The organism is Enterobacter sp. UPMP701 (genome assembly GCF_053709515.1).
The window spans coordinates 57,672-171,569 of the sequence record NZ_JBSKJN010000009.1; the positions used below are offsets into that span (position 1 = coordinate 57,672).

The 113,898-nt window shown below is 56.2% G+C and carries 107 protein-coding genes, 3 tRNA genes, 1 pseudogene, 1 riboswitch and 1 other annotated feature (2 of these 113 running past the window's edge); of the genes and pseudogenes, 52 read left to right on the forward strand and 59 right to left on the reverse strand.

Annotated elements, in window-relative coordinates; genetic code table 11:
- Positions 1-380 carry the 3' portion of a 3-isopropylmalate dehydratase small subunit gene (gene leuD, locus ACWKXT_RS17745; RefSeq protein WP_003856384.1) on the forward strand. 226 nt of this gene lie to the left of the window's left edge, so only the last 380 of its 606 coding nucleotides appear in the window; its start codon lies beyond the left edge, outside the window; its stop codon occupies positions 378-380.
- A 91-nt stretch (positions 381-471) separates the two neighbouring features.
- Here the strand turns inward: leuD and ACWKXT_RS17750 are convergent, their stop codons facing one another.
- From ACWKXT_RS17750 to sgrT, 3 genes are all read right to left on the reverse strand, one after another.
- Positions 472-624, reverse strand: coding sequence for a Hok/Gef family protein (locus ACWKXT_RS17750; protein WP_010427008.1), 153 nt, complete (start codon positions 622-624; stop codon positions 472-474).
- A gap of 216 nt (positions 625-840) precedes the next feature.
- Positions 841-2,019, reverse strand: a complete 1,179-nt coding sequence (locus tag ACWKXT_RS17755; protein ID WP_336239194.1) for a sugar efflux transporter — start codon at positions 2,017-2,019, stop codon at positions 841-843.
- A gap of 120 nt (positions 2,020-2,139) precedes the next feature.
- The gene (gene sgrT / locus ACWKXT_RS17760) at positions 2,140-2,292 is read right to left on the reverse strand and encodes a glucose uptake inhibitor SgrT (protein ID WP_119916050.1); all 153 of its coding nucleotides are present in this window, start codon (positions 2,290-2,292) and stop codon (positions 2,140-2,142) included.
- Between the two features lie 88 nt (positions 2,293-2,380).
- Between sgrT and sgrR the strand changes: the two genes are divergently transcribed.
- The 4 genes from sgrR to thiQ all read left to right on the forward strand — a co-directional run bounded on the left by sgrR (position 2,381) and on the right by thiQ (position 7,459).
- The gene (gene sgrR / locus ACWKXT_RS17765; RefSeq protein WP_454528361.1) at positions 2,381-4,036 is read left to right on the forward strand and encodes an HTH-type transcriptional regulator SgrR; all 1,656 of its coding nucleotides are present in this window, start codon (positions 2,381-2,383) and stop codon (positions 4,034-4,036) included.
- A gap of 36 nt (positions 4,037-4,072) precedes the next feature.
- A riboswitch (TPP riboswitch) is annotated at positions 4,073-4,173 on the forward strand.
- Between the two features lie 31 nt (positions 4,174-4,204).
- The gene (gene thiB / locus ACWKXT_RS17770; protein WP_454528362.1) at positions 4,205-5,188 is read left to right on the forward strand and encodes a thiamine ABC transporter substrate binding subunit; all 984 of its coding nucleotides are present in this window, start codon (positions 4,205-4,207) and stop codon (positions 5,186-5,188) included.
- Positions 5,164-6,774: a thiamine/thiamine pyrophosphate ABC transporter permease ThiP gene (gene thiP, locus ACWKXT_RS17775; RefSeq protein ID WP_454533034.1), complete on the forward strand. Its 1,611-nt coding sequence runs from the start codon at positions 5,164-5,166 to the stop codon at positions 6,772-6,774. Before thiB ends, thiP begins: the two co-directional genes overlap by 25 nt.
- The gene (gene thiQ, locus ACWKXT_RS17780) at positions 6,758-7,459 is read left to right on the forward strand and encodes a thiamine ABC transporter ATP-binding protein ThiQ (RefSeq protein ID WP_454533035.1); all 702 of its coding nucleotides are present in this window, start codon (positions 6,758-6,760) and stop codon (positions 7,457-7,459) included. Before thiP ends, thiQ begins: the two co-directional genes overlap by 17 nt.
- Positions 7,460-7,502: 43 nt before the next feature.
- On the opposite strand, the gene ACWKXT_RS17785 is transcribed toward thiQ, so the two are convergent.
- Together ACWKXT_RS17785 and araC are read right to left on the reverse strand one after the other, a co-directional pair.
- Entirely contained in the window at positions 7,503-8,270 is a 768-nt protein-coding gene (locus ACWKXT_RS17785; protein ID WP_454533036.1) for a DedA family protein, read from the reverse strand.
- Between the two features lie 118 nt (positions 8,271-8,388).
- On the reverse strand, positions 8,389-9,234 hold the full coding sequence (araC, locus tag ACWKXT_RS17790) for an arabinose operon transcriptional regulator AraC (RefSeq protein ID WP_454533037.1): 846 nt from the start codon (positions 9,232-9,234) through the stop codon (positions 8,389-8,391).
- Between the two features lie 337 nt (positions 9,235-9,571).
- Here araC and araB point away from each other — a divergent pair, with 337 nt between their 5' ends.
- The 6 genes from araB (at position 9,572) to rluA (ending at position 19,676) form a co-directional block, all read left to right on the forward strand.
- Positions 9,572-11,281 carry a ribulokinase gene (araB, locus tag ACWKXT_RS17795; RefSeq protein ID WP_454533038.1) on the forward strand — a complete coding sequence of 570 codons (1,710 nt, stop codon included), beginning with the start codon at positions 9,572-9,574 and terminating at the stop codon, positions 11,279-11,281.
- Positions 11,282-11,291: 10 nt separating this feature from the next.
- Positions 11,292-12,794, forward strand: coding sequence for an L-arabinose isomerase (gene araA / locus ACWKXT_RS17800; protein WP_454533039.1), 1,503 nt, complete (start codon positions 11,292-11,294; stop codon positions 12,792-12,794).
- Positions 12,795-12,841: 47 nt separating this feature from the next.
- Positions 12,842-13,537, forward strand: coding sequence for an L-ribulose-5-phosphate 4-epimerase (gene araD, locus ACWKXT_RS17805; RefSeq protein ID WP_454528368.1), 696 nt, complete (start codon positions 12,842-12,844; stop codon positions 13,535-13,537).
- Between the two features lie 74 nt (positions 13,538-13,611).
- Positions 13,612-15,969, forward strand: a complete 2,358-nt coding sequence (gene polB / locus ACWKXT_RS17810; RefSeq protein WP_454533040.1) for a DNA polymerase II — start codon at positions 13,612-13,614, stop codon at positions 15,967-15,969.
- A gap of 128 nt (positions 15,970-16,097) precedes the next feature.
- Positions 16,098-19,004, forward strand: coding sequence for an RNA polymerase-associated protein RapA (rapA, locus tag ACWKXT_RS17815; protein ID WP_454533041.1), 2,907 nt, complete (start codon positions 16,098-16,100; stop codon positions 19,002-19,004).
- Between the two features lie 12 nt (positions 19,005-19,016).
- Positions 19,017-19,676 (forward strand): bifunctional tRNA pseudouridine(32) synthase/23S rRNA pseudouridine(746) synthase RluA, encoded by a 660-nt coding sequence (gene rluA / locus ACWKXT_RS17820; protein WP_008502014.1) that lies wholly within the window; start codon positions 19,017-19,019, stop codon positions 19,674-19,676.
- Between the two features lie 30 nt (positions 19,677-19,706).
- Here rluA and djlA read toward each other — a convergent pair whose 3' ends face one another.
- Positions 19,707-20,522, reverse strand: coding sequence for a co-chaperone DjlA (djlA, locus tag ACWKXT_RS17825; RefSeq protein ID WP_454528371.1), 816 nt, complete (start codon positions 20,520-20,522; stop codon positions 19,707-19,709).
- Positions 20,523-20,761: 239 nt separating this feature from the next.
- Here djlA and lptD point away from each other — a divergent pair, with 239 nt between their 5' ends.
- The 6 genes from lptD to apaH are packed head-to-tail and all read left to right on the forward strand — an operon-like array spanning position 20,762 to position 27,491.
- A complete protein-coding gene (lptD, locus tag ACWKXT_RS17830) occupies positions 20,762-23,113 on the forward strand; it encodes an LPS assembly protein LptD (protein ID WP_454533042.1) in 2,352 nt (783 codons plus the stop codon).
- Positions 23,114-23,166: 53 nt separating this feature from the next.
- A complete protein-coding gene (gene surA, locus ACWKXT_RS17835; RefSeq protein ID WP_454528373.1) occupies positions 23,167-24,453 on the forward strand; it encodes a peptidylprolyl isomerase SurA in 1,287 nt (428 codons plus the stop codon).
- Complete coding sequence (gene pdxA / locus ACWKXT_RS17840) at positions 24,453-25,439, forward strand: 4-hydroxythreonine-4-phosphate dehydrogenase PdxA (protein ID WP_454528374.1); 987 nt, start codon at positions 24,453-24,455, stop codon at positions 25,437-25,439. The genes surA and pdxA overlap by 1 nt, the downstream gene beginning before the upstream one ends.
- Positions 25,436-26,257 carry a 16S rRNA (adenine(1518)-N(6)/adenine(1519)-N(6))-dimethyltransferase RsmA gene (gene rsmA, locus ACWKXT_RS17845; protein ID WP_008502020.1) on the forward strand — a complete coding sequence of 274 codons (822 nt, stop codon included), beginning with the start codon at positions 25,436-25,438 and terminating at the stop codon, positions 26,255-26,257. The genes pdxA and rsmA overlap by 4 nt, the downstream gene beginning before the upstream one ends.
- 3 nt (positions 26,258-26,260) lie before the next feature.
- Complete coding sequence (gene apaG / locus ACWKXT_RS17850) at positions 26,261-26,638, forward strand: Co2+/Mg2+ efflux protein ApaG (RefSeq protein WP_454528375.1); 378 nt, start codon at positions 26,261-26,263, stop codon at positions 26,636-26,638.
- A 4-nt stretch (positions 26,639-26,642) separates the two neighbouring features.
- Positions 26,643-27,491 carry a bis(5'-nucleosyl)-tetraphosphatase (symmetrical) ApaH gene (gene apaH, locus ACWKXT_RS17855; protein ID WP_454528376.1) on the forward strand — a complete coding sequence of 283 codons (849 nt, stop codon included), beginning with the start codon at positions 26,643-26,645 and terminating at the stop codon, positions 27,489-27,491.
- A gap of 82 nt (positions 27,492-27,573) precedes the next feature.
- Here the strand turns inward: apaH and folA are convergent, their stop codons facing one another.
- The 13 genes and pseudogenes from folA to ACWKXT_RS17920 form a co-directional block, all read right to left on the reverse strand.
- A complete protein-coding gene (gene folA / locus ACWKXT_RS17860; RefSeq protein ID WP_006173915.1) occupies positions 27,574-28,053 on the reverse strand; it encodes a type 3 dihydrofolate reductase in 480 nt (159 codons plus the stop codon).
- A gap of 114 nt (positions 28,054-28,167) precedes the next feature.
- The gene (gene kefC / locus ACWKXT_RS17865) at positions 28,168-30,033 is read right to left on the reverse strand and encodes a glutathione-regulated potassium-efflux system protein KefC (protein WP_454533043.1); all 1,866 of its coding nucleotides are present in this window, start codon (positions 30,031-30,033) and stop codon (positions 28,168-28,170) included.
- Positions 30,026-30,556 (reverse strand): glutathione-regulated potassium-efflux system oxidoreductase KefF, encoded by a 531-nt coding sequence (gene kefF / locus ACWKXT_RS17870; RefSeq protein WP_454528378.1) that lies wholly within the window; start codon positions 30,554-30,556, stop codon positions 30,026-30,028. The genes kefC and kefF overlap by 8 nt, the downstream gene beginning before the upstream one ends.
- A 103-nt stretch (positions 30,557-30,659) precedes the next feature.
- On the reverse strand, positions 30,660-30,893 hold the full coding sequence (locus ACWKXT_RS17875) for a YgdI/YgdR family lipoprotein (RefSeq protein ID WP_448159130.1): 234 nt from the start codon (positions 30,891-30,893) through the stop codon (positions 30,660-30,662).
- Positions 30,894-31,032: 139 nt separating this feature from the next.
- Complete coding sequence (carB, locus tag ACWKXT_RS17880; RefSeq protein ID WP_023315370.1) at positions 31,033-34,257, reverse strand: carbamoyl-phosphate synthase large subunit; 3,225 nt, start codon at positions 34,255-34,257, stop codon at positions 31,033-31,035.
- An 18-nt stretch (positions 34,258-34,275) separates the two neighbouring features.
- Positions 34,276-35,424, reverse strand: coding sequence for a glutamine-hydrolyzing carbamoyl-phosphate synthase small subunit (gene carA, locus ACWKXT_RS17885; protein ID WP_109845591.1), 1,149 nt, complete (start codon positions 35,422-35,424; stop codon positions 34,276-34,278).
- Between the two features lie 454 nt (positions 35,425-35,878).
- Positions 35,879-36,700, reverse strand: a complete 822-nt coding sequence (gene dapB, locus ACWKXT_RS17890; protein ID WP_454528380.1) for a 4-hydroxy-tetrahydrodipicolinate reductase — start codon at positions 36,698-36,700, stop codon at positions 35,879-35,881.
- Positions 36,701-36,905: 205 nt separating this feature from the next.
- Positions 36,906-37,856, reverse strand: coding sequence for a 4-hydroxy-3-methylbut-2-enyl diphosphate reductase (ispH, locus tag ACWKXT_RS17895; RefSeq protein WP_022647010.1), 951 nt, complete (start codon positions 37,854-37,856; stop codon positions 36,906-36,908).
- A 1-nt stretch (position 37,857) separates the two neighbouring features.
- A complete protein-coding gene (gene fkpB, locus ACWKXT_RS17900) occupies positions 37,858-38,307 on the reverse strand; it encodes an FKBP-type peptidyl-prolyl cis-trans isomerase (protein WP_003856450.1) in 450 nt (149 codons plus the stop codon).
- Positions 38,308-38,364: 57 nt separating this feature from the next.
- Positions 38,365-38,865: a signal peptidase II gene (gene lspA / locus ACWKXT_RS17905; protein ID WP_430749150.1), complete on the reverse strand. Its 501-nt coding sequence runs from the start codon at positions 38,863-38,865 to the stop codon at positions 38,365-38,367.
- A complete protein-coding gene (gene ileS / locus ACWKXT_RS17910; RefSeq protein WP_454533044.1) occupies positions 38,865-41,681 on the reverse strand; it encodes an isoleucine--tRNA ligase in 2,817 nt (938 codons plus the stop codon). The genes lspA and ileS overlap by 1 nt, the downstream gene beginning before the upstream one ends.
- Positions 41,682-41,726: 45 nt before the next feature.
- On the reverse strand, positions 41,727-42,653 hold the full coding sequence (ribF, locus tag ACWKXT_RS17915) for a bifunctional riboflavin kinase/FAD synthetase (RefSeq protein ID WP_454533045.1): 927 nt from the start codon (positions 42,651-42,653) through the stop codon (positions 41,727-41,729).
- Positions 42,654-42,660: 7 nt separating this feature from the next.
- A pseudogene (locus ACWKXT_RS17920) lies at positions 42,661-42,879 on the reverse strand (DUF2575 domain-containing protein).
- A gap of 101 nt (positions 42,880-42,980) precedes the next feature.
- Between ACWKXT_RS17920 and rpsT the strand changes: the two are divergent.
- Positions 42,981-43,244, forward strand: coding sequence for a 30S ribosomal protein S20 (rpsT, locus tag ACWKXT_RS17925; RefSeq protein ID WP_003856458.1), 264 nt, complete (start codon positions 42,981-42,983; stop codon positions 43,242-43,244).
- Between the two features lie 57 nt (positions 43,245-43,301).
- Here the strand turns inward: rpsT and nhaR are convergent, their stop codons facing one another.
- From nhaR to dnaK, 4 genes are all read right to left on the reverse strand, one after another.
- Positions 43,302-44,201, reverse strand: a complete 900-nt coding sequence (nhaR, locus tag ACWKXT_RS17930) for a transcriptional activator NhaR (protein WP_151548390.1) — start codon at positions 44,199-44,201, stop codon at positions 43,302-43,304.
- Between the two features lie 57 nt (positions 44,202-44,258).
- Positions 44,259-45,434 carry a Na+/H+ antiporter NhaA gene (gene nhaA, locus ACWKXT_RS17935; protein WP_454533046.1) on the reverse strand — a complete coding sequence of 392 codons (1,176 nt, stop codon included), beginning with the start codon at positions 45,432-45,434 and terminating at the stop codon, positions 44,259-44,261.
- Positions 45,435-45,605: 171 nt separating this feature from the next.
- Positions 45,606-46,751, reverse strand: a complete 1,146-nt coding sequence (dnaJ, locus tag ACWKXT_RS17940) for a molecular chaperone DnaJ (protein WP_014830600.1) — start codon at positions 46,749-46,751, stop codon at positions 45,606-45,608.
- An 87-nt stretch (positions 46,752-46,838) separates the two neighbouring features.
- Entirely contained in the window at positions 46,839-48,752 is a 1,914-nt protein-coding gene (dnaK, locus tag ACWKXT_RS17945; RefSeq protein WP_454528384.1) for a molecular chaperone DnaK, read from the reverse strand.
- Between the two features lie 297 nt (positions 48,753-49,049).
- Here dnaK and satP point away from each other — a divergent pair, with 297 nt between their 5' ends.
- Positions 49,050-49,616, forward strand: coding sequence for an acetate uptake transporter (gene satP, locus ACWKXT_RS17950; RefSeq protein WP_454528385.1), 567 nt, complete (start codon positions 49,050-49,052; stop codon positions 49,614-49,616).
- On the opposite strand, the gene ACWKXT_RS17955 is transcribed toward satP, so the two are convergent.
- From ACWKXT_RS17955 to tal, 3 genes are all read right to left on the reverse strand, one after another.
- A complete protein-coding gene (locus ACWKXT_RS17955; RefSeq protein ID WP_454533047.1) occupies positions 49,593-50,915 on the reverse strand; it encodes an MFS transporter in 1,323 nt (440 codons plus the stop codon). The two genes, satP and ACWKXT_RS17955, sit on opposite strands and share 24 nt — an antisense overlap.
- 122 nt (positions 50,916-51,037) lie before the next feature.
- Positions 51,038-51,625, reverse strand: coding sequence for a molybdopterin adenylyltransferase (gene mog, locus ACWKXT_RS17960; RefSeq protein WP_454533048.1), 588 nt, complete (start codon positions 51,623-51,625; stop codon positions 51,038-51,040).
- Positions 51,626-51,734: 109 nt separating this feature from the next.
- Positions 51,735-52,688 (reverse strand): transaldolase, encoded by a 954-nt coding sequence (gene tal / locus ACWKXT_RS17965; protein WP_080328994.1) that lies wholly within the window; start codon positions 52,686-52,688, stop codon positions 51,735-51,737.
- 262 nt (positions 52,689-52,950) lie between these two features.
- On the opposite strand from tal, the gene ACWKXT_RS17970 reads away from it, so the two are divergent.
- Positions 52,951-54,381 carry an alanine/glycine:cation symporter family protein gene (locus tag ACWKXT_RS17970; protein ID WP_454533049.1) on the forward strand — a complete coding sequence of 477 codons (1,431 nt, stop codon included), beginning with the start codon at positions 52,951-52,953 and terminating at the stop codon, positions 54,379-54,381.
- A 66-nt stretch (positions 54,382-54,447) separates the two neighbouring features.
- Positions 54,448-55,221: a peroxide stress protein YaaA gene (yaaA, locus tag ACWKXT_RS17975; protein WP_218728497.1), complete on the forward strand. Its 774-nt coding sequence runs from the start codon at positions 54,448-54,450 to the stop codon at positions 55,219-55,221.
- 32 nt (positions 55,222-55,253) lie between these two features.
- On the opposite strand, the gene ACWKXT_RS17980 is transcribed toward yaaA, so the two are convergent.
- From ACWKXT_RS17980 to yjjY, 7 genes are all read right to left on the reverse strand, one after another.
- Positions 55,254-55,550: a DUF2502 domain-containing protein gene (locus tag ACWKXT_RS17980; protein WP_454528390.1), complete on the reverse strand. Its 297-nt coding sequence runs from the start codon at positions 55,548-55,550 to the stop codon at positions 55,254-55,256.
- 246 nt (positions 55,551-55,796) lie between these two features.
- Positions 55,797-57,083 carry a threonine synthase gene (gene thrC, locus ACWKXT_RS17985; RefSeq protein ID WP_454533050.1) on the reverse strand — a complete coding sequence of 429 codons (1,287 nt, stop codon included), beginning with the start codon at positions 57,081-57,083 and terminating at the stop codon, positions 55,797-55,799.
- 3 nt (positions 57,084-57,086) lie between these two features.
- Positions 57,087-58,016 carry a homoserine kinase gene (thrB, locus tag ACWKXT_RS17990; protein ID WP_010427087.1) on the reverse strand — a complete coding sequence of 310 codons (930 nt, stop codon included), beginning with the start codon at positions 58,014-58,016 and terminating at the stop codon, positions 57,087-57,089.
- A 1-nt stretch (position 58,017) separates the two neighbouring features.
- Positions 58,018-60,480: a bifunctional aspartate kinase/homoserine dehydrogenase I gene (gene thrA, locus ACWKXT_RS17995; protein WP_454528392.1), complete on the reverse strand. Its 2,463-nt coding sequence runs from the start codon at positions 60,478-60,480 to the stop codon at positions 58,018-58,020.
- Between the two features lie 24 nt (positions 60,481-60,504).
- Positions 60,505-60,622, reverse strand: a sequence feature (Thr leader region).
- Positions 60,561-60,629 (reverse strand): thr operon leader peptide, encoded by a 69-nt coding sequence (gene thrL / locus ACWKXT_RS18000; RefSeq protein ID WP_015572623.1) that lies wholly within the window; start codon positions 60,627-60,629, stop codon positions 60,561-60,563. (Overlaps the previous feature by 62 nt.)
- 211 nt (positions 60,630-60,840) lie before the next feature.
- Positions 60,841-61,527 carry a tRNA/rRNA methyltransferase gene (locus ACWKXT_RS18005; protein ID WP_454528393.1) on the reverse strand — a complete coding sequence of 229 codons (687 nt, stop codon included), beginning with the start codon at positions 61,525-61,527 and terminating at the stop codon, positions 60,841-60,843.
- A 399-nt stretch (positions 61,528-61,926) separates the two neighbouring features.
- Positions 61,927-62,067: a YjjY family protein gene (gene yjjY, locus ACWKXT_RS18010; protein ID WP_001541509.1), complete on the reverse strand. Its 141-nt coding sequence runs from the start codon at positions 62,065-62,067 to the stop codon at positions 61,927-61,929.
- 95 nt (positions 62,068-62,162) lie between these two features.
- Here yjjY and arcA point away from each other — a divergent pair, with 95 nt between their 5' ends.
- On the forward strand, positions 62,163-62,879 hold the full coding sequence (arcA, locus tag ACWKXT_RS18015) for a two-component system response regulator ArcA (RefSeq protein ID WP_003856501.1): 717 nt from the start codon (positions 62,163-62,165) through the stop codon (positions 62,877-62,879).
- A 48-nt stretch (positions 62,880-62,927) separates the two neighbouring features.
- Here arcA and creA read toward each other — a convergent pair whose 3' ends face one another.
- Positions 62,928-63,398 carry a protein CreA gene (creA, locus tag ACWKXT_RS18020; protein ID WP_010427098.1) on the reverse strand — a complete coding sequence of 157 codons (471 nt, stop codon included), beginning with the start codon at positions 63,396-63,398 and terminating at the stop codon, positions 62,928-62,930.
- A gap of 211 nt (positions 63,399-63,609) precedes the next feature.
- On the opposite strand from creA, the gene robA reads away from it, so the two are divergent.
- Positions 63,610-64,479, forward strand: a complete 870-nt coding sequence (gene robA / locus ACWKXT_RS18025) for an MDR efflux pump AcrAB transcriptional activator RobA (protein ID WP_454528394.1) — start codon at positions 63,610-63,612, stop codon at positions 64,477-64,479.
- Here the strand turns inward: robA and gpmB are convergent.
- Positions 64,476-65,123, reverse strand: coding sequence for a 2,3-diphosphoglycerate-dependent phosphoglycerate mutase GpmB (gpmB, locus tag ACWKXT_RS18030; RefSeq protein WP_454528395.1), 648 nt, complete (start codon positions 65,121-65,123; stop codon positions 64,476-64,478). The two genes, robA and gpmB, sit on opposite strands and share 4 nt — an antisense overlap.
- Before the next feature lie 49 nt (positions 65,124-65,172).
- On the opposite strand from gpmB, the gene yjjX reads away from it, so the two are divergent.
- The gene (gene yjjX / locus ACWKXT_RS18035) at positions 65,173-65,688 is read left to right on the forward strand and encodes an inosine/xanthosine triphosphatase (protein ID WP_454528396.1); all 516 of its coding nucleotides are present in this window, start codon (positions 65,173-65,175) and stop codon (positions 65,686-65,688) included.
- Here yjjX and trpR read toward each other — a convergent pair.
- Positions 65,679-66,008 carry a trp operon repressor gene (gene trpR / locus ACWKXT_RS18040; RefSeq protein WP_080328985.1) on the reverse strand — a complete coding sequence of 110 codons (330 nt, stop codon included), beginning with the start codon at positions 66,006-66,008 and terminating at the stop codon, positions 65,679-65,681. The genes yjjX and trpR overlap by 10 nt on opposite strands.
- Positions 66,009-66,063: 55 nt before the next feature.
- Positions 66,064-68,001, reverse strand: a complete 1,938-nt coding sequence (gene sltY / locus ACWKXT_RS18045) for a murein transglycosylase (RefSeq protein WP_454533051.1) — start codon at positions 67,999-68,001, stop codon at positions 66,064-66,066.
- A gap of 227 nt (positions 68,002-68,228) precedes the next feature.
- On the opposite strand from sltY, the gene ettA reads away from it, so the two are divergent.
- Positions 68,229-69,896 carry an energy-dependent translational throttle protein EttA gene (ettA, locus tag ACWKXT_RS18050; protein WP_006810191.1) on the forward strand — a complete coding sequence of 556 codons (1,668 nt, stop codon included), beginning with the start codon at positions 68,229-68,231 and terminating at the stop codon, positions 69,894-69,896.
- Between the two features lie 91 nt (positions 69,897-69,987).
- Here ettA and ACWKXT_RS18055 read toward each other — a convergent pair whose 3' ends face one another.
- Positions 69,988-70,887 carry a LysR family transcriptional regulator gene (locus tag ACWKXT_RS18055; RefSeq protein WP_454533052.1) on the reverse strand — a complete coding sequence of 300 codons (900 nt, stop codon included), beginning with the start codon at positions 70,885-70,887 and terminating at the stop codon, positions 69,988-69,990.
- Positions 70,888-70,995: 108 nt separating this feature from the next.
- Here ACWKXT_RS18055 and ACWKXT_RS18060 point away from each other — a divergent pair, with 108 nt between their 5' ends.
- Positions 70,996-71,997, forward strand: coding sequence for a zinc-binding alcohol dehydrogenase family protein (locus tag ACWKXT_RS18060; RefSeq protein WP_454533053.1), 1,002 nt, complete (start codon positions 70,996-70,998; stop codon positions 71,995-71,997).
- A gap of 110 nt (positions 71,998-72,107) precedes the next feature.
- Here the strand turns inward: ACWKXT_RS18060 and nadR are convergent, their stop codons facing one another.
- The 3 genes from nadR to serB are packed head-to-tail and all read right to left on the reverse strand — an operon-like array spanning position 72,108 to position 75,741.
- Positions 72,108-73,340, reverse strand: coding sequence for a multifunctional transcriptional regulator/nicotinamide-nucleotide adenylyltransferase/ribosylnicotinamide kinase NadR (gene nadR / locus ACWKXT_RS18065; protein ID WP_133293750.1), 1,233 nt, complete (start codon positions 73,338-73,340; stop codon positions 72,108-72,110).
- Between the two features lie 35 nt (positions 73,341-73,375).
- Positions 73,376-74,761, reverse strand: coding sequence for a DNA repair protein RadA (gene radA, locus ACWKXT_RS18070; RefSeq protein ID WP_003856523.1), 1,386 nt, complete (start codon positions 74,759-74,761; stop codon positions 73,376-73,378).
- Between the two features lie 11 nt (positions 74,762-74,772).
- Complete coding sequence (serB, locus tag ACWKXT_RS18075; protein ID WP_080328981.1) at positions 74,773-75,741, reverse strand: phosphoserine phosphatase; 969 nt, start codon at positions 75,739-75,741, stop codon at positions 74,773-74,775.
- A gap of 117 nt (positions 75,742-75,858) precedes the next feature.
- On the opposite strand from serB, the gene ACWKXT_RS18080 reads away from it, so the two are divergent.
- Both ACWKXT_RS18080 and lplA read left to right on the forward strand, forming a co-directional pair.
- Entirely contained in the window at positions 75,859-76,503 is a 645-nt protein-coding gene (locus ACWKXT_RS18080; RefSeq protein WP_454528400.1) for a YtjB family periplasmic protein, read from the forward strand.
- A gap of 39 nt (positions 76,504-76,542) precedes the next feature.
- The gene (lplA, locus tag ACWKXT_RS18085) at positions 76,543-77,559 is read left to right on the forward strand and encodes a lipoate--protein ligase LplA (RefSeq protein ID WP_454533054.1); all 1,017 of its coding nucleotides are present in this window, start codon (positions 76,543-76,545) and stop codon (positions 77,557-77,559) included.
- Positions 77,560-77,644: 85 nt separating this feature from the next.
- On the opposite strand, the gene deoD is transcribed toward lplA, so the two are convergent.
- From deoD to deoC, 4 genes are all read right to left on the reverse strand, one after another.
- Complete coding sequence (gene deoD, locus ACWKXT_RS18090) at positions 77,645-78,364, reverse strand: purine-nucleoside phosphorylase (protein ID WP_003856538.1); 720 nt, start codon at positions 78,362-78,364, stop codon at positions 77,645-77,647.
- Between the two features lie 89 nt (positions 78,365-78,453).
- Entirely contained in the window at positions 78,454-79,677 is a 1,224-nt protein-coding gene (gene deoB / locus ACWKXT_RS18095) for a phosphopentomutase (protein WP_028015441.1), read from the reverse strand.
- A 53-nt stretch (positions 79,678-79,730) separates the two neighbouring features.
- Positions 79,731-81,053, reverse strand: a complete 1,323-nt coding sequence (gene deoA / locus ACWKXT_RS18100; protein WP_454528402.1) for a thymidine phosphorylase — start codon at positions 81,051-81,053, stop codon at positions 79,731-79,733.
- A 109-nt stretch (positions 81,054-81,162) separates the two neighbouring features.
- Positions 81,163-81,942 (reverse strand): deoxyribose-phosphate aldolase, encoded by a 780-nt coding sequence (deoC, locus tag ACWKXT_RS18105; RefSeq protein WP_333046232.1) that lies wholly within the window; start codon positions 81,940-81,942, stop codon positions 81,163-81,165.
- Between the two features lie 262 nt (positions 81,943-82,204).
- Here deoC and ACWKXT_RS18110 point away from each other — a divergent pair, with 262 nt between their 5' ends.
- Entirely contained in the window at positions 82,205-83,740 is a 1,536-nt protein-coding gene (locus tag ACWKXT_RS18110; RefSeq protein ID WP_454533055.1) for a YjjI family glycine radical enzyme, read from the forward strand.
- Positions 83,715-84,575, forward strand: a complete 861-nt coding sequence (locus ACWKXT_RS18115; RefSeq protein ID WP_454533056.1) for a YjjW family glycine radical enzyme activase — start codon at positions 83,715-83,717, stop codon at positions 84,573-84,575. The genes ACWKXT_RS18110 and ACWKXT_RS18115 overlap by 26 nt, the downstream gene beginning before the upstream one ends.
- Here the strand turns inward: ACWKXT_RS18115 and ACWKXT_RS18120 are convergent.
- The 8 genes from ACWKXT_RS18120 to ACWKXT_RS18155 all read right to left on the reverse strand — a co-directional run bounded on the left by ACWKXT_RS18120 (position 84,570) and on the right by ACWKXT_RS18155 (position 90,932).
- Positions 84,570-85,352: a TatD family hydrolase gene (locus tag ACWKXT_RS18120; protein ID WP_454528405.1), complete on the reverse strand. Its 783-nt coding sequence runs from the start codon at positions 85,350-85,352 to the stop codon at positions 84,570-84,572. The genes ACWKXT_RS18115 and ACWKXT_RS18120 overlap by 6 nt on opposite strands.
- Positions 85,349-86,401 (reverse strand): patatin-like phospholipase family protein, encoded by a 1,053-nt coding sequence (locus ACWKXT_RS18125; protein ID WP_454533057.1) that lies wholly within the window; start codon positions 86,399-86,401, stop codon positions 85,349-85,351. The genes ACWKXT_RS18120 and ACWKXT_RS18125 overlap by 4 nt, the downstream gene beginning before the upstream one ends.
- A 119-nt stretch (positions 86,402-86,520) precedes the next feature.
- Positions 86,521-86,682, reverse strand: a complete 162-nt coding sequence (locus ACWKXT_RS18130) for a DUF1328 domain-containing protein (protein ID WP_003856556.1) — start codon at positions 86,680-86,682, stop codon at positions 86,521-86,523.
- Positions 86,683-86,810: 128 nt separating this feature from the next.
- Positions 86,811-87,428: a molecular chaperone OsmY gene (osmY, locus tag ACWKXT_RS18135; RefSeq protein WP_346807336.1), complete on the reverse strand. Its 618-nt coding sequence runs from the start codon at positions 87,426-87,428 to the stop codon at positions 86,811-86,813.
- Positions 87,429-87,728: 300 nt separating this feature from the next.
- Positions 87,729-89,318: a peptide chain release factor 3 gene (gene prfC, locus ACWKXT_RS18140; RefSeq protein WP_454533058.1), complete on the reverse strand. Its 1,590-nt coding sequence runs from the start codon at positions 89,316-89,318 to the stop codon at positions 87,729-87,731.
- A 92-nt stretch (positions 89,319-89,410) separates the two neighbouring features.
- Positions 89,411-90,088, reverse strand: coding sequence for a pyrimidine 5'-nucleotidase (gene yjjG / locus ACWKXT_RS18145; protein WP_454533059.1), 678 nt, complete (start codon positions 90,086-90,088; stop codon positions 89,411-89,413).
- An 18-nt stretch (positions 90,089-90,106) separates the two neighbouring features.
- A complete protein-coding gene (rimI, locus tag ACWKXT_RS18150; protein ID WP_454533060.1) occupies positions 90,107-90,550 on the reverse strand; it encodes a ribosomal protein S18-alanine N-acetyltransferase in 444 nt (147 codons plus the stop codon).
- Positions 90,519-90,932 carry a DNA polymerase III subunit psi gene (locus ACWKXT_RS18155; RefSeq protein ID WP_174341088.1) on the reverse strand — a complete coding sequence of 138 codons (414 nt, stop codon included), beginning with the start codon at positions 90,930-90,932 and terminating at the stop codon, positions 90,519-90,521. Before ACWKXT_RS18155 ends, rimI begins: the two co-directional genes overlap by 32 nt.
- Positions 90,933-91,034: 102 nt before the next feature.
- Between ACWKXT_RS18155 and rsmC the strand changes: the two genes are divergently transcribed.
- The 4 genes from rsmC (at position 91,035) to ACWKXT_RS18175 (ending at position 92,560) form a co-directional block, all read left to right on the forward strand.
- A complete protein-coding gene (gene rsmC, locus ACWKXT_RS18160) occupies positions 91,035-92,063 on the forward strand; it encodes a 16S rRNA (guanine(1207)-N(2))-methyltransferase RsmC (protein WP_454533061.1) in 1,029 nt (342 codons plus the stop codon).
- A gap of 174 nt (positions 92,064-92,237) precedes the next feature.
- Positions 92,238-92,324, forward strand: a tRNA-Leu gene (locus ACWKXT_RS18165).
- A gap of 28 nt (positions 92,325-92,352) precedes the next feature.
- Positions 92,353-92,439 (forward strand) — tRNA-Leu (locus tag ACWKXT_RS18170).
- Between the two features lie 34 nt (positions 92,440-92,473).
- Positions 92,474-92,560: transfer RNA gene (locus tag ACWKXT_RS18175), tRNA-Leu, on the forward strand.
- A gap of 40 nt (positions 92,561-92,600) precedes the next feature.
- Here ACWKXT_RS18175 and ACWKXT_RS18180 read toward each other — a convergent pair.
- Positions 92,601-92,870, reverse strand: a complete 270-nt coding sequence (locus ACWKXT_RS18180; protein WP_454528411.1) for a DUF1435 domain-containing protein — start codon at positions 92,868-92,870, stop codon at positions 92,601-92,603.
- A 217-nt stretch (positions 92,871-93,087) separates the two neighbouring features.
- Between ACWKXT_RS18180 and ACWKXT_RS18185 the strand changes: the two genes are divergently transcribed.
- Both ACWKXT_RS18185 and fhuF read left to right on the forward strand, forming a co-directional pair.
- On the forward strand, positions 93,088-94,152 hold the full coding sequence (locus tag ACWKXT_RS18185; RefSeq protein WP_454528412.1) for a GGDEF domain-containing protein: 1,065 nt from the start codon (positions 93,088-93,090) through the stop codon (positions 94,150-94,152).
- Positions 94,153-94,246: 94 nt separating this feature from the next.
- A complete protein-coding gene (gene fhuF, locus ACWKXT_RS18190; protein WP_454528413.1) occupies positions 94,247-95,035 on the forward strand; it encodes a siderophore-iron reductase FhuF in 789 nt (262 codons plus the stop codon).
- A 98-nt stretch (positions 95,036-95,133) separates the two neighbouring features.
- Here the strand turns inward: fhuF and ACWKXT_RS18195 are convergent, their stop codons facing one another.
- Positions 95,134-96,480 carry a PTS sugar transporter subunit IIC gene (locus ACWKXT_RS18195; protein ID WP_454528414.1) on the reverse strand — a complete coding sequence of 449 codons (1,347 nt, stop codon included), beginning with the start codon at positions 96,478-96,480 and terminating at the stop codon, positions 95,134-95,136.
- Positions 96,481-96,808: 328 nt separating this feature from the next.
- Between ACWKXT_RS18195 and ACWKXT_RS18200 the strand changes: the two genes are divergently transcribed.
- Positions 96,809-97,267, forward strand: a complete 459-nt coding sequence (locus ACWKXT_RS18200; RefSeq protein ID WP_080328960.1) for a YbaK/EbsC family protein — start codon at positions 96,809-96,811, stop codon at positions 97,265-97,267.
- Positions 97,268-97,303: 36 nt separating this feature from the next.
- On the opposite strand, the gene bglJ is transcribed toward ACWKXT_RS18200, so the two are convergent.
- Positions 97,304-97,939 (reverse strand): DNA-binding transcriptional activator BglJ, encoded by a 636-nt coding sequence (gene bglJ, locus ACWKXT_RS18205; protein WP_454528449.1) that lies wholly within the window; start codon positions 97,937-97,939, stop codon positions 97,304-97,306.
- On the reverse strand, positions 97,936-98,676 hold the full coding sequence (locus ACWKXT_RS18210) for a helix-turn-helix transcriptional regulator (RefSeq protein WP_454533062.1): 741 nt from the start codon (positions 98,674-98,676) through the stop codon (positions 97,936-97,938). Before ACWKXT_RS18210 ends, bglJ begins: the two co-directional genes overlap by 4 nt.
- Positions 98,677-99,087: 411 nt before the next feature.
- Here ACWKXT_RS18210 and ACWKXT_RS18215 point away from each other — a divergent pair, with 411 nt between their 5' ends.
- The 10 genes from ACWKXT_RS18215 (at position 99,088) to ACWKXT_RS18260 (ending at position 107,116) form a co-directional block, all read left to right on the forward strand.
- A complete protein-coding gene (locus tag ACWKXT_RS18215; RefSeq protein ID WP_218728464.1) occupies positions 99,088-99,864 on the forward strand; it encodes a threonine/serine exporter family protein in 777 nt (258 codons plus the stop codon).
- On the forward strand, positions 99,855-100,328 hold the full coding sequence (locus ACWKXT_RS18220; RefSeq protein WP_080328956.1) for a threonine/serine exporter: 474 nt from the start codon (positions 99,855-99,857) through the stop codon (positions 100,326-100,328). The genes ACWKXT_RS18215 and ACWKXT_RS18220 overlap by 10 nt, the downstream gene beginning before the upstream one ends.
- A gap of 67 nt (positions 100,329-100,395) precedes the next feature.
- Positions 100,396-101,037, forward strand: a complete 642-nt coding sequence (locus ACWKXT_RS18225; protein WP_454533063.1) for a TetR family transcriptional regulator — start codon at positions 100,396-100,398, stop codon at positions 101,035-101,037.
- Between the two features lie 41 nt (positions 101,038-101,078).
- On the forward strand, positions 101,079-101,531 hold the full coding sequence (locus ACWKXT_RS18230) for a MarR family winged helix-turn-helix transcriptional regulator (RefSeq protein WP_454533064.1): 453 nt from the start codon (positions 101,079-101,081) through the stop codon (positions 101,529-101,531).
- An 84-nt stretch (positions 101,532-101,615) separates the two neighbouring features.
- On the forward strand, positions 101,616-102,044 hold the full coding sequence (locus tag ACWKXT_RS18235) for an organic hydroperoxide resistance protein (protein ID WP_080328953.1): 429 nt from the start codon (positions 101,616-101,618) through the stop codon (positions 102,042-102,044).
- Positions 102,045-102,192: 148 nt separating this feature from the next.
- On the forward strand, positions 102,193-102,738 hold the full coding sequence (gene dnaT / locus ACWKXT_RS18240; protein ID WP_454528419.1) for a primosomal protein DnaT: 546 nt from the start codon (positions 102,193-102,195) through the stop codon (positions 102,736-102,738).
- Complete coding sequence (gene dnaC, locus ACWKXT_RS18245; RefSeq protein WP_454533065.1) at positions 102,735-103,472, forward strand: DNA replication protein DnaC; 738 nt, start codon at positions 102,735-102,737, stop codon at positions 103,470-103,472. The genes dnaT and dnaC overlap by 4 nt, the downstream gene beginning before the upstream one ends.
- 84 nt (positions 103,473-103,556) lie before the next feature.
- Positions 103,557-104,039 carry a DUF2501 domain-containing protein gene (locus ACWKXT_RS18250; RefSeq protein ID WP_454528421.1) on the forward strand — a complete coding sequence of 161 codons (483 nt, stop codon included), beginning with the start codon at positions 103,557-103,559 and terminating at the stop codon, positions 104,037-104,039.
- Positions 104,040-104,309: 270 nt separating this feature from the next.
- The gene (gene opgB, locus ACWKXT_RS18255) at positions 104,310-106,601 is read left to right on the forward strand and encodes a phosphatidylglycerol--membrane-oligosaccharide glycerophosphotransferase (protein WP_454533066.1); all 2,292 of its coding nucleotides are present in this window, start codon (positions 104,310-104,312) and stop codon (positions 106,599-106,601) included.
- Complete coding sequence (locus tag ACWKXT_RS18260; protein ID WP_454533067.1) at positions 106,601-107,116, forward strand: GNAT family N-acetyltransferase; 516 nt, start codon at positions 106,601-106,603, stop codon at positions 107,114-107,116. Before opgB ends, ACWKXT_RS18260 begins: the two co-directional genes overlap by 1 nt.
- A 100-nt stretch (positions 107,117-107,216) precedes the next feature.
- On the opposite strand, the gene tsr is transcribed toward ACWKXT_RS18260, so the two are convergent.
- The gene (tsr, locus tag ACWKXT_RS18265) at positions 107,217-108,881 is read right to left on the reverse strand and encodes a methyl-accepting chemotaxis protein (protein ID WP_454533068.1); all 1,665 of its coding nucleotides are present in this window, start codon (positions 108,879-108,881) and stop codon (positions 107,217-107,219) included.
- A gap of 83 nt (positions 108,882-108,964) precedes the next feature.
- Positions 108,965-109,405 (reverse strand): homoprotocatechuate degradation operon regulator HpaR, encoded by a 441-nt coding sequence (gene hpaR, locus ACWKXT_RS18270; RefSeq protein ID WP_454528425.1) that lies wholly within the window; start codon positions 109,403-109,405, stop codon positions 108,965-108,967.
- A gap of 272 nt (positions 109,406-109,677) precedes the next feature.
- Here hpaR and hpaG point away from each other — a divergent pair, with 272 nt between their 5' ends.
- From hpaG to hpaH, 5 genes are all read left to right on the forward strand, one after another.
- A complete protein-coding gene (hpaG, locus tag ACWKXT_RS18275) occupies positions 109,678-110,955 on the forward strand; it encodes a 4-hydroxyphenylacetate degradation bifunctional isomerase/decarboxylase (protein ID WP_454533069.1) in 1,278 nt (425 codons plus the stop codon).
- Positions 110,952-112,418, forward strand: coding sequence for a 5-carboxymethyl-2-hydroxymuconate semialdehyde dehydrogenase (gene hpaE / locus ACWKXT_RS18280; RefSeq protein ID WP_454533070.1), 1,467 nt, complete (start codon positions 110,952-110,954; stop codon positions 112,416-112,418). Before hpaG ends, hpaE begins: the two co-directional genes overlap by 4 nt.
- A 2-nt stretch (positions 112,419-112,420) precedes the next feature.
- Positions 112,421-113,272, forward strand: coding sequence for a 3,4-dihydroxyphenylacetate 2,3-dioxygenase (hpaD, locus tag ACWKXT_RS18285; protein WP_032661486.1), 852 nt, complete (start codon positions 112,421-112,423; stop codon positions 113,270-113,272).
- 9 nt (positions 113,273-113,281) lie between these two features.
- Complete coding sequence (locus tag ACWKXT_RS18290) at positions 113,282-113,662, forward strand: 5-carboxymethyl-2-hydroxymuconate Delta-isomerase (RefSeq protein WP_454533071.1); 381 nt, start codon at positions 113,282-113,284, stop codon at positions 113,660-113,662.
- A gap of 64 nt (positions 113,663-113,726) precedes the next feature.
- Positions 113,727-113,898 carry the start of a 2-oxo-hept-4-ene-1,7-dioate hydratase gene (gene hpaH / locus ACWKXT_RS18295; protein ID WP_454533072.1) on the forward strand. 632 nt of this gene lie beyond the right edge of the window, so the window shows 172 of its 804 coding nt (coding positions 1-172); the start codon lies at positions 113,727-113,729; its stop codon lies beyond the right edge, outside the window.

A 113,898-nucleotide genomic window follows, 5' to 3' on the forward strand; every position in this document is an offset into this window, starting at 1 on the left:
CGCGCGAAAACTTCGGCTGCGGATCTTCGCGTGAACACGCGCCCTGGGCGCTGACCGATTACGGCTTTAAGGTGGTTATCGCCCCAAGCTTCGCGGATATCTTCTACGGCAACAGCTTCAACAACCAGCTGCTGCCGGTCACGCTGAGCGACGAGCAGGTCGATGAGCTGTTTGCGCTGGTGCAGGCAAATCCGGGCATATCGTTTGAGGTGGATCTGGAAGCGGAAGTGGTGAAAGCCGGGGATAAAACCTACAGCTTCAGCATTGATGCCTTCCGCCGTCACTGCATGCTGAACGGCCTGGACAGCATTGGCCTGACGCTCCAGCACGAAGACGCCATCTCCGCGTACGAGAAAAAACAGCCTGCGTTTATGGGCTAACGGCAATGGCCCGCAGGACGCGGGCCATTGATAAGGGTGCGTTGAGGCTCAACCACTCTGGAGAGGCGGGGAAATTTCCCCGCCAATACCGCTAACGTTTTGCTTCGTAAGCCAACACTGCCGCCAGCTCTGTTTTCTCCTGTCTGAAGTGCAGCTCACACAGCGAGTCGCGCACCATCCAGGTGAAGATCAACAGCGTCGTACAGATCAGAAACAAACCTAACAGCAGAGTACGTTTTGGCATTCCAGCCTCCTTATTGCTTTTCGACAATGAAGAGACTAACCTCGCAATGTGGGTTGTGAAGTTGGTCTCCCCATCAGTTTTTTGATGTGGGACTCTCCACTGTTTGCCTCTTGCGAAAGCCTGAGGCAAACAGCCTCAAGCACCCGCCACGCACTCTATGCGCCATATCTGCTCCTGTCAGAAAGTCGTTTCATTTCGTGAAGCCGCCTTCCAGAATCAAACATCCTTGACCCGGCAGGTCAGCCCAAGCGTCACCACCGAAATCGCCGCAATCATCCAGTAAACCGAGGCATGCCCATAGCTTTGCGCCAGCGCCCCCTGAATCACACCCGCCAGAATAACGCCCGTCGAAATGCTGTTGGTAAACAGCGTGGTCGCGGAGCCGGCGCGGCCGGGCATGAGATCCTGGAACCAGAGCATGCCGATCCCGGCAACAATCCCGATAAACACGGCGTTAAACAGCTGCAGCGCCAGCAACGCTTCACGCGAATGGAAAAGGATCAACCCTGCGTAAAAAAGCACCCCGGCCGCCACGGCGACGATCATCATCCGGCGTTTTCCGAAGCGCTTAACGTAATACCCCGCCAGAATCATCGCCGGAATCTCCAGCCCGGCGGCGGTGCCCATCAGGATCCCCGCGAGCTTGTCCGGCAGACCCAGATCGCTGCTGATCCACAGCGGCATATCGATGATGTACATGGTGTTGCAGGTCCACATCAGCGTGGAGGCGATAAACAGCATCCGGACGTTCTTATCCTGCCAGCCGCTCACCTGGGTGATGGGCTTATCCGTCGTCTGCTCAACCCGGGCGACAGAGGGCAGCGCGAAGGCAATCAGCACCAGACTAATGACAAAAATCCCCGCAGCGATGGAAAACATGGTGGTAAAGCCGTAGTTCAGCGCCAGCATGAATGCCAGCGGCGGGCCAATGACCCACGCCAAAGAGAGCTGTGCGCGCATCACCGAGCTGAACATCACCACTTCCCGCGCCGAGTTATCGGCGTATTCACGGGCCAGCGCGAAGAGCTGCGGCATGGCGGTATTCGCGAGAGAGGCCAGCAGCACGCCGCAGGTGATGAGCGTCAGGTAGTGGCGGTTGAAGGCAAAGAGCAGCGCGTTGCCCACGGCCATCGCGCAGCAAAAGAGGATCAACTTACGGCGATCGCCCTGGCTGTCGGATCGTTTCGCCAGCGCGAGGCTGACCAGGATCCCGGCAATCGCGTTGACGGTGTAAAACAGCCCCACCCAAAACGGCTGCGCCCCCACCTCGCGGCTGAGAAACAGACTCAGCGTCGGTGCCTGAAGCGCCCCTGCCACGCCCATCATAAAGGCCACCAGCATAAAAGCGGCGTACACGCCGTTCAGGCGTCGCCCCATCGTCATCAACCACAGCATGCGCAAGTCCTTGTGAAAGCGAATCGAAATTGGGTGAAAGAATAAACGAAAAAAGCCAGCAAAAACATTTTGCTGGCGGGTGATAAACACCAATACTCAGTCACACATGATCGAGGCGAGTTAGCGGGAAGAGGTCGGTTTCGTAACGTCCCACTGCATCAGTTCTTCTAACGTTTTCAGCCGTTGCTCTGCACACTGGCGGGCCAGCCAGGACACTCCCTTTGTCGCTGAAAAGTACTGCTGATAAAACTGACGTGCGGTAGACCTCTTCATAATTTACCTCCTCGCTTCATCGGGAAGAATTATTGGCCTAATATAGGGATAAATAAATTGCTGGTTTTTTGTCAGGAGTTCCCCTTTTATGCCTTCTGGTCGTCTGCAACAACAATTTATCCGCCTCTGGCAGTGCTGCGAGGGGCAATCGCAGGAGACCACGCTGAACGAGCTGGCTGACCTGCTCAACTGTTCACGCCGACATATGCGCACGCTGCTCAACACCATGCAGCAGCAGGGCTGGCTGAACTGGGAAGCCGAAGCGGGACGCGGCAGGCGCTCGCGCCTGACCTTCCTCTATACCGGTCTGGCGCTGCAGCAGCAGCGGGCGGAAGATCTGCTTGAGCAGGATCGCATCGATCAGCTGGTACAGCTGGTGGGCGACAAAGCCGCCGTGCGCCAGATGCTGGTCTCGCACCTTGGGCGCAGCTTTCGCCAGGGTCGGCATATTCTGCGGGTGCTCTACTACCGTCCGATGAAAAATCTGTTGCCCGGCACGGCATTACGGCGTTCTGAAACCCACATGGCCCGACAAATTTTCAGCGGCCTGACGCGCATAAATGAGGAAAACGGGGAACTGGAAGCGGATATCGCCCACCACTGGCAGCAGCTTTCTCCCCTGCACTGGCGTTTCTTTTTACGCCCGGGCATTCACTTCCACCATGGCCGCGAGCTGGAAATGAGTGACGTCATCGCCTCTCTGGAACGCGCCCGCACGCTTCCGCTCTATTCGCACATCTCGCGGATCCACTCTCCCACGGCATGGACGCTGGATATTGAGCTGTCGCAGCAGGATAAGTGGCTTCCCTGGCTGCTGGGCTACGTGCCGTCGATGATTTTGCCCGGCGAGTGGGAATCAATGAACAATTTTGCCAGCCTGCCGATTGGCACCGGGCCTTACTCCGTGTCCCGCAATAACAGCAATCAGCTGAAAATCCGCGCGTTCGACGACTACTTTGGCTATCGGGCGCTGATCGACGAAGTGAACGTCTGGGTATTACCGGATCTCAATGAAGACCTGAGCTGCGGGCTGACGCTGGAAGGCCCCACCACGGGAGAAAAAGCCGTGGAAAGTCGCCTGGAGGAAGGATGCTATTATCTCCTGTTTGACCGCCGCACCAACCGTGGAGCAAATCAGGCCGTCCGCAAGTGGGTTAGCCACGTTTTGTCCCCTTCCAATCTGATTTACCATGCGGAAGAGCAGTACCAGACATACTGGTTCCCGGCGTACGGCCTGCTTCCGCGCTGGCACCACGCCCGCCCGGTGCACTGCGACAAACCCGCAGGACTGGAGTCCATCACCCTGACCTACTACCGCGAGCACGTAGAGCATCGGTTTATTGCCAGAATCATGACCCGACTGCTGGCGGCCGAGGGGGTCACGCTGGAGGTCAACGAAGTCGACTATGACGAATGGCACCAGGGGGATATCACCAGTGATATCTGGCTCAACAGCGCCAACTTTACCCTGCCGCTCGATTTCTCGCTCTTCTCGCACCTTTACGAAGTCCCGCTGATCCAGCACTGCATCGATCGAGACTGGCAGCAGGATGCCGCCCAATGGCGGGCGGGCGAGATGAATCTGGCTGTCTGGTGCCAGCAGCTGATGGCGGAGCAGGCAATCGTTCCGCTGATCCACCACTGGCTGATGATTCAGGGCCAGCGCAGTATGCGCGGCCTGCGGATGAACACCCTGGGCTGGTTTGATTTTAAATCCGCCTGGTTTGCACCGCCGGAGCCATAACGCTTTCGTAATATTCACCAAATCATTACAATACTGCCGTTCTCAACGGGGTGCTGCATCAATGATGTGCGCTGAGATAATACCCGTCGAACCTGATCCGGATAACGCCGGCGAAGGGATTTGAGGCTGTCGCTCAAAATCCTTTGCCACTCAACCCTGAGGTGCAAAGTGTTAAAAAACGTTCTTCCCCTGCTGGCGCTGGTTGCACTGCCTGTTTTCGCTAAGCCCGTCCTGACGGTCTACACCTACGACTCCTTCTCTGCCGACTGGGGCCCTGGCCCGGTAGTCAAAAAAGCCTTTGAAGCCGACTGCAACTGCGAGCTGAAGTTCGTGGCGCTGGAAGATGGCGTGTCGCTGCTCAACCGCCTACGCATGGAAGGGAAAAACAGCAAGGCCGACGTGGTGCTTGGGCTGGATAACAACCTGCTGGAAGCCGCGACGCAAACCAAATTGTTTACCAAAAGCGGCGTGGCGGCAGATGCCGTTAACGTGCCGGGCGGCTGGAAAAACGACACCTTTGTGCCGTTCGATTACGGCTACTTTGCTTTTGTTTACGACAAAAACAAGCTGAAAAACCCGCCGAAGAGCCTGAAAGAGCTGGTCGAAAGTGACCAGAAGTGGCGCGTGATTTATGAAGATCCGCGTACCAGCACGCCGGGCCTGGGCCTGCTGCTGTGGATGCAAAAGGTCTACGGGGATAAAGCGCCGGAAGCGTGGCAGAAGCTGGCCGCCAAAACCGTTACCGTCACCAAAGGCTGGAGCGAAGCCTACGGCCTGTTCCTGAAAGGCGAAAGCGATCTGGTGCTGAGCTACACCACCTCTCCGGCCTACCACATTATCGCCGAGAAGAAAGATAACTATGCTGCCGCGAATTTCGCTGAAGGGCACTATCTGCAGGTGGAAGTGGCTGCCCGCACCGCCGCCAGCAAGCAGCCGGAGCTGGCCGAGAAGTTCCTGAAATTTATGGTTTCACCAGCGTTCCAGAACGCCATTCCCGCGGGCAACTGGATGTATCCGGTCACCAGCGTTGCGCTGCCCGCAGGTTTCGAGCAGTTGACCAAACCAACCACCTCGCTGGAGTTTACGCCGCAGCAGGTCGCCGCGCAGCGTTCAGCATGGGTAAGTGAATGGCAACGCGCCGTCAGCCGTTGATTCCCGGCTGGTTACTTCCCGGGCTGCTCGCCGCCGTATTGATGGTGGCGGTCAGCATGGGGGCTTTTCTTGCATTGTGGTTCAACGCGCCAGAGAGTGACCTGCTCGCACTCTGGCACGACAGCTATCTCTGGCATGTTATCCGGTTCTCCTTCTGGCAGGCGTTCCTCTCCGCGCTGCTGTCGACGATCCCGGCTGTTTTCCTTGCGCGGGCGCTGTATCGCAGACGTTTTCCCGGCAGGCAGGCGCTGCTGCGCCTGTGCGCCATGACGCTGATCCTGCCCGTGCTGGTGGCCGTTTTTGGCATCCTGAGCGTCTACGGTCGCCAGGGCTGGCTGGCCTCGCTCTTTGCGTCTTCAGGCCTGGAATGGACCTTCTCTCCCTACGGGCTGAAGGGCATTCTGCTGGCGCACGTCTTTTTCAATATGCCGATGGCGACGCGTCTCTTTTTGCAGGCGCTGGAGAATATCCCCGGCGAGCAGCGCCAGATTGCCGCCCAGCTCGGCATGCGCGGCTGGTCATTCTTCCGCTTTGTCGAATGGCCGTGGCTGCGCCGCCAGATTGCTCCGGTTGCCGCGCTGATCTTTATGCTCTGCTTTGCCAGCTTTGCCACCGTGCTCTCTCTCGGCGGCGGACCGCAGGCTACTACCATCGAGCTGGCAATCTATCAGGCTTTAAGTTACGACTACGATCCGGGCCGCGCCGCGCTGCTGGCGATGGTGCAGATGGCGTGCTGCCTTGTGCTGGTGTTGCTGAGCCAGCGACTGAGCAAAGCGATTCCCGCAGGAAGCAACAGCATTACAGGCTGGCGCGATCCGCAGGACAGCCTGCACAGCCGCGTCTCGGATTTTGTGCTGATCGCGCTGGCGCTCCTGCTTCTGCTGCCGCCGCTGCTGGCCGTTATCGTTGATGGTCTGAATATGAACGTGCTGTCAGTACTGCAACAGCCCGTCCTTTGGCAAGCGACGTGGACCTCATTGCGCATCGCGCTGGCAGCCGGGTTAATCTGCGTGACACTGACCATGATGCTGCTCTGGAGCAGCCGCGAGCTGTACGCGCGACATGCCCGTAAAGCCGGACACGCGCTGGAGCTGTCGGGCATGCTGATTCTGGCGATGCCGGGCATCGTGCTGGCGACAGGGTTCTTTTTGCTGTTCAACAGCACCATCGGCCTGCCGGAAAGCGCCGACGGCATCGTCATTTTCACCAACGCACTGATGGCCATCCCTTACGCGCTCAAGGTGCTGGAAAACCCGATGCGCGACGTCAATAGCCGCTACAGTTTGCTGTGCCAGTCGCTGGGCATGAAAGGCTGGCAGCGTCTGAAAGTGGTGGAACTCCGCGCGCTGAAACGCCCGCTCGCCCAGGCGCTGGCCTTCGCCTGCGTGCTGTCGATTGGCGATTTTGGCGTAGTGGCGCTCTTTGGCAATGAAGATTTCCGCACGCTGCCGTTCTGGCTTTATCAGCAAATTGGCTCCTATCGCAGCCAGGACGGCGCGGTCACGGCACTTTTACTGCTGGTGCTGTGCTTTGCGTTATTTACCGTTATCGAAAAACTTCCGGGGCGTGATGTTAAAACTGACTGATGTAACCTGGCTTTATGAGCACCTGCCAATGCGTTTTACCCTCTCCGTTCGACAGGGAGAGCGAATCGCAGTGCTTGGCCCCAGCGGAGCCGGAAAAAGTACCCTGCTCAATCTGATTGCCGGTTTTTTGCAGCCTGCCAGCGGGTCGATCGTCATTGATAATGGCGAGTATACCTACGCTCCGCCGGCTAAGCGCCCGGTGTCGATGCTGTTCCAGGAAAACAATCTGTTCAATCATCTTACGGTGTGGCAGAACATCGCGCTGGGGATGGATCCGGGGTTAAGGCTCAATGCTGCGCAGCGTCAGAAGCTTGAGGCGATCGCCGAACAAATGGGCCTGGCTGCGTTTATCAACAGACTACCGGGTGAGCTTTCCGGCGGCCAACGCCAGCGCGTGGCGCTGGCGCGCTGCCTGGTTCGCGAGCAGCCGCTGCTGCTGCTCGACGAACCCTTTTCGGCGCTCGACCCGGCCCTGCGTCAGGAGATGCTCTCGCTGGTTGAAGAGGTTTGCGAGCGCGAACAACTGACGATGCTGATGGTTTCGCATAGCATCGAAGATGCCGTACGCATCGCGCCGCGATCGGTGGTGATCGCGGAGGGACGTATTTTGTGGGATGGAAGTACAGAAGAACTGCTGAGTGGTAAAGCGGGGGCGTCTTCGCTGTTGGGCATTCGTGCCGTCTGATGCCCTCACCCTGACCCTCTCCCACAGGGAGAGGGAATAAATCTTAACGGCTCACCACCTTCAACAGGATCTCACCGTATACCGGCATCAGCGGGTGGCGGATCAGCGCGATCAGCGCCACAACGGCCACACCCAGCGTCAGCGGGGCCAGCCACAAAAGACGAGAGCGCGGAAGATAGCGTGTCAGGCGATCGACACTGGCTTTCGCGCTGCGCCACAGGCGCCAGCAGAGCCAGGCAGCCAGCCAGAGCAGTACCGCCGTTCCCAGCAGCAGCCACTTAAACTCACCGCTTTGCATACCATCAGGGATATCGATCGCCGCCCCCGCCAGGATACCCGGCAGGAAGTAAAACGGCGGCCAGAAGACGCAGCCGATAATATTCGGCACCACGAATTTTGCGACGGGCAGATCCAGCATCCCCGCCACCATCGGCACCAGCGGGCGCGTTGGCCCAACAAAGCGACCAACCAGAATGGTGAACATGCTGTGCTGGTGCAGCGCATGCTCGGTTTTATCCAGCAGCGCTTTGTTCTTTTTCATAAACGACCAGCGGTGCAGCGGCTTCTTAAAGCGCCAGCCCAGCCAGAAGGAGATCCAGTCCCCCAGCAGGCAGCCGATAATCCCGGCCAGCCACGCCTGCCAGAAATTGACCTCACCGCTGCCGATCAGCGCCCCAAGCCCCGCCATCATCACGGTGCCGGGCAGGATCAGCCCAACCAGCGCCAGCGATTCCAGAAACGCCACCAGCGCCACGGCGATGAGCGAGTACATAACGGACTGGGTAATAAAGTGTTCCAGCAATGCCTGCATAACTATTCCGGTCAGAAAACGAATCAGCGATTCTGCTTAGCGCCCCGCACCGCGTCAAGGCATCAATTGTCTGAATAGTTTACAGGATGCTCCTGAAGTTCACCTGAATGTTTACCGTTTATTCACATCCCGCGCGGAATTCGCTCGGGCTGGCACCGGTGCACTTCTTAAACACGCGAGAGAAATAGAGCTGATCTTCAAAGCCCACATTGCGTCCGACGGTCGCGATAGGCATCCGGGTGGTGCTGAGCAACAGCTTTGCCTGACTGATGCGCTGATCCTCGCGCCAGCTCAGCACGCTCACGCCAAGCTGCTGGCGGAAAAGATGCGACAGCCGCGACGGCGACAGGCACACATGCTGGGCGACGCTGGCAATATCAAACTGGCTGTCGGCAAGGTGGTCGCTGATGTACTGGCAGGCATCGCGCACGCGGTTGTCCAGCGGCGGGTTAAGGGATTCGTTAATAGCCTCCATGCGGCGCAGCAGCACCTGCTCGAGCAGGTTTATGGCCAGCAGTTCGGCATAGCGCCCGCCCGCCTGACCTGCCTCAATAATCTGCGCGAATAGCTCACGAAACTGCGCCAGATGCGCCTCATCCGGGCGATAAAAACCGGTTTGCGCGAAAATGGCTGGCCACGACAGCCACTCCTGCCAGTAGGCGCGCGGACGGAAATAGACCCACTGGTGATACCACTCTTTGGCGTCCGGGTGACGGCCATAGTGGTGGATCTCCCCTGGCGGGAACAGCAGCATATCGCCGGGGCGGCAGATAAACTGCTGATCGCCGTTTTTGATGACCCCTTCACCGCGCACGGTGAGGTTCAAAATATACCCTTTCATGCCGAGCGGTCGGTCGACGTAAAAATCGAGATATCCCTCAGCCTCGATAGGGGTCAGTCCCGCCACAAGGTGCGCGTTAAACGAGTATCCCGGCAGCAGGGGATCGTTTTGCGGTTCGGCCATAGATTCAGTTCTCCCAAGGGTCCTGAAGGAAACCAATTGTCCATATCACTAAAAGCAGGTTAAAAATGGCCCGCGAAAAGATCCAAAAAGCATCACGCCTCTTTTACGTCCGCCATGTTTCAGCCTTTCCCCCTGATTTCTCCGCCAGCACGGGCAGATAAGCAGTAACAAAAGTGTCTATAAGTGCGGCAGAAATGTCCACATTGAATATTTGCACGGCGTCACACTTTCAATCGCAACAGCAATTTAGTCCATAAGATTAGCGGATCCTGCCTGACGATTTTCGCCCCCAGTCTCTAATGTTCTTCCATACCTGTTTTTTGGATGGAGCAACACCATGGCAATTGCAATTGGCCTCGATTTTGGCAGCGACTCGGTTCGCGCGCTGGCAGTGGACTGTACGTCCGGCCAGGAGATAGCAACCAGCGTTGAGTGGTATCCGCGCTGGCAAGAGGGGCGCTACTGCGACGCGCCGAACAACCAGTTCCGTCACCACCCGCGCGACTACATCGAGTCGATGGAAGCGGCGATCAAAACCGTACTGGCCGAACTGACCGACGCCCAGCGGGCCGATGTCGTGGGCATTGGCGTCGACAGCACCGGCTCAACGCCAGCCCCGGTAGACGCTGAAGGCCGCGTGCTGGCGCTGCGCCCCGAGTTTGCCGACAACCCGAACGCCATGTTCGTGCTGTGGAAAGACCATACCGCCGTGGAAGAGGCAGAAGCCATTACCCGTTTATGCCACCAGCCGGGTAAAACCGACTACTCGCGCTACATCGGCGGGATCTACTCCAGCGAGTGGTTCTGGGCCAAGATCCTCCACGTTACCCGCGCCGACGCCTCCGTTGCGCAGGCGGCGGCATCGTGGATTGAGCTGTGCGACTGGGTGCCAGCCCTGCTCTCCGGGACTACCCGTCCGCAGGACATCCGCCGCGGCCGCTGCAGCGCCGGACACAAATCCCTGTGGCATGAAAGCTGGGGCGGCCTGCCGCCAGCCGCGTTTTTCGACGAGCTCGACCCGATCATCAACAAGAACCTGACATACCCGCTGTTTACCGACACCTTCACCGCCGATATTCCGGTCGGCACGCTCTGCGAAGAGTGGGCAAAACGCCTCGGCCTGCCGCAAAACGTAACCATCTCCGGCGGCGCGTTTGACTGCCATATGGGCGCCGTGGGCGCGGGCGCACAGCCCAACACGCTGGTCAAAGTTATCGGCACCTCCACCTGCGACATCCTGACGGCGGATAAAGCCAGCGTCGGCGACCGCGCGGTGAAAGGCATCTGCGGCCAGGTAGACGGCAGCGTGGTGCCGGACTTTATCGGCCTTGAAGCCGGTCAGTCCGCGTTTGGCGATATCTACGCCTGGTTTGGCCGCGTGCTGGGCTGGCCGCTGGACCAGCTGGCGGCGGCGCATCCTGAGCTGAAAACCCAGATTGCCGAGAGCAAAAAGCAGCTTCTGCCGCAGCTCACCGAAGCCTGGGCAAAAAATCCGTCTCTCGAACACCTGCCGGTGGTGCTGGACTGGTTTAACGGCCGCCGTACGCCGTTTGCCAACCAGCGCCTGAAAGGGGTGATTACCGATCTCAACCTGGCGACCGACGCCCCGGCGCTGTTCGGCGGTTTGATTGCCGCAACCGCCTTCGGTGCCCGCGCCATTATGGAGTGCTTCACCGAACAGGGCATCGACGTGAATAACGTGATGGCGCTGGGCGGCATCGCCCGTAAAAACCCTGTGATCATGCAGGCCTGCTGCGACGTGCTGAACCGTCCGCTCCAGATTGTGGCATCCGATCAGTGCTGTGCGCTGGGCGCGGCGATTTTCGCCGCCGTGGCCGCAGGCGTTCACGCCGACATCCCGACCGCGCAGCAGCATATGGCGAGCGCCGTCGAAAATACGCTCCAGCCGCGTGCCCAGCAGGCACAACGCTTTGAACAGCTTTATCAGCGCTACCAGCAGTGGGCAAAAAGCGCCGAGCTTCACTATCTCCCTGTCGCCGCCCCGGCCAAAAGCACCGCGGACACTACGGCAACCCTGACCCATTAAGGACATGATGATGACCATTTTTAATAACTATGAAGTGTGGTTTGTGATTGGCAGCCAGCATCTGTACGGACCGGAAGCGCTGCAGCAGGTAACGAAACATGCGGAGCGCGTGGTTAACGCGCTGAACGCGGAAGCCAAACTGCCGTGCAAGCTGGTGCTGAAACCACTGGGCACCACGCCGGACGAAATCACGAATATCTGCCGTGACGCCAACTACGACGACAAATGCGCTGGTCTGGTAGTGTGGCTGCACACCTTCTCACCGGCCAAAATGTGGATCAACGGCCTGGCAATCCTCAACAAACCGCTGCTGCAGTTCCACACCCAGTTCAACGCCTCCCTGCCGTGGGACAGCATCGACATGGACTTTATGAACCTGAACCAGACCGCGCACGGCGGCCGCGAGTTCGGCTTCATCGGCGCGCGCATGCGCCAGCAGCACGCGGTAGTCACTGGCCACTGGCAGGACGGCAAGGCGCAACAACGTATCGGATCCTGGATGCGTCAGGCGGTCTCTAAGCAGGATACCCGCCACCTGAAAGTGGTGCGTTTCGGCGACAACATGCGTGAAGTGGCGGTTACCGACGGCGACAAAGTGGCCGCACAGATCAAGTTCGGCTTCTCGGTGAATACCTGGGCCGTGGGCGACCTGGTGCAGGTGGTGAATGAAATCAGCGACGGCGACGTGAGCGCGCTGGTGGACGAGTACGAAAGCAGCTACCGCCTGACGCCTGCGGCACAAATCAACGGCGACAAGCGTCAGAACGTGCTGGATGCCGCACGCATTGAGCTGGGCATGAAACGCTTCCTGGAACAGGGCGGCTTCCATGCCTTTACCACCACTTTTGAAGACCTCCACGGCCTGAAACAGCTGCCGGGCCTGGCGGTACAACGTCTGATGCAGCAAGGCTACGGCTTTGCCGGCGAAGGCGACTGGAAAACTGCCGCTCTGCTTCGCATCATGAAGGTGATGTCGACCGGTCTGCAGGGCGGCACCTCCTTTATGGAGGACTATACCTACCACTTCGAAAACGGCAACGACCTGGTGCTTGGCTCGCACATGCTTGAAGTGTGTCCGACGATCGCCGTCGAAGAGAAACCGATCCTCGACGTGCAATACCTCGGCATCGGCGGCAAAGCGGATCCGGCGCGTCTGATCTTCAACACCCGTACTGGCCCGGCCATCAACGCCAGCCTGATCGACCTCGGCGATCGTTTCCGCCTGCTGGTGAACTGCGTCGATGCGGTTGAAACCCCGCATTCTCTGCCGAAACTGCCGGTCGCCAACGCCCTGTGGAAAGCGCAGCCTGATCTGCCAACCGCGTCAGAAGCGTGGATCCTGGCGGGTGGTGCGCACCATACCGTCTTCAGCCACGCGCTGGACCTCAACGACATGCGTCAGTTCGCCGAGCTGCACGATATCGAACTGACCGTGATTGATAACGACACCCGCCTGCCAGCCTTCAAAGACGCGCTGCGCTGGAACGAAGTCTATTACGGTTCAAAACGCTAAGTACGAAATGCCCGGTGACGCTACGCTCACCGGGCAGGGAGACAACGATGTTAGAAGATCTCAAACGTCAGGTACTCGAAGCCAACCTGGCGCTGCCAAAACATAACCTGGTGACCCTCACCTGGGGCAACGTCAGCGCCGTTGACCGGGAAAAAGGCGTGTTCGTGATCAAGCCTTCCGGCGTGGATTACACGGTAATGACCGCAGACGACATGGTGGTGGTCAGCATCGAAACGGGTGAAGTGGTGGAAGGCAACAAAAAGCCCTCCTCCGATACGCCCACCCACCGCCTGCTGTATCAGGCATTCCCGACCATCGGCGGCATTGTGCATACCCATTCGCGCCACGCGACCATCTGGGCGCAGGCGGGCCAGTCCATCCCGGCCACCGGCACCACGCACGCGGACTACTTTTACGGCACCATTCCCTGCACGCGCCTGATGACCGATGCAGAGATCAACGGTGAGTACGAGTGGGAAACGGGTAACGTGATTGTCGAAACCTTCAAAAAACAGGGTATCGACGCGGCGCAGATGCCCGGCGTGCTGGTGCACTCCCACGGTCCGTTTGCCTGGGGGAAAAACGCCGAAGACGCGGTGCATAACGCCATCGTGCTCGAAGAGGTCGCCTATATGGGGATCTTCTGTCGCCAGCTGGCACCGCAGCTGCCGGATATGCAGCAAACCCTGCTGGATAAGCATTATCTTCGCAAGCACGGCGCGAAGGCCTATTACGGACAGTAAACTGTATATATACCCAGCATAAAATATTCAACCAGGCTATAATCAGGCCTGGTTTTGTTTTATGGGATAACGGCGTGGCGCATGCGCAAGAAGGTTTTTTACTGACCCGACACTGGCGGGATACGCCTCAGGGCACTGAGGTTGAATTCTGGCTGGCTACGGACAACGGCCCGCTGCAGGTCACGCTGCCGCCGCAGGAATCCGTGGCCTTTATCCCGGAAGCGCACGTCGAAAAAGTGAAACAGCTGCTGCGCGGCGAAAACGGCTGGCGCATCACGCCGCTTGAGCTGAAAGATTTCCACCGCCAGCCGGTTTACGGCCTCTACTGTCGCGCCCATCGCCAGCTGATGCGCTATGAAAAACTGCTCCGCGAGGCGGGCGTAACGCTCTACGAAGCGGATATCCGCCCACCGGAACGCTTTCTGATGGAGCGGTTTATTACCGCGCCCGTATGGGTCGATGGCACTGCGCGCAACGGCAGCCTCGTCAACGCGCGTCTGAAGCCGAATCCGCACTATCGCCCACCGCTGAAGTGGGTCTCTCTGGATATCGAAACCACCCGCCACGGTGAACTGTACTGTATTGGCCTGGAAGGCTGCGGACAGCGGGTTGTCTATATGCTCGGGCCGCCGAACGGCGATGCGTCCGCGCTCGATTTTCAGCTTGAGTACGTCAACAGCCGCCCGCAGCTGCTGGAGAAGCTTAACCAGTGGTTTGCCGAGCACGACCCGGACGTGCTGATCGGCTGGAACGTGGTGCAGTTCGACCTGCGCGTCCTGCAAAAACACGCCGAGCGTTACCGCATTCCGCTGGTTCTGGGGCGCGGAAACAGCGAGCTGGAGTGGCGTGAGCACGGTTTTAAGAACGGCGTTTTCTTCGCGCAGGCTAACGGTCGCCTGATTATCGACGGCATCGAGGCGCTTAAGTCCGCCTTCTGGAATTTCTCCTCTTTCTCTCTCGAAGCGGTGGCGCAGGAGCTGCTTGGCGAAGGCAAATCCATCGACAACCCCTGGGACCGAATGGACGAGATCGACCGGCGCTTTAATGAAGATAAACCGGCGCTTGCCACCTATAACCTGAAAGACTGCGAGCTGGTCACGCAGATTTTCCACAAAACCGAGATCATGCCGTTCCTGCTGGAGCGCGCGACGGTGAACGGCCTTGCGGTCGACAGGCACGGTGGATCGGTTGCTGCCTTTAGCCACCTCTATTTTCCACGGATGCACCGTGCAGGCTATGTCGCCCCCAACCTCGGCGACGTGCCGCCCCAGGCCAGCCCCGGTGGCTACGTGATGGACTCACGGCCAGGATTATATGACTCCGTTCTGGTGCTGGATTACAAAAGCCTCTACCCGTCGATTATCCGCACCTTCCTGATTGACCCGGTGGGGCTGATTGAGGGGATGGCGCAGCCAGATGATGAGCACAGCACCGAAGGATTCCTCGGCGCACGCTTCTCGCGGGAAAAACACTGCCTGCCTGAAATTGTGGGAAATATCTGGCACGGCCGCGACGAGGCGAAACGCCACGGCAACAAGCCGCTCTCGCAGGCGTTAAAGATCATCATGAACGCCTTTTACGGCGTGCTGGGCACCAGCGCCTGCCGCTTCTTTGATCCCCGTCTGGCGTCGTCTATCACCATGCGCGGGCACGAGATTATGCGCCAGACCAAAGCGCTGATTGAATCCCAGAGCTATGACGTCATCTACGGCGACACGGACTCCACCTTTGTATGGCTAAAATGCGCACATTCAGAAGGCGACGCCGCCCGCATCGGCAAAGAGCTTGTGGCCTTTGTGAACGACTGGTGGGGCAAACATTTGCAAAAAGAGCGGTTAACCAGTGCGCTGGAGCTGGAATTTGAAACGCATTTCGCCCGCTTTTTAATGCCCACCATCCGCGGAACCGACCAGGGCAGCAAGAAGCGCTACGCCGGGTTGATTCAGGAAGGCGACACGCAGCGGATGGTCTTTAAAGGGCTGGAGACAGTGCGCACCGACTGGACCCCGCTGGCCCAGCAGTTCCAGAAGACGCTCTATCTGCGGATCTTCCGCAACGAGCCCTATCAGGACTATATCCGCGAAACCATCGCCAGCCTGATGGCCGGCGAGCTGGATGATCAGCTGGTGTATCGCAAGCGCCTGCGTCGCCCGCTGGCAGAGTACCAGCGCAACGTCCCGCCCCACGTGCGCGCCGCGCGTCTGGCGGACGAAGAGAACGTGCGCCGGGGACGCGCGCCGCAGTATCAGAACCGTGGCAGCATCAAATACGTCTGGACTACCAGCGGCCCGGAGCCGGTTGATTATCAGCAATCGCCGCTCGATTACGATCACTACCTGACGCGCCAGCTTCAGCCGGTCGCGGAGGGAATTTTGCCCTTCATAGACGATGATTTTGCTACACTAGTGACAGGGCAACTTGGCCTATTTTGACGCGTGACGAAATGGCTGCCATCCAGTACCATAGCGCCCTTTCCATTCCCGGACCCATTTTTCGATGACCGTCTTTTTTGACGGGGGTCGAACTATTGCCTGCAATTAAAGATTAGAGCCGAACAACTATGCCTTTTACACTTGGTCAACGCTGGATCAGCGATACAGAAAGCGAACTTGGATTAGGAACCGTCGTTGCCGTCGATGCGCGCATGGTTACCCTCCTCTTCCCTGCCACCGGTGAAAACCGCCTGTACGCTCGCAATGACTCCCCTGTGACCCGCGTGATGTTCAATCCGGGTGACACCGTGACCAGCCATGACGGCTGGCAGCTCAAGATTGAAGACGTAAAAGAAGAAAATGGACTGCTCGCCTACATTGGTACTCGTCTTGATACGGACGAAGCCAATGTCATCCTGCGCGAAGTGCTGCTCGACAGCAAACTGGTGTTCAGCAAGCCGCAGGACCGCCTGTTTGCCGGGCAAATCGACCGTATGGATCGCTTCTCCCTGCGCTACCGCGCGCGCAAGTTCCAGAGCGAGCAGTACCGCATGCCGTGGAGCGGACTGCGCGGCCAACGCACCAGCCTGATCCCTCACCAGCTAAATATCGCCCATGATGTGGGCCGTCGTCACGCGCCTCGCGTACTTCTGGCAGATGAAGTGGGCCTGGGTAAAACCATCGAAGCGGGTATGATCCTGCACCAGCAGCTGCTTTCCGGCGCTGCCGAGCGCGTACTGATTGTGGTGCCTGAAACCCTGCAGCATCAGTGGCTGGTTGAGATGCTGCGCCGCTTTAACCTGCGCTTCTCCCTGTTCGACGACGAGCGCTATGCCGAAGCGCAGCACGACGCGGACAACCCGTTTGAAACCGAACAGCTGGTGATCTGCTCGCTGGACTTCGTGCGCCGCAGCAAGCAGCGTCTTGAGCACCTGTGCGATGCCGAATGGGACCTGATGGTCGTCGACGAAGCGCACCACCTGGTCTGGAGCGAAGATGCCCCAAGCCGCGAATATATGGCGATTGAACAGCTTGCCGAGCGCGTGCCTGGCGTCCTGCTGCTCACCGCAACGCCGGAGCAGCTCGGTCTGGAAAGTCACTTCGCCCGTCTGCGTCTGCTCGATCCAAACCGCTTCCACGACTTTGAGCAGTTCGTGGAAGAGCAGAATAACTATCGCCCGGTTGCGGATGCCGTCGCGCTGCTGCTGGCGGGTAAACGCCTTTCAAACGACGAACTCAACACCCTGAGCGATCTGATTGGCGAACAGGATATCGAGCCGCTGCTGCAGGCCGCGAACAGCGAGAGCGACAACGCGGAATCCGCGCGTAAAGAGCTGATAGACATGCTGATGGACCGTCACGGCACCAGCCGCGTGCTGTTCCGTAACACCCGTAACGGCGTGAAAGGGTTCCCGAAACGCGAACTACACACCATCAAGCTGCCGCTGCCGACGCAGTATCAGACGGCGATTAAAGTCTCCGGCATTATGGGCGCGCGCAAAACCCAGGAAGAGCGCGCGCGTGACATGCTCTACCCGGAACAGATTTATCAGGAGTTTGAAGGCGACACCGGCACCTGGTGGAACTTCGACCCGCGCGTGGAGTGGCTGATGGGCTACCTGACCGCGCACCGCTCCCAGAAAGTTCTCGTGATCTGCGCCAAAGCCGCCACCGCGCTGCAGCTGGAGCAGGTTCTGCGCGAACGCGAAGGCATTCGTGCCGCCGTGTTCCACGAAGGGATGTCCATCGTCGAGCGCGACCGCGCGGCGGCGTGGTTCGGGGAAGAGGACAGCGGCGCGCAGGTGATGCTGTGCTCCGAAATCGGCTCTGAAGGGCGTAACTTCCAGTTCGCCAGCAATCTGGTGATGTTCGATCTGCCGTTTAACCCGGATCTGCTGGAGCAGCGTATCGGCCGTCTGGATCGTATCGGTCAGGCGCATGATATTCAGATCCACGTGCCGTACCTGGAAAAAACCGCCCAGTCCGTGCTGGTGCGCTGGTTCCACGAAGGACTGGATGCGTTTGAGCATACCTGCCCGACGGGCCGCACCATTTATGACCAGGTGCATGGCGATCTGATCGGTTACCTGGCCGCGCCGGAAAATACCGACGGTTTTGACGATCTGATTAAATCCTGCCGCGAGAAACATGAAGCGCTGAAAGCGCAGCTTGAACAGGGCCGCGATCGCCTGCTGGAGATCCACTCCAACGGCGGCGAAAAAGCGCAGGCGCTTGCTGAGAGCATTGAAGAACAAGATGATGACACCAGCCTGATCAGCTTCTCCATGAACCTGTTCGATATTGTCGGGATTAACCAGGACGATCGTGGCGAGAACCTGATCGTGTTAACCCCGTCAGACCACATGCTGGTGCCAGATTTCCCGGGCCTGCCGGAAGATGGCTGCACCATCACCTTCGAGCGTGATGTGGCACTGTCCCGCGAAGATGCCCAGTTCATCACCTGGGAACACCCGCTGATCCGTAACGGGCTGGATCTGATCCTCTCCGGCGATACCGGCAGCAGCACCATCTCCCTGTTGAAAAACAAAGCGTTGCCGGTAGGTACGCTGCTGCTGGAGCTGATCTACGTTGTGGAAGCGCAGGCGCCTAAACAACTGCAGCTCAACCGCTTCCTGCCGCCAACGCCGGTGCGTTTGCTGCTGGATAAAAACGGTACGAACCTGGCCGGACAGGTGGAGTTCGAAAGCTTTAACCGTCAGCTGAGCGCGGTTAACCGTCATACCGGCAGCAAGCTGGTGAATGCGGTACAGCAGGACGTGCACGCGATTCTCCAGCTGGGTGAAACCCAGGCCGAGAAAGCGGCCAGAGTGCTGATCGACGCGGCGCGCAGCGAGGCTGACGAGAAATTGTCTGCGGAGCTGTCCCGTCTGGAAGCGTTAAAAGCGGTCAATCCGAACATTCGCGACGACGAACTGGCGGCGATTGAAAGCAACCGTCAGCAGGTGCTGGAAAGCCTGAATCAGGCAGGCTGGCGTCTGGATGCCCTGCGTCTTATCGTTGTGACGCATCAGTAAACGGAGCGCAAGATGGTGATGGAGCCTTACAATCCGCCGCAGGATCCCTGGCTGGTCATTCTGTATCAGGATGAACACATTATGGTGGTCAACAAGCCCAGCGGCCTGTTGTCCGTGCCGGGGCGTCTGGACGAGCACAAAGACAGCGTGATGACGCGCATTCAGCGCGATTATCCGCAGGCGGAGTCTGTCCATCGCCTGGACATGGCCACCAGCGGCGTGATTGTGGTGGCGCTGAATAAAGCGGCGGAGCGCGAGCTTAAGCGGCAATTCCGCGAGCGCGAGCCGAAAAAACAGTATGTTGCACGCGTGTGGGGCCACCCGGCGCAGGCGGAAGGACTGGTGGATTTACCGCTGATCTGCGACTGGCCGAACCGGCCAAAGCAGAAGGTGTGCTATGAAACCGGCAAGGCGGCGCAAACCGAGTATGAAGTGCTGGAGTACGCGCCGGATAACACCGCGCGCGTGCTGCTTAAGCCGATTACCGGACGTTCACATCAGCTGCGTGTACATATGCTTGCGCTGGGTCACCCAATTCTGGGCGACCGCTTTTACGCACCGCCGGAAGCGCTGGCGTTAGCACCACGTCTGCAGTTGCACGCGCAGACGCTCACCATCACTCATCCGGCCTTCGGGAACGCGATGACGTTTAAAGCCCCGGTGGACTTCTAAAGAAAAAGCCCGACATCGTCGGGCTTTTTCTTATTTGAAACCTTTCTTCTCTTTAATAAGCTCGTACGCTTTCTGAATTTCCTGCGCTTTTTGCTTCGCCATCTCCATCATTTCCGGCGGTAAACCTTTCGCCACCAGCTTGTCCGGATGATGCTCGCTCATCAACTTACGGTAGGCACGTTTAATGGTGGTCTGATCGTCAGAAGGCTTCACCCCCAGCACGTTACAGGCATCTTCCAGCGTCGGCCCACGCTGCGCCTGCTGCCAGGCACCGCCGGACGACTGCTGGTGATAGCCGCCTCCAAACTGTGCGCCGCCCTGCATCATGCGCAGGAACTGGTCAAACTGCATACGAGAGATCCCCAGCTCTTCCGCAATGACGTACAACACATCGCGTTCATTAGGGTGAAGCGAGCCGTCGGCAAATGCGGCCTGGATTTGGATCTCCAGAAACATCCGAATTAAATCAAAACGTCCGAAGCAGATGCTGCGGAACTGGCGCATTTTTTCGCGAAGCGGATAGTTATCCGATTTGCCGATGCGGAACGCATTTTGCGCCGCCAGACGGGATTCACCGTGCAGATTCATGCGATCCATAAAGACGCTGGCAATCTGGATATCCGCTTCGGTTACACGCCCTTTGGATTTGGTTAAGTGCCCCATGACCTCAAAGGTGGTGGAGAAAAAGAGCGACTGACGCTCGCGCTGATTGGCAAACCAGGCCATTTTACGGCTGCGCGCCTTATCAAACATATGGCCAATGATAAGCCCAAGCACTATCCCCCAGAACCCGGCACCCATGATGATGGCGAACGCAACGCCGATTATTTTACCCCAATACTGCATATACTCCCCGGATAGTCATATTCCTGGCCGACGCAACGTCATCATCACAGTGTTCAAGCCACGGTCAATTGAAGGACATCGCCTATAATTTGCTTTATCATACTCGTCATTCGATAGCGAGCCTAACACTCTGGCACGCAAACGGGCAGGATTAACGCTGGTACTGCGCTGATGAGTAAGATAGTCTCTGAGCGTTTGTAAGCCGTAGCCACTGATGACGGAACAATAAAATACAACGTATGAAAAAACGTATCCCCACCCTCCTGGCCACAATGATTGGCACCGCCCTGTACAGTCAACAGGGGCTGGCGGCCGATCTCGCCTCGCAGTGTATGCTTGGCGTCCCAAGTTATAATCGCCCACTGGTGAAGGGCGATACAAATAGCTTGCCGGTAACCATTACTGCCGATAGCTCTAAAGGTACTTATCCTGACAATGCCACGTTTACGGGCGATGTGGATATTAACCAGGGCAATAGCCGCCTGCAGGCGGACGAAGTGCAGTTGCACCAGAAGCAGCCGGAAGGTGCGGCCGAGCCGGTACGAACGGTGGATGCGCTGGGTAATGTGCACTATGACGACAATCAGGTCATCCTGAAAGGTCCGAAAGGCTGGTCAAACCTGAATACCAAAGACACTAACGTCTGGGAAGGTGATTACCAGATGGTGGGTCGTCAGGGTCGCGGTAAAGCGGATCTGATGAAACAGCGCGGTGAAAACCGCTATACGATTCTGGAAAATGGTTCCTTCACCTCGTGTCTGCCGGGTTCAAATACCTGGAGCGTGGTCGGAAGCGAAGTTATCCATGACCGTGAAGAACAGGTCGCGGAGATCTGGAACGCCCGCTTTAAGCTGGGTCCGGTGCCGGTATTCTACAGCCCTTATCTTCAGCTTCCTGTGGGTGACAAGCGTCGCTCAGGTTTCCTGATCCCCAATGCCAAATACAGCACCACGAACTACTTTGAGTTCTACCTGCCGTATTACTGGAACATTGCGCCCAACATGGACGCCACGATTACGCCGCACTATATCCACAAGCGCGGCAACATCATGTGGGAAAACGAGTTCCGCTATCTGACTCAGGCCGGTGCTGGCCTGATGGAGCTGGATTATCTGCCGTCGGATAAGGTCTTCCAGGACGAGCACCCTAAAGAAGGCGATAAACACCGCTGGTTATTCTACTGGCAGCATGCCGGGGTGATGGATCAGGTATGGCGCTTTAACGTTGACTACACCAAAGTTAGCGATTCGTCCTATTTTAATGACTTCTCGTCCAAATACGGTTCGAGCACGGATGGCTATGCCACGCAGAAATTCAGCGTTGGTTATGCGGTGCAGAACTTTGATGCAACCGTCTCGACCAAGCAGTTCCAGGTATTTTCTGACCAGTCCACGCCTACCTATGGCGCAGAGCCACAGCTGGACGTTAACTGGTACCAGAATAACGTAGGGCCATTTGACACCCGGGTTTACGCCCAGGCAGTGCATTTCGTGAACACGGACTCGGACATGCCGGAAGCCACACGTGTTCACCTGGAGCCGACGATCAATCTGCCATGGTCTAACGACTGGGCAAGCCTGAATACCGAAGCCAAGCTGATGGCGACTCACTATCAGCAAAAAAATGTTGATAATTACAACGCAACTAACAACGCGCATTTGGAAGAGTCAGTCAACCGAACGCTCCCGCAGTTCAAAATGGACGGCAAGCTGATCTTCGAGCGTGATATGGCCTTGTTGGCGGATGGTTATACCCAGACGCTTGAGCCACGCATGCAGTATTTGTACGTGCCGTACCGCGATCAGAGCAAGATTCAGAACTACGACTCGTCTTTACTGCAGTCTGACTACAGCGGCCTGTTCCGTGACCGTACGTACGGCGGTCTGGACCGTATCGCATCCGCTAACCAGTTAACGACCGGCGTCACAACACGTGTTTATGATGATGCCGCCGTTGAACGTTTTAACGTTTCTGTTGGTCAAATCTACTATTTCACCGAGTCACGTACCGGTGATGACAACATTAACTGGGAGAAAGACAACAAAACGGGATCGCTGGTTTGGGCTGGAGACACTTACTGGCGCATGACTGACCGTTGGGGTCTGCGTGGTGGTGTGCAATATGACACTCGCCTCGATAATATCGCCACAAGCAGTGCCGCTATTGAGTACCGTCGCGATGAAGACCGCATGGTACAGTTGACGTATCGTTATGCCAGCCCGGAATATATTCAGGCAACATTGCCTTCTTATGCAGGCGCAGAACAGTATAAAGACGGCATCTCGCAGGTTGGTGGTGCAGCAAGTTGGCCTATCGCCGACCGCTGGTCAATCGTAGGCGCTTACTACTTTGACACGAACGCGAATAAGCCAGCTGACCAGATGGTGGGTCTGCAATATAACTCCTGCTGTTACGCGCTGCGCGTCGGATACGAACGTAAGCTTAACGGCTGGAACAGTGAAAACAATCAGAGCAAATACGATAACGTGATTGGCTTTAATGTCGAACTGCGCGGCCTGAGCTCTAACTATGGCCTTGGCACACATCAGATGCTGCGTTCGAACATTCTGCCGTACAGTAGTTCTTTGTAATGTGCTTGATTTACAACGTAATCCGCTTTGCGGTTAATTGAAATGGAAAAAGTATGAAGAACTGGAAAACGCTGCTGCTCGGTGTCGCTATGGTTGCGAATACCAGCTTCGCGGCCCCCCAGGTTGTTGATAAGGTCGCCGCTGTCGTTAACAACGGCGTCGTGCTTGAAAGTGACGTTGATGGCCTGATGAAATCCGTGAAGCTCAATTCGGGCGAAGCGGGTCAGCAACTTCCGGATGACGCCACGCTGCGCCACCAGATCCTGGAACGTCTGATCATGGATCAGATTGTCCTGCAGATGGGTCAGAAAATGGGTGTTAAGGTGACTGATGAGCAGCTCGATCAGGCTATCACGAACATTGCGAAGCAGAACAACATGTCCCTGGACCAGATGCGCAGCCGTCTGGCCTATGATGGCATCAGCTATGCCACCTACCGTAATCAGATCCGTAAAGAGATGCTGATTTCAGAAGTGCGTAACAATGAAGTGCGTCGTCGCGTCACTATCCTGCCGCAGGAAGTGGACGCGCTGGCAAAACAGGTGGGTAACCAGAACGATGCGAGCACAGAGCTGAACCTGAGCCACATCCTGATCCCACTGCCAGAAAACCCAACGTCCGATCAGGCTGCGGAAGCAGAAAACCAGGCGCGTTCTATTGTTGAACAAGCGCGTAACGGCGGCGATTTCGGCAAGCTGGCAATCACCTACTCCGCTGACCAACAGGCGCTGAAAGGCGGCCAGATGGGCTGGGGACGTATTCAGGAGCTACCATCCATCTTTGCCCAGGCGCTGAGCACGGCGAAGAAAGGCGATATCGTGGGTCCAATCCGTTCAGGCGTAGGTTTCCACATTCTGAAAGTGAACGATCTGCGCGGTCAGAGCCAGAACATTTCCGTCACTGAAGTTCACGCCCGCCACATTCTGCTGAAACCGTCTCCGATCATGACTGACGATCAGGCGCGTGCAAAACTGGAGCAGATTGCTGCGGATATTAAGAGCGGTAAAACCTCGTTTGCCAATGCAGCGAAAGAGTTCTCTCAGGATCCAGGTTCTGCGAACCAGGGCGGCGATCTGGGCTGGGCGGCTGCGGATATTTACGATCCTGCCTTCCGCGATGCGTTGATGAAGCTGAACAAAGGCCAGATCAGTGCGCCGGTTCACTCGTCGTTCGGCTGGCATCTGATCGAGCTGATGGACACCCGCAACGTGGATAAAACGGATGCGGCGCAGAAAGACAGAGCCTACCGTATGCTGTTTAACCGTAAGTTCTCTGAAGAAGCAGCAACCTGGATGCAGGAACAGCGCGCCAGTGCTTACGTGAAAGTGCTAAGCAACTAATGAAACCGCATCGTGTTGTTATCACGCCCGGCGAACCCGCCGGGATTGGGCCTGACCTCGTTGTCCAGCTTGCCCAGCGCAGCTGGCCGGTGGAACTGGTTGTCTGCGCGGATGCAACACTGTTACAAGACCGGGCCACGCTGCTCGGTCTGCCTTTAACGCTCATCCCTTATGTTGAAGGTCAACAGCCCGCACCTCAGCAAGCCGGTACGCTCACGCTACTTCCCGTTCCCCTTCGTACACCGGTCGTCCCAGGCCAGCTCAGCACGGAAAACGGCCACTACGTCGTTGAAACCCTTGCCCGCGCCTGCGACGGTTGCCTGAAGGGAGAATTTGCCGCTCTGATCACCGGCCCCGTGCACAAGGGCGTTATCAACGAAGCGGGCATCCCCTTTACCGGACATACCGAGTTCTTTGAAGAGCGCTCGCATAGCCCGAAAGTGGTGATGATGCTGGCGACGGAAGCGATGCGCGTTGCGCTGGTGACCACCCATCTGCCGATCAAGGCCATTCCTGATGCGATCACGCCTGAACTCCTGCGCGAGATCATCGGGATTTTGCACCACGATCTGCAGACAAAATTTGGCATCCCGCAGCCGCACGTTCTGGTTTGCGGTCTGAATCCGCACGCCGGTGAAGGCGGGCACATGGGCACCGAAGAGATCGACACCATCATTCCGGTACTCAACGAAATGCGGGCGAAGGGGATGAACCTTAGCGGCCCGCTGCCTGCGGATACCCTTTTCCAGCCGAAATACCTGGATAATGCCGACGCCGTGCTCGCGATGTACCACGATCAGGGCCTGCCCGTGCTAAAATACCAGGGCTTTGGCCGTGGGGTGAATATCACCCTCGGTTTACCTTTTATTCGAACGTCCGTTGACCACGGTACTGCGCTGGATCTGGCAGGCCAGGGGAAAGCGGATGTCGGCAGTTTTATTACGGCGCTTAATCTCGCCATCAAAATGATTGTTAATACTCAATGACTAATCGAGTCCATCAGGGCCACTTAGCCCGTAAACGTTTCGGGCAAAACTTCCTTAACGATCAGTTCGTGATCGAAAGTATTGTCTCGGCTATTAATCCGCAAAAAGGTCAGGCGATGGTCGAAATCGGCCCGGGCCTTGCGGCACTGACCGAGCCGGTAGGCGAACGCCTCGACGAACTGACCGTCATCGAGCTGGACCGCGATCTGGCCGCACGCCTGCAAACGCACCCGTTCCTCGGGCCGAAGCTGACCATTTATCAGCAGGATGCCATGACCATGAACTTTGGCGAACTGTCAGAGAAGATGGGCCAGCCGCTGCGCGTGTTCGGTAACCTGCCGTACAATATTTCCACCCCGCTAATGTTCCACCTGTTTAGCTATACTGATGCCATTGCCGACATGCACTTCATGTTGCAAAAAGAGGTTGTTAACCGTCTGGTTGCAGGCCCAAACAGTAAAGCGTATGGTCGTTTAAGCGTGATGGCACAATATTACTGCAACGTGATCCCGGTACTTGAAGTACCGCCATCAGCGTTCACGCCACCACCGAAAGTGGATTCTGCGGTTGTGCGCCTTGTGCCGCACAAAACGAAACCGTATCCGGTTAAAGATCTGCGCGTGCTGAGCCGTATTACTACAGAAGCCTTTAACCAGCGCCGTAAAACGATCCGTAACAGCCTGAGCAATTCGTTCACCGTTGAGGTGTTAGCCGAGCTGGGGATCGACCCGGCAATGCGTGCGGAGAACATTTCCGTAGAGCAGTACTGCAAGCTGGCTAATTACATTAGCGAAAATGCGCCGCCGAAGGAGAGTTAAGCCATGATTGATTCGCCCCGCGTATGTGTCCATGTACAAAGCGTCTATGTTGAATCACAGTCCTCACCGGAAGAAGAACGTTTTGTCTTTGCTTACACCGTGACCATTCGCAACCTGGGGCGGACGCCCGTGCAGCTGCGCGGGCGCTACTGGCTTATCACCAACGGCAATGGCCGTGAAATCGAAGTTCAGGGCGAAGGTGTGGTCGGTGAACAGCCCCACATCGCCCCAGGCGAAGAGTACCAGTACACCAGCGGCGCGGTGATTGAAACGCCAATGGGTACCATGCAAGGCCATTATGAAATGGTCGACGTCGATGGTAACGGATTCCGCGTTGCCATTCCTGTGTTCCGCCTCGCCGTAACCACACTCATTCATTAATCTAATGTCTACATATCTGATTGGCGACGTTCACGGTTGCTACGATGAACTGATCGCATTGTTAAAACAGGTCGACTTTACGCCAGGACAGGACACACTCTGGCTGACGGGCGATTTAGTCGCGCGCGGCCCCGGCTCGCTTGAGGTTTTACGTTTCGTCAAATCGCTGGGCGACAGCGTGCGCATGGTGCTGGGCAATCACGATCTCCACCTGCTGGCCGTATTTGCCGGGATCAGCCGTAATAAACCCAAAGATCGTCTCTCTCCGCTACTGGATGCGCCAGACGCGGACGAGCTGATTAACTGGCTGCGTCGTCAGCCTTTACTGCAGGTCGACGAAGAGAAAAAGCTGGTCATGGCCCATGCCGGCATCACCCCGCAATGGGATCTTGAGACGGCAAAAACCTGCGCGCGTGACGTTGAAGCGGTGCTGGCGAGCGACTCGTACCCTTTCTTCCTGGATGCCATGTACGGCGATATGCCGAACCACTGGAGTGAAGAGCTCAGCGGCCTGGCCCGTCTGCGCTTCATCACCAACGCCTTCACCCGCATGCGTTTCTGCTTCCCGAACGGACAGCTGGATATGTATTCCAAAGAGACACCGGAAAGCGCGCCCGCTCCGCTCAAACCGTGGTTTGCCATTCCTGGGCCGGTGACAAGCGAGTACAGCGTCGTATTTGGTCACTGGGCCGCGCTTGAAGGTAAAGGTACGCCGGAAGGGATCTACGGTCTTGATACCGGATGCTGCTGGGGCGGAGAGTTAACCTGCTTACGCTGGGAAGATAAAGCTTACTTTGTGCAACCGTCCAACCGACAGCTGGACTTAGGAGAAAGTGAGGCCGTCGCCTCCTGACTAGTGCCCCCCTCCCCAAAAAACCGCACCGAACAGTCCCCTCTCCCCTTTGGGGAGAGGGTTAGGGTGAGGGGTACATCACCTAACGACGTTCCAGAATCTCGAAGCAGTAGCTGTGGGAGTTCTGCGCATCCGCATCATGGAATTCACTGAACACGGACTCCCACTCGTCCGGATCGTAATCCGGGAAATGGGTGTCCCCTTCCACTTCCGCATCAATGTGGGTCAGATACAGCTTCTGCGCTTTTGGCAGGAACTGCTCGTACACACGCCCACCGCCGATCACCATGATCTCTTCGGCGTCACCGCAGGCAGCAATCGCTTCATCAACGGACTTAACCCATTCGACGCGATCGTCAGTGCCCGGTTGGCTACTGATAACAATATTCTTACGGCCCGGTAATGGACGACCAATCGACTCCCAGGTCAGGCGGCCCATCACTACCGGCTTGTTTAACGTAGTACGTTTAAACCATGCGAGATCGGCAGGCAGGTTCCACGGCATGGCATTTTCCATACCGATAACGCGGTCCACCGCCAGCGCTGCAATCAGACTGATCATTGAAAATTTCCCGGATGCAAAAAATTGCCGCCACTATACGGAAAGCTTAATCTTTCGTCGACTGGCGGCAGGGTAAAGATACAGAAATTTTTTATTATTGCTGGCAACTCCACTTCACGCGGAAGGTTTACTCTCGGGCTCGTCAGCCGGATCGCCGGTATGCTTGCCCTCTTCCGTGCCCTGCCAGCCATGACGCTGGATCAGCGACAGGTGATTACGATCCTCGTTAATGATTTCTGTGAGCATCGCGCTGGTGCGTTTAAACACCGCCGCACGCTCGGTGGCCGTACTGCCGGCCATCGCCGCCATCTCTTCCACCATCCCGGTGTTAAAGCGGCGGAACAGGTCCGCACGTTCACGCGCTTCATATGCGCCGAGCCCAAGGTTTTCCAGCGCCATACGGCCAGACTTCAGCGCACCTTCGAACGTTTCACGCTCCGGTGCCTCTACGCCCGCCTGACGCAGCCGGATGTAATGATCCACATCGCGCGCGCGGGAGATAATGGTCAGCCCCGGGAAATGTTCTTTTACCAGTTCCACCATCTGCATGCTGGTTTCCGGATCGTCAATGGCGTTAATCAACACCTCGGCTTTTGCCGCCCCGGCGGACTCCAGCAGATCGACGCGGGTTGCGTCCCCGTAAAACACCTTCATATCAAATTTACGCAGGGTGTCGACATGGTCGGGGTCGTGATCGAGGATGACCATTTTCACCCCGCTCGACAGCAGTAAACGCCCCACGATCTGCCCGTAGCGGCCAAATCCGGCGATGATGACGCGCGGCTGCTCCTCGTCGATCTCGTCTGCTTCGCGCTCCTGCTCGCTACCTGATTTTTCCAGGCGCGTCAGCACCACCAGCAAAACAGGCGTTGCCGCCATTGACAGCGCAACCGCCAGCGTCAACGCTTTCGCCCACTCGGGATCGAGTACGTTTGCCATCTGCGCGGCACCAAACACCACAAAGGCAAATTCGCTCCCCTGCCCCAGCAGCACGGCAAACCAGCGGCGCTGCTTGTCAGGCACCTTCAATGGACGCGCAATCAGCCACAGCATCACCATTTTAATCACCAGGAAGCCTACCAGCAGGATGACGATCCGCAGCGGATGCGTCACCAGCGTGCCGAAGTCGACGGACATCCCCACGCCGATGAAAAAGAGCCCCAGCAGTAGCCCTTTGAACGGCTCGATATCGCTTTCCAGCGCGTGACGATATTCAGAGCTCGCCAGCAGAACGCCCGCAAGGAATGCTCCCATCGCCATCGACAGCCCGGCTTCCTCCAGCAGCAAACCGAAACCAAACACCAGGAACAGCGCCACGGCGCTGAACACTTCGCGCAGGCCAGAGCGGGCAACAAACCGCAGCAGCGGACGGGTCACGTAACGACCAAGCAGCACCACCAGGGCCAGTGCGCCCACCACCTTCAGTGCCGACAGCGCGAAAGCGCCCAGCGTGGTAGACGAACCGCTGGCGGCCAGCAGCGGGATCATCGCCACCAGCGGAATAGCGGCAATATCCTGGAACAGCAGCACCGAGAACGCGCTGCGTCCCATCTGCGAAACCGTCAGATTACGCTCATTCATCGCCTGCATGGCAATCGCCGTCGAGGAGAGCGCCAGCGTCATGCCAATCAGCTCCGCAACCTTCCACTCCATGCCCAACAGGATGCAGAACCCACCCAGCAGCAGGCCACAGGCCACCATTTGTAACGCCCCGCCGCCAAATACCGAGGCGCGAAGCTTCCACAGCCGCTGCGGATCGAGCTCCAGACCAATCACAAACAGCATCAGCACGACGCCAATTTCAGCGAAATGGAGGATAGCCTCCGCATCCGTCACCAGACGAAAGCCCCATGGCCCAATGACGCAGCCTGCAATCAGATAGCCAAGAACCGAGCCCAGCCCCAGGCGTACCGCCACCGGCACAATCAGTGCCGCCGCGCCGAGATAAATCAGCGCCTGTATCAGCGTATGGCTATCCATGGTGCGTCTCCTGCCACTCAAGTAAGCGTTGTTTGTAGTGGCGAGCCTGAGCCTGCAGCGTTTCATCATCGCAAACAAAGGTACAGTGCATCGCAAAAGGCGGGAGCCAGGTCAGCCCACAGTAAAGCGCCGTCGCCTGCAGCGGCTGTGCCAGCACATCAAACCCCGGGAAAGCGCCAATATCAAAGTGGCTTTCGCCTCCGCCGGTGGTCACCGCCCACATCAGGCTTTTGCCTTTTAGCGCATGGCCGTTGTGGCCATACGCCCAGCCGTGAGAGAAGACTTTATCAATCCACAGTTTCAGGAGCGGGGGCGTACTGTACCACTGCATGGGATGTTGCCAGATGATCAGATCGGCGCGGATGAGCGCCTCCTGTTCAGCGGCGATATCGATATTAAAATCGGGATAGAGTTCATAGAGGGAACGTATCTCTACGTTATCAAGCATCCTTACCTGCTCAAGCATCCGCTTATTCGCATGCGAGTGTTGCGGATAAGGGTGGGCATAAATTATCAGAATCATTGATTAGCCTGTTGTTACTGCTCTCTTTTAACAAAAGAGTGTAGTCAGTAATTCAACAGGCTAATAGTGAATATTATTGACGGGCTTACGTCAGAATTCTGAATTAGTTATCCAGCTCGCCCATGGATTTCACCTGGTCGCGGTTAATCTGCTCAGTTTGGCCGGTTTCGGCGTTTTTATATGACACCAGACCGGTATCGTCATCCACCTGCGGTTTCCCGTCAGTCACGATGGTTTTACCATCGGTGGTTTTTACGGCCTGGTTAGAGGAACAGCCTGCAACGGTAAACATTGTCGTGGCAGCCAGAATGGAAGCGATCAGTAATTTATTTTGCATGGTGTTTTCCCCTGCTCTCAGTTGAATTTCGTTATCGACCTAACAATTTTAGGCTAACTGACTGAAAGCGGATGAAAAACCAGAAGGTTCTGAAGATGGGGAAAATGCCCGGCAACCGAACGGCACCGGGCAATGTGTCTTACTTGCTAATCTGCGCGTGCATTTCCTGCACTGAAATTACCTTCTCGGTGGCATCCGCGTTCAGCGCCATGGCCGTCGCGAAACCGCCGTTCAGGGTGGTGTCGTAGTGCACTTTGTACTGCAGCGCGCTGCGGCGAATCAGCTTGGAGTCTTCAATCGCCTGGCGGCCTGCGGTGGTGTTGATGATGTAGGTATACTCGCCATTCTTGATGCGATCCTGAATGTGCGGACGCCCTTCATGCACCTTGTTCACCAGACGCGGGTTGATGCCGGCTTCGCCCAGCACAATCGCCGTACCGTGGGTTGCGTCCAGCTCGAAGCCCTGTTTCAGCAGCTTGGCGGCCAGGTCAACCACGCGCTCTTTGTCGCCTTCACGAACGGAGAGCAGCGCACGGCCAGATTTTCTCATGGTGGAGCTACTGCCCAGCTGCGCTTTCGCAAACGCTTCGGCGAAGGTACGGCCCACGCCCATCACTTCCCCGGTAGAGCGCATTTCTGGCCCTAACAGCGGGTCAACGCCAGGGAATTTGTTGAACGGCAGCACCACTTCTTTCACCGAGTAGTACGGCGGGATGATCTCTTTGGTCACGCCCTGCTGCGCCAGCGTCTGGCCTGCCATCACGCGCGCCGCCACTTTCGCCAGTGGAATACCGGTGGCTTTGGAGACGAACGGTACGGTACGTGCCGCGCGCGGGTTGACTTCAATCAGATAGACTTCGTTGTCTTTCACCGCGAACTGGACGTTCATCAGGCCGCGAACCTGCAGCTCGAAGGCCAGCTTCTGTACCTGCTGGCGCATCACGTCCTGGATTTCCTGGCTGAGGGTGTACGCTGGCAGAGAACAGGCGGAGTCACCGGAGTGCACGCCCGCCTGCTCGATATGCTCCATGATGCCGCCAATCAGCACCATTTCGCCGTCGCAGATGGCATCCACGTCGACTTCAACCGCGTCGTCGAGGAAGCGGTCGAGCAGCACTGGCGCATCGTTGGAAACGCTCACCGCGGTCTGGAAGTAGCGGCGCAGGTCGGCTTCATCGTAGACGATTTCCATCGCGCGTCCGCCCAGTACGTAGGAAGGACGTACCACCAGCGGGTAGCCAATCTCTTTCGCCTTCTCAACGGCCATTTCGATGGCGGTGACGGTGGCGTTCGCCGGCTGTTTCAGCTTCAGACGGTCAACCGCCTGCTGGAAACGCTCGCGGTCTTCCGCACGGTCAATTGCGTCCGGGCTGGTGCCGATAACCGGCACGCCTGCCGCTTCCAGCGCGCGCGCCAGCTTCAGCGGAGTCTGGCCACCGTACTGCACGATCACGCCTTTTGGCTTCTCGATGCGCACGATTTCCAGCACGTCTTCCAGAGTGACCGGCTCGAAGTAGAGGCGGTCAGAGGTGTCGTAGTCGGTCGAGACGGTTTCCGGGTTACAGTTGACCATGATGGTCTCGTAACCGTCTTCGCGCAGCGCCAGAGAGGCGTGTACGCAGCAGTAGTCGAACTCGATGCCCTGGCCGATACGGTTTGGACCGCCGCCCAGCACCATAATCTTGTCGCGGTCGACGGACGGGTTCGCTTCACACTCGTCTTCATAGGTGGAGTACATGTAGGCGGTGTCGGTTGAGAACTCCGCCGCACAGGTGTCCACGCGCTTGTAAACCGGGTGCAGGTCGTACTGGTCGCGCAGCTTGCGGATTTCCGCTTCACGCACGCCCGCCAGCTTAGCCAGACGCGCATCGGCAAAGCCTTTACGCTTCAGCATGCGCAGGAAGTCAGCGTCCAGGCCGTTGATGCCCAGCTCCGCGACCTTCTCTTCCAGACGCACCAGCTCTTCAATCTGCACCAGGAACCAGCGGTCGATGTTGGTCAGGTTGAACACGCCGTCGACGGACAGGCCCGCACGGAAGGCATCGGCGATGTACCAGATACGCTCTGCGCCCGCGTCTTTCAGCTCGCGGCGAATTTTAGTCAGTGCTTCCGGGTCGTCCAGGCTCACTTTCGGGTCAAAGCCGGTCGCACCCACTTCCAGGCCGCGCAGCGCTTTCTGCAGGGATTCCTGCTGCGTGCGGCCAATCGCCATCACTTCACCGACGGATTTCATCTGAGTGGTCAGACGGTCGTTCGCGCCCGCGAATTTCTCGAAGTTAAAGCGAGGAATTTTAGTCACAACGTAGTCGATGGACGGTTCGAAGGACGCAGGGGTGCGGCCACCGGTAATATCGTTCATCAGCTCGTCGAGGGTGTAGCCCACCGCCAGTTTCGCCGCCACCTTCGCAATCGGGAAGCCGGTCGCTTTAGAGGCCAGCGCGGAGGAGCGGGACACGCGCGGGTTCATTTCGATAACAATCAGACGGCCGGTTTTCGGGTTAACGGAGAACTGCACGTTAGAACCGCCGGTTTCCACGCCGATTTCACGCAGTACCGCCATCGAGGCGTTACGCATGATTTGATACTCTTTGTCGGTCAGGGTCTGGGCTGGCGCAACGGTGATGGAGTCACCGGTGTGGATACCCATCGCATCGAAGTTTTCGATGGAGCAGACGATGATACAATTGTCGTTTTTATCACGCACCACTTCCATCTCGTACTCTTTCCAGCCAATCAGCGATTCATCAATCAGCAGCTCTTTGGTTGGGGAGAGATCCAGACCACGTTCGCAAATCTCTTCAAACTCTTCGCGGTTGTAGGCGATACCGCCGCCGGTGCCGCCCATGGTGAACGATGGACGGATGATGCACGGGTAGCCCACTTCTGCCGCAACGGCCAGCGCTTCTTCCATGTTGTGCGCGATACCGGAACGCGCGGTGTCGAGGCCGATTTTCTTCATGGCCACGTCGAAGCGGCGACGGTCTTCTGCTTTATCAATCGCGTCGGCGGTCGCACCAATCATGGTCACGCCGAACTCTTCCAGCACACCCTGACGCTCCAGCTCCAGCGCACAGTTCAGCGCCGTCTGGCCGCCCATGGTTGGCAGCACCGCGTCCGGACGCTCTTTCTCGATGATTTTACGCACCACTTCCCAGTGAATCGGCTCGATGTAGGTTGCATCAGCCATTTCCGGGTCGGTCATGATGGTCGCCGGGTTAGAGTTCACCAGGATAACGCGGTAACCCTCTTCACGCAGGGCTTTACACGCCTGCGCGCCGGAGTAGTCGAATTCGCAGGCCTGGCCGATGACGATCGGGCCAGCGCCAAGGATCAGGATGCTTTTTATGTCTGTACGTTTTGGCATTGTCTTCTCGGCTCCTGATTATTTAGCGGTCTTACGGTATTGCTCGATAAGTTCGATGAAGTGATCGAACAGCGGCGCGGCGTCGTGTGGGCCCGGGCTGGCTTCCGGGTGGCCCTGGAAGCTGAATGCTGGTTTATCGGTGCGATGAATGCCCTGAAGGGTGCCATCGAACAGCGACTTATGGGTCACGCGCAGGTTAGCCGGCATTGACGCTTCATCGACGGCGAAACCGTGGTTCTGCGCGGTAATCATCACCGTGTTGTTGTCGATATCTTTCACCGGGTGGTTACCACCGTGGTGGCCGAACTTCATCTTCACAGTGTTCGCACCGCTCGCCAGCGCCAGCAGCTGATGGCCGAGGCAGATGCCGAATACCGGAATGTCGGTTTCCAGGAAGGACTTGATGGCGTCGATAGCGTAATCGCACGGCGCCGGGTCGCCAGGACCGTTAGAGAGGAAAATACCGTCCGGATTCATCTTCAGCACGTCTTCGGCAGACGTTTGTGCCGGAACCACCGTCAGGCGGCAGCCGCGGTCAACCAGCATGCGCAGGATGTTGCGCTTGGCGCCGAAATCGTAAGCCACCACGTGGAACGGCAGCTCGCTCTCTTTTTTCGCTTCCGGCAGGTCGCCTTCCAGCGTCCAGCTCCCCTGCGTCCAGCTGTAAGCCTCCGCGGTAGTCACTTCTTTCGCCAGGTCCATGCCGTTCAGGCCCGGGAAGGCTTTTGCTTTTTCCAGCGCCAGCGTTGCATCAAGGTTATCACCCGCGATGATGCAGCCGTTCTGTGCACCCTTCTCGCGCAGCAGGCGCGTTAACTTACGGGTATCGATATCGGCAATCGCCACGATGTTATGACGCTTCAGGTAAGAAGAGAGGTCTTCGGTGTTGCGGAAGTTGCTGGCAATCAGCGGCAGGTCGCGAATGACCAGGCCTTGCGCATGTACCTGAGAGGATTCTTCGTCAGCAGCATTGGTGCCGACATTGCCGATATGAGGATAAGTAAGAGTAACGATTTGGCGAGAATAGGAAGGATCAGTGAGGATTTCTTGATAACCGGTCATTGAAGTATTGAAAACGACTTCCCCAACCGCCGAACCCGTTGCCCCTATGGCCCGACCGATAAACTGGGTTCCGTCTTCCAGAACCAATAGCGCTGACTTAATCAAAACACCCTCCAGAGAATATTCACTCACTTTATTTGCATATTAATTCATAACCATGTCATGGATCAATGCAAATGTGTTGCCAGCGGATTTTTGGCAAACGGCGGCATTCTGGGGATTTGCCAGGTAAAAGTCAACTTAAAACGGATATTTTGTTTGTTATTTTGCAAGCCTGGCGGCTTCATTTCGAATTAAGCGGCAAAAAGATCAGCTAAATCACTGTGGAAACCGCTTGCGTGCGCAGTTTAATAGAAATGAGCGTCGAGCGAGAATGAAAAGTGGACCAGCCGGTCAAAATTTACAATCCAGCAACACAAAACATCAGGAATAACGCCATTTTTAATGGTTTGAAGACAATAAATACTGATAAGAGGTAAAATAAAAGGGCAATAAAATATTGCCCTATGCAATCAAATAGTTACGACTGCAATAACCACATCACGATGGGTAATAAAGCTTACAAATTGTTGAGATCGAGCACATCTCGCATATCAAAAAGACCATCTTTCTTATCTTTTAACCACAGTGCTGAGCGAACGGCTCCGTTGGCAAACGTCATTCGGCTGGAAGCTTTATGCGTAATCTCCACACGCTCGCCAATATCGGCGAACATCGCCGTATGTTCGCCGACGATGTCGCCCGCACGAACCGTTGCGAAACCTATAGTGCCAGGCACGCGTTCGCCGGTGTGACCTTCGCGGGTATAGACCGCGCAGTCTTTTAAATCTTTATCGAGTGCATGAGCAATCGCTTCGCCCATCGCCAGCGCCGTACCTGATGGCGCATCAACTTTGTAACGGTGGTGAGCTTCCACGATCTCGATATCGGTATAGTTGCCCATCACCTTAGCGGCCTTCTCCAGCAGCTTCAGCATGACGTTAACGCCCACGCTGAAGTTTGCGGCGAAGACAATCGCAATCTCTTTTGATGCGTCCTGAATAGCCTGCTTGCCCGCATCGTCAAAACCGGTGGTGCCTATCACCATCCCCTTGCCGTGCTGGCGGCAAAACGCCAGATGCGTCAGCGTCCCTTCCGGGCGGGTAAAGTCGATGAATACATCGAAGTCATCTTTAACCGCATCAAGGCTGCTCTGGATGGTAACGCCCGTCCTTCCCGCGCCTGCCAGCTCACCTGCGTCGGCACCAAGAAGTGAGGAACCTTCACGCTCCAGCGCCGCGCCAAGCGCCACGCCATCCATCTGTAGTGCCGCCTGAATCAGCTGACGGCCCATACGTCCACCCGCGCCCGCAATGGCAACGCGGATCTGTGCATCATGCATAGTTATTCTCTTACGTTAAAATGATGTAAATCGTTTTCAGATTAACCAGCCTTGAGAAGCACTGCCAACTGAAAACACCGATAATTAGAATTTAACGTGAAACCGACTTAAATATCAGTAAAAGACATGATTTTGTCGTCACGATAAAGTAACGGGTAAAAAAAAGGCCAGCACAGGAGGTGCTGGCCTTTTATCAGAAAAAGGACTATTCGACTTCGCGGGCGTCGATGCGCAGTTCTTTCGGGACTTCGAAAACGATGTTCTCTTCACGTCCTTCCAGCGGCACCGCTTCGCCGCCGCCCAGCTCCTGCAGACGCGCAATCACGTTCTGCACCAGGATATCCGGTGCGGAAGCACCTGCGGTCACGCCAACGCAGGCCGCATTTTTCACCCACGCTTCCTGGATGTCCGTTGCATCGTCAATCAGAAACGCCGCTTTCCCCATGCGCTGCGCCAGTTCGGCCAGACGGTTGGAGTTAGAGGAGTTTTTGGAGCCGACAACCAGCACCACATCCGCCTGCTCAGCCAGCGCGCGCACCGCTTCCTGACGGTTAGTGGTGGCGTAGCAGATGTCATCCTTACGCGGCCCGACGATTTTCGGAAAGCGCTGGCGCAGGGCGTCAATCACGTCCGAGGTATCGTCTACGGAGAGCGTCGTCTGGGTCATAAACGACAGACGGGCTTCATTTTTCACGTTCAGCGTAAAGACATCTTCCGGTGACTCGACCAGGTACATGCCCCCTTCCGGGTTGCTGTACTGGCCCATGGTGCCTTCGACTTCCGGGTGACCGGCATGGCCAATCAGAATCGACTCTTCACCGCGACGGCTGGCGCGCGCCACTTCCATATGCACTTTTGTCACTAATGGACAGGTGGCATCGAATACGGTCAGATCGCGGCTTTTCGCCTCGTTGCGTACCGCCTGTGAGACGCCGTGCGCGGAGAAGATGAGGATTGCGCCGTCCGGCACTTCGCTGATCTGCTCGATAAAAATCGCACCGCGCTCGCGCAGGCTGTCGACCACGTAGCGGTTGTGCACCACTTCGTGACGCACGTAAATCGGCGCGCCGTAAATCTCCAGCGCGTTTTCAACAATGCTGATAGCGCGGTCTACACCGGCGCAGAAGCCGCGCGGGTTAGCCAACAGGATCTGCATTTCAGGCCTCCAGTGCCGGATCGATCTCCAGCACTTCGACATCAAAATGAACGGTACGCCCGGCAAGCGGATGGTTGAAATCAACGGTAATGGAGTCCCCGTTGATTTCGCGGATCACGCCAGGCATTTCGCTGCCGTCCATAGCGGTAAAGAGCATGATCGCCCCGATTTCCGGTTCCCCCGCGTCCATGAACTCACGGCGCGAGAAGTACTGGATCAGATCCGGGCTTGGCACGCCAAATGCCGCATCCGGCTCCAGCGAAAAGGCTTTTTTCTCACCCTCTTTCAGGCCCAGAAGCTGCTGCTCAAGACCTTCAGACAGCGACGTATCGCCAAGACGGAACAGGGCCGGTTTGCCGTTGTTGCGGGTGGATTCGGCGGTGGAGCCGTCATCCAGCTTCAGCGTGAAGTGAACGAGAACCGCGCTGTTGCTCTGTACGGATTTAGACATGCACATTGCTCTTTAATGTTGTGCCGGATGGCGCAGCGCGTCACCCGGCATTGATAATTACGCCTGCTCTTTCGCGGCCGGTTTAGGCAAGAAGCCTTCCAGCACGATTAACGCCGCACCGATGCAAATTGCGCTATCGGCGAGGTTAAAGGTCGCGAAGTGCCAGTCGCCGACGTAGAAGTCGATCATATCGACCACAAAGCCGTGCCACAGGCGGTCAAACAGGTTGCCCAGCGCGCCGCCAATGATCAGCGCGTAGGCGATGTTATTCAGCTTTTGCGTGGCCTTCGAGCGGTACATCAGCACCGCCAGTACCACGCAGATACCGATGGCGATACCCGCAAAGAACCAGCGCTGCCAGCCACCGCTGTCGGCAAGGAAACTGAACGCCGCGCCGTAGTTACGGGCGTAGTGCAGGTTAAGCGACGGGAACAGCGGGACCGTCTCCCCCAGAGCGAAATTCTGGAGGATCAGGAACTTGCTGCCCAGATCGATAATCAGCACCACCACAACCAGCCACAGCCAGCGCAGTCCTGTTGAACAGAGAGTTTTACTCATCAGGCAAACTTACGTTTTTCGCCGTCACCGGCGACGTTGCTTACACAGCGTCCGCAGATGTCTGCGTGTTCCGCCACCTGGCCAATATCGGTGGTGTAATGCCAGCAACGCGGGCATTTCTCACCGTCGGCTTTGCTCAGCGCGACTTTCAGTCCTTTGAGCAGTTCGCTCTGCTGAGCATCAGCAGTAGCTTCGGCATAATCCGCAACTTTCGCACCGGAGGTCAACAGGACAAATCGCAATTCATCGCCCAGCGCGGTCAGCTTCGCCGCCAGCTCCGGTTCGGCGTACAGGGTCACTGCCGCTTCCAGAGAGCCGCCGACTTTCTTGTCCGCACGCGCCTGCTCGATAACCTTGTTCACTTCGCCGCGCACTTTCAGCAGCTCGTCCCAGAAGGCATCGTTCATTGCTTCGGTGCTGGAGAGATCGAACAGACCTTCGTACCACTCGCCGGTGAAGACATACTTCTCACGGTCGCCCGGCAGATAGCCCCAGATTTCATCCGCGGTGAAGGACATGATCGGCGCCATCCAGCGCACCAGTGCTTCTGCGATGTGGAACAGCGCGGTCTGGCAGCTACGACGCGCCACGCTGTCCGCTTTCGCGGTGTACTGACGGTCTTTGATGATGTCGAGGTAGAACGAGCCCATCTCGATGGAGCAGAAACGCATCAGGCGCTGCACCACTTCGTGGAAGTCGTAAGACTCATAGGCTTTCAGGATATCGTCCTGCGCTGCTTTCGCGCAGCCTACCGCCCAGCGGTCCAGCACTACCATCTCTTCCGGTTTCACCATGTCTTTTGCCGGATCGAACCCGTTCAGGTTCGCCAGCAGGAAGCGCGCGGTGTTACGGATACGACGATAGCTGTCGGCAGCACGCTTCAGGATCTCGTCAGACACCGCCATTTCGCCGGTGTAGTCGGTTGAGGCCACCCACAGACGCAGAATGTCTGCGCCCAGCTTGTTCATCACGTCCTGCGGAGAAACGGTGTTACCGATGGACTTGGACATCTTACGGCCCTGTCCATCCACGGTGAAGCCGTGGGTCAGTACCTGACGGTAAGGTGCTTTACCCTTCATCGCGGTGGAGATCATCAGCGATGACATGAACCAGCCGCGGTGTTGGTCGGAGCCTTCCAGATACATGTCGGCAGCGTGACCGGCAAATTCCGGACGCACGTCAACCACGGAGGAGTGGGTAGACCCGGAGTCGAACCACACGTCCAGGGTATCTGGCACTTTCTCGTAGTTGTCCGCGTCCGCGCCCAGGATGTCGCGGGCGTCGAGATCCCACCACGCCTGAATGCCATCAACTTCAACACGCTTCGCCACTTCTTCCATCAGTTCCAGGGTGTTCGGGTGCAGCTCCTGCGTCTCTTTATGCACGAACAGCGACATCGGCACGCCCCAGGTACGCTGACGGGAGATACACCAGTCTGGACGGTTAGCCACCATGGATTCGATACGTGCCTGGCCCCAGTCAGGGATCCACTGCACGCCTTTGATCTCGGAAAGAGACTGCGCGCGCAGGCCTTTCTGATCCATGCTGATGAACCACTGCGGGGTCGCACGGAAGATGATCGGGGTCTTGTGACGCCAGCAGCACGGATAGCTGTGCTGCATTTTTTCAACGTGCAGCAGCGCGCCGCTGGTGCGCAGCATGTTGACGATGATGTCGTTCGCTTTGAAGACGTTGATACCATCCAGCGCCGGCCAGGTGCCTGGCAGGTAAGAGCCGTCCGGGCCAACCGGGTTAGCGATTTCCAGACCGTATTTCAGGCTGATGTTGTAGTCGTCAGGACCGTGGCCACCCGCGGTATGCACCGCACCGGTACCCGCTTCCAGCGTCACGTGGTCGCCCAGGATCGCCGGAACGTCGAAGTCCAGGAACGGGTGTTTGAAGCGCATCAGCTCCAGCGCGTCGCCTTTTACGGTGCCCAGCACGGTGTAATCGGTGATGTTCGCGCGTTTCAGCACGCTTTCAACCAGATCTTTCGCCAGGATAACCGCCTGACCGTCAATCTGTACCAGCGCGTAGTCGAACTCACCGGACAGGGAGATCGCACGGTTCGCTGGCAGGGTCCATGGGGTGGTGGTCCAGATAACCAAAGAGATCGGGCCGTTAACGGACGACACGCCAAATTTGGCTTTCACTGCATCCTGATCGACAGCGTTGAACGCCACGTCAATAGACGGAGAGGTTTTGTCGTAATACTCAACTTCCGCTTCTGCCAGCGCAGAACGGCAGTCCACGCACCAGTGCACCGGCTTCGCGCCTTTGTGCAGGTGGCCGTTGCCGATGATTTTACCCAGCGCACGGATGATGTTAGCTTCGGTTTTGAAGTCCATGGTCAGGTACGGGTGCGACCAGTCGCCCAGCACGCCCAGACGGATAAAGTCAGCGCGCTGACCGTCAACCTGGGTGGCAGCGTATTCGCGGCATTTCGCACGGAACTCGGCGGCGGTGAACTTCTCGCCCGGCTTGCCGTACTCTTGCTCCACTTTCAGCTCGATTGGCAGACCGTGGCAGTCCCAGCCCGGAACATAAGGCGAGTCATATCCCGCGAGTCCTTTGGACTTCACGATAATGTCTTTCAGAATCTTGTTAACCGAGTGACCAATATGAATGCTGCCATTCGCATATGGAGGGCCATCATGCAGAATGAAGGATTTTTTGCCTTTTTTGGCTGCACGAATGATGCCGTACAGGTCATCATCGGTCCAACGCGCCAGCATTCCCGGTTCGCGCTTGGCGAGGTCGCCGCGCATCGGGAACCCTGTTTCCGGCAAATTCAGGGTTGATTTATAGTCACTCATCAGATTCTCGGTTCCGTATTTATCACGTAGGCAGTTAAGCCGGTTCTAAAGCCCAAAAAACTCGCGGGCCGTCAATTCATCTCGCGCGATTTGCGCTTTAAGTTCGTCCAGCGAAGCAAATCGCTGCTCGTTGCGTATTTTTTTACGCAGTATCACATCTATATGGCGACCATAGAGGTCCATTACAACGTCCAGCAGGTGCACTTCTAACTGTTGACGCACACCGGCAACGGTAGGACGTGTGCCAATGTTGGCAACACCGTAGAAAGGCTTCTCACCCAGTCCTGCCACTTCCACCGCATAGACCCCTTTAACCGGGGAAACCTGACGACGCAGCGGTATATTCGCCGTCGGGAAACCTATCGTGCGGCCCAGCGCATCGCCATGGACCACGCGACCAGAGATAGTGAACGGGTGACCCAGCAAGTTTTCTGCTGTCTCCAGTTCATCATTGGCCAGCGCCTGGCGTACCGCCGTGCTGCTGACGCGCACGCCGCCTTCACAGAAGGTCATCGCGCTGGTGACATCAAAGCCATATTCCAGACCAGCCTTCTGTAATAGCAAGAAATCGCCCTGACGACCAGCGCCAAAGCGGAAATCATCCCCCACGGCGAGAAACTGCACGCCAAGACGCTTTACCAGCAGGTCGCTGACAAACGTTTGTGCTGTCAGCGCGGCAAAGCGACGATCGAAACGCACACACAACACATAGTCCACGCCGGACTCTGCCAGGTAGCGCAACTTCTCGCGCAGGCGAGTGAGGCGGGCGGGAGATTTATCACCCGCGAACAGCTCCAGCGGCTGTGGCTCGAAAATCATCACCACAACGGGCAGGCCACGGGCCTCCCCTTCTTTACGCAATCCCTGCAACAGCGCCTGATGACCACGATGCACGCCGTCGAAATTACCAATAGTCAGCACGCACCCATGAGGCGCTCTGCTGAGATTATGTATGCCGCGTATCAGCTTCATGTCTGGCTCAAAACAGTGAAAATCGCCAAAGTATACCTTGTACAGCGGTTAAGGTTAACCGGCGATTGTTCGCGCAAAACAGAAAGCCGTAATGATTTCATCAGGCTGACCTTTCACAGCGAAAAAATCTGCCCGTGAACTGCGATTTTTATGCCGAAAGGCTGTATTCACGAAAGACAAGCTGGTAGAATCCTGCGCCATCACTACGTAACGTAGCGTCGCTAATTAACGGCGCTTATTTGCACAAATCCATTGACAAAAGAAGGCAAAGAGGGCATATTCCTCGGCCTTTGAATTGTCCACATAGAACATATTTGGGAGTTGGACTTGGCTAATATCAAATCAGCTAAGAAACGTGCCGTTCAGTCTGAAAAGGCTCGTAAGCACAACGCAAGCCGTCGCTCTATGATGCGTACTTTCATCAAGAAAGTATACGCAGCAATCGAAGCTGGCGACAAAGCTGCAGCGCAGAACGCATTTAACGAAATGCAACCAATCGTGGATCGTCAGGCTGCTAAAGGTCTGATCCACAAAAACAAAGCAGCGCGTCATAAAGCAAACCTGACCGCGCAGATCAACAAACTGGCTTAATCGCTACTTGTTGTTGCTTGTTTAAAGAACCCGCTTAACGCGGGTTTTTTTATGCCTTCAGGTTGCCGGTGGCGTAAAGAGCGCCGAGTAGTCACGGTTACAGATGCGCTGCACCGCCGGGTGCTGAATCATCCTTTCCGCAAATATGGCGTGGTACTCCTCCATCACGTTATCCACCCTGCCAATCTCCGTAATCTTATCGTCTGAATAGAGATCGTGCGCGTACAGCGTTGGCGCAACGAAGATCGCATTATGCGCTTCGCCAAAGGCCTTCATCAGCGCCGCATCGTCGAACTCGCCGAGGATCTCCACGTTCAGCCCCTGTGAGTTAAACCAGTTCAGCAGCTTACGTCCCAACATGGAACGCCTGCCCGGCACCAGCAGACGACGCTCTTCCAGGCAGGCCGGGAAGGGTTTCTCCGGCGGCGGATTGATGCACCAGAAGCTGACGCCGCATTCGCCAATTTTCACCGAAAACAGCCCCTCCTGCTGGGTGGAGTCTATTGGGCAGTCCGAGATAATCATGTCCAGCTTGTGCTGGCTCAGCTGCTCCAGCAGCATTTCGTGGGTGGATTCAAAGCAGCGCAGGTGGATTTGCTCATCTTCCACCACCGCCGCATCCAGCACGCCGCTCACCAGCCTTTTGGACAGCGCATCCGCGACCCCCACGTCAAAAAGCAGGTTCGACTCTTTGCGGTAGTTGACGATGTCCAGCATCTCCTGGCTGAGGGTAAACATTTTGTCGGCATAACGGAAAACCAGTTCGCCCAGCTCGCTGGGCTCAATCCCACGCCCCTTGCGCTTGAACAGCTTTCCCTGCAGCCGTTCTTCCAGCGCCTTGATTTGCCCGGTGATGGTTTGCGGCGTCAGATAAAGCGCCTCTGCCGCGCCCACGACCGAGCCCTGCTTATAAACGTGCCAGAAGTAGTAAAGATGGTTGTAATTCAAATGAGACATCGCGTGTTCTCTCCCTGAGTGTGTATCGGGAGAAGGAGCCCCTTCTCCCGGTTTCCGTTATGCCTGGACAGCCTGTCCGGACAATTTCACCTTCAGCAAGGTGTAACCAATTACTGCGGCCAGTAATGACCCGATGAGAATACCGAGCTTAGCCCAGACGATGAGCTCAGGCGCGTTAGCGCCAAATGCCAGGGTCGAGATAAAGATCGACATGGTAAATCCGATCCCGCACAGCACGCCGACGGCCATAATCTGCCCAAAGGTTGTGCCGTTCGGCAACGACGCGAGCTTAAGCTTCAGCGCCAGCCAGCAGAACAGGCTGATCCCCAGCGGTTTACCGATAAACAGCCCGGCAATAATGCCCAGCGGCAGCACGGACGTCAGTCCGTCAAGCGTCACGCCGCCCAGCGAAACGCCCGCGTTGGCAAAGGCAAACAGCGGCAGGATCATAAAAGCAACCCACGGGTGCAACACATGTTCCAGCTGTTTCGCGGGTGATTTACCCTCCTGCGGCTTAAGCGGCACGAAGAAGCCAACAATCACCCCGGCCAGCGTGGCGTGCACGCCGGATTTCAGTACCGCCGTCCACAGCACCATCCCCACCAGAATGTAGATACCGATGCGACGGACATTGAAAATATTTAACAGCGCCAGCACCGCAATTGCCCCTGCGGCTACGCTCAGCGACAGGATCGACAGATCGCTGGTGTAGAACAGCGCAATAATCACGATCGCGCCCAGGTCATCAATGATCGCCAGCGCCATCAGGAAGATTTTCAGCGCAACCGGCACGCGGCTGCCGAGCAAAGCTAAGACACCAAGCGCAAACGCGATATCCGTCGCGGCCGGGATAGCCCAGCCGTCACGCGCTACAGGATCCTGCCAGGTAAATGCAAGGAAAAGCAGCGCCGGAACGACCATCCCGCCAATGGCAGCAATCACCGGGAACGCTGCACGCTGGCGGCTGGCAAGCGAACCCAGCACCAGCTCACGCTTCACCTCAAGCCCTACCAGCAGGAAGAACACCGCCATCAGCGCATCGTTGATCCACAGCAGCATGTTCTTGTTAATTTCCAGCGCCCCGACCTTCAGCTCAACGGGCGTTTCCAGAAATGCATGGTAGAGTTCCTTCGTGATGCCCAGGTTAGCCAGCACCATTGCGGCCGCCGCGGCAATAATCAGGATCACGCCACCGGACGCCTCACTGCTAAAGAAACGGTGTAGTAATTTCATTTAAGTTCTCTCTTTTACAACAATACCTCGATAAAACCATAATACCAAGCCAAACAACTCGGCAAAAACAGATATATATTGAGTATAGACTCAGTTTAACCGAGCTATACGCGCAAATAAAAAAGCCCGGAATCGCTTCCGGGCTTTTGAAGTTCAAAACCAGCTAACGGGTTAGCGGGTCAAATCATCGAAGAATTTTTTGACGCCATCGAAGAAGCTTTTGGAACGCGGGCTGTTTTTCTCGCCCGTTGGGCCACCAAAGCTTTCCTGCAGCTCTTTCAGCAGCTGTTTCTGCTTGTCGTTCAGGCCAACCGGCGTTTCCACGACGACGCGGCACAGCAGATCGCCCTGCGCGCCACCGCGAACGGATTTCACGCCTTTGCCACGCATGCGGAACAGCTTACCGGTCTGCGTTTCTCCAGGGATCTTCAGATTGACGCGACCATCCAGTGTCGGCACTTCGATTTCACCGCCGAGTGCCGCCATCGCGAAGTTGATCGGCACTTCACAGTACAGGTTATTACCTTCACGCTCGAAAATAGCGTGCTGTTTCACCTGAACCTGAACGTACAGATCGCCTGCCGGTGCGCCGTGCTCGCCTGCTTCGCCTTCACCTGCCAGACGGATGCGGTCGCCCGTATCAACGCCAGCCGGGATTTTAACCGACAGAGTCTTGGTTTTCTCAACGCGACCGTGGCCATGACATTTGGTGCATGGATCTTTAATCAGCGTACCGCGACCGTGACAGTGCGGACAGGCCTGCTGTACCGCGAAGAAGCCCTGGCGCATCTGCACCTGACCGGAACCGTGACAGGTTGGACAGGTTTGTGGCTGCGTACCCGCTTTCGCGCCGCTGCCGTGGCAAACGTCACACTCTTCCAGCGTCGGGATACGGATCTCTTTGGTAACGCCGCGAACGGCCTCTTCCAGGGTCAATTCCATGTTGTAGCGCAGGTCTGCGCCGCGCGCAGCGCGCTGACGACCACGGCCGCCGCCGAAGATATCGCCGAACACATCGCCAAAGATGTCGCTGAAATCAGCGCCGCCGCCAAAGCCGCCGCCACCGAATCCACCGCCGCCCATGCCGCCCTGTTCAAAAGCTGCGTGACCGTACTGGTCATAGGCTGCACGTTTTTGCGCATCGGTCAGGACTTCGTAGGCTTCTTTGATCTCTTTAAATTTGGCTTCAGCCTCTTTGTCACCCTGGTTACGGTCCGGGTGGAATTTCATGGCCAGGCGCTTATACGCCTTTTTGATTTCACGCTCTTCCGCAGTTTTCGGAACGCCTAAAATCTCGTAATAGTCTTGCTTTGCCATTGGTTTTTTTAAGCCCCTTAACATGCGAGCACGGGCGTGGAGAGTTCTCCTACGCCCGTGCCGATTAATTACCCTGCATCAGGGCGATTATTTTTTATCTTTAACTTCTTCGAACTCAGCGTCGACAACGTCGTCGTCTTTCGCGTTGTTCGCTGAAGCGTCAGCACCCGCCTGCTGCTGTGCGTGCTGCTGCTGAGCGATTTCCATCAGCTTCTGGGAAGCCTGCGCCAGCTCCTGCATCTTCGCTTCGATGTCCGCTTTGTCTTCACCTTTCAGTGAGGATTCCAGCGCGCTCAGTGCAGCTTCGATAGCAGTCTTGTCTTCCGCTGGCAGCTTATCGCCTGCTTCTTCAACCTGCTTACGGGTGCTGTGCAGCAGATGGTCACCCTGGTTACGGGTCTGAACCAGCTCTTCGAACTTACGGTCGGATTCCGCGTTAGCTTCGGCATCGCGAACCATTTTTTCGATTTCAGCTTCGTTCAGGCCAGAAGATGCCTTGATGGTGATCTTCTGCTCTTTACCGCTGTTTTTGTCTTTCGCAGACACGTGCAGGATACCGTCAGCATCGATGTCGAAGGTGACTTCGATCTGCGGCATGCCGCGCGGTGCCGGGTTGATGCCGTCCAGGTTAAACTGACCCAGAGACTTGTTATCAGACGCACGCTTACGCTCACCCTGCAGCACATGGATGGTTACCGCAGACTGGTTGTCTTCAGCGGTAGAGAACACCTGGCTGTGCTTCGTTGGGATGGTGGTGTTTTTGTTGATGAGTGGAGTCATCACACCGCCCATGGTTTCGATACCCAGAGACAGCGGGGTAACGTCCAGCAGCAGTACGTCTTTCACTTCACCGGTCAGTACCCCCCCCTGAACCGCAGCACCGATTGCTACCGCTTCGTCCGGGTTCACGTCTTTACGTGGCTCTTTACCAAAGAATTCAGCCACTTTCTTCTGAACCATTGGCATACGGGTCTGACCACCCACCAGGATAACGTCCTGGATGTCAGATACGGACAGACCAGCGTCCTGCAGGGCAACTTTCAGCGGCTCGATAGAACGGTTCACCAGGTCTTCTACCAGGCTTTCCAGTTTCGCACGGGTCACTTTGATGTTCATGTGTTTAGGACCGGTCGCGTCTGCAGTGATGTACGGCAGGTTCACGTCGGTCTGCTGAGCGGAAGACAGCTCGATCTTCGCTTTCTCAGCGGCTTCTTTCAGGCGCTGCATGGCCAGCGGGTCATTACGCAGGTCAATGCCCTGATCTTTCTTGAACTCGTCAACGAGGTAGTTGATCAGACGGGTATCGAAGTCTTCACCACCCAAGTGGGTGTCACCGTTGGTTGCCAGAACTTCGAAGGTTTTTTCGCCGTCAACTTCGTCGATTTCGATAATAGAGATATCGAAAGTACCACCACCCAGGTCGTAAACCGCGATAGTGCGGTTGCCGACTTCTTTATCCAGACCGTAAGCCAGCGCAGCTGCGGTTGGTTCGTTGATGATACGTTTTACTTCCAGACCTGCGATACGGCCAGCATCTTTAGTCGCCTGACGCTGAGCATCGTTGAAGTAAGCAGGTACGGTAATAACAGCTTCAGTTACCGGCTCACCCAGGTAATCTTCAGCAGTTTTCTTCATTTTCTTCAGCACTTCAGCAGAGATCTGCGGTGGTGCAGTTTTGGTGCCTTTCACATCAAGCCATGCATCGCCGTTATCTGCCGCGATGATTTTGTAAGGCATGATAGAAACGTCACGCTGAACTTCTTCGTCCTGGAAGCGGCGACCAATCAGGCGTTTAATCGCAAACAGGGTGTTTTGCGGGTTTGTCACTGCCTGACGTTTAGCCGGCTGACCAACCAGAGTTTCACCATCCTGGGTATAAGCAATGATAGAAGGCGTGGTGCGATCGCCCTCGGCGTTCTCCAGCACACGAGCAGTCGTGCCATCCATAATCGCTACACAAGAGTTGGTAGTACCCAGGTCGATACCAATAATTTTACCCATCTAAACGTCTCCACTAAAAATTCAGTCAACATGTGGTTGTGTACCTGTAATAAGGGCAGAACGTGCTTTTTCAACTGCCCAGATTTGATTTTTTTCAGGTCCACACACTGCGGTTGACTACAAGATGGGGTCGCGACGGCATCCATCAAGGGGCAAGCATAAAAAAAATTTTAATTTCACCCTGATGAGATCATAGACGGCATCGATTGCGCCCATTATGATGCCGCGCCCCGTCAGGGAGTATTGACGCGGGTTTAACCATTTCACCATATTAATGATGATTTTTTTTGAGGACTTATGGGCAACACTAAGTTGGCTAATCCGGCTCCGCTGGGCCTGATGGGTTTTGGCATGACCACCATCCTGCTGAACCTGCACAACATCGGGATGTTCCCGATGGATGGCATTATCCTGGCGATGGGCATTTTTTACGGCGGTATCGCGCAAATCTTCGCGGGCCTGCTGGAATATAAGAAAGGCAACACCTTCGGCTTAACCGCCTTCACCTCTTACGGCTCGTTCTGGCTGACCCTGGTTGCCATTCTGGTGATGCCTAAAATGGGTCTGGCAGACGCGGCAAACGCCCATTTCCTGGGCGTGTACCTGGGTCTGTGGGGCGTATTCACCTTGTTCATGTTCTTCGGTACCCTGAAAGGTAACCGCGCGCTGCAGTTCGTCTTCCTGAGCCTGACCGTGCTGTTCGCCCTGCTGGCGATTGGCCACCTGGCGGATAACGAAGGCATCGTTCACGTTGCAGGCTGGATTGGCCTGGTGTGCGGCGCAAGCGCTATCTACCTGGCCATGGGTGAAGTGCTGAACGAGCAGTTTGACCGCACCATTTTACCTGTTGGTGAAAAACACTGATCCCTCTGTCGTGCCCGCCTCTCGGGCACGACATTCCCCCGCCTGACGAAGCCATAATCCTAATACCAGCCCCATCAGCGAAAGTGCGAGCACATACCAGGCTGGCGCCATCGGCGACACGCCCATCAACACGGTGACGGCAATAGGCGTCAGACCGCCAAAAATGGCATATGAGACGTTGTAAGAGAACGAAATCCCGGTGAAACGCACTTCCGGCGGGAAGGCGCGCACCATCACGTACGGCACCGCGCCGACGACGCCCACGCAAAGGCCTACCACACCGTACAACAAGAACAGCTGTTCAGGATGGCTGCCCGCCAGGTGGTAAAATGCCCAGCTTGATCCCGCCAGCAGCAGGCTGCCGACGATGAAGGTTACGCTGGCACCAAAGCGATCCGCCGCCAGTCCGGCGGCCAGACAGCCAACGCAAAGCATGATTGTCGCGATACTGTTCGCCTGTAACGTCACGGCGGGTGCAAAACCGTACTGCTTTTGCAGCCACACCGGCGACATCAAAATCACCACCACAATGCCTGCCGAAAGCAGCCAGGTGAGCAGCATCGACACCACCACCGCTTTTTTATGACGCACCACGACGGCTTTGACCGGCAGCTCCTGCGCCAGCGCTTTACGCTGCTGCATTTCGAGGAAAATCGGCGTCTCCTGCAGCCAGCGGCGCAGGTACATTGCCACCAGACCAAACGCCCCGCCCAGCAGGAACGGAATACGCCAGCCCCAGTCGTGCACGGCCTGCTGCGTCATGCTGGTATTGACTATCGTCGCCACCACCGACCCCAACAGGATCCCGACGGTCAACCCCGCCGTTAAGGTTCCGCAGGCGATGCCGATACGGCGGGCAGGAACATGCTCCGCGACAAACACCCACGCGCCCGGCACTTCACCGCCAATCGCCGCGCCCTGAAGGACGCGCATCAGCAACAGCAGCAACGGAGCAAGAATGCCCATAGAGGCATAGGTGGGCAGCAGGCCGATGGCCAGCGTCGGGACGGCCATCAGCAGGATGCTGAGGGTAAACATTTTCTTACGCCCGACCAGATCGCCAAAGTGGGCCATGATAATGCCGCCCAGCGGACGCGCCAGATACCCGGCGGCAAAAATGCCGAAGGTCTGCACCTGACGCAGCCATTCCGGGATATCTGCCGGGAAGAAGAGCTCTCCCACTACGGCAGCGAAGAAAACAAAGATGATGAAGTCGTAAAACTCCAGCGCGCCGCCTAAAGCGGCGAGCGTGAGGGTTTTGTAGTCCTGACGATTCAGAGGTCGGGTGTTATGTGACATAGCGAACCATTATGCGTGTGTTGTGGATATATTTTTACAGCAATCGTAAAGAAAAAATTACTATACCGTAAAAGCTTTACCACGCTATCGCCACTTCAGCTAATGTCACATATTTGTTAATTTCAGGAGATTGTATCGCGGCGTGCGTTTTTCGGACGAAAAGCTGCTACCACTTTCTCATCGGTTTCCACATAGGGACCGTCAAGCAGCTGTATACAATACGGTACACTTGCAAAGATGCCGTGCACGATGACGCTGCCGTCTTCCGCCTTCAGCCCTTCCAGAGTCTCTTTGATCGACTTCGGCTGGCCCGGCAGATTAAGGATCAACGCCTGCTTGCGGATCACCCCCACCTGGCGGGAGAGAATGGCCGTCGGGACAAAGTGTAGACTGATCTGGCGCATCTGTTCACCAAAGCCCGGCATTTCGCGGTCGGCAATCGCCAGCGTCGCGTCCGGCGTCACGTCGCGACGCGCGGGGCCGGTTCCGCCCGTGGTCAATACAAGGTGACAGCTCATCTCATCCACCAGCTCACACAGGGTCTGCTCAATGATCGGCTGCTCGTCGGGGATCAGGCGAGTCTGGATCTCGAACGGGGTGGTCAGCGCGCTGCCAAGCCACGCTTCCAGAGCGGGGATGCCTTTATCCTGATAAACACCGCTGGAGGCGCGGTCAGAAATCGACACTAAGCCGATGCGTAAGGTATTCATATCCATTCCATTCAAAAAGTACTGATTAATGGGAATGATACACGCAGAGAGGACATTCAGACAGAGGCAGGGGAAGAGGCGTGACCGGGAGCCCGGTCACGCAGAATGATTACAGCAGGTCGCCGATCATTTTTTCCAGTTTTTCCTGGTCGATAGCAAACTTACGGATACCGTCCGCCAGTTTGTCTACGGCCATTGGGTCCTGGTTGTGCTGCCACAGGAACTCGGATTCAGTGATGCGCTCAGGGCGCGCTTTCACTTCGCCGGTGTAGGACAGTTTACGCTCGATAGCACCTTCGCTTTCCGCCAGCTCTTTCAGCAGCGCAGGGGCGATGGTCAGACGGTCACAGCCAGCCAGTTCGATGATTTCACCAACGTTACGGAAGCTTGCGCCCATAACCACGGTCTCATAGCCATGCTGTTTGTAGTATTCATAGATTTCAGTCACGGAAATCACGCCTGGATCTTCAGACGCCGCGTACTCTTTCTTGTCGGTGTTGGCTTTGTACCAGTCCAGAATACGGCCCACGAACGGAGAAATCAGGTATACGCCAGCTTCTGCACATGCGCGCGCCTGCGCGAAGGAGAACAGCAGGGTCAGGTTACAGTTGATGCCTTCTTTTTCGAGCTGCTCAGCGGCGCGAATGCCCTGCCAGGTTGAAGCCAGTTTGATCAGGATACGATCGTTGCTGATGCCAGCATCGTTGTACATTTTGATCAGACGTTTCGCTTTGGCGATAGACGCTTCGGTGTCGTAGGAGAGACGTGCATCCACTTCAGTAGAGATACGGCCAGGAACCAGCTTCAGGATTTCCAGACCGATGTTCACTGCCAGCTTGTCGGTAGCATCCACAACCTGCTGCGCGCGGTCGTTGCTCTGCGCTTTCGCCCAGGTCACTGCGTCGTCAATCAGTTTGCGATACTCAGGGATCTGTGCGGCGTTAAGGATCAGAGAAGGGTTAGTTGTGGCATCCTGCGGCTGGTACAGCTTCATTGCCGCGATATCTCCGGTGTCAGCTACGACAGTGGTGAACTGACGAAGGGAGGTCAATTTATCCGTCATGATAGTGTTTCTCTTTTAACGTGCCCTGGATAATTCACGCTACCGACAGCATGCCTGCAGCGGAAAAATGACAGGTTTACTTGTTAGGGGGATGTAACCGGTCTGCCCTGATGATAACACGACGGAGGGGTAGCGCAACCGCAGACAGTGCGCTTAGGCAGAGTATGATAAACTCAGCGTATTAACAGGCTGCTAAGCAACAGCATACCCAATCAGTGGTAGCGCTTACATATTCACGCTGGCATCAACAAGAGGGACGTTAATGCCTGATTTCTTTTTCTTTATTAACGAAGTCCTCTGGGGTTCGATAATGATCTACCTGCTTCTGGGAGCAGGTATCTGGTTTACGCTACGCAGTGGGTTTATCCAGTTTCGCTATATTCGCAAATTTGGCAGAAGTCTGAAAAACAGCGTCACGCCCCAGCCGGGCGGATTAACGTCGTTTCAGGCGCTCTGTACCAGCCTGGCGGCACGACTCGGCAGCGGCAACCTGGCGGGCGTTGCGCTGGCCATCAGCGCTGGCGGGCCAGGCGCGGTGTTCTGGATGTGGGTGACGGCGCTACTCGGGATGGCCACCTCCTTTGCCGAAAGTTCGCTGGCGCAGCTCTACAAAGAGAAAGACAGAAACGGCCAGTTTCGCGGCGGCCCGGCCTGGTATATGGCCCGTGGCTTAGGGATGCGCTGGATGGGCGTTCTGTTCTCGCTTTTTTTACTCCTCGCGTACGGTCTTATTTTTAATACCGTGCAGTCAAACTCGGTCGCCCATGCCCTCCGCTATGCCTTCTCCTGCCCGGAGTGGCTCACCGGCAGCGTTTTAGCCCTCGTTGTACTGCTCACCATATCTACCGGCCTTAAAGGCATCGCCCGCCTGATGCAGTGGCTGGTTCCGATTATGGCGCTGCTCTGGGTGGCCGCGAGTCTGGTCGTCGCTGCACTGCATGTTGACCAGGTTCCGGACGTCATTGCAACCATCTTTAAAAGCGCCTTTGGCTGGCGTGAAGTGGCGTCAGGCGCGCTGGGCTATACCCTGAGCCAGGCTCTGATGGCGGGATTTCAACGGGGCATGTTCTCCAATGAAGCCGGAATGGGGTCCACTCCCAACGCCGCTGCGGCCGCCTCTTCCTGGCCGCCACACCCGGCTGCGCAGGGTATCGTGCAGATGATAGGCGTGTTTATGGATACCGTTATTATCTGTTCTGCCAGCGCCATGATCCTTCTGCTGGCCGGTCCGGTGGCGCATAACTCGGATATCGACGGAATACAGCTTCTCCAGCAGGCGCTGGTGAACCTGACCGGCGGCTGGGGTTCGGGATTTGTCTCGCTCATTCTGATGCTGTTTGCCTTCAGTTCGATCGTGGTGAATTACCTGTACGCCGAAAATAACCTCACTTTCCTGAGATTTGACTCTCGTCCTGTCATCATCTTGCTTCGCCTGGGTGTGATCCTGATGGTGCTCGCGGGTGCCCTTCTCACCATGCCGCTGGTCTGGCAGCTGGCAGATGTCATTATGGCGTTAATGGCCATCACTAACCTGACGGCGATCCTGCTGCTCTCGCCCGTAGTGACGCTTATTGCCAGGGATTACCTTCGCCAGCGCAAGCTCGGCGTGCCGCCGGTATTTGATGCCGCACGCTATCCCGAAATTGCGTCTCAACTTGCTCCCGGCACCTGGGATGATTTGCCCCGGCAATAACAGCTATCGATCAATTCAGGGCGATTTTTTGTTAAAGTCGCTCTAAATTTCCTGCAAGGACTGGATATGCTGATTCTGATTTCACCTGCAAAAACGCTCGACTACCAGAGCCCACTCGCCACCGAGCGCTATACCCAGCCAGAATTGCTGGACTACTCGCAACAGCTGATCCGCGAAGCGCGCAAGCTCTCTGCGCCGCAAATCGCCTCGCTGATGAGCATCAGCGATAAGCTGGCAGACCTGAACGCGACCCGGTTCCACGAATGGCACCCGGATTTCACCCCCGCCAACGCTCGCCAGGCAATTCTGGCGTTTAAAGGCGATGTCTACACCGGCCTGCAGGCGGAAGATTTTAGCGAAGCCGACTTTGATTTTGCCCAGCAGCATCTGCGCATGCTGTCGGGTCTGTATGGCGTACTGCGCCCGCTGGATCTGATGCAGCCGTATCGTCTGGAGATGGGCATTCGCCTGGAAAACGCCAAAGGCAAAGACCTGTACCATTTCTGGGGCGACATCATCACCGACAAGCTGAACGCGGCGCTGCACGCCCAGGGCGATAATGTGGTGATTAACCTGGCATCCGATGAGTACTACAAGTCGGTGAAACCGAAAAAGCTGGAGGCGGAAATTATCAAGCCGGTGTTCCTCGACGAGAAGAACGGCAAGTTCAAGGTGATCAGCTTCTACGCCAAGAAAGCGCGCGGCCTGATGAGCCGCTACATCATCCAGAACCGCCTGACGAAGCCGGAGCAGTTAACCGGATTCAACACCGATGGCTATTTCTTTGACGAGGCCTCGTCAGGGAAAGGGGAGCTGGTATTTAAGCGCCACGAGCAGTAAAACATAACCCCGCCATCTGGCGGGGTTTTGCGTTAATGGTGCTTCCAGTCCGGGCCCGGACGATGATCGTCATGGCGATGGTCGTCATGATGGTGGTCACGTTCGCGATGCTCGTCATGTGGACGCCAGTGGTTATCGCGCCAGTCATAATGCGCCTTCCACCAGTCGTGGTCGCGCCAGCGGCCACCGTCCCAGTAATGCCCGCTATTGTCCCGATCGCCAATCTGCAATTTTACCGCAGGTACGAGAGTAATTTCAGATGCCTGTACCGCCATAGGGGCGACCAGCACCAGAGAAAGCGCGATGAGTGCAGGTTTCAGTGTAGACACAGGTGACTCCTTATTCTTCTTGCCCAACGTGGGCCGATGTAAGGAGAGTACGCGAGGGGAACGGGGGATGTTATTCTCTGCAATCCTAAACGCTAAGTGACCGCATTTATTGGGAATTTCTGCTTTTTTCCTGCTGTTTTTCTCCTTAATTTCTCCATAAAAAAGCCGGGTGGCGGCTTCGCCTTTCCCGGCCTACGTTCTGAGCCGTTGTGGGTCGGGTAAGGCGTAGCCGCCACCCGACAAAAATCACGCTCGAGCCATCATCAGCTTACGCAGCGCGGCAAAGTCCGCCGGCAGCTCATGCGACAGCAGCGGCAGGTCGGCACGCTCGGCCAGCTCTTTTGGCAGCGGCAGCGTTTCACCCAGAATCTCTTCCACGCTCTCTTTGAACTTCGCCGGATGCGCGGTGCCCAGGAACAGGCCATATTCACCCGGGTTAAGCTGGTCGCGCAGCGCACGGTACGCAATCGCCGCGTGCGGTTCAGAAGTGTACCCCACCGCTTTCAGCTCGCGCATAGTGGCTTTGGTGGTTTCATCCGTCACCGCTGCGTAGCCCAGGTCACCAAGACGCCACACCTTACGACGGAAGAGTTCTTCCACGCGCGGCCAGTTGTTTGGCTGCGACACATCCATGGCATTGGAGAGCGTTGCCTGCGTCGCGTTTGGCGCCCACTTCCCGTCTTTCAGGAAGCGCGGCACGGTGTCGTTGGCGTTGGTGGCGGCGATAAAACGCTTCACCGGCAGACCCAGGGATTTCGCCAGCAGGCCCGCGGTCAGGTCACCGAAGTTACCGCTTGGTACCGAAACCACCAGCTGATTGCGCGCTTCCTGCGGCAGTTGCGCAACCGCTTCGAAGTAGTAGCAGATCTGCGCCAGCAGACGGCTGATGTTGATGGAGTTGGCAGAGTTCAGCCCCAGCGCGGCCTTCAGCTCTTCATCGTCGAAGGCCTGCTTGACCAGCGCCTGGCAGGCATCGAAATCGCCGTCGATCGCTACGGTTTCAATGTTGCCGCCGAGGGTGCAGAACAGTTTTTCCTGTAGCGGGCTGATTTTGCCTTTCGGATAGAGGATCACCACGCGGACGTTTTTCAGGCCGTAGAACGCGTGTGCCACCGCCGCACCGGTATCGCCGGAGGTGGCGGTCAGGATGGTCACCGGTTTGTCGCCGCTGATGTGGGTCAGCATTTGCGCCATGAAGCGGCCGCCGAAGTCTTTAAACGCCAGGGTTGGGCCGTGGAACAGCTCCAGACAGCCAACGTCAGGCTCCACCTGCTTCACCGGCGCCGGGAAAGCAAACGCCGCACGCACGCGCTCTTCCAGCAGCTCCTGCGGGATTTCGTCGCCGATAAACGCAGAGAGAATTTTGGTGCTGCGGGTGACAAAGTCCTGCTTCAGCAGTTCATCAATCTCGGTCAGCTGAAATTCCGGCAGGTCATGCGGGAAAAACAGCCCCTGGTTTTTGCCCAGCCCCTGAGTTACCGCCTGCGCGAAGCTGACCTGCTCGTTATGATCTTTAAGGTTGTAGAGTTTCATTAATTATCCCAGTACTCGTGCGCCAGCCGTGTCCAGACGGCAAATATGAACAAAGCCTTCCTGATTTTGCAGGTAGTGTTTAGAGAGCCAGTCCGCCACGCGCTGCGCGGTGTCTGGCTTATCGCATAAGGCGAACAGCGTCGGGCCGGAGCCGGAGATGCCGCACGCCTGCGCGCCGATATCCATCGATGCCTGTCGCGCCTCGTTAAAGCCCGGAAGCAGCTTCGTGCGGTACGGCTCGGCAATGACGTCTTTCATCAGCTTAGCCGCCAGCTGCGGCTGACGGGTGTAGCAGGCGTGGATAAAGCCCGCCAGATGACGTCCGTGGGCGATGCAGTCCTGACGACGATACTGCGCGGGCAGGATCGCACGCGCTTCTGCGGTAGAGACCTTAATGCCCGGATAGGCCAGCACCCACAGCCACTCATCAAACCCTGGCACCTGCTGACTGATGATGCCATTTTCTTCGATCATCAGCTGCATACCGCCGAGGAAGCACGGCGCAACGTTATCGTAATGAATGCTGCCGGAGATGCGCCCTTCCAGTTCGCCCATCAGCCCAAGCAGACGGCTATTATTCAATGGCTTGCCGCAGTGCTCGTTCATCGCCACCAGCGCGGCGACCACCGAGCAGGCGCTGGAGCCCAGCCCCGAGCCAATCGGCATGCTTTTTTCCAGCGTCATGGCGACCGGCACGTTTTTACCGATCTCCTGACAGAAGCGTTCCCAGCACTGATAGACGATATTTTCGCGCGGCTCAGACGGCAGTTTGCTGGCGAAGCGGCCCACGTTATTCAGGCTAAAGCTGTCAGCCGCTTCCACCGTTACCGTATCGCCCAGCAGCGAACCATCCACCGGCGTCACCGCCGCACCCAGCACGTCAAATCCGACGCTCATATTGGCGCTGGAAGCCGGGGCATAAACTTTGACCATGTTAAACTCCTAACTTCCATGACAGGGTACGCAGCAGATCGGCAAACACACCCGCCGCCGTAACATCGTTCCCTGCGCCATAGCCGCGAAGCACCAGCGGCAATGGCTGATAATAGTGGCTGTAAAACGCGAGGGCGTTTTCGCCGTTTTTGACTTTGTACAGCGGGTCGTTGCCATCCACTTCGGCAATCTTCACCCGGCACACGCCATCTTCTTCAATGTTGCCAACATAGCGCAATACCTTACCTTCATCACGGGCTTTCGCAACGCGCGCAGCAAACGCATCGTCAAGCTGCGGCAACCTGGCCATAAAGGCCTCGACGTCACCGCTGTCATCAAATTCTGCTGGCAGCACCGGCTCAATCACAATATCCGAAAGCTCCAGCTCGCGGCCGGTTTCACGCACCAGGATCAGCAGCTTACGCGCCACGTCCATACCGGAGAGATCGTCACGCGGATCCGGCTCGGTATAGCCCAACTCGCGCGCGGCGCGGGTCGCTTCCGACAGGCTCATCCCTTCATCCAGCTTGCCGAAGATAAACGACAGCGAGCCGGAGAGAATCCCGGAGAAACGCTGCAGTTCGTCGCCCGCGTTGAGCAGGTTCTGCAGGTTTTCAATAACCGGCAGCCCCGCGCCGACATTGGTGTCGTACAGGAACTTGCGGCGCGACTTGCTCGCCGCCAGACGCAGCTGGTGATAGTAATCCATCGACGAGGTGTTGGCCTTTTTGTTCGGCGTCACCACGTGGAAACCTTCGCGCAGGAAGTCGGCGTACTGATCGGCTACCGCCTGGTTTGAGGTACAGTCGACAATCACCGGGTTAAGCAGATGATATTCCTTCACCAGACGGATCAGACGGCCCAGATTGAACGGCTCTTTCGCCTCTTCCAGCTCCGCCTGCCAGTTTTCCAGGTTAAGACCGTGGACGTTGGTCAACAGCGCTCTGGAGTTGGCAATCCCGCAGACGCGCAGGTCGATATGTTTCTTCTTAAGCCACTCCTGCTGGCGCTTCACCTGCTCCAGCAGCGCGCCGCCGACGCCGCCGACACCCACCAGGAACAGCTCAATGACCTGATCGGTGTTGAACAGCATCTGGTGCACCACGCGTACGCCGGTAGTAGCGTCATCGTTATCCACGACAACGGAAATTGAACGCTCGGACGAGCCCTGGGCAATCGCCACGATATTGATATTGGCCCGCGCCAGCGCGGCAAAGAATTTGGCGGAGATACCGCGCAGGGTGCGCATGCCGTCGCCGACCACAGAGATAATCGCCAGACGCTCCTGAATCGAGAGCGGCTCCAGCAGCTCTTCTTTCAGCTCCAGGTAGAACTCTTCTTCCAGCGCGCGACGGGCGCGCAGGCAGTCAGCCTGCGGCACGCAGAAGCTGATGCTGTATTCGGAAGAAGACTGCGTGATCAGCACCACGGAGATACCGTTGCGGGACATGGCCGCAAAAACGCGTGCCGCCATGCCGACCATCCCCTTCATCCCCGGACCGGAGACGCTGAACATCGCCATGTTGTTGAGGTTGGAGATGCCTTTCACCGGCAAACCATCTTCATCAGAGCTGGCGCCAATCAGCGTGCCCGGCGCCTGCGGGTTACCGGTGTTTTTAATCAGGCAAGGGATCTGGAACTGGGCAATCGGGGAGATGGTACGCGGGTGAAGCACTTTGGCGCCGAAGTAGGAAAGCTCCATCGCTTCCTGGTACGACATCGACTTCAGCAGCCTGGCGTCCGGCACCTGGCGCGGGTCGCAGGTATAAACGCCGTCGACGTCAGTCCAGATCTCACAACAGTCCGCGCGTAAACAGGCGGCCAGCACGGCGGCGGAGTAGTCGGAGCCGTTACGGCCCAGCACCACCAGCTCGCCCTTCTCATTTCCGGCAGTAAAGCCTGCCATCAGGATCATGTGGTCAGCGGGAATTTTGCTTGCGGCGATACGGCGGGTTGATTCGGCAATATCAACGGTGGATTCGAGGTAGTGGCCCGTCGCCAGCAATTTCTCAACCGGATTGATCACGGTAACGTTGTGACCGCGCGCTTCCAGCACTCCGGCCATGATAGCGATAGAGAGCTTCTCGCCACGGCAGATCAACGCCGCGTTGATGCTGTCCGGGCACTGGCCGAGGAGGCTGATGCCGTGCAGGACGTGTTTGATTTGCGCGAATTCCTGCTCAACGAAGGACTTGAGCTGAGCGTGAGGGAAGCCAGGCAGCGCCTCTGCCAGCCCTTGCAGTAGATCAGCGAAGATACGCTCTGCGTCGCTGATGTTCGGGAGTGCATCCTGGCCACCGATGGTTTTTTCAATCATCGCCACCAGATGGTTTGTGATTTTTGCCGGGGCAGAGAGCACGGTCGCAACCTGCCCCTGCCTGGCGTTACTTTCCAGGATATCGGCAACACGCAGAAAACGTTCTGCATTTGCCACTGATGTACCGCCGAACTTCAACACTCGCATGGTTCTACCTCGTTTCCTTTAGCCGAAAAAAAAGCCCGCACTGTTCAGGTGCGGGCTTTTTTTTGTTTTTCCTGTACGCGTCAGCCCGCATCGTTACCTGTGGTAATGATGATGGTTGTGGTAATGGTGGTGATGCTGATGCGTTTCATGGATGTTGTGTACTCTGTCATTATTATCTGTCTGTGCTGTATTCTTTTAGGGTTAAAGGATCGGGCACCTTAAGTCAATGAATTTTTAATTTGATCACAATTCCGCAGACTCTCACGCCCCTCTGTTTGCCGATTTATTTTCATCCGATTCGCCCAGACGCAACCCTTCCTGACAGACTATTTCGCCATAGTAAAAAGTTATGACAGCATTTTACTCGGCCAATTTTTTTTCAATATCGTGCAGCAAACGATGCAACATTGCCGTGTCTCGCTGCTCAAGTCGTCCGAGTCGCTGTTGCAGCCAGTCGGCCATTTTTTGATCGTCCGCGACGCCAAGGCTCGATAACAGACTCTCTACGCGAACACGAAGCGCGGCCAGCTGATTTTCGTTGGCGGCTTCTGCCTGCGGTTGTGGGATTTGCATTAGGGAAGCTAATTGATAGCAATAGACCATTACCGCCTGGCCTAAATTCAGGGAGGGGTAATCAGCGACCATTGGCGCACCGGTGAGGACGTCGGCCAGCTCCAGCTCTTCGTTGGTCAGCCCGGAATCTTCACGACCAAACACCAGCGCGGCTCTCTCAAGCCACTGGCTTTTCTCTTCCAGCATTGGCACCAGCTCCGCCGGGGTGGCGTAGTAATGGAACTTCGCCCGGCTGCGCGCAGTGGTCGCTACGGTAAACGAAATGTCGTGCAGCGCATCAGCAAGTGTCGCGTAAGTGGTTATATTATCGAGAATATCGCCCGAACCGTGCGCCACCCAGCGGGCGGCAGGCTCCAGGTGCGCTGTGCTGTCCACAATACGCAAATCGGTAAAACCCATGGTCTTCATGGCACGCGCCGCAGCGCCTATATTTTCTGCTCTGGCTGGGGCGACCAGTACAATCGACAGATGCATTTATGCTCTCTTTTTAATCAGTTAACCGGTAAAAATGTGATGCGCTTCAACATATTACGCAGCGCGAATTTACAAATTTGCAACACAAATCACCGAAATAGCGTTTCATAACAAATTAAAGACGCTAAACTATTTTGTGTCTGAACAATCAGTTAGAATGTTAACAGGAGTCTATTATCCTTATGTTTTATAATGATAATAGCCACATGAATACCGTAATCTGATTGGATTCACTTCGTTTATATATCAATGTCCGCAACTAGTTGGTTTATTGAAAAATTGTGACAAAGGCTAGCATTCGGCTACGATGATTTCATCAAACTGTTAACGTGCTACAATTGAACTTGATATATGTCAACGAAGCGTAGTTTTATTGGGTGTCTGGTGTCACTTAGCCTGTTATGTTGCTGTTAAAATGGTTAGGATGACAGCCGTTTTTGACACTGTCGGGTCCAAAGGGAAAGTGCCCACGACCAAGCTAATGATGTTGTTGACGTTGATGGAAAGTGCATCAAGAACGCAATTACGTACTTTAGTCACGTTAGGCCGATCATGTTAATTTGCGACATGCATCAGGCAGGTCAGGGACTTTTGTACTTCCTGTTTCGATTTAGTTGGCAATTTAGGTAGCAAACATGCAGACCCCGCACATTCTTATCGTTGAAGACGAGTTGGTAACACGCAACACGTTAAAGAGCATTTTCGAAGCAGAAGGCTACGATGTCTTTGAAGCGACCGATGGCGCAGAGATGCATCAGATCCTTTCTGAAAATGATATCAACCTGGTGATCATGGATATCAACCTGCCTGGCAAAAACGGTCTTCTTCTGGCGCGCGAACTGCGCGAGCAGGCGAACGTCGCGTTAATGTTCCTGACGGGCCGTGATAACGAAGTTGATAAAATTCTTGGCCTGGAAATCGGTGCGGATGACTACATCACCAAGCCGTTTAACCCTCGCGAGTTAACTATTCGTGCACGCAACCTGCTGTCCCGCACCATGAATCTGGGCACGGTCAGCGAAGAGCGTCGTAGCGTTGACAGCTACAAATTCAACGGCTGGGAACTTGATATCAATAGCCGTTCACTGATTAGCCCGAACGGTGAGCAGTATAAACTGCCGCGCAGCGAATTCCGCGCGATGCTGCACTTCTGTGAAAACCCAGGCAAAATTCAGTCCCGTGCAGAACTGCTGAAGAAAATGACCGGCCGTGAGCTGAAGCCGCACGACCGTACCGTAGACGTGACCATCCGTCGTATTCGTAAGCATTTCGAATCGACGCCTGATACGCCGGAAATCATCGCCACCATCCACGGCGAAGGGTACCGTTTCTGCGGTGACCTGCAGGAGTAATCCCGCAGTTAACGCATTAAAAAACGGCGCATTTGCGCCGTTTTTTTATTAATGCCACGGCATAATCGGCACCGCACTAATGGCGTTTTTCGGTGAGCCTTCCACGACTTTGTCGGAATACGCCAGGTAGGCCAGCGTGTTGCGTTTGGCATCGTAGAAACGCACCACCTGCAGCTTTTTGAACACCAGCGAGGTCCGTTTCTGGAATACCACGTCACCCTGCGCTTTGCCGTTCTTGATTTTATCGCTCAGCTCAACCGGCCCCACCTGCTGACAGGAGATCGCCGCATCGGAGGTATCTTCCGCCAGCCCCAGGCCGCCTTTAATACCGCCCGTCTTCGCGCGGCTGACGTAGCAGGTGACGTTTTTCACGTCCGGATCGTCAAACGCCTCCACCACGATTTTGTGGTCCGGGCCAAACATCTTAAACACGGTATCGACGGAACCAATCTGTTCTGCCTGCGCGGCGCGGCCAACCATCAACAGCAACGCGGTGAAGATCAAAGTCTTGTATTTCATATTGTTACCATTCTTTAAAATTACACTGTGCGATTATTCAACACTTTAGACAAAAATGTAGCAAGATCACAGCATTAGAATATATTCACCCAAAACGAGCCATAAAAGGCATTAATGCGCAAAAAAAACACTGAATGCTAAAACATCAAAAAATGCTATTATCCGCTAACCTGTTATCAGGCACCTGCTGTTTTAAGGATGAGGATAGTATATGGATCAGGCTGGAATTATTCGCGACCTGCTAACCTGGCTGGAAGGTCATCTCGACCAGCCTTTGTCACTGGATAATGTGGCGGCTAAAGCGGGCTATTCCAAGTGGCATCTGCAAAGGATGTTCAAGGATGTCACCGGTCATGCTATCGGTGCCTATATTCGCGCACGCCGTTTATCAAAATCTGCGGTGGCCTTGCGCCTGACCGCACGTCCGATTCTGGACATTGCCCTGCAGTACCGTTTTGATTCGCAGCAAACGTTCACCCGCGCCTTTAAAAAACAGTTCTCGCTGACGCCCGCGCTCTATCGCCGCTCGCCGGACTGGAGCTCGTTTGGCATGCGTCCGCCACTGCGTCTGGGCGAGTTCGCGATGCCGAAATACGAAATCGTCACCCTGCCGGAAACCCATCTGATCGGTACGACCCAGAGCTACTCCTGCTCTCTGGAGCAAATTTCTGAGTTCCGCCATCAAATGCGCGTTCAGTTCTGGCGCGATTTCCTGAGCCACGCTCCGGGGATCCCGCCCATTCTGTACGGCCTGAACGAAACGCACCCAAGCCAGGAAAAAGACGACGAGCAGGAGGTGTTCTACACCACCGCGCTGACGCCGGAACTGGCGAATGGCTACATTCAGGGCTCGAAGCCGGTCATGCTGGAAGGTGGCGAGTACGTGATGTTCTCGTATGAAGGACTGGGTACGGGGGTTCAGGAGTTTATCCTGACCGTTTACGGGACCTGCATGCCAATGCTGAATCTGAACCGCCGTAAAGGTCAGGATATTGAGCGCTACTACCCGGCGCAGGATGCCAAACCGGAAGAAGGCCCAATCAATCTGCGCATGGAATTCTTGATTCCTATCCGCCGTTAACGCTGTAGTTCGTCAAGCGCAGGGGCATCGAGATGCGAAATGTCCCCTGCCATCTCCACCACCCAGCCCGACGCTAGCCACGCGCTTTCCTGGTAATCAATACGGGAAATGGAGCAGTTGCGCAGACGCAAACGGCGCTCGGCGTAAGCCGGTAACCCCAGAATGGTGCTCACCAGGCAGCCCAGCGCAATACCGTGACTCACCAGCAGCGGACGGCTTCCGGCCGGGAGCTTCAGACACTCCGCCAGCGCGGCATGCATGCGCACGCTCAGCTCCTGCATGGATTCGCCTTCTGGTATACGGCCATCTTCGGTACCGTTCACCAGGGTGCGACGCCAGCCTTCTTCGGTTTCCGTTAACGTATCGATAGGGCGTTTTTCCAGCACGCCCATATTCAGCTCGCGCAGGCGTGGTTCGAGGATAACATCGCAGCCACAGGCATCGGCGATGATGCGTGCCGTCTGCTGCGTGCGGCCTAAATCACTGGAGATGACGTGAGTGATACCCAGCGTTCTGGCACGCTCTGCCACCTGCCACGCTTGTTGCACACCTTTGTCGGTGAGAGGACTGTCTGACTGGCCTTGAATACGTCGCTCGGCGTTCCACTGCGTTTCACCGTGGCGAACAAGGTATACCTGTAACATGCTTTTTTTCCGTTATACTGCGATGAGTTTTTTTTAATCGAGCTTAATTATGCACCATGTTGTCTCTGCTACCACTAATCCTGCCAAAATTCAGGCAATTCTAAGGGCATTTGACGAGATCTTCGGCGCAGGATCCTGCCATATTGAGGCCGTCGGCGTCGAGAGCGGTGTGCCGGAACAGCCGTTTGGCAGCGAGGAAACGCGCGCTGGCGCACGAAATCGCGTGGCGAATGCGAAAGCCGCTGTCCCGAATGCTGACTTTTGGGTCGCCATTGAAGCGGGCATCGACGAAGGCGCAACCTTTAGCTGGGTAGTGATTGAAAGCCGAGAGCAGCGCGGTGAAGCGCGTTCGGCCACCCTGCCGCTACCGGAGATCATTCTGGAGAAAGTGCGCGAAGGCGAAGCGCTCGGGCCGGTGATGTCGCAGTACACCGGCATCGATGAGATTGGCCGAAAAGAAGGGGCGATTGGCGTCTTTACGGCGGGTAAGCTCACGCGTTCAGGGGTTTACCATCAGGCGGTGATCCTGGCGTTAAGCCCGTTTCATAACGCCATTTATCGTTGATCGCCCAATAAGACTGACTCAAGCCACTGGCGCAGTTCAACCGGCGCAGACTTCAGGCTGTTCGAGCCGCGGGTGATCGTTGCAATGCCCGCGCCCAGCTCGTTTTTCAGCTCTCGCTGGCTCATCTCGCCGCGCAATAACTCCTCGATAATCCGCACTCTTGTGCCCAGCGCTTCGCGCTCGTCCGGCGTGAGCATCAGCTGCATGAGGGGTAAGTGCAAATCCTGATCGTAAGACTGACGAAGCAGCTCCACAAAACGAAGCCACTCCTGGTGACGCTGTTCGGCCATTGCCGAGGAATACGGGGAATGCTGGGTCATGTTATGCTGCCTCTTGTACTCATTAGCGAGTACAGCATAACACAACCCGGGCCGATCAGTAACGTCTCTGCCACTCAGCATCGCTCATCAGGGTATCTTTCTGCCCCATGAAGTAGCGGTAGTAGGCGTCATAGGCCAATACGTTCTTCACATAGCCGCGCGTTTCCGAGAACGGAATGCTCTCGACAAACGCCACGGCGTCGATACGCCCTGCGCTGTTGCCAAGCCATGTCCTCACGCGGCCTGGCCCGGCGTTATACGCCGCTGAAGCGAAGATGCGGTTATTACCGAACTGCTGATACACGTACTGGAGATAGCTGGTACCGATGTTGATGTTGGTATCCGGATCCAGGAGCTGTGACGGGCTGCTGTACCCTGGAATATTAAACATCTTCACCGTGTGCGTCGCGGTGCCCGGCATAATCTGCATCAGACCGCTGGCGCCCACCGGGGAACGGACTTTCGGGTTCCACGCGCTCTCCTGACGGGCTATCGCCATCGCATAACTTTGCGGAATATCTTTGCCGCTGGTGTAGCGATCGAACAGATCCTTGTAAGCCAGCGGGAAACGTTCTTCGAGATGATCCCACAGCTTCCCGGCGATCGTCGCCTGCACGCTCAGATCCCACCAGCGATTATCGAACGCGTAGCGGGCAAGCTGGGCTTTCTCGTCGGTGGTGCGGCTGGTGACCAGATTAGCCCACTCGCTGCGCGCGGTGTTGTCCATATTCCAGTACATCAGCTCGCGCACGCGCGCCATCTCCGGCCCCTGCGTCAGCGCCGGGTTGGCGTTCGCGGGCGCTTTATCAATACGGAAAGTGTACTCCTCGCCCAGCCGTTGCGCCGCCGCCATCGGGTAGAACCCGCGCTGCTGCATCAGTGAGTGAAGAATATCTTTGGCTTCGTCTTCACGACCGCGCTCCATCAGCAGATCGGCCTGCCAGTAGCGCCATTCGTCCTTCTCTTTGGCTTCCATTGGCAAACGCGCGAGCCAGGTATTCAGCCCGCGACGATCGCCTGTTCCCAGCGCCATGCGCACGCGGCGTTCAACAAGCGAGGTCGAGTTTGAGCGCATGATCGCATCGTCACGCCAGCGCGCCTGCTCGTCGGTCACATCCGTGCCCATCAGTCGCCATGCAACGATGTCGCGCAGCTCCTGGGTTTGCTCCTCATTGAGTTGCTGCGCCTGGACCAGCTGCGGGATCATCAGCCGGGCGTTTTCCACATCGTCGCGCGCCACGCTGGCAAAGGCCACCGCCGCCATCTGGCGGGTAAAATCGGTCGATCCCGTGCTGCGGGCAAAGGTCAGGACGCTGTTCGGATCGTTTGCCAGGGCGATAACCGCCGAGGAGATCGTCTGGTAATCGGACGGCATTTGCCCTGCCAGCGCGGTCACCAGACGCGTGTTGCCGGCTTTCATCGCCAGGCGGATGCGCTCAAGGTAGGCCAGCGGATCCTGCTTGCCGGACGCGCGCCATGCGCCAAAGAGCGAGTCACAGGCGTTCGGCTGGCTTTTGCCCGTCAGCCAGAGATCTTTCGCCCCGGCCCAGGCCTCTTCCTGCTGACCGGTCGCCCATTTGGCGTAATAATAATTACATTGTGCTTCAGTGGTATTCGGCTTCTCAGGGCTAAACGCCAGCAGCCCTCGCCAGTCTTCACGCCGCGCCAGCTCATTCACAAAACGAGACTGGAGATTTCTCGCAGGAGGCAGGGTCGGGTTCGCCTGAATGAAGTTATTCACCGTGACGGTAGGTTGATTCATCAGATCGTCAGTGATCTGGCGATACTCCAGATACGGATACAGCGGATAGTCCTTCAGCGTCGGCATCAGCGCCTGCACGGTATCCATCTGCTTGTTGTCCCACGCCTGTTTAATCTGGGCGTAGCGGTTACGTTGTTCATCCAGTGAATCGGCATGCACCGCCTGGCTTACCGCCATTACGCATACGCTGGCAGCCAGCAGACGCCAGACCACCCGTTTGGCTTTTTCCACAAGCTCTTCCTCATTGTTTTTTCATCATTTGCAGCGTCTTGCCACGTCAAAGTTGCATTCACTTATGCTAACCAGGCATCCTGCAACGCGCCACGTCATGGACACTTTTTTACCTTTCTTGCGCGTTTTAACACTCCCGACGTTCCTGGCTGGGATTAGGGCGTGAAAAAGGCTACACTTCGAGGCTGAAATTCCTTCTCATCACGATAAAAGAGGCGAAGTCCAACGTGGCTCAATTCGTTTATACCATGCATCGTGTCGGCAAAGTTGTCCCGCCGAAACGTCATATTCTTAAAAATATCTCGCTGAGCTTCTTCCCGGGCGCAAAAATCGGTGTTCTGGGTCTCAACGGTGCCGGTAAGTCCACCCTGCTGCGCATCATGGCCGGCATCGATACAGACATCGAAGGTGAAGCCCGTCCGCAGCCTGGCATCAAGATCGGCTACCTGCCGCAGGAACCTCAGCTGAACCCGGAACACACCGTACGCGAATCCGTTGAAGAAGCGGTGTCCGAAGTGGTTAACGCGCTGAAAGGACTGGATGAAGTGTATGCCAAATACGCCGAACCGGATGCGGACTTCGACAAACTTGCTGCACAACAGGGTAAGTATGAAGAGATTATCCAGGCGCACGACGGCCACAACCTGAACGTGCAGCTGGAGCGCGCGGCCGATGCCCTGCGCCTGCCAGACTGGGATGCGAAAATCGCAAACCTGTCCGGTGGTGAACGCCGCCGCGTGGCGCTGTGCCGCCTGCTGCTTGAAAAACCAGACATGCTACTGCTCGACGAACCGACTAACCACCTGGATGCAGAATCCGTGGCGTGGCTGGAGCGTTTCCTGCACGACTTCGAAGGCACCGTTGTGGCGATTACCCACGACCGTTACTTCCTCGACAACGTCGCCGGCTGGATCCTGGAGCTGGACCGCGGCGAAGGTATTCCGTGGGAAGGCAACTACTCCTCCTGGCTGGAGCAGAAAGATCAGCGTCTGGCGCAGGAAGCGTCTCAGGAAGCGGCGCGTCGTAAGTCTATCGAGAAAGAGCTGGAGTGGGTGCGTCAGGGCGCGAAAGGCCGTCAGTCCAAGGGCAAAGCCCGTCTGGCACGCTTTGAAGAGCTTAACAACACCGAATACCAGAAACGTAACGAAACCAACGAACTGTTTATTCCACCTGGCGCACGTCTGGGGGATAAAGTGGTTGAAGTGACTAACCTGCGTAAGTCCTACGGCGACCGTCTGCTGATCGACGACCTGACCTTCTCCGTGCCGAAAGGCGCTATCGTCGGGATCATCGGTCCGAACGGCGCGGGTAAATCGACCCTGTTCCGCATGATGTCCGGTCAGGAGCAGCCTGACAGCGGCTCTATCACTCTGGGTGAAACCGTGAAGCTGGCGTCCGTTGACCAGTTCCGTGACGCGATGGATAACAGCAAAACCGTGTGGGAAGAAGTGTCCGGCGGTCTGGATATCATGCGTATCGGCAACACCGAGATGCCAAGCCGCGCCTATGTTGGCCGCTTTAACTTCAAAGGCACCGACCAGGGTAAACGCGTGGGCGAGCTGTCCGGCGGTGAGCGTGGTCGTCTGCACCTGGCGAAGCTGCTGCAGGTGGGCGGTAACGTTCTGCTGCTTGATGAACCAACAAACGACCTGGATATCGAAACCCTGCGCGCACTGGAAAACGCCCTGCTGGAGTTCCCGGGCTGCGCGATGGTGATCTCGCACGACCGCTGGTTCCTGGACCGTATCGCGACCCACATCCTGGACTATCAGGACGAAGGTAAAGTGGAGTTCTTCGAAGGTAACTTCACCGAATACGAAGAGTACAAAAAACGCACGCTGGGCGCCGACGCGCTGGAGCCGAAGCGTATTAAGTACAAGCGTATCGCGAAATAAAAGCAAAACGGCGACTTCGGTTGCCGTTTTTTATGTTTGTACCCTCTCCCTTTGGGAGAGGGCCAGGGTGAGGGCATCAGGCCGCACAAAATCACCCACCCACGTAGTACCGCTTCACCTCATCAAACTGCATCGCAAACTCGATATAGCTCATCAGCGCGGGCGAATTCAGCTTCCGGCTCGGATACGCCAGCCAGAGATCGTTGCCTTCAACGCTCCATTCCGGCAGCACCTTCACCAGCGCACCCTTATCGATCTTATCCTCCAGCAGAAACGCGGGTAATAGCGTGATCCCCGCACCGGCAATTGCACACTCACGGGCGTATACCAGATTATCGGTCATGTGCGCGTTATCCGGCAGGTAGCGGTAATCCTCGCTTTCGCTTCGCAAAAGCCACTCCGACCAGGCTCTGTGCGTAATGCTGCGGTGCTCCACCAGCTGACGGGGATGCGTTAGCGGCGCCCGACGCGCCAGATAGTCCGGCGAGGCCAGCATGTAGCGTGGACAGTGCCCGATCATCCTGCCAATCAGGGAGGAGTCCTGCGGCTTGCCGGTGCGCAGCGCCACGTCAAAGCCGGACTCGACCAGATCCACCACGTCGTCAGAGATCGACACATCCAGCGACACATCAGGATAGCGAAGCTGAAACTCGGCATTCATATGCGCCAGCAGCGTCGCACCAATTCCCGCCGGACAGGTGATCCGCAGCCGCCCGCTCGGGTTTTCGCGCAGCCGCTGGATGGCATACTCCGCGCGCTCGCTGGCCGCCAGCATTTCGCGACAGTGCACCAGATAGTGCTCGCCCGCAAACGTCAGGCTGATCCTGCGCGTGGTGCGGTTAAGCAGACGGATCCCCACCTGCTGCTCCAGCTGGCTAATTCGCTGGCTGACGCTGGATTTCGGCAGTTCGGCTTTCTGCGCCGCCGCGGTAAAGCTGCCCATCTCTGCCACCAGCGCAAACAGCGCCATATCCTGCAGCTGTTTAAACATGATTGTTCACCCTGTACGAACGCTGAGTTCTTGATTGTCCATCTTATCACGCAGCTGACCACTTAATAGACTAGCCTCAACAAAACGCATGTCATTGAGGAGCACACCATGTCAGTGAAAGCCATCGCCGTTAATCCAGAAAATCCGTCCAGCTTTATTGAAATCACCCCGCCGATGCCTCAGCCCGGCGAGCACGATCTGCTGGTGGAGGTGAAAGCCGTCTCCGTTAACCCGGTCGATACCAAAGTCCACGCAGGCATTGCTAAGAACGGGCTGAACGAGCCGCGCATTCTCGGGTGGGATGCCAGCGGGATCGTCAAAGCCGTTGGCGCTGGCGTCACCGGATTCAAACCGGGTGACGAGGTCTGGTATGCAGGCGACATCACCCGCCCGGGTAGCAATACCACGCATCAGCTGATCGATGCGCGCATTGTTGGTCACAAGCCTGCCAGCCTCGGCTGGGCGGCAGCCGCTGCACTACCCTTAACCGCGCTTACCGCGTGGGAAGGCCTGTTTGAAAGGCTGAACATCCAGGATGCCGACGCGGACAAAACGCTGCTGATCATCGGCGGCGCAGGCGGCGTGGGCTCGCTGGCGATCCCGTTTGCTAAGCACAACAGCAAGGTGAAGATTATCGCAACCGCTTCACGAGAAGATTCTGCCCGGTGGTGTCGCGATCGCGGGGCTGACGTCGTCGTCAACTACCGCGACCTGAAAGGCGAGCTGGCGAAACAGGGGCTCACCTTTGTGGATTACATTTTCATCCTCAACGACACCGACGGGCACTGGGATGCGGTCAGCGAACTGATTGCGCCGCAGGGGCATATCTGTTCTATCGTTGAGAATGCGCATCCGCTGAACCAGGACAAGCTGAAGTCCAAATCCGCCGCCCTGCACTGGGAGTTTATGTACACCCGCAGCATGTACAAGACGGCTGATATGGCGCGTCAGGGTGAGATCTTAAATGAGGTGGCGAAGCTGGTGGATAACGGCGTGGTGGAAAGCTCGCTCAGCGAAACGCTGCACGGGCTGAGCGTGGAAAGCATTACCGAAGCGCACCGTAAGGTGCTGGAGGGGCATATGCGCGGGAAGGTGGTGGTTGAGTATTGAGTGGTTTGTTCCCCTCACCCTGCCCTCTCCCCTCTGGGGAGAGGGTAAAGACAGCTCCGTGCGATCCCCTCTCCCCTCTGGGGAGAGGGTCAGGGTGAGGGGGCAGTGATTTAACCCTGCTCCCCCATCATCTCCTTCACCAGCTCGACGCAGCGCAGGAAGCGGGAGTCGTAGTCCGACTCTTCAACATGGACAAACTCAACGTTGTTTTCGTTGAGCATCTCCACCAGCATGGACTGGAATTCCCGCCTGTCCACGGAGCTGCCAAGGCTGCGCATGCCGTCGGCCACCCATGGGGTGTTGTTTTCCAGCAGGATCACCAGGTCAAAGCGGTATTCGTCAATCAGCGCCTGCACGAACGGGTGCTCGCGCCCCTCGTACTTCTTGCAAAACGCCTGCGTGGTGACGAAATCGGTATCAATAAACGCCACTTTGTTAGCGTATTTCACCGCGAAATCAATGTACTGGGCATGCCCGAGCGCGATTTTATCGTAGTCGGAATACTGCAACGCCATCTCGTCGCCGCCCAGGTGCGAGAAGACGTAATCGCGTCCGTACTCCCATGCGCTGGTGGTATTGAAGATATTCGCCAGCTTGTTGACCAGCGTTGATTTGCCGCTCGACTCGCCGCCCAGAATAGCCACGGTGCGCACGAAGAACGGCTTCACTTCAGTCGGAATGTAATCCCAGTAGCGGAACGGGTTCTCGCGGATCTGCGCCCCGCTGATGTTCATGAAGGTGCGTTTCGGATCGATCAGCACCGTTTCGATGCCCAGATGCTCGCGGAACTGCGGCGCATCGGACTCTTCAGAGGTGTAGATCCAGTTAGGCGTAATGCCCTTCTCTTCCATAAACGCTTTGATGCCGTTGCTCCACACGTCCCAGCCGTGCGGATACGGCTCCATGCCCTCTTCGTTAAAGGCATGAATGCGAATGTTTTTCTGGTACTTAAAGGTCTGGAGCAGCCACCGCAGGCGGTCAGGCACGGTGGGCTGCTGCGACATGGCGCTGTCTTCAAACAGCTGGCGATCGCGCGTTTCGTCGTAGCCCATAATGATGTGCAACTCGTCCACCTGGCTACAGGCGCGCTGGATGAGATAGATATGCCCGGTATGCAGCGGGTAAAACTTGCCGAACACCACCCCGATGTTCTTTTGCATCCGCGGGAACTCCAGCCCCAGAAAGCGGTGCAGCGCTTCAAGCTTCTGCGCGCTGGGGCTTTTGATTTTGGCGTTCAGCAACTGGCTCAGGTAGCCTTTGGTCATACCGCTGGCGTCCGCGACCTGCTGCAGCGTGCAGCCCTTCTGGCGGATCGCGGTCTTGATGTAGTCAAATGATGACATAAATTACGGTGCCTCCTGCAAAATCGAATACGTAATTATAAGTCGTCAAAGACATTTAACGCATCTGCGAGTTTTTTAACGCCAAAGACCTGCATCCCTTCCGGGATTTTTTTCGGCACGTTGGCGGCCGGAACGATAGCCCGGCGGAAACCGTGTTTTGCTGCCTCGGAGATACGCTCCTGGCCGCTCGGCACCGGGCGGATTTCCCCGGCCAGGCCCACTTCACCAAACACCACCAGATCCTGCGGCAGCGGTCTGTCACGCAGGCTGGAGACCATCGCCAGCAGCAGCGCCAGGTCCGCGCTGGTCTCTGTGACTTTGACGCCGCCGACCACGTTGACGAAAACATCCTGATCCGCCATTTGCAGACCGCCGTGACGGTGCAGCACCGCCAGCAGGATCGCCAGGCGGTTCTGTTCCAGACCGACCGCCACGCGCCGCGGGTTGCCCATCATCGAGTGATCCACCAGCGCCTGAATTTCAACCAGCAGCGGGCGCGTGCCTTCCCACAGCACCATCACCGAGCTGCCGGAGGTGATCTCATCGCCACGGCTCAGGAAGATGGCCGACGGGTTACTGACTTCGCGCAGCCCCTGTTCGGTCATGGCAAAGACGCCCAGCTCATTCACCGCGCCAAAGCGGTTCTTGTGGCTGCGCAGGGTGCGGAAGCGGGAATCCGCATCGCCGTCCAGCATCACGGAGCAGTCGATACAGTGTTCAAGCACCTTCGGCCCCGCCAGCGAGCCGTCTTTGGTCACGTGGCCGACCATCACTATCGCCACGCCGCGCGTTTTAGCGAAGCGCGTCAGGTAGGCTGCCGTTTCACGCACCTGCGCCACGCTGCCCGGCGAGGACTGAATGTCCGCCATGTGCATCACCTGAATGGAGTCGATCACCATCAGCTTCGGCTGCTCTTCTTCGGCGATCATGCAGATCTGCTCGATGCTGGTTTCCGACAGCATATTCAGGTTGCCGGTCGGCAGACCGAGGCGGTGCGCGCGCATCGCCACCTGCTGGAGTGACTCTTCGCCCGTGACGTACAGGGTTTTCATCTGTTCGGCGAGTTTGCACAGCGTTTGCAGCAGCAGGGTCGATTTCCCCGCCCCAGGGTTACCGCCGATCAGGATCGCACTGCCCGGCACCACGCCGCCGCCGAGTACGCGGTCAAACTCTTTGAAGCCGGTTGAGAAGCGCGGCAGCGCCTCAAGGCTGATATCCGAAAGTTTTTGGACCTTCGACACGCCTGCATTGCCTGCATAGCCGCTCAGCCGTTCATTGCGGGCCACGCTCGGCGAAGCCGCCACACCACGCACTTCGGTGATGGTGTTCCAGGCATGACAGGCGCTGCATTGCCCCTGCCAGCGCGGATAATCCGCACCACATTCATTGCAGACAAATGCGCGTTTTGGAGCTTTCGCCACGGTTTACCTCGTTATTTCTGATTAAGGCTGCCGGAGAGAATGCAGAACACCCCCATCAGGTCAGCGTGACGGATAGTGACTTCCGTCTTTTCATTCACTTTTGGTTTGGCATGGTAAGCAATACCAAGGCCAGCCACTTTGATCATCGGCAGATCGTTCGCGCCATCACCAATGGCGACGGTCTGCTCGACCGGAATCTCATACTTTTCCGCAAGACGCGTCAGCGTATTGGCTTTGTACTGGGCATCCACGATATCGCCGATCACCTGGCCGGTCAGCTTGCCGTCCATGATCTCCAGCTCGTTGGCCACCACGGTTGTCAGATGCAGTTTTTCCCGCAGATAATCCGCGAAGAAGGTGAAGCCGCCGGAGGCGATCGCCACTTTCCAGCCGAGAGACTGCAGCTTTAGTACCAGCTGCGTCAGCCCCGGCATCAGCGGCAGCACGTCGCGCACCTGGCGCAGGATGTTGGCATCTGCCCCCTTCAGGGTCGCCACGCGCTGGCGCAGGCTGGCGGTGAAGTCCAGCTCGCCGCGCATCGCGCGCTCGGTGACTTCCGCTACCAGCTCGCCGCTGCCTGCCAGTTTAGCAATCTCGTCAATACACTCGATTTGAATGGCGGTGGAGTCCATGTCCATCACCAGCAGACCCGGCGTTTTCAGGTGCGGAATTTTGCCGAGAGGCGCGACGTCCAGCCCGGCGTCATGCGCCAGACGCGTTGCGCGCTGCGTCAGGGAGCCCGCCAGGCGGATAACCTGGTAATCTTCCACGCACCAGGCGGCAACGATGACCATGGCCGCGCCCAGTTTGGTTTGATACTGGGTCAGGCGTTGCTTATCCAGGCCGCGTCCGTACAGCAGCCAGCCGCTACGGCCAGCGTGGTAATCCAGAGGCATCACCTCATCGCCACTTAACGAGAGCGGCAATCCTGGCCATAAAGAGACATCCGTTGGCAGGTCACACCAGGTAATGTTCGGCATTAAAGCTCCTGTAAATTCGTTCGCGCCGGAAGGTTCCAGAGGGAAAATAACGCATGAGGCTACCCTGTAACCATCACTTCTGGCAACATTAAGCCCTAAATTTTCAGCAGGTGGAATATGGCTCGCGCAAAACTGAAATTCCGGCTTCATCGCGCCGTGATTGTCCTGATCTGTCTCGCACTGTTAGTTGCATTGATGCAAGGGGCATCGTGGTTTAGCCAGAACCATCAGCGGCAGCGCAACCCGCAGTTTGAAGAACTGGCCCGTACGCTGGCGCGGCAGGTGACGCTCAACGTTGCGCCCCTGATGCGCAATGAAACGCCGGACGATAAGCGGATAAGCCAGGTCTTGCGTCAGCTCACCGAGAACAGCCGCATCCTGGATGCGGGCGTATACGATGAAAAAGGCGACCTGATTGCCCGCGCCGGTGAGCACGTCGACGTGCGTGACAGGCTGGCGCTGGACGGTAAAAAAGCCGGAGGCTATTTCAACCAGCAGATTGTCGAACCTGTTCAGGGTAAAAACGGCCCGCTGGGGTATCTGCGCCTGACGCTGGATACCCACACCCTGCCAACCGAAGCCAAGCAGGTGGATAACACCACCAATATTCTGCGCCTGATGCTGTTACTCTCGCTGGCCATTGGCGTTGTGCTGGCGCGCACGTTGCTCCAGGGCAAGCGCACCCGCTGGCAGCAGTCACCGTTCCTGTTGACCGCCAGCAAGTCGGTTCCCGAAGACGAAGAGAGCGAGAAGAAGGAATAGTGATAAAGTAGGCGAAAGATATGGAAAAGGAACTCTGCCATGACGACGCTACGCCTGCTTATCTCTGACTCTTACGATCCCTGGTTTAATCTCGCGGTGGAAGAGTGCATCTTCCGCCAGATGCCCGCCACCCAGCGCGTGCTGTTTCTCTGGCGTAATGCCGATACAGTGGTCATTGGCCGCGCGCAAAACCCGTGGAAAGAGTGCAATACGCGGCGCATGGAAGAGGACAACGTCCGTCTGGCTCGCCGCAGCAGCGGCGGCGGTGCGGTGTTCCACGATCTCGGCAATACCTGCTTTACCTTTATGGCGGGCAAACCGGAATACGACAAATCCATCTCGACCGCTATTGTACTTAACGCACTGAATTCTCTGGGCGTGACGGCAGAAGCCTCCGGACGTAACGATCTGGTAGTGAAAACCCCCGAGGGCGACCGGAAAGTGTCAGGCTCCGCCTACCGCGAAACGATGGATCGCGGTTTCCACCACGGCACCCTGTTGCTGAACGCTGACCTGAGCCGTCTGGCGAACTACCTGAATCCTGATAAGAAAAAGCTCCAGGCTAAAGGGATTACCTCCGTGCGTGGGCGCGTAGCGAATCTGGTAGAACTGCTGCCGGGGATTACGCACGAGCAGATTTGCGATGCGATCCGTGACGCGTTCTTTGCACACTACGGCGAGCGCGTGGAAGCAGAAGTGATCTCTCCTGACAAAACTCCGGACCTGCCCAACTTCGCCGAAACCTTCGCCCGCCAGAGCAGCTGGGAGTGGAACTTCGGCCAGGCGCCTGCGTTTTCCCATCTGCTGGATGAGCGTTTTACCTGGGGCGGCGTGGAGCTGCACTTTGACGTCGAGAAAGGCCATATCTCTCGTACCCAGGTATTTACGGATAGTCTTAATCCGGCACCGTTAGAAGCGCTGGCGGCTCGTTTGCAGGGCTGTTTGTATCGGGCGGATATGCTGCAGCAGGAGTGTGACGCGTTACTTGTTGATTTTCCGGAACAGGAACAAGAGTTGCGGGAGTTATCGGCATGGATTGCGCAGGCAGTACGCTAATAAAAAAGCCCGCTGGCGCTCAGCTTAGCGGGCCTGGAAAACCGTAGGCCGGGTCAGGCGAAGCCGCCACCCGGCACAACAGCTCTTACTCTTTATCGCCCAGCAATACGGATTCCAGCGCGATTTTGATCATGTCGTTGAAGGTTGTCTGACGCTCGGCAGCTGTGGTCTGCTCGTGGGTACGGATATGGTCGGACACGGTGCAGATAGTCAGCGCTTTTGCACCAAACTCAGCCGCAACGCCGTAGATACCCGCCGCTTCCATTTCAACGCCCAGGATGCCATATTTTTCCATCACGTCGAACATGTCGCCTTCTGGCGAGTAGAACAGATCGGCAGAGAACAGGTTGCCCACGCGCGCGTCAACGCCCAGCGCTTTTGCCGCGTCAACCGCGTTACGCACCATGTCAAAGTCAGCGATGGCCGCAAAGTCATGATCTTTAAAGCGGATGCGGTTAACTTTAGAGTCGGTGCACGCGCCCATGCCGATTACTACGTCACGCAGCTTAACGTCCATACGCACCGCGCCGCAGGAGCCCACGCGGATGATTTTCTTCACGCCGAAATCGGTGATCAGCTCTTTGGTGTAGATGGAGCAGGATGGGATACCCATACCGTGGCCCATGACGGAGATTTTGCGGCCTTTATAGGTACCGGTGAAGCCCAGCATGCCGCGAACGTTGTTCACTTCACGCACGTCTTCCAGGAAAGTTTCTGCAATGTGCTTCGCGCGCAGCGGGTCGCCCGGCATCAATACGACGTCAGCGAAATCACCCATTTCTGCATTAATGTGAGGAGTTGCCATCTTCAGTTCCTTTTACATTGTTTATTCTTTTCACCCTCTCCCTGTGGAAGAGGGCCGGGGTGAGGGCATCAGACCGCACCCAACTTGATTCAGAACATAGCCTTGCCATATTCCATGTCAGACGTACCAAAATATTTCGCGATAGTCTGGCCGATGTCCGCGAAGGTTTCACGGTGACCGAGCGAGCCCGGCTTCACTTTCGGGCCATACACCAGCACCGGAATGTGCTCACGGGTGTGGTCGGTACCGGTCCAGGTTGGGTCACAGCCGTGGTCCGCAGTCAGGATCAGAATGTCATCTTCCCCCACCAGCTCCATCAGCTCTGGCAGACGGCGGTCAAACAGCTCCAGACCGGCCGCGTAGCCTGCGACGTCGCGACGGTGGCCCCAGGAGGAGTCGAAGTCCACGAAGTTGGTGAAGACAATGGTCTTATCGCCCGCTTCTTTCATCTCTTTGATGGTGGCATCGAACAGCGCATCCAGACCGGTGGCTTTCACTTTTTTGGTGATGCCGCAGTTGGCGTAAATGTCCGCGATTTTACCCACGGACACCACGTGGCCGCCTTTCTCGTCAACCAGCTTCTGCAGCACGGTCGGTGCCGGTGGCTCAACGGCCAGGTCGTGACGGTTACCGGTACGCTGGAAGTTACCCGCCTTGTCGCCGATAAACGGACGCGCGATCACGCGGCCAATATTGTAGCCACCTTCGGTCAGCTCTTCACGGGCGATTTCGCACAGCTCGTAGAGTTTATCCAGGCCAAAGGTCTCTTCGTGGCAGGCAATCTGGAACACGGAGTCAGCAGAGGTGTAGAAGATCGGCTTGCCGGTTTTCATGTGCTCTTCGCCGAGCTGATCCAGAATCACGGTACCTGAAGAGTGGCAGTTACCGAGGTAGCCCGGCAGGTTGGCACGCTTCACCAGCTTATCCAGCAGCTCCTGCGGGAAGCTGTTCTCGTGATCGGAGAAGTAGCCCCAGTCAAACAGAACCGGCACGCCAGCGATTTCCCAGTGACCAGACGGGGTGTCTTTCCCGGAAGAGAGCTCGTGCGCCCATGCGTAGGCGCCCACCACTTCCGCGTTGCCGTCCATACCGGCTGCAATTTTACCGGTAGAACCTTCATGCGCTTTTACCAGCCCGAGGCGGGTCAGGTTAGGTAGAGTCAGAGGGCCTTTACGACCGTTGTCCGCTTCGCCTTTTGCACAGGCTTCCGCGATGTGACCCATGGTATCGGAACCCACGTCACCAAAACGTTCTGCATCTTCGGTTGCGCCGATGCCGAATGAGTCCAGCACCATAATAAATGCACGTTTCATAATTGTTCTCCGTACTTAGTGCTTCATAAAAATGCGATCAAATCAGTATACCGCTATTCGGTGATACGACGATAGACCGTCGGTGTGGTTTCCGGTGCTTTATCGTCAAGAGATATTGCCGCTTTCACCGCTTTCGCCGCATCCTGCCAGCTGGCTTCGTCTTTGGCGTGGATCACCGCCAGCGGACGTTGGCCGTCAACGCTGTCGCCCAGACGGGCCATATCGGTAAAGCCGACGCTGTAATCAATGGTGTCCGATGCCTGACGGCGACCGCCGCCCATAGACACGACAGCCATGCCGAGCGCGCGGGTGTCCATTGCCGAGACAAAACCTTCGCCATCCGCATAAACGGCTTTGCTGAGCATCGCGGTCGGCAGGTATTTCGCGTAGTTTTCGACGAAGTCGGTCGGGCCTTTCTGAGCCGCCACCATGCGGCCGAAGATCTCCGCCGCTTTGCCGTTGTCCAGTACCGCCTGCAGCTTCGCGCGGGCGTCGGCATCGTCTTTGGCGAGCTTGCCGGAGATCAGCATCTCCACGCATAGCGCCATGGTGACGTCGAACAGGCGCGGGTTGCGGTATTCGCCCGTAAGGAACTGCACGGCTTCGCGGACTTCGACCGCGTTACCGGCGCTGGAGGCCAGCACCTGGTTCATGTCCGTCAGCAGTGCGGTGGTGCGCACGCCCGCGCCGTTGGAGACGCCAACAATCGCTTCGGCCAGCGCCTCAGAGAGTTCATAGGTCGGCATAAACGCGCCGCTGCCCACTTTCACGTCCATCACCAGCGCGTCCAGACCTTCTGCCAGTTTCTTCGCCAGGATAGAGGCGGTGATCAGCGGGATGGAGTCAACGGTCGCGGTAATGTCACGCGTCGCGTAGAAACGCTTGTCTGCCGGCGCAAGAGAGCTGGTCTGGCCGATAATCGCCACGCCAACGTCTTTAATAATGTCGCGGAAGCGGTTGTCATCCGGGAAGATATCGAAGCCCGGAATGGCTTCCAGTTTGTCGAGCGTACCGCCGGTGTGGCCCAGGCCGCGCCCGGAAATCATCGGGATGTAACCGCCGCAGGCTGCCACCATGGGGCCAAGCATCAGGGAGGTTACGTCACCCACGCCGCCGGTGGAGTGTTTGTCAACGATTGGGCCGTTGAGGTTGAGGCTTTTCCAGTCCAGAACGGTTCCTGAATCTCGCATCGCCATGGTCAGCGACACGCGCTCAGGCATCGACATATCGTGGAAGAAGATGGTCATCGCCAGAGCCGCAATCTGCCCTTCAGAGACGGTGTTATCACGAATGCCGTTGATGAAAAAGCGAATTTCTTCGTCGCTTAATGCATGACCATCACGTTTTTTACGAATAATTTCTTGTGCGAGAAACACGGTAACCTCCATGCGGAATCGAGGGAATTGTGGCGGGTGGCGCGACGCTTACCCGCCCTGCGATCCTGTAGGCCGGATAAGCGAAGCGTCATCCGGCATTGTCTGGCAATCAGTAGCTGCTTGCGCTCTTACCGTCGCCGTGACCCAGTGCTTTCAGCAGGCTGGCCAGCAGGCTGGACGCGCCGAAGCGGTAGTGGCGGGAATCGGCCCAGTCGGCGCCAAACAGCTCGTCGGCAATCGCCAGGAACTGCTGCGCATCTTCCGCGGTACGTACGCCGCCCGCAGGTTTGAAGCCAACGGTTTTGGACACGCCCATATCACGGATAACTTCCATCATGATGCGCGCGCTTTCCGGAGTAGCGTTGACCGGCACTTTACCGGTAGAGGTTTTGATGAAATCCGCACCGGCTTTGATGGAGATTTCGGACGCTTTACGAATCATCGCCTCTTCTTTCAGCTCGCCAGTTTCGATGATCACTTTAAGCAGCACGTTTGCCGCCGCACACGCGTCTTTACAGGCTTTCACCAGGTCAAAACCGACCTGCTCGTTGCCGGCGATCAGCGCGCGGTACGGGAACACCACGTCAACTTCGTCTGCGCCGTAAGCAATCGCCGCACGGGTTTCCGCCAGCGCGATCTCGATATCGTCGTTGCCGTGCGGGAAGTTAGTGACGGTGGCAATGCGCACGTCCGGCGTGCCCTGCTCTTTCAACGTTTTGCGGGCAATCGGGATAAAGCGCGGGTAGATACAGACGGCGGCGGTGTTACCCACTGGCGTTTTCGCCTGATGGCACAGGGCGATGACTTTCTCATTGGTGTCGTCATCGTTCAGGGTGGTCAGGTCCATCAGTTTCAACGCGCGCAGGCTGCTTGCAGTTAAATCGGTCATAACATTCTCCAACGGCAGTGCCGTATAAATTTTACCTTGCGGGTCTGTGAGTATTCTAACATTCACCCGCATCCACACTTCGACATTCATCACAGTTAATGAAAACTGCGTACAAATTTGCATTACTGTAATGAGATCTTCTTCAAACTTTAGCGTGCAAATTGCTGACTAAAGCAGCGATACCCCCTGTCGGATCAAAAGCGCCGGCAGGCTGGCTTCCTACAATTCACTCACCATCCGCAGAACCCTCAAGGAAGTGAACATGCCCGACGCCCTGCAACAACGTTGCCAGCACATTGTGACAAGCCCGGTGTTAACCCCGGAGCAAAAACGTCATTTTCTGGCACTGGAAGCGGAAAATTATCTGCCCTATCCCGCTCTGCCAGAGGCGGCCCGCGCCGCGCTGGACGAGGGGTTTATCTGCGACATGTTCGAAGGCCACGCGCCCTACAAACCGCGCTACGTGCTACCGGATTATGAAAAATTCCTGGCTAACGGTTCAGAGTGGCTGGAGCTGGAAGGCGCGAAAGATCTTGATGACGCCCTCTCGATGTTAACCATTCTCTACCACCATGTTCCGTCCGTCACATCCAAGCCGGTCTATCTGGGGCAGCTTGATGCGATACTGAGTTCGTATGTTAGAATTCTAACACAAGAAGAAATCGATAGCCGAATAAAACGTTTCTGGCGCTATCTCGACAGAACCCTGCCGGATGCCTTTATGCACGCCAATATTGGCCCGGCAGACGGCCCTGTCACCCGTGCCATTTTGCGTGCAGATGCTGAACTGAAGCAGGTTGCGCCCAATCTGACCTTTATCTACGATCCTGATATCACCCCGGACGATTTGCTGCTTGAGGTGGCAAAAAACATCTGCGAATGCAGCAAGCCGCATATTTCAAATGGCCCAGTGAATGATAAAATTTTCACAAAAGGCCGCTATGGCGTGGTGAGCTGCTACAACTCACTGCCGCTGGCGGGCGGTGGCAGCACCCTGGTGCGCCTTAACCTCAAGGCCATTGCCGAACACAGCGCATCGGTTGACGAATTCTTCACCCGCACGCTTCCGCACTACTGCCAGCAGCAAATCGCCATCATCGATTCCCGCTGTGATTTTCTGTATCAGCAATCCGGCTTCTTTGAGAATAGCTTCCTGGTGAAAGAGGGGCTGATTGATGCCGATCGGTTTGTGCCGATGTTTGGCATGTATGGTCTGGCGGAAGCGGTGAATGCACTCTGTGAAAAGGAGGGCATTGAAGGCCGTTACGGGAAAGACGAGCAGGCTAACGCGCTGGGCTACCGCATCAGCGGGCAGCTGGCGGCGTTTGTGGAAAACGCACCGGTAAAACACGGCTGGAAAAAACGCGCGATGCTGCACGCCCAGTCAGGCATCAGCTCCGATTCGGGCACCACGCCGGGGGCGCGTCTGCCGTACGGTGACGAGCCGGATCCCGTCAGCCATCTACTGGCCGTTGCGCCGCATCACAAATACTATCACTCCGGAATCAGCGATATTCTCACCCTGGAGGAGACGGTTAAACGCAATCCTCAGGCGGTGGTCCAGCTTTGCCTGGGGGCATTCAGGGCCGGTATGCGTGAGTTCACCGCGAACGTGGCGGGTAACGATCTGGTGCGCGTGACTGGCTATATGGTTCGCTTGTCGGATCTGGAGAAATACCGGGAAGCGGGTTCAAGAACAAACACCACGTGGCTGGGGGAAGAGGCCGCGCGCAATACCCGCATTCTGGAACGTCAGCCGCGCGTGATAAGCCATGAACAGCAGATGCGCTTTAGTTAGTCAGGTCATTCCTTTTTCCTGCGTGGACGGGCCGGGCAGCCGCCTGGCGCTGTTCCTGCAGGGCTGCAATCTGCGCTGCAAAACCTGCCACAACCCGTGGACGATCGGCCGCTGCAACGACTGTGGAGACTGCGTACCCCACTGCCCGCACGACGCGCTGACCATTCAGGCCGGACGCGTCTGGTGGCAGGAGAGTCACTGCCAGCAGTGCGACACCTGCCTGCACCTTTGCCAGCAGAGGGCAACGCCCATGGCGCACCGCCTGAGCGTGGACGATATCCTCATCCAGGTCCGTAAATCCGCGCCCTTTATCGAAGGGATCACCGTGAGCGGCGGCGAAGCCACAACGCAATTGCCGTTTTTGATCGCCCTGTTCACCGCGATCAAAGCCGATCCCGCCCTGTGCCGCCTCACCTGCCTGGTAGACAGCAACGGTCTGCTAAGCGAAACCGGCTGGCAAAAATTGCTGCCGGTGCTCGATGGCGCAATGCTGGATCTCAAAGCATGGGGGAATGAGCATCACCGTTTCCTGACCGGGCGCGAAAACCCGCAGATTAAGGAGAGCATCCGCTGGCTGGCAGACCGTCACCGTTTGACGGAGCTCCGCTTGCTGGTCATCCCGGAACAGTGTGATTATCTGGAACATCTCAAACCGTTGATAACGTTCATCCACGGGCTGGGAAATGTTCCGGTGCGTATTAACGCGTTTCATGCCCACGGGGTTTACGGGGAAGCGGCATCATGGCGCAGCGCCACGCCGGAGGATATTGAGCCGCTGGCATTGGCGCTGGAAAAACAGAAGATAAGGGTAATCCGCCCTGCGCTTTATCTATAGCGTGATGCCAAATACGGCGCGGGTATTTTCCAGCAGCGCACTGGCAATGACCTCTTCAGGTTCCTGACGCAGTTCGCACAGCACATCAAAAACGCGTGCCGCCTGTTCCGGGCGATTCGGCTGGCCCTGAAAACCATTCAGCGGCATATCGGGTGCATCCGTTTCCAGTAACAACGCCGACAGGGGCAGCTGCGCCATCACGTCGCGGGTTTTACTGGCACGCGGATAGGTGATGGTGCCACCGACGCCAATTTTGTAGCCCAGCTCAATAAAACGCTGCGCCTGCTGCAGGCTACCGGCGAAACCGTGCACAACGCCCCTGCGCGGCAGGTCAATGCGCTTCAGGTGCATCGCCAGTTTGTCATGGGTGCGTCGGGAGTGGAGGATCACCGGCAGATCGTGACGCTTCGCCAGCCGAAGCTGCGCGTCGAGGATCGTCTGCTGGCGTTCAAACTGCGGATCTTCACGATAGAGATCGAGCCCGATCTCACCGATGGCGACAAGTTTGTCTCCGGCGCTTTGCAGCACCTGATCCAGCTGTTCAAGATGCTCATCATGATGGCGCTCAATCACAATCGGATGCAGACCGAGCGCGGCATAAAGCGCAGGGTGTTGTGTGGAAAGATCCAGCACGCGGGAAAAATAGGCCGCTTCGACGGACGGCACAATAATGGCCTGCACGCCTGCTTCGGCAGCTTTCGCAATGCTTTGTGCTTCATCCCCGGTAAACGGCGGGAAATCAAAGTGGCAGTGGGTATCAATAAAGCGGTGCGTCACGCCAGATCCTCGTTATCCAGTAAAGCATCATTCGCCTGCGGAATATCCACCAGCGGCATCGTCAGGGCGTCATTGGCGACAACTGCGGGTGGCGTAATAATCCGCTTATGCCGATGAAGCGGCGGCTGCTCGGCCAGCATTTTTCCGACCGTCGCCAGGAAGTAACGCCCGCACAGCCGCCCCGTTTTATAATCCATGCGCAGCGCAGGGACGCGACTGCCCAGCGCCATGCTGACTAACGGCTTAGGCGGATAGATTTCGAAAATACGTAACTTACCCGGCGGCTTATCAATGAAACGCTGCATCGCGCCGTAGGTGGTTTCATGCTGCTTCGCAATATTCACCAGCGGCTGCAGGCTGCTGTCGCCCAGCCAGCGCTCCATCCGTTTAAACCACTGCGGCGTGTAATACATTTGCGACGGCACGGTACGGATCACCACGATGGTTTTCGCCCCGCGTCGCGCGGCTTCCTGCACCGGCACCGCGTCGCTGATCCCCCCGTCCAGATAGCTGATGCCGTCCAGCAGCGCGCCGGTACGATAAAAACCGGGAATGGCGCTGGAGGCGCGGATGATGTCCAGCCAGTTCTCCTTCTGCGGAGAGAAATAGCCTGGAGAATAGTCATCCCCCCGGCTGGCGCACATCCAGAATTCTTTGCCACTATCAAACAGACGGGCGGCAGTATCCATGGCCAGCGGCATCTGACTGGAGGTCGACTCCAGCAGCCAGTCGAGATCGATCAGGTTCCCGCCGCGCACAAAGCGCACCGGGTTAAAAAATTCTTTCGCCGTGGTGTAGCGCATAATCACTTTTCGCGCGTAGCCGGGCTGGTTACAGACATAGGCAGAGAGATTCTGCGCCCCGGCGGACGTGCCAAAGTAGAGGTCAAACGGGTTGAACTGCGCGCGCATAAATTCATCCAGCACGCCAGCGGTAAAAATGCCGCGCTGCCCGCCCCCCTCACAGACCAGTGCGAGTTGACCCGCGCGAAACGGTTTTAACGTCAGCGGCGCAATATTGCCGAGCGTAACGGGAATTCGTTGCCCCACCTCTGCTTTCCTGTTTTGATTATTTATCACTCCACAGTAACGCACCCGACCTGTAACGCAAATAAGAAAAAGCCAGTCGCAGTGACTGGCTTTATTTTGTTGACGGAATATTGCGTTTGCTACGGACGTCTACGACCCGTAAACAGACTGACCAGGAACAGAATAATACCCACAACGAAGACAATTTTAGCTGCCCATGCCGCTGTACCTGCCAGTCCACCAAAGCCCAATGCGGCGGCAATTAACGCGATAACCAGAAATATAATGCCCCAACGAAACATAAGCTTCTCCTTTACCATAGTTAATGTCGGCCGCTAAACGTGAGCGCTCAGGTCACTCACCGGCGTTTTTCCAGAGTCGTTCTTATTCCGCCCGCAGGGGTTAAGCCTTACGGGCGAATGGTCCAGATTTACTTCGTTTTCAGATCGTTTTTAACGCTTTTCACACCATCAATCGCTTTCGCAATTGACTCGGCGCGTTCACTTTGCGCCTGTGAATCAACCGTACCGGAAAGCTGCACCACGCCATCGGTGGTTTCCACTTTCACCTTACGGGACGGTACGATGTCATCTGCTAACAGTTTAGCTTTGATTTCGCTGGTGGTTGCCGCATCCCCGGCATAACCTTTCACCGAGGCGTCTTTGCTGTCGCGAACGTGCAGCTTATCGCTCACGGACGCAACGCCTTCGACACCCTTAGCGACTTTCACAGCCTGTTCGGCCTGAGCCTGGCTTTCTACGAAGCCGCTCAGCGTGACCACTTTCTTATCGGTCTTAACGGAAATATCGGTGCTCTTGATGGCTTCATCATCCACCAGTGCGGCTTTCACTTTTGCTGTGATAGAGCTGTCGTCCATGAAATTACCGACTTTATTCATAGAGCTATCGATTTTTTGCCCTGCGGTATCGGCCGTGGACTGCGCTTTATCCATGGTGCTGCTTTCCGCGAGAGCGGAGCCGCTAACCAGAACGCTACCCAGTGTTACAGCCAGCAGAGTTTTAGAAATCTTCAGTCTTGTCATATTCATCGATGTATTCCTGTGTTTTACCCGTTATTCGGGCTACATACTTCCTTAGTAGTTTTATATATTGCGAATAAACACACGGGTGAAATGGAGAACCAATCGACATGCATTGAACAGTTAATTCATCCACGCCCGGTGCTAAACACTGAGTTAAATATAGATCACTCTCACAATGCCGCTTTCAGAATTGGGTAAAAAACGCGCGAATAGCGTGAAATTGCGGTGAATTAAGAACATTCCGCAAGGGACTAATAAGACAGGAATAAAAGAAGAGCACGGCGATTGCCGTGCTCTGAGAGGGGATTAGTGTTCGCGCGTTTTGCGGAACTGAACGTCTGGATAACGTTCCTGCGTCAGGTTCAGGTTCACCATTGTGGGGGCGATATAGGTCAGATTATCGCCGCCATCCAGCGCCAGCTGAATTTCGTTCTTACGTTTAAATTCTTCGAATTTCTTCACGTCGGAACACTCAACCCAGCGCGCCGTCGCCACGTTTACGGACTCGTAAATCGCTTCAACGTTGTATTCGCTCTTCAGACGCGCAACGACCACGTCGAACTGCAGCACACCGACCGCACCAACGATCAGATCGTTGTTGGCGATTGGGCGGAACACCTGCACGGCACCCTCTTCGGAGAGCTGAACCAGGCCTTTCAGCAGCTGTTTCTGTTTCAGCGGATCGCGCAGACGAATACGGCGGAACAGTTCCGGTGCGAAGTTCGGAATACCGGTGAACTTCATCATCTCGCCCTGGGTGAAGGTATCGCCGATCTGGATGGTACCGTGGTTATGCAGACCAATGATGTCGCCCGGATACGCTTCTTCTACATGAGAGCGATCGCCCGCCATAAAGGTCAGCGCGTCGGAAATCACCACGTCTTTACCGATACGCACCTGGCGCAGCTTCATGCCCTTTTCATATTTACCGGAGACCACGCGCATGAAAGCTACGCGGTCGCGGTGTTTCGGGTCCATATTGGCCTGAATTTTAAAGACGAAGCCGGAGAACTTCTCTTCCTTCGCTTCCACTTCACGGGTGTCGGTTTTACGCGGCATCGGCTGCGGCGCCCACTCCACCAGGCCGTCCAGCATGTGGTCAACGCCGAAGTTACCCAGCGCGGTACCAAAGAAGACCGGGGTAATTTCGCCGCTCAGGAACAGCTCTTTGTCGAACTCGTGAGACGCGCCCTTCACCAGCTCCAGCTCGTCGCGCAGCTGCGCGGCCAGCTCTTCGCCAACTGCAGCATCAAGATCCGGGTTGTCCAGACCCTTCACAATACGTACTTCCTGAATGGTGTGGCCTTTACCGGTCTGGTACAGGTAAGTTTCGTCTTTATAGAGGTGATAAACCCCTTTGAACAGCTTACCGCAGCCGATTGGCCACGTGATTGGCGCACAGGCAATCTTCAGCTCGTTTTCCACTTCATCCATCAGCTCCATCGGATCGCGGATGTCACGGTCGAGTTTGTTCATGAAGGTGAGGATCGGCGTATCGCGCAGACGGGTAACTTCCATCAGCTTACGGGTACGGTCTTCTACACCTTTCGCGGCGTCGATCACCATCAGACAGCAGTCCACTGCCGTCAGAGTACGGTAGGTATCTTCGGAGAAGTCTTCGTGGCCCGGGGTGTCCAGCAGGTTCACCAGGCAGTCGTGATACGGGAACTGCATCACGGAGGTGGTAATCGAAATACCACGCTGCTTTTCCATCTCCATCCAGTCGGATTTAGCATGCTGGCTGGAGCCACGGCCTTTAACGGTACCCGCGGTCTGGATCGCCTGTCCGAACAGCAACACCTTCTCGGTGATGGTCGTTTTACCGGCATCCGGGTGCGAGATAATGGCAAAAGTGCGGCGTTTGGCCACCTCTTGCAGATAAGGAGACAACGTCATAATCAATTCTTCTTAGGTAAGCGCGGCAGCAGGCCGCGCATCATGGAATACGAAAAATGCGGCTATTTTACCCATCAACAGGGGGCAGGCAATCATTGTTTACACAGGAGCTGCTCCAGTTCGTTCAATGACGTAACGGTCCAGGTCGGTTCAATGCCTTCCGGCGGTACGCGGCCATGCGCGTTTAGCCAGACGGTCGACAGACCTGACTTTATGCCGCCAAGAATATCAGACTCTGCGGTATCCCCCACCATCAGGACGCGCTCGCGGTCGGGATTTCCGGCCTGCGCCAGCGCATAGTCGAAAATACGCGGGTCCGGCTTCGGTACGCCCACCTCTTCGGAGATCACCAGCGCGTCGAAATAATCGCGCAGGCCGGTGCGCTCCAGGCGGATCTGCTGCAGGGCGGTAAAACCGTTGGTAATGATTCCAAGCTTTACCTTGCCTTTTAACGCATTAAGCAGAGAAACCGCGCCCGGCAGCGGGGCGCAAATATCCGCCATCGCATTCAGAAAAGCATCGTTCAGCGAACCCGGACTCACGTTTAAGCGCTCCGCCCAGACGTCAAACCGCTGGTGCTGAAGCTGTAACGCAGTGATGGCACCGTTCTGGTAATCCACCCACAGCGGCTTGTTCACCGCCTGATAGTCCTGAAAATCTTCGGCGGTGAAGGTCACGCTATAGTCGAGAAACATCCGCTGTAGGCCGCCGAACGAGTCAAACGTAAACAGCGTTTCGTCGGCATCAAAGAAAATCCAGTCCCATTTCATCGTTACAACCTTTTTTCGTTATCCAATTGGCAGAGCCATTATGATGGCGTCTTCACGTCCCTCTGCGGTGGGGTAGTAGTTACGGCGGACTGTCGCCTCGTTAAAGCCTAAGCTTTCATAGAGCGCGATGGCGGCGACATTCGACGCGCGCACTTCCAGCCACAGGGTGAAAACGTCACGGGTTTCAAGCTCGCGGATGAGGTGCTCGAGCAGTTCCCTTCCCAGCCCACGGCGCTGATACGCCGGGTCGACGGCGATGTTAAACAGCGTCGCTTCATCAAGAACCACCTGCGTAATGGCGAACGCGGCCAGGGTGCCGTCAACGTCCAGACGGTAGTTCAGATACCGTTCGCCCTGATTGCTGGCAAACGTTTTTTCGCTCCACGGAAAGGCGTGGGCGCGTGTTTCAATCGCGAACGCTGCGGTCAGGTCAGACGTCGTGAGGGAAGAAATCGTGTTCATATTCGCAGATTTGTTGCCATAGCGCGCTGCGCGCCTTTGGATTGGCTTTCAGTTCGTCCAGCGCTGGCGAGCAGATCTGGCTCCCCTGGAGAGGCATATCGTTTATCTCCCCAATGCGCCAGCTGTTACAGCGGCTTTCGGGAGGGAGCATCGCGACACGTTCCGGCGTCAGCTGTAAAACCTCGTCGGCCGTCAGCTTCAGGCTGCGAAGGACATCGCCGATAAGGGGTTCATTCAGGGCAGGCAGTTCTTCCGCCACCATCACCAGGCGTACGTGCGCAGGGATGGAGATGGCGATCTCGCCCTGCAACGCCGTCGGGCGACGCAAGGCCCACTGGGTGATGCCCAGTTGCTGCAACTGCCAGTCTCGTCGGGATGTCATAGGGATAACTCCTGTCTCTCAGGCGCGCAAATATAGCAAATGTGTCGAAAGTGCGCCATCTACCTACTATAATCCCCGCCTGAGTTTATTGAGGAACAATTCATGTCTGCATTTACCCCGGCAAGTGAAGTCTTGCTGCGTCACAGTGATGATTTCGAAGAAAGCCGTATTCTGTTTGCCGGAGATATGCAGGATGACCTGCCTGCGCGTTTCGACTGTGCTGAAAGCCGTGCCCATACCCAATACTACCACCACTGGCAGGTGCTGAGCCGCCAGATGGGCGAGCGCGCGCGCTTTAGCCTGGTGGCGGAGCAGAGCGACATTGCGGACTGCGATACGCTGATCTACTACTGGCCGAAGAACAAGCCGGAAGCCCAGTTCCAGCTGATGAATCTGCTCTCCCTGCTGCCGGTCGGCTGCGATATTTTCGTGGTGGGCGAGAACCGCAGCGGCGTGCGCAGCGCTGAACAGATGCTGGAAGGTTACGCGCCGCTGAATAAAGTCGACAGCGCCCGCCGCTGTGGTCTTTACCATGGCCGTCTGGAAAAACAGACAACCTTTGATGCGCAGACTTACTGGGACGAGTACCAGCTTGACGGTCTGACCATCAAAACCCTGCCGGGCGTGTTCAGCCGTGACGCGCTGGATACGGGCAGCAAGCTGCTGCTCTCCACCCTGACGCCGCACACCAAGGGCAAGGTGCTGGACGTGGGCTGTGGCGCAGGCGTGCTCTCAACGGTGCTTGCCAGCCATTCTCCAAAAGTCCGCTTAACCCTGTGTGACGTCAGCGCACCGGCGGTAGAAGCCAGCCGCGCAACGCTTGCGGCAAACGGCATTGAAGGCGACGTGATTGCCAGCAACGTCTTCTCTGACGTTACCGGTCGCTTTGACATGATCATCTCTAACCCGCCGTTCCATGACGGCATGGAGACCAGCCTGGAAGCCGCGCAAACGCTGATCCGCGGAGCCGTTCGTCACCTGAACAGCGGCGGCGAGCTGCGCATCGTCGCGAACGCCTTCCTCGCGTACCCGAAAGTGCTGGACGAAACTTTCGGCTTCCACGAAGTCATCGCTCAGACAGGCCGCTTTAAGGTCTACCGCACCGTGATGACGCGTCAGGCAAAGAAATAATTCGCCATGCAATCCAGGCCGGATAAGCGCCAGCGCCATCCGGCAAGCAGGCGTCTCAATTCCGGCCATTTTTGCAGCAATCAATAAAAGGCGCGCACTTTTCTGTTGACGTAATGCTGAAAACATCTAGAATGCGCCTCCGTGGTTACGATACTTTTACAGTATCGATGGTATGCGAAGGTGGCGGAATTGGTAGACGCGCTAGCTTCAGGTGTTAGTGTCCTTACGGATGTGGGGGTTCGAGTCCCCCCCCTCGCACCATAAATCACGTTGATATTGCTCGCACTGGGCGAAGGTGGCGGAATTGGTAGACGCGCTAGCTTCAGGTGTTAGTGTCCTTACGGATGTGGGGGTTCGAGTCCCCCCCCTCGCACCAACGAGGCGATATCAAAAAATAGTAAGATGACTGTGCGAAGGTGGCGGAATTGGTAGACGCGCTAGCTTCAGGTGTTAGTGTCCTTACGGATGTGGGGGTTCGAGTCCCCCCCCTCGCACCAATTATCTTACCTCCCCTCTTTAGTACGTCCTTTTTCCCGGTTATTTCACACTCATCGTTATCACCAGAATTGCACTGACCAATGCGACACATGATGGCAGTAACACATAGTGACGTAGTTGCTTATGCCAGATCATGCCTGACGTCATCAGCAACCCTGACACAATGATAGCCTTCCAGCTTTCGATGGAAAGATCGGCAAACATCAAACCGCCAAGGATTACGCCCGGCAGCAATACTCCCCATGCACTTCCCAGCGCCCTGTTCAACATGCATCGCCCTTTCATAACGATAATGATAAACACTATCATATGATAAAAATTATCATCTGTCAGCGCGATGAATCAAAAAAAGATCGCCCTTTGCCTTTATGTAGAATGACAGGAATACCCTAAGGTGATAAATTGCCCACCTGTTAACTTCACATAAAGCTTTTCTTATAATTACTCTTTGAGTTTTTTGCATAACTTATTGCGAAACAACACTTATTTATCTGTTTTAATTAAATTTTAATAAAAACGCACGACTATGACATCACACTCCTGGCGGTCTTTGGTTCAAAGAAAATATCAATTATCGTTACGTTTATTTTTATTTCTGAACGCAACTTCCGCCGTGTTCTCGGTAACAAACCCGCTCTATTCTCTACGCGTGTTTTCTGTTCCTCTGATGGCTATTTTCGCCATCAGTACGGGCCTGTTCGTCTGGCACTGGAGAAAGCGCGCGCGAAAGATAAATATTCCTGTCGTTTCAGGGATATTCGGTATTTTATGGGCATGGCAAATTGACTCGAAATTTTCGCTAATTACCCACGACCAGGCGACGTATTTGATCATCGCGCTATTAACGGTGCTTTTTATCGGAACGCTGGCATTCGCCAGTAATATCAAAGCATTTACGCTGCACTCGCTCCCCGCCTTTATTGTCTGCCTGTGGTTAAGCACCCCAGACATATGGCTGAGAATGACCTATTATTTCGCACTTCCTGTGGTGGCAGTTGCTATTCATAACATTTTGCAAAGGCGCAACGATCGCTTCGCCCAGGAGCTGCTCTCCCGCCTGCTTGAAGAACGGGAAACCCTCACCGATCTCAGCATGATGGATCCGCTAACCGGGCTTTATAATCGTCGCGGCCTGCAAAGTCGTCTGGAGAACCTGCCGGCGGTGGAAAACGGCGAACATTTTGTTCTGCTGATGGATATCGATCACTTCAAAGCCTATAACGACCACTACGGCCATATGATGGGCGATCAGGCATTGAAACGCGTTTCTGCAGCCATTCGTGATGCCGTCCGTTCGCGGGATATTGTGGCGCGTTTTGGCGGGGAAGAATTTATGGTGCTGCTGACGAATATTTCACTTGAACACGCCCGGCTGACGGCAGAGCGGATCCGTCAGAAAGTATACGATTTAAAAATCCCACACTTGTTTAACGAAAGCGTGGCGACCAATGTCACCATCAGCATCGGTATTGCTATTTTCGAGAATGAAGATGTGGAAGGTGCGCTGGAAAAAGCGGACAGAGCCCTTTACGAAGCAAAGCATCTGGGGCGCAATAACATACTGCTGAGTGAAGAGCTGCAAACCGCTTAAGCACGTGAGCGGTTAATCTGGACAAAAGTCTTGCCATTGGAATGAGCAATAGTTAGGATTGGCAATCATTATCATTTAGATTCCTATCTCAACTATGGCAACGCAAACCGCACACATCGTTGAACCACTCCTCTGGCGAACACCTCTCACCAGCGGGAATGCGTCGCTTGCGGATGCCATACGGGATAAGATTGCGGAAACGCGCGCGCATCTGCTGGACTTTATCAGGCTTGATGAAGTGCCCCCGCATCACGCCATGACGCTCTCAGAGTGGCAACAACCATCTAAACTGCAGTCACTGCTTGCCACCTATTCCGATCACATTTATCGCAATCAGCCAACGCTTACGCGGGAAAATAAACCCCTGCTCTCTCTCTGGGCGCAATGGTATATCGGGCTGATGGTTCCCCCACTCATGCTGGCGGTATTAACCCAAAAAAGCATGCTGGCGCTCTCGCCGGATCATTTTCACGTCGAGTTCCACGAAACTGGCCGGGCAGCCTGTTTCTGGATCGATCTGCACGAAGTTCGCGGTGCCGGGGAGCTCTCTGCACAGGAGCGTTTAGAGCAACTTATTACTCAGGCACTGATTCCGGTGGTGGATGCTCTAGAAGCGACGGGAGAGATCAACGGGAAGCTTATCTGGAGTAATACCGGGTATTTAATTCACTGGTATTTAACGGAAATGAAACCGCTGCTCGGCGATGAGAAAGTGGAGGCTCTGCGTCAGTCCTGTTTCTTTGCCAAACAGCTTTCCGATGGCCGCGATAACCCGTTATTCCGCACCGTTGTGCTCCGGGACGGGCTTCTGGTGCGTCGCACCTGCTGCCAGCGCTATCGCCTGCCGGACGTTAAGCAGTGCGGGGATTGCACGCTGAAGTAGTCGGGCCCGGCCTGATGCCCTCACCCTGACCCTCTCCCTTAATGGAGAGGGAACAAACACTAAAAACGGCAACCTGAAAGTTGCCGTTTTGCTTTTACCTAGGCCACCTGCTGATTGTCCTCTTCCGCATTACGCTGCGCTTCTTCCGCTTCCTGCTCCAGCAGCTGTTTCTCATACACCTTAAAGAACGGGAAGTAGATAATTGCCGACACGCAGGCCAGAACCACAACCAGAATCGCCGCGCGGAAATCCCAGCCCAGAGCCCATGCCGCGCCTATCGGCGCCGGTGCCGTCCAGGGAACCACTGAGATAACACGACCAATCAGATCAAACGTCATCGCCGCCCAGGCCAGCACGGCGTTAACCATCGGGGCCAGCAGGAACGGAATAAAGAACACCGGGTTCATCACAATCGGCGTACCGAAGATAACGGGTTCATTGATGTTGAAGAAGCTTGGCACCACGCTCAATCGGCCGATAGAGCGTAAGTGCGCTGAACGGCTGCGCAGATAGCAAATCACCAGCCCCATCGTCGCTCCTGACCCGCCAATTACAATGAAGAACGTCCAGAAGGCTTCCATAAAGATATGTGGCAGAGGCTGACCGGCGGCCAGCGCGGTCTGGTTCGCCCCGAGGTTAGTCAGCCAGAACATCTGCAGCATCCCGGAGACAATAGCCGCACCGTGGATCCCGGCGAACCACAGCAGGTGGCCAATCAGCACTGCCAGCAGAATCGCAGGCAGCGAGTCAGCCGCTGAAACCAGAGGTTTGAAGATCGACATAATCGCCTGCGGGATCAGCATGCCAAACTGAGACTGAATAAACAGGCTCAGCGGATAGAGCGTTAACACCACCACCAGCACCGGGATCAGCAGATCAAAGGAGTTTTTGATCATCGGCGGCACCTGGTCTGGCAGGCGAATACCGATGTTATGCGCTTTCAGGAAACGCATCATCTCAACGCAGTAAATCGCTACCAGAATCGCGGTAAAAATACCGGTCCCGCCCAGGCTGTCGACGGGAAGCGTGCCTTTGGTTTTAGGGGCCGCAACCAGCAGAAACGCCATCAACGACAGCATGGCGCACATGAATGGATCCAGCTGATGCGTTTTCACATAGTGTTTGCCAAGGTTATAGGCAATGGCCGCACAGATATAAATGGACATAATCCCCATGGTCATATCAAACGGCGTCAGGATCTGGCCTTCGAATTGTTTCGCCATATCCAGCCAGGCGCGTGCGAAGCCCCAGGTGGTGTCAGGCGAAAATGGCGGGTAGGCAAACACTAATAAAAATGAACCCACAATCATAAACGGCATCGCGGAAATAAACCCATCACGGATAGCCATCACATGACGCTGGGAAGAGATCCGCCCGGCAATCGGGCTCACGTAATTTTCAACGAAACGGAATATCAGATTAAACGCAGCATGGTTGGCAGACATGGTTGCTCTCCTGTCAGACGTTTCTTACTGGCGCACTCGCGCCGCACGTTGTTCCATAAATCAGCTTCACAACCTTGCTGGCTTGCGTTCCAGCGGTACTGCTCAGACAGAATGGTTTCATAATTGGCTCTTATTATTGGATACAGGGGACGTTACGTACTCAGTATTAATCGACGCATCACGCTCTGCAACCGGTTACTGTAACCGGTTTCTGTGATTGTGAAGAGGATCCAGAAATCAGCCATCCTGGATATTTGTTACTTAAGAGATATTTACAGAGCATAAATTCTTATGACAGATTACGCAGGATATTTGTCAGGAGGAAACAATGAGTTTGCAGTCTGTACAGCAGTTTTTTGCCGACAACGCGCCGGAGATAGAGGTTATAGAACTTAGCCAGAGTACCGCGACCGTTGCGCTGGCTGCAGCCGCCCACCGCGTAGAGCCGGGACAAATTGCCAAAACCTTATCGTTAAAGGTTAAAAATGAGGTGATTCTGGTCGTGGCGAAGGGTGATGCGCGTCTCGATAACAAAAAGCTGAAAGACACGTTTGGCGCGAAAGCCCGCATGCTCAGCAGTGATGAAGTGGTCACCGTTACCGGTCATCCGGTTGGTGGCGTCTGCCCTTTCGGGCTGGAAAACCCGCTGTCGGTTTACTGCGATATCTCTTTAAAACAGTACGCTGAAGTGCTTCCCGCTGCAGGTGCCATCCACAGTGCCGTGCGTATTTCTCCAGATAGAATGGCAGAGCTGACATCCGCAAAATGGGTTGATGTTTGTATCTGATTGGTGCGCCAGAACGTATCTGGCGCAAAAGGCAGGTTATAAAAATGTCGGTTTGCCTGGCCCCGTAGCTCGCGGTTCCCTCACCGGGAGATGCGTAAGAATATCCGCCGCATCAAGAAGCCCTACGTCAGAATTCACTCCCAGTTTTACCATCGCATTAAACTTATGCGCGCGGATAGTCTTGATATTACGCTCAAGCTGCTCTGCGATTTCAGGGATAGAATATCCGCATGACATATAACGCAAAATAGCCCTTTCCGTTGGGCTTAACATTCGGTTCTGACTGCAGTACCAATGATTCAGCATATTGTCATTAATGCGTTGCGTTTCGCTTAACAACATCACAAATTCCTTCAACAGGTGGTCAAGTGTCACCGATTTACTGACCACACCGTGAAGACGTGAAGGCGAAAGATGGCTAATCAACCGCGCCTCCATCTCATCCGATACCAGGATAATGCGCTGAATATGGCTATGTGTAAACGCGAGATCCCGCAGATGCGCCAGGCAGTTACGACGTTCTTCTCGCGCATCGGAAAGCGAATAAAGCAGCGAGAAAAAATTAACGTGATGCAATGCGTGCTTAAAGCCATCAAAATCATTAAACAAGTGCAACTGATATTGGCTAAGTTCGGGCTGCGTAAAAAGATGTTGCAGCCCGACAGCACTCATCGTGCAATTTTCGATGATGGCGATGTGTCTTGTTGAATCGGTTTTTTCCATTCCTCGAACTCTCCATAGGCTGACATTAAACTCAGCTCTCTCATTCCCTGTGTACTATTGATCCAGGCATACATATCGGCATTACTCCGTAATGACAGCCGTCGCATCGCACTGTTTTTCTGCGCACTGATCGTTTTATTGCTCTTCTTCAGCAATGTGGCGATTTGGTTAATACCCCAACCTTTGCCCAACAGACGAAGCACCTTGCGTTCAGAGTGCGTGAGCGCAATAAATTGTTCCTCGTCATCCTCTATATGCTGAGGTTCTGGCGGCGTTAATAAGGTCTGGCTTATCCGCTCTGCCCGCTCGCTACCGGCCCGGATAGCATTAACCACACCTTCAATAGGCTCCATATCAGAAAGCAACGTGCTTTCCGGCCGCATAAGCAGCTCAACAGCAATGGGATAAAACGGCCGGGAGACCAAAAAGATCCAGTGAATTTCCCGGTACTGGTTCATTAGGCTGTAATACTCTTCGAGCGTGCCCCGCGGGTTCCTGTATTCACCTGAAATATCAGCGATGATGACGTCTGCACGGCGTAACTGAAGCAGGGTTAATTCCTGCAACGAGCGACAATAGGTCAATTCAAAATCGGGGAAATGTCGTGTCATTATCCCCCCTAACCCGTTTTGCATGACGGGTATCCGGCTAATGACAACGCCATGCTTACCATGCAATGACAACATAGACCCTCCGTGTCCATTTTCATTTGATGCGTAACATTAACCGCATCAATGTATAAGTATTTTCGTCCCTGAGTGTAAAACTAATTAGTACAAGCAGAAGATGAGATGTGTTCTTTGGTTAAGAAATGCCTAAACCAGCGCTAATATCTCACAAAAGACAAATAAATTTAATTCTTAAGGCATTAAAATAACGACAAAATAAAATTAGAATAACTAAATACAAATATTTTATATTTCCATATTAATAATTCACTGTATTGATAAATTAAAACAGGACTTCTTTCACAATACGGGGAGGTAACTGTTTGCACAAACCTTGATCTGACCCACAGCAAGAGCCACTGCACTTTGTGCTAAAAGTAGGCGTTACGGGCCAACCGGCAACTATCTACCTTCTTTTCAGGACACGACATGCAGGCAGACAGGTCAACGCAGCGCGCTATTACGCGACTCTGTATTCAGTGCGGTCTTTTTCTGCTCCAGCACGGCGCCGAAAGCGCGCTGGTCGAGGAGCTTTCAACCCGGCTGGGGCTGGCGCTGGGTATGGACAGCGTTGAAAGTGCTATCTCATCCAACGCCATCGTACTGACCACCATTAAAGACGGTCAGTGTCTGACCTCGACCCGTAAAAACCACGACCGCGGCATTAACATGCACGTGGTGACCGAAGTGCAGCACATCGTTATTCTTGCTGAGCATAAGCTTCTCGATCTCCATGAAATTGAAAAACGGTTCAATCAGATCAAACCATTACGTTATCCGCGCTGGCTTGTCGTGCTCATGGTGGGGCTGTCATGCGCCTGTTTTTGCAAGCTCAATAAAGGCGGGTGGGACGGTGCGCTCGTCACCTTTTTCGCCAGCAGCATCGCCATGTATGTTCGCCAGTTGCTGACGCACCGGCAGCTGCATCCGCAAATTAACTTCTGCATCACGGCGTTTGTTGCCACCACGGTGTCTGGCCTGCTGCTGCGCCTGCCGCAGTTTGCCGCAACCCCGACGATTGCCATGGCCGCCAGCGTGCTTCTGCTGGTGCCGGGCTTCCCGCTGATTAACGCCGTCGCCGACATGTTTAAAGGGCACATCAATACCGGGCTGGCGCGCTGGGCTATCGCCAGCCTGCTGACGCTGGCGACCTGCATCGGCGTGGTGATGGCAATGACACTCTGGGGGTTACGCGGATGGGCATAATAGATTTTCTGCTGGCGCTGTTGCAGGACATGCTTCTGGCCGCCATTCCTGCCGTCGGTTTTGCGATGGTATTTAACGTTCCGCAACGTGCTCTCCCGTGGTGTGCGCTGTTGGGCGCGATTGGGCATGGCTCGCGAATGGTGATGATGACGGCGGGCTTTAACATCGAATGGTCGACATTTATCGCCTCAATGCTGGTCGGCAGTATTGGTATTCAGTGGTCACGCTGGTATCTGGCGCATCCGAAAGTGTTCACCGTCGCCGCCGTGATCCCCATGTTTCCCGGCATATCGGCTTATACGGCGATGATTTCTGCGGTAAAAATCAGCCATTTTGGCTACACCGAGCCGCAGATGATCCTTCTTCTGAGCAACTTTCTTAAGGCGTCGTCCATCGTCGGCGCGCTCTCTATCGGGCTGTCTATCCCCGGGCTATGGCTGTACCGCAAACGCCCGCGCGTTTGATATTTGTGTTATTCCGCTGCCGTGGAGATAATCTTTCTGGTCCGTTTGGTGAAAATAAGGAAAGGATGTGGCTAACCCCGGCAGCGAACACCCCGAGCACAGTGAAGAATCCAGCCTGAAAGAGAAAATTTTTCAGAGCGCTATCGCGCTGTTTGCCGAATATGGGCTGAACGGTGCCCGCATGGAGCAGATCGCCGAGAAAGCAGGCACCACCAAACGTATGGTGGTGTACCATTTTAAAAACAAAGAGAATCTCTATCTCCTAGTACTGGAATATGTTTACACCCAAATTCGCGCCAGTGAAAAAGCGCTCAGCCTGACGGATATGCCTCCCGTTGAAGCGCTGGTCCACCTGGTTGAAGCCACCTTTGACTATCACGCCGACCACCCGGATTACATCCGCATTATCTGTATGGAAAACATGCAGCGCGGCCGCTTTATGCAGCAGTCAAGCTATCTGCGCCAGGTCAACCGCAGCGCGCTCGATCTGCTGGAAGGGATCCTGCGCCGGGGCAAAGAAAAACAGCTGTTCAGCCAGACGGTCGACGCCCGCGATCTTCACCGCCTGATAAGCAGCTTCAGCTTTCACTACGTTGCCAACAGCTACACCTTCACGCTCCTGTTTGAAGACGGTGCAGACGAACAGGCTCAGCGCCAGCACTATCGCAAAATGGCCGTTCAGGTAGCGCTCCGTTACACCTGCCCATAAAATTGCTTGCAATTAAATCGCGCACTATCTATATTCATCTCATGAACGCAAAAACGAACGACACGACCGCTGCGCTCAAGCTGGATAACCAGCTCTGCTTTGCCCTCTATTCGGCAAATCTGGCGCTTAATAAGCTGTACCGGCAACTGCTGGCACCGCTAAACCTGACTTACCCACAATACCTGGTGATGCTGGTGCTGTGGGAGCAGGATGACGTGACGGTGTCGGACATTGGTGAACGATTGTTCCTGGACTCCGCCACGCTGACGCCGCTTCTAAAGCGTCTGGAAAGTGCAGGGTTGATCAACCGTCACCGCTCGCGAAAAGATGAACGTCAGGTCGCCGTCACGCTGACCGATGCGGGACGACACCTCCAGAATGAGGCCGCAGGGATCCCCCATGCGGTAGGGTGTGCAGCCCAGTGTGATACCGAGACCATGCTGTCACTCAAGCATCAGCTGGAACTTTTGCGCCAACAGATTCAACGCGCGTGAGGCTATACTTTACGCGTATTTATTTACCTATATACATCGCACGCTATTTAATAGCACACATAAATGTAAGATGAGGAACCTGCCATGTCTTTAGAAAAAGTTGTTTATACCGCCAAAGCAAAAGCTACCGGAGGCCGTGACGGTCGCGCGACCTCTTCCGATGGTGTTCTGGACGTTAAACTGGGTGTGCCAAAAGAGATGGGCGGCATGGGGGGCGAAGTCACTAACCCTGAGCAGCTGTTTGCTGCGGGCTATTCTGCCTGCTTCCTGGGCGCGATGAAGTTTGTCGCAGCACGCGATAAATTTACCCTGCCTAAAGATGCCTTTATTGAAGGCGAAGTGGGTATTGGCCCGCTGCCAACCGGTTTTGGTATCGAAGCGAAGCTGAACATCCACGTTGAAGGTATGGATCCTTCGGAAGCCAAAAAGCTGGTGGATGCCGCACATATCGTCTGCCCGTACTCTAACGCGACCCGCGGCAACATCGACGTGACCCTGAATATCATCGCGTGATAACTGCCTGATGGCGCTGCGCTTTACAGGCCTATGACTCTATCCCCGGCAAGCGCAGCGCCACCGGGGAAATCCCCTCCTTCCCTTTCCTCTCTCTGTGCTACCATAAGCCCATATCACGCCCGTAGTAATCAGTTGAGTAAGCGTTATGTCCTCCAGAATTCTGACCACCAGCATTGCTGGCATTGATGCCTTTATGCGCGACCCACGCGGTGTGTTGACCCACGCCGAAGGCGGCACGGTTGCGGTTTTTGCCGACAACGCGCCGGCGTTTTACGCAATCACACCGGAACGTCTGGCGCAGCTTCTGGAGATCGAAGCACAATTGTCACGCCCTGCAAGCGACGTCACGCTGGATAACCAGTTCTTTGAAGAACCGGTTAATACCCCGCTGACCGTTCCGATGGGCAAATTTGTCCTGTACGCGGGCTGGCAGCCGGATGCGGATTTCCAGCGGCAGGCGGCGCTGTGGGGCATTGCGTTAACCCAGCCGGCTACGGCGGAAGAGCTGGCCGCGTTTATCGCCTGGTGGCAGGCGGAAGGCAAAGTGTTCACCCATATTCAGTGGCAGCAAAAGCTCGCGCGACATCTTCAAATTACCCGCGCCAGCAACAATGGCCAGCCCAAACGCGATATCAACGCTTTTTCAGAACCGGATAAACAGATCCCGAGTGGATTCCGAGGTGCGAAATGAAGAACGTCGGCGACCTGATGAAACGTCTGCAAAAAATGATGCCTGCCAACGTGAAACCCGCTTTCACTACGGGTGAAGAACTGCTGGCGTGGCAAAAAGAACAAGGTGAAATTCGTGCCGCCGCGCTCGCCCGCGAAAATCGGGCGATGAAAATGCAGCGCACTTTTAACCGCTCCGGTATTCGTCCCCTGCATCAGAACTGCTCATTTGATAACTACAAAGTTGAGACCACCGGGCAGATGCACGCGCTCGCCGCCGCACGTCAGTATGTGGATGAATTCGACGGCAATATCGCCAGCTTCATTTTTAGCGGCAAGCCGGGCACCGGAAAAAACCACCTTGCGGCGGCCATCTGCAATGAACTGCTTCTGCGCGGTAAATCGGTTCTGATCATCACCGTGGCCGATATCATGTCTGCCATGAAAGACACCTTCAGCAACCGCGAAACCAGCGAAGAGCAGCTGCTTAACGATCTGAGCAATGTCGATTTACTGGTCATCGACGAGATTGGCGTTCAGACAGAATCCCGCTATGAAAAAGTGATCATCAACCAGATTGTCGATCGCCGATCCTCGTCCAAACGCCCCACCGGCATGCTGACGAACCACAATATCGACGAGATGACCCGCCTGCTGGGGGAACGCGTCATGGACCGCATGAAGCTGGGCAACAGTCTGTACGTCATTTTTGACTGGGACAGTTACCGTAGCCGCGTTACCGGCAAAGAGTATTAAGACAGTTCCAGGGATCGCCGCTGGGGTGGTGATATATACTGGACCCCTTTCCGCCCCGAAACGGACCTTTTTGAGAAAGCCATGATGAAAAAACAGATTCTTATCAGCACCTTTTTAGGCGCGCTGCTGATTACCGGCGCAGCGCAGGCGGCCTCCTGGCAGGAGTCCCTGTCAAGCGCAGCAAATGAGCTGACCAAAGAGAGCAGCGGCTCTCAGGGTGGCCTCTCCGCCTCTTCTCTCACCAGCCTGCTGAGCAACAGCTCCCAGAGCCTGAGCGCGGGTACGATGAACAACGCGGCGGGGATTCTGGAATATTGCGCGAAGCAAAAGCTGGCCTCGGTGACCGACGCGCAAAACGTGAAAAACCAGGTGCTGGGTAAACTGGGTCTGGATACCCAGGAACAAAAAGCGGATACCAGCTATATGGACGGCATTCAGGGCCTGCTTAATGCGCAAAACGGCCAGCAGCTTAACCTGAGCACCCTCGGCAACTCCGCTCTGGCAAAACAGGTGAAAACCAAAGCCTGCGATCTGGTGCTGAAACAAGGCGTTAAATTCATCTCCTGATCTCCCCCCATTTTCTGCCACAACACGCCGCGTTTAATGCGATAGTCTTGCAACGCGGCGTTAAACGAGCGTTTTTCCTACCTGCCACCGTCTAAAAGCCCGTTTGTCAGGATGCGACCTCCTTCATAAAAACGATTTTCTAAACCAAATCCTAACAACAGCACACTTTCGTGACACTAAAATTGCAGCTAAACGACATCGCCATTACATTGTCTTACCAAAAAATAAACAGTTAGCCAGCGAAGCACCTGGCCTCATGAGGATATGCTGTTGTCAGAATTCATCTCTCTTATCCTTTTTCTGGCTTCTGTCGGCGTTTATGCCTGGAAAGCCGGTCGTCACACCTGGTGGTTTGTCGCCACGCTGGTAGTGCTCGGCATTTTTATTATTTTAAACATTACCTTATACGCCAGCGATTACTTTACCGGTGACGGCATTAACGATGCGGTGCTCTACACCCTGACGAACAGCCTCACGGGCGCGGGTGTGGGCAAGTACATCCTTCCGGGGCTCGGTCTCATCGTCGCGCTGGTGACGATTTTTGGCGCGCTCGCCTGGGTGCTGCGCCGCCGTCGCCATCTTCCGCACCATCATGGTTACAGCCTGCTGGCACTGTTCCTGGCGCTGGCCTCCGTCGACGCCAGCCCGGCGTTTCATCAGATCACCGAGCTGGTGAAATCCCAGTCGCGCGACGGCGATCCGGACTTTGTGGCCTACTACAAAGAGCCGTCGAAAACGATCGCCAACCCGAAACTCAACCTGGTTTATATCTACGGTGAAAGCCTGGAACGCACCTATTTTGATAACGATGCCTTCCCGAACCTGACGCCGGAGCTGGGCGCGCTGAAAAACGAAGGTCTCGATTTCAGCCACACCATGCAATTACCCGGCACGGATTACACCATCGCCGGGATGGTTGCCTCCCAGTGTGGTATCCCGCTGTTCGCGCCTTTCGAAGGTAACGCCTCAGCCTCGATGTCGACGTTCTTCCCACAGAATATTTGCCTCGGCGATATTCTGAAAAACTCCGGCTACGAAAACTATTTTGTGCAGGGGGCTAATCTGCGCTTTGCCGGAAAAGATGTGTTTCTGAAATCCCACGGTTTTGACCACCTGTATGGCTCAGAAGAGTTAAAAACGACGGTTGCCGATCCTCACTACCGCAACGACTGGGGCTTCTATGACGATACGGTTCTGGACGAAACCTGGAAGAAATTCGAGGAACTTTCCCGTGCGGGCAAACGCTTCTCGCTTTTTACGCTGACGGTGGATACTCACCATCCCGACGGGTTCGTCTCGCGCACCTGCAAACGCAAAAGCTATGACGTTGAAGGCAAAAACAACAAATCTTTCAGCGCCGTGACCTGTAGCCAGGAGCACATTGCCGCGCTGGTCGAGAAAATCAAAGCCTCACCCTGGTTTAAAAACACCGTCATCGTGGTCTCGTCCGATCATCTGGCAATGAAAAATAGCGCATGGGACCAGCTCAACAAGCAGGATCGCAGTAACCTGTTCTTCGTGCTGCGCGGCGACCAGCCGCAGCAGGAGCTCATCGCCACCAAACGCAACTCCATGGATAACGGTGCAACCGTGCTGGACATTCTGGGGGGCGACAACTTTATTGGCCTGGGCCGCAGCACGCTGTCGGGGCAATCCCTGTCGGAAGTGTTCCTCAACATGAAGGAAAAAATTCTCGCCTGGAAGCCCGATATCATCCGCCTGTGGAATTTCCCGAAAGAGATGAAAGACTTCACCGTCGATCGGGATAAAAACACCATCGCCTTCTCCGGCAGCAATTTCCGTCTGCCGCTGCTGGTGCGTGTGTCGGATAGTCGCATCGAGCCGCTGCCGGAAAGCGAGTATTCCGCGCCGCTGCGTTTCCAGCTGGCCGATTTCGCCCCTCGCGATAACTTCGTCTGGATTGACCGGTGTTACAAAATGGGCCAGCTCTGGTCCCAGCCGCTGGCGCTTTCTACCGACTGGTGCGTCTCCCAGGGCCAGCTTGGCGGGGAGCAAACCGTGCAGCATGTGGATAAAGCCCAATGGAAAGGCAAAACCGCATTTAAAGATACGGTAATTGATACCGCGCGCTATCAGCGGAATGTCGACATGTTGAAAATCGTCGATAACGACATCCGCTATAAAGCGGATAGCTTTATCTTTAACGTGGCCGGCGCGCCCGAAGAGGTGAAGCAGTTTAGCGGCATCTCCCGTCCGGAGTCCTGGGGACGCTGGTCGAACGCGCAGCTGGGCAACGAGGTAAAAATTGAGTACACCCATCCGCTGCCGGAACAATTTGATCTGGTGATCACGGCCAGAGCATTCGGGCCTAACGCGAATAAACCCGTACCGGTGCGCGTGGGCGATCAAGAGCAGACGCTGACGCTCGGAAACGACGTAAGCACGCACACGCTGCATTTTGAGAATCCATCGCGCAGCAATACTCTGGTCATTGTGCCGCCGGATCCGCAGTCGACCAATGAAGGGAATATTCTCGGCCATTCACCGCGCGAACTCGGCATTGGCATGGTCGAAATTAAAATCGTGAGTCGTGCAGGCTAATGGTCACTCTTAACCTCTCCGTTCGGCGCACTCGTTCCAACGACGTTGCCGCCCTGCCCGCCATAGAGCGCGCGGCGGGCGAGCGTTTTCGTGACTACCCTGACCTTGCCTGGCTTGCCGATGGCGAGGTCATTTCCGCTGAACAGCATCTCGACTATGCCGAACGGGGGCGAAGCTGGCTGGCGCTGGCGAACGACCGTCCCGTGGGGTTTATCCTCACAGAAGCACACGCTGCGTCGCTGTTTATTGTGGAGATCTCGGTTGCTCTGGACTGGCAGGGAAAAGGAATCGGTCGGCAGCTCATTGCCTGTGCGGCTGACCATGCCCGCCAAATAGGGCTGACGTCGCTGACGTTGACGACGTTCCGGGACGTGCCGTGGAATGCGCCATTCTATGCGCGGTTGGGGTTTGAAATGATGACGACGCTGACGCCTGAATTGCGTGAAAAACGCGAAGAAGAGACGGCGCACGGTTTAGCGTATGAATCGCGCTGCGCCATGCGCCTGCCTCTGTAATATTGCCCGGTGACGCTACGCTTACCGGGCCTACGAAACCGTACATCGTCATTCCGTAGGCCGGGTAAGGCGTAGCCGCCACCCGGCACAACGCGCAGGATCAGAACGTTTCCCAGTTATCGCCCGCGTCTGCCGTTGCCGCTTTACGCGACATCACCGGCGCGGCAACGCTTTTCGCGGAAGCGAACTCGCGCGCCTTCATCTGCTCCTGCTGAATGCGGAACACCGCCACGGCCTGAGTCAGACGGCTCGCCTGCTCTTCCAGCGCCGCCGCTGCCGCAGCAGATTCCTCAACCAGCGAGGCGTTCTGCTGGGTCACGCGGTCCATCTCAGCAACCGCCAGACCCACCTGGTCGATACCGCGGCTCTGCTCGTCAGACGCAGACGCAATCTCGCCCATGATATCGGTCACGCGGGTCACCGCATTCACGATTTCGCCCATGGTTTCACCGGCGCTTTCTACCAGCGTTGAGCCCACTTCCACACGACCCACGGAGTCTTCAATCAGGCTCTTGATCTCACGCGCGGCCTGGGCGCTGCGCTGTGCAAGGTTACGCACTTCACCGGCCACCACCGCAAAACCACGTCCCTGCTCGCCCGCACGCGCCGCTTCTACCGCTGCGTTCAGCGCCAGGATATTGGTCTGGAAGGCAATGCCGTCGATTACGCTGATAATATCGGCAATTTTCTGCGAACTGCCCGCGATGTCACGCATGGTTTGCACCACGTTATCCACCACTTTGCCGCCTTTCTGCGCGGTCTCAGACGCGCTCAGCGCCAGGTGGCTCGCCTGACGGGCGTTCTCGGCGTTCTGCTTAACGGTCGCCGTCAGCTGCTCCATGCTGGCAGCGGTCTCTTCCAGGGAAGCGGCCTGCTGTTCAGTACGGGAAGAGAGGTCGTTATTGCCCATCGCGATTTCGCTTGCACCGCTGTAGATAGCGTTCGCGCCGTTACGCACGTCGCCCACGGTACGCACCAGCTCGCCCTGCATATGACGCAGCGAGTCGGCCAGTTCGCCCATCTCGTTGGAGCCCTGCACCTCAATACGCTTCACCAGGTCGCCGCTGGCGATATGGCGAATGTTGTCGATGAGACGCGTCAGCGGAGAGATCAGCGCCTGCTTGATGCCCAGCCAGACGGCCACAATCACCACCAGCACGGCAATCAGCACGCCGATCAGCACCCAGATAGCCTGAGTGTAAGAGCTGTTGCTGTCTTCAACTGCCATCTGGTACAACTTGTCGTTCTGCTGCAGGTAGCTCACGTACTGCTTCTCGAATCCATCCTGGTAACTCTGGGTTGGCTGGTCGAAGAAGGCGTTGATTTTGCCCGCCCCCAGCAGCTGAATCAGCTCAGCCAGCGCACCGTGGTAGATATCGTAGTTACGTTTGATTTCCAGCGCAGCGGCGTCGCTTTGACGCGGGTCGCGCGGCAGGGCTTCATAGTCAGCCCAGTTTTTTTCCGCCTGTTTCAGAGACGCAGACGCAATTTGCATCAGATCGTTAACGGTCGCGCCGCTGCCGATATTGCTCTGGTCCATCATGTAGCGGATGCCCGCACGGTTCAGGGTATTACGGGTTTGCAGCAGCGCAACCCAACTCCCGTTAAGGGTGGATTGTTGCTGACGAATGGTTTGCAGGACGGTGAAATTCTCTTTGTCATTCTTCAGAGCATTAAAGAAAAGACCACCGGATGTGAGTTGTAAAAGGCCAAATATCGCTAAAACCAGCATTAAACTGGTGACAATCTTGATACGGTTTAACATGTTTTCTCTTTCCTCAGACAGATACAGAATTTTCGGCCTGGAAAGGGAAAACTTTACGAAAATCATCCTGGAATTTGTGGTTTTTACTCTTCTTCCCGCGCTGCGTTATGCCGGTTTCCGAGTTCAATAAACTCTTCCAGCAGCGTCGTCAGCTGTTTCATCTTCTCCGGGGTGTATTCCGCCTCAATCTGCTGATACGCCTCTTCCACCTGCGCCTGAGCATGCGCGTACAGCGCATTCCCCTCTTTGGTCAGCGACACGTACAGCTTGCGCTGGTCGTTCACCGGCTTTAAGCGCAACACAAGACCGTCGCGCTCCATGCGCGTCAGAATGCCGGTCAGGCTCGGGCGCAAAATGCAGGTGCGAAACGCCAGATCGTGAAAATCCATCGACGGATGTTCAGCCAGCACGCGCACGATGCGCCACTGCTGCTCGGTGAGGTTATGCCGCTTCACAATCGGACGGAAGTAGGACATCGCCGCTTCCCGCGCCTGCAGCAGCGCGATGGTTAATGAATCATGCATAGCCTCTCCCCTTTACATCATTAATAAGTAAACAATCACTGAAAGATGTTTTTATAAACAACATGTTTTCCGTCAAAAAGTCTAACAGAAACCATTCAGTTTTATTAACCGAATGATTTACATAGAAATAAAAAACAATATGTAAATTTATTGTTATTCATATCACAAATTCTTCACTTCTGATTGCGAAATAAACAGCAAAAGCATAAAACCAGATCATTAACATATTAATGAATATCATAACCCGGATCACCGGGGTGAGGAGTATGTGAATGAAAGGTACCGTTTTTGCCGTCGCGCTGAACCACCAGAGCCAGCGAGAAGCCTGGGCTGAGGCGTTTGAAAAAGCCCCTTACAACACGCCGCCAAAAACGCCGGTGTGGTTTATCAAGCCGCACAACACGGTAATTCGCGCGGGCGAACCGATCCCCTTCCCGCAGGGGGAAACAGTGCTGAGCGGCGCGACGGTGGCGCTGGTGGTGGGCAAAACCGCCAGCAAGGTGCGCGTGGAGTACGCCGCAACGTACATCGCGGGATACGCGCTGGCCAACGAAGTGAGCCTGCCGGAAGAGAGCTTCTACCGCCCGGCCATCAAGGCTAAATGCCGGGACGGATTTTGCCCGCTCGGCGAGCTGGTGAGCGTGGATAACGTGGATAACCTGACCATCATCACCGAGATCAACGGCCGCGAAGCGGATCACTGGAACACCGCCGATCTTCAGCGCAACGCCGCCGAACTGCTGAGCGCCCTGAGCGAATTCGCCACCCTCAATCCTGGCGATGCGATCCTGCTTGGCACACCGCAAAACCGCGTGGAGATCCGACCGGGCGATCGCGTACGTATTCTGGCGGCAGGTTTCCCGCCGCTGGAAAACCCGGTGGTGGATGAGCACAACGTCACTCTTGCTCACAGCACGCCGCCGCACGCCACGCTGTTTGCCCTCGGTCTGAACTATGCCGATCACGCCAGCGAGCTGGACTTCAAGCCGCCCACCGAGCCACTGGTGTTTATCAAAGCGCCAAACACCTTCAACGGCGATAACCAGACGTCGGTGCGTCCAAACAATATCGACTACATGCATTACGAAGCGGAGCTGGTGGTGGTCATCGGTAAAACCGCGCGTAAAGTCAGCGAAGCCGAAGCGATGGAGTATGTTGCGGGCTATACGGTCTGCAACGACTACGCCATCCGCGACTATCTCGAAAATTACTACCGCCCGAACCTGCGGGTGAAAAGCCGCGACGGGCTGACCCCCATCAGCCCGAACATCGTGCCAAAAGAAGCCATCCCTGACCCGCACAACCTTCGTCTTCGCACCTACGTTAACGGCGAACTGCGTCAGGAAGGCACCACGGCGGATCTGATCTTCAGCATTCCGTTCCTGATTGCGTACCTGAGCGACTTTATGACCCTGCAGCCGGGCGACATGATTGCCACCGGCACGCCGAAAGGGCTGTCCAACGTGGTGCCTGGGGACGAAGTGGTGGTGGAAGTAGAGGGCGTGGGGCGCCTGGTGAACCGGATTGTCAGCGAGGAGACTGCAAAATGAAAAAAATTAACCATTGGATCAACGGTAAAAACGTCGCCGGAAGCGAGTACTTCCACACCACCAACCCTGCCTCCGGCGAGGTATTAGCGGAAGTCGCCTCCGGCGGTGAAGCCGAAATCCATCAGGCCGTGGCGGCAGCCAAAGAGGCCTTCCCGAAATGGGCTAACCTGCCGATGAAGGAGCGCGCGCGCCTGATGCGTCGCTTGGGCGACCTGATCGACCAGAACGTGCCCGGGATCGCCGCCATGGAGACCGCCGACACCGGCCTGCCGATCCACCAGACCAAAAACGTGCTCATTCCGCGCGCCTCGCACAACTTCGAGTTCTTCGCCGAGGTGTGCCAGCAGATGAACGGCAAAACCTACCCGGTCGACGACAAGATGCTCAATTACACCCTGGTGCAGCCGGTGGGCGTCTGCGCGCTGGTGTCGCCGTGGAATGTGCCGTTCATGACCGCCACCTGGAAGGTCGCGCCTTGTCTGGCGCTGGGTAACACGGCGGTGCTTAAGATGTCTGAACTCTCGCCGCTGACCGCCGACCGTCTGGGCGAGCTGGCGCTGGAGGCGGGCATTCCGGCGGGCGTGCTCAACGTGGTACAAGGCTATGGCGCCACGGCAGGTGACGCGCTGGTGCGCCATCACGACGTGCGCGCCGTCTCCTTCACCGGCGGCACCGCCACCGGGCGCAACATCATGAAAAACGCCGGGCTGAAGAAATACTCCATGGAGCTGGGCGGCAAATCTCCGGTATTGATTTTTGAAGATGCCGACATCGAGCGCGCGCTGGACGCCGCCCTGTTCACCATCTTCTCCATCAACGGCGAACGCTGCACCGCCGGCTCGCGCATCTTTATCCAGCAGAGCATCTACCCGGAATTCGTCAAGCGCTTTGCCGAGCGCGCCAACCGCCTGCGCGTAGGCGACCCGACCGATCCGAATACCCAGATTGGCGCGCTCATCAGCAAGCCACACTGGGAAAAAGTCTCCGGCTACATCCGCCTCGGCATTGAAGAAGGCGCGACCCTGCTGGCGGGCGGCCCGGACAAACCAACCGATCTGCCTGCGCACCTGAAGGGCGGCAACTTCCTGCGACCAACCGTGCTGGCGGACGTCGACAACCGCATGCGCGTGGCGCAGGAGGAGATCTTCGGGCCGGTGGCCTGCCTGCTGCCGTTTAAGGACGAAGCGGAAGGCCTGCGCCTGGCGAACGACGTGGAGTACGGCCTGGCATCGTACATCTGGACCCAGGACGTCAGCAAAGTGCTGCGCCTGGCGCGAAGCATCGAAGCGGGCATGGTGTTCGTCAATACCCAGAACGTGCGTGACCTGCGCCAGCCGTTTGGCGGCGTGAAGGCCTCCGGCACCGGCCGCGAGGGCGGCGAGTACAGCTTTGAAGTGTTCGCGGAGATGAAGAACGTCTGTATCTCCATGGGCGACCATCCGATTCCAAAGTGGGGGATCTGACCATGGGTAAATTAGCGTTAGCGGCAAAAATCACCCACGTCCCGTCGATGTACCTCTCCGAGCTGCCGGGGAAAAACCACGGCTGCCGCCAGTCGGCCATCGACGGGCATAAAGAGATCAGCAAGCGCTGCCGCGAGCTGGGCGTGGACACCATCATCGTGTTCGATACCCACTGGCTGGTGAACAGCGCGTATCACATTAACTGTGCGGACCATTTTTCAGGCGTCTACACCAGCAACGAGCTGCCGCACTTTATCCGCGACATGACCTACGACTACGACGGCAACCCGGAACTCGGCCAGCTGATTGCCGATGAGGCGGTGAAGCTCGGCGTGCGCGCCAAGGCGCACAACATCCCGAGCCTCAAGCTGGAGTACGGCACGCTGGTGCCGATGCGCTACATGAATGCGGATAAGCACTTCAAAGTGGTCTCCATCTCGGCGTTCTGCACGGTTCATGACTTCGCCGACAGCCGCAGGCTGGGGGAAGCCATCATCAGCGCCATCGAAAAATACGACGGTACCGTGGCGGTGCTCGCCAGCGGCTCGCTGTCGCACCGCTTTATCGACGACCAGCGCGCGGAGGAAGGGATGAACAGCTACACCCGCGAGTTTGATCGCCAGATGGACGAGCGGGTAGTGAAGCTGTGGCGCGAGGGCCAGTTCAAAGAGTTTTGCAGCATGCTGCCGGAGTACGCTGACTACTGCTACGGCGAGGGCAACATGCACGATACGGTGATGCTGCTGGGGATGCTCGGCTGGGACAAATACGACGGCAAGGTGGAGTTTCTCACCGAGCTGTTCGCCAGCTCCGGCACCGGCCAGGTTAACGCCGTTTTCCCGCTGCCCGCGTAAGGAGCCACCATGCCGCACTTTATTGCTGAATGTACCGACAACATCCGCGAGCAGGCCGACCTGCCGGGGCTGTTCGCCAAAGTGAACGAGGCGCTCGCCGCTACGGGCATTTTCCCCATCGGCGGCATCCGCAGCCGCGCCCACTGGCTGGACACCTGGCAGATGGCCGACGGAAAGCACGATTACGCCTTTGTGCATATGACGCTGAAGATTGGTGCCGGGCGCAGCCTGGAAAGCCGGGAAGCCGTGGGGGAGATGCTGTTTGCGCTGATCAAAACGCACTTTGCGGAACTGATGGCGAGCCGCTACCTGGCGCTGTCGTTTGAGCTCGACGAACTGCACCCGACGCTCAATTACAAACAGAACAACGTGCACGCATTGTTTAAGTAATACCGCACGGTCTGTCCCCTCTCCCACGGGGAGAGGGAGAAAAAACATAAAACAGGATATCGCCATGCTCGACAAACACACCCATACCCTGATCGCCCACCGCCTGCATCAGGCGGAACAATCCCGGGAGCAGATCCGCGCGATCTCGCTGGAGTACCCGGAGATAACGATTGAAGATGCCTACGCCGTACAGCGCGAATGGGTGAACCTGAAAATTGCCGAAGGCCGCGTGCTGA

Excerpts from the sequence above, each read along its gene's own strand:
- ACWKXT_RS17750 (WP_010427008.1), bottom strand. The coding sequence starts at position 624 with ATGCCAAAACGTACTCTGCTGTTAGGTTTGTTTCTGATCTGTACGACG.
- ACWKXT_RS17755 (WP_336239194.1), bottom strand. The coding sequence starts at position 2,019 with ATGCTGTGGTTGATGACGATGGGGCGACGCCTGAACGGCGTGTACGCC.
- sgrT (WP_119916050.1), bottom strand. The coding sequence starts at position 2,292 with ATGAAGAGGTCTACCGCACGTCAGTTTTATCAGCAGTACTTTTCAGCG.
- sgrR (WP_454528361.1), top strand. The coding sequence starts at position 2,381 with ATGCCTTCTGGTCGTCTGCAACAACAATTTATCCGCCTCTGGCAGTGC.
- thiP (WP_454533034.1), top strand. The coding sequence starts at position 5,164 with ATGGCAACGCGCCGTCAGCCGTTGATTCCCGGCTGGTTACTTCCCGGG.
- thiQ (WP_454533035.1), top strand. The coding sequence starts at position 6,758 with ATGTTAAAACTGACTGATGTAACCTGGCTTTATGAGCACCTGCCAATG.
- ACWKXT_RS17785 (WP_454533036.1), bottom strand. The coding sequence starts at position 8,270 with ATGCAGGCATTGCTGGAACACTTTATTACCCAGTCCGTTATGTACTCG.
- araC (WP_454533037.1), bottom strand. The coding sequence starts at position 9,234 with ATGGCCGAACCGCAAAACGATCCCCTGCTGCCGGGATACTCGTTTAAC.
- araB (WP_454533038.1), top strand. The coding sequence starts at position 9,572 with ATGGCAATTGCAATTGGCCTCGATTTTGGCAGCGACTCGGTTCGCGCG.
- araA (WP_454533039.1), top strand. The coding sequence starts at position 11,292 with ATGACCATTTTTAATAACTATGAAGTGTGGTTTGTGATTGGCAGCCAG.
- araD (WP_454528368.1), top strand. The coding sequence starts at position 12,842 with ATGTTAGAAGATCTCAAACGTCAGGTACTCGAAGCCAACCTGGCGCTG.
- rapA (WP_454533041.1), top strand. The coding sequence starts at position 16,098 with ATGCCTTTTACACTTGGTCAACGCTGGATCAGCGATACAGAAAGCGAA.
- rluA (WP_008502014.1), top strand. The coding sequence starts at position 19,017 with ATGGTGATGGAGCCTTACAATCCGCCGCAGGATCCCTGGCTGGTCATT.
- djlA (WP_454528371.1), bottom strand. The coding sequence starts at position 20,522 with ATGCAGTATTGGGGTAAAATAATCGGCGTTGCGTTCGCCATCATCATG.
- lptD (WP_454533042.1), top strand. The coding sequence starts at position 20,762 with ATGAAAAAACGTATCCCCACCCTCCTGGCCACAATGATTGGCACCGCC.
- surA (WP_454528373.1), top strand. The coding sequence starts at position 23,167 with ATGAAGAACTGGAAAACGCTGCTGCTCGGTGTCGCTATGGTTGCGAAT.
- pdxA (WP_454528374.1), top strand. The coding sequence starts at position 24,453 with ATGAAACCGCATCGTGTTGTTATCACGCCCGGCGAACCCGCCGGGATT.
- rsmA (WP_008502020.1), top strand. The coding sequence starts at position 25,436 with ATGACTAATCGAGTCCATCAGGGCCACTTAGCCCGTAAACGTTTCGGG.
- apaG (WP_454528375.1), top strand. The coding sequence starts at position 26,261 with ATGATTGATTCGCCCCGCGTATGTGTCCATGTACAAAGCGTCTATGTT.
- apaH (WP_454528376.1), top strand. The coding sequence starts at position 26,643 with ATGTCTACATATCTGATTGGCGACGTTCACGGTTGCTACGATGAACTG.
- folA (WP_006173915.1), bottom strand. The coding sequence starts at position 28,053 with ATGATCAGTCTGATTGCAGCGCTGGCGGTGGACCGCGTTATCGGTATG.
- kefC (WP_454533043.1), bottom strand. The coding sequence starts at position 30,033 with ATGGATAGCCATACGCTGATACAGGCGCTGATTTATCTCGGCGCGGCG.
- kefF (WP_454528378.1), bottom strand. The coding sequence starts at position 30,556 with ATGATTCTGATAATTTATGCCCACCCTTATCCGCAACACTCGCATGCG.
- ACWKXT_RS17875 (WP_448159130.1), bottom strand. The coding sequence starts at position 30,893 with ATGCAAAATAAATTACTGATCGCTTCCATTCTGGCTGCCACGACAATG.
- carB (WP_023315370.1), bottom strand. The coding sequence starts at position 34,257 with ATGCCAAAACGTACAGACATAAAAAGCATCCTGATCCTTGGCGCTGGC.
- dapB (WP_454528380.1), bottom strand. The coding sequence starts at position 36,700 with ATGCATGATGCACAGATCCGCGTTGCCATTGCGGGCGCGGGTGGACGT.
- ispH (WP_022647010.1), bottom strand. The coding sequence starts at position 37,856 with ATGCAGATCCTGTTGGCTAACCCGCGCGGCTTCTGCGCCGGTGTAGAC.
- fkpB (WP_003856450.1), bottom strand. The coding sequence starts at position 38,307 with ATGTCTAAATCCGTACAGAGCAACAGCGCGGTTCTCGTTCACTTCACG.
- lspA (WP_430749150.1), bottom strand. The coding sequence starts at position 38,865 with ATGAGTAAAACTCTCTGTTCAACAGGACTGCGCTGGCTGTGGCTGGTT.
- ileS (WP_454533044.1), bottom strand. The coding sequence starts at position 41,681 with ATGAGTGACTATAAATCAACCCTGAATTTGCCGGAAACAGGGTTCCCG.
- ribF (WP_454533045.1), bottom strand. The coding sequence starts at position 42,653 with ATGAAGCTGATACGCGGCATACATAATCTCAGCAGAGCGCCTCATGGG.
- nhaR (WP_151548390.1), bottom strand. The coding sequence starts at position 44,201 with ATGTCTCATTTGAATTACAACCATCTTTACTACTTCTGGCACGTTTAT.
- nhaA (WP_454533046.1), bottom strand. The coding sequence starts at position 45,434 with ATGAAATTACTACACCGTTTCTTTAGCAGTGAGGCGTCCGGTGGCGTG.
- dnaJ (WP_014830600.1), bottom strand. The coding sequence starts at position 46,751 with ATGGCAAAGCAAGACTATTACGAGATTTTAGGCGTTCCGAAAACTGCG.
- dnaK (WP_454528384.1), bottom strand. The coding sequence starts at position 48,752 with ATGGGTAAAATTATTGGTATCGACCTGGGTACTACCAACTCTTGTGTA.
- satP (WP_454528385.1), top strand. The coding sequence starts at position 49,050 with ATGGGCAACACTAAGTTGGCTAATCCGGCTCCGCTGGGCCTGATGGGT.
- ACWKXT_RS17955 (WP_454533047.1), bottom strand. The coding sequence starts at position 50,915 with ATGTCACATAACACCCGACCTCTGAATCGTCAGGACTACAAAACCCTC.
- mog (WP_454533048.1), bottom strand. The coding sequence starts at position 51,625 with ATGAATACCTTACGCATCGGCTTAGTGTCGATTTCTGACCGCGCCTCC.
- tal (WP_080328994.1), bottom strand. The coding sequence starts at position 52,688 with ATGACGGATAAATTGACCTCCCTTCGTCAGTTCACCACTGTCGTAGCT.
- ACWKXT_RS17970 (WP_454533049.1), top strand. The coding sequence starts at position 52,951 with ATGCCTGATTTCTTTTTCTTTATTAACGAAGTCCTCTGGGGTTCGATA.
- yaaA (WP_218728497.1), top strand. The coding sequence starts at position 54,448 with ATGCTGATTCTGATTTCACCTGCAAAAACGCTCGACTACCAGAGCCCA.
- thrC (WP_454533050.1), bottom strand. The coding sequence starts at position 57,083 with ATGAAACTCTACAACCTTAAAGATCATAACGAGCAGGTCAGCTTCGCG.
- thrB (WP_010427087.1), bottom strand. The coding sequence starts at position 58,016 with ATGGTCAAAGTTTATGCCCCGGCTTCCAGCGCCAATATGAGCGTCGGA.
- thrA (WP_454528392.1), bottom strand. The coding sequence starts at position 60,480 with ATGCGAGTGTTGAAGTTCGGCGGTACATCAGTGGCAAATGCAGAACGT.
- ACWKXT_RS18005 (WP_454528393.1), bottom strand. The coding sequence starts at position 61,527 with ATGCATCTGTCGATTGTACTGGTCGCCCCAGCCAGAGCAGAAAATATA.
- arcA (WP_003856501.1), top strand. The coding sequence starts at position 62,163 with ATGCAGACCCCGCACATTCTTATCGTTGAAGACGAGTTGGTAACACGC.
- creA (WP_010427098.1), bottom strand. The coding sequence starts at position 63,398 with ATGAAATACAAGACTTTGATCTTCACCGCGTTGCTGTTGATGGTTGGC.
- robA (WP_454528394.1), top strand. The coding sequence starts at position 63,610 with ATGGATCAGGCTGGAATTATTCGCGACCTGCTAACCTGGCTGGAAGGT.
- gpmB (WP_454528395.1), bottom strand. The coding sequence starts at position 65,123 with ATGTTACAGGTATACCTTGTTCGCCACGGTGAAACGCAGTGGAACGCC.
- yjjX (WP_454528396.1), top strand. The coding sequence starts at position 65,173 with ATGCACCATGTTGTCTCTGCTACCACTAATCCTGCCAAAATTCAGGCA.
- trpR (WP_080328985.1), bottom strand. The coding sequence starts at position 66,008 with ATGACCCAGCATTCCCCGTATTCCTCGGCAATGGCCGAACAGCGTCAC.
- ACWKXT_RS18055 (WP_454533052.1), bottom strand. The coding sequence starts at position 70,887 with ATGTTTAAACAGCTGCAGGATATGGCGCTGTTTGCGCTGGTGGCAGAG.
- ACWKXT_RS18060 (WP_454533053.1), top strand. The coding sequence starts at position 70,996 with ATGTCAGTGAAAGCCATCGCCGTTAATCCAGAAAATCCGTCCAGCTTT.
- nadR (WP_133293750.1), bottom strand. The coding sequence starts at position 73,340 with ATGTCATCATTTGACTACATCAAGACCGCGATCCGCCAGAAGGGCTGC.
- serB (WP_080328981.1), bottom strand. The coding sequence starts at position 75,741 with ATGCCGAACATTACCTGGTGTGACCTGCCAACGGATGTCTCTTTATGG.
- ACWKXT_RS18080 (WP_454528400.1), top strand. The coding sequence starts at position 75,859 with ATGGCTCGCGCAAAACTGAAATTCCGGCTTCATCGCGCCGTGATTGTC.
- lplA (WP_454533054.1), top strand. The coding sequence starts at position 76,543 with ATGACGACGCTACGCCTGCTTATCTCTGACTCTTACGATCCCTGGTTT.
- deoD (WP_003856538.1), bottom strand. The coding sequence starts at position 78,364 with ATGGCAACTCCTCACATTAATGCAGAAATGGGTGATTTCGCTGACGTC.
- deoB (WP_028015441.1), bottom strand. The coding sequence starts at position 79,677 with ATGAAACGTGCATTTATTATGGTGCTGGACTCATTCGGCATCGGCGCA.
- deoC (WP_333046232.1), bottom strand. The coding sequence starts at position 81,942 with ATGACCGATTTAACTGCAAGCAGCCTGCGCGCGTTGAAACTGATGGAC.
- ACWKXT_RS18110 (WP_454533055.1), top strand. The coding sequence starts at position 82,205 with ATGCCCGACGCCCTGCAACAACGTTGCCAGCACATTGTGACAAGCCCG.
- ACWKXT_RS18115 (WP_454533056.1), top strand. The coding sequence starts at position 83,715 with ATGAACAGCAGATGCGCTTTAGTTAGTCAGGTCATTCCTTTTTCCTGC.
- ACWKXT_RS18130 (WP_003856556.1), bottom strand. The coding sequence starts at position 86,682 with ATGTTTCGTTGGGGCATTATATTTCTGGTTATCGCGTTAATTGCCGCC.
- osmY (WP_346807336.1), bottom strand. The coding sequence starts at position 87,428 with ATGAATATGACAAGACTGAAGATTTCTAAAACTCTGCTGGCTGTAACA.
- prfC (WP_454533058.1), bottom strand. The coding sequence starts at position 89,318 with ATGACGTTGTCTCCTTATCTGCAAGAGGTGGCCAAACGCCGCACTTTT.
- yjjG (WP_454533059.1), bottom strand. The coding sequence starts at position 90,088 with ATGAAATGGGACTGGATTTTCTTTGATGCCGACGAAACGCTGTTTACG.
- rimI (WP_454533060.1), bottom strand. The coding sequence starts at position 90,550 with ATGAACACGATTTCTTCCCTCACGACGTCTGACCTGACCGCAGCGTTC.
- ACWKXT_RS18155 (WP_174341088.1), bottom strand. The coding sequence starts at position 90,932 with ATGACATCCCGACGAGACTGGCAGTTGCAGCAACTGGGCATCACCCAG.
- rsmC (WP_454533061.1), top strand. The coding sequence starts at position 91,035 with ATGTCTGCATTTACCCCGGCAAGTGAAGTCTTGCTGCGTCACAGTGAT.
- ACWKXT_RS18180 (WP_454528411.1), bottom strand. The coding sequence starts at position 92,870 with ATGATAGTGTTTATCATTATCGTTATGAAAGGGCGATGCATGTTGAAC.
- ACWKXT_RS18185 (WP_454528412.1), top strand. The coding sequence starts at position 93,088 with ATGACATCACACTCCTGGCGGTCTTTGGTTCAAAGAAAATATCAATTA.
- fhuF (WP_454528413.1), top strand. The coding sequence starts at position 94,247 with ATGGCAACGCAAACCGCACACATCGTTGAACCACTCCTCTGGCGAACA.
- ACWKXT_RS18195 (WP_454528414.1), bottom strand. The coding sequence starts at position 96,480 with ATGTCTGCCAACCATGCTGCGTTTAATCTGATATTCCGTTTCGTTGAA.
- ACWKXT_RS18200 (WP_080328960.1), top strand. The coding sequence starts at position 96,809 with ATGAGTTTGCAGTCTGTACAGCAGTTTTTTGCCGACAACGCGCCGGAG.
- bglJ (WP_454528449.1), bottom strand. The coding sequence starts at position 97,939 with ATGAGTGCTGTCGGGCTGCAACATCTTTTTACGCAGCCCGAACTTAGC.
- ACWKXT_RS18210 (WP_454533062.1), bottom strand. The coding sequence starts at position 98,676 with ATGTTGTCATTGCATGGTAAGCATGGCGTTGTCATTAGCCGGATACCC.
- ACWKXT_RS18215 (WP_218728464.1), top strand. The coding sequence starts at position 99,088 with ATGCAGGCAGACAGGTCAACGCAGCGCGCTATTACGCGACTCTGTATT.
- ACWKXT_RS18220 (WP_080328956.1), top strand. The coding sequence starts at position 99,855 with ATGGGCATAATAGATTTTCTGCTGGCGCTGTTGCAGGACATGCTTCTG.
- ACWKXT_RS18230 (WP_454533064.1), top strand. The coding sequence starts at position 101,079 with ATGAACGCAAAAACGAACGACACGACCGCTGCGCTCAAGCTGGATAAC.
- ACWKXT_RS18235 (WP_080328953.1), top strand. The coding sequence starts at position 101,616 with ATGTCTTTAGAAAAAGTTGTTTATACCGCCAAAGCAAAAGCTACCGGA.
- dnaT (WP_454528419.1), top strand. The coding sequence starts at position 102,193 with ATGTCCTCCAGAATTCTGACCACCAGCATTGCTGGCATTGATGCCTTT.
- dnaC (WP_454533065.1), top strand. The coding sequence starts at position 102,735 with ATGAAGAACGTCGGCGACCTGATGAAACGTCTGCAAAAAATGATGCCT.
- ACWKXT_RS18250 (WP_454528421.1), top strand. The coding sequence starts at position 103,557 with ATGAAAAAACAGATTCTTATCAGCACCTTTTTAGGCGCGCTGCTGATT.
- ACWKXT_RS18260 (WP_454533067.1), top strand. The coding sequence starts at position 106,601 with ATGGTCACTCTTAACCTCTCCGTTCGGCGCACTCGTTCCAACGACGTT.
- tsr (WP_454533068.1), bottom strand. The coding sequence starts at position 108,881 with ATGTTAAACCGTATCAAGATTGTCACCAGTTTAATGCTGGTTTTAGCG.
- hpaR (WP_454528425.1), bottom strand. The coding sequence starts at position 109,405 with ATGCATGATTCATTAACCATCGCGCTGCTGCAGGCGCGGGAAGCGGCG.
- hpaG (WP_454533069.1), top strand. The coding sequence starts at position 109,678 with ATGAAAGGTACCGTTTTTGCCGTCGCGCTGAACCACCAGAGCCAGCGA.
- hpaE (WP_454533070.1), top strand. The coding sequence starts at position 110,952 with ATGAAAAAAATTAACCATTGGATCAACGGTAAAAACGTCGCCGGAAGC.
- hpaD (WP_032661486.1), top strand. The coding sequence starts at position 112,421 with ATGGGTAAATTAGCGTTAGCGGCAAAAATCACCCACGTCCCGTCGATG.
- ACWKXT_RS18290 (WP_454533071.1), top strand. The coding sequence starts at position 113,282 with ATGCCGCACTTTATTGCTGAATGTACCGACAACATCCGCGAGCAGGCC.